The organism is Kitasatospora sp. NE20-6, from assembly GCF_045862635.1.
The window spans coordinates 1-111,688 of sequence record NZ_BPRL01000019.1 but is presented as its reverse complement, the minus strand read 5'-3'; the positions used below and the strand labels follow the sequence as shown (position 1 = coordinate 111,688).

General features: G+C 74.8%; 107 protein-coding genes, 1 tRNA gene and 1 pseudogene (1 of these 109 cut by a window edge). 58 read left to right on the top strand and 51 right to left on the bottom strand.

All coding sequences use genetic code 11. The annotated features are described in order from the left end of the window. From dxs to hpnC, 9 genes are all read right to left on the bottom strand, one after another. Positions 1-54: the start of a 1-deoxy-D-xylulose-5-phosphate synthase gene (gene dxs / locus SNE206_RS16915; RefSeq protein WP_407914196.1), read on the bottom strand. It extends 1,857 nt beyond the left edge of the window; only the first 54 of its 1,911 coding nucleotides appear in the window; the start codon lies at positions 52-54; its stop codon lies off the left edge, out of view. Between the two features lie 92 nt (positions 55-146). Further along, entirely contained in the window at positions 147-1,172 is a 1,026-nt protein-coding gene (gene hpnH / locus SNE206_RS16910; RefSeq protein ID WP_407914195.1) for an adenosyl-hopene transferase HpnH, read from the bottom strand. A 2-nt stretch (positions 1,173-1,174) separates the two neighbouring features. After that, entirely contained in the window at positions 1,175-1,852 is a 678-nt protein-coding gene (locus tag SNE206_RS16905; RefSeq protein ID WP_407914194.1) for a 1-hydroxy-2-methyl-2-butenyl 4-diphosphate reductase, read from the bottom strand. After that, complete coding sequence (locus tag SNE206_RS16900; RefSeq protein ID WP_407914193.1) at positions 1,842-2,066, bottom strand: hypothetical protein; 225 nt, start codon at positions 2,064-2,066, stop codon at positions 1,842-1,844. The genes SNE206_RS16905 and SNE206_RS16900 overlap by 11 nt, the downstream gene beginning before the upstream one ends. Then, positions 2,063-4,057 (bottom strand): squalene--hopene cyclase, encoded by a 1,995-nt coding sequence (gene shc / locus SNE206_RS16895; RefSeq protein ID WP_407914255.1) that lies wholly within the window; start codon positions 4,055-4,057, stop codon positions 2,063-2,065. The genes SNE206_RS16900 and shc overlap by 4 nt, the downstream gene beginning before the upstream one ends. Before the next feature lie 123 nt (positions 4,058-4,180). Beyond that, positions 4,181-5,344, bottom strand: coding sequence for a polyprenyl synthetase family protein (locus tag SNE206_RS16890; protein ID WP_407914192.1), 1,164 nt, complete (start codon positions 5,342-5,344; stop codon positions 4,181-4,183). Continuing rightward, positions 5,341-6,741 carry a hydroxysqualene dehydroxylase HpnE gene (hpnE, locus tag SNE206_RS16885; protein ID WP_407914191.1) on the bottom strand — a complete coding sequence of 467 codons (1,401 nt, stop codon included), beginning with the start codon at positions 6,739-6,741 and terminating at the stop codon, positions 5,341-5,343. The genes SNE206_RS16890 and hpnE overlap by 4 nt, the downstream gene beginning before the upstream one ends. A 100-nt stretch (positions 6,742-6,841) precedes the next feature. Beyond that, complete coding sequence (hpnD, locus tag SNE206_RS16880) at positions 6,842-7,699, bottom strand: presqualene diphosphate synthase HpnD (protein ID WP_407914254.1); 858 nt, start codon at positions 7,697-7,699, stop codon at positions 6,842-6,844. Positions 7,700-7,740: 41 nt separating this feature from the next. After that, on the bottom strand, positions 7,741-8,682 hold the full coding sequence (hpnC, locus tag SNE206_RS16875; protein ID WP_407914253.1) for a squalene synthase HpnC: 942 nt from the start codon (positions 8,680-8,682) through the stop codon (positions 7,741-7,743). Between the two features lie 470 nt (positions 8,683-9,152). Here hpnC and SNE206_RS16870 point away from each other — a divergent pair, with 470 nt between their 5' ends. Next, positions 9,153-9,581 carry a hypothetical protein gene (locus SNE206_RS16870; RefSeq protein ID WP_407914190.1) on the top strand — a complete coding sequence of 143 codons (429 nt, stop codon included), beginning with the start codon at positions 9,153-9,155 and terminating at the stop codon, positions 9,579-9,581. Positions 9,582-9,655: 74 nt separating this feature from the next. Here SNE206_RS16870 and SNE206_RS16865 read toward each other — a convergent pair whose 3' ends face one another. From SNE206_RS16865 to SNE206_RS16835, 7 genes are all read right to left on the bottom strand, one after another. Continuing rightward, positions 9,656-10,471, bottom strand: a complete 816-nt coding sequence (locus SNE206_RS16865) for an ABC transporter ATP-binding protein (RefSeq protein WP_407914189.1) — start codon at positions 10,469-10,471, stop codon at positions 9,656-9,658. Then, entirely contained in the window at positions 10,464-11,384 is a 921-nt protein-coding gene (locus SNE206_RS16860; RefSeq protein ID WP_407914188.1) for an ABC transporter permease, read from the bottom strand. Before SNE206_RS16860 ends, SNE206_RS16865 begins: the two co-directional genes overlap by 8 nt. A 63-nt stretch (positions 11,385-11,447) precedes the next feature. Further along, entirely contained in the window at positions 11,448-12,320 is an 873-nt protein-coding gene (locus SNE206_RS16855; RefSeq protein ID WP_407914252.1) for a glycosyltransferase family 2 protein, read from the bottom strand. Positions 12,321-12,328: 8 nt separating this feature from the next. Then, positions 12,329-13,066 carry a CDP-alcohol phosphatidyltransferase family protein gene (locus SNE206_RS16850; RefSeq protein ID WP_407914251.1) on the bottom strand — a complete coding sequence of 246 codons (738 nt, stop codon included), beginning with the start codon at positions 13,064-13,066 and terminating at the stop codon, positions 12,329-12,331. 70 nt (positions 13,067-13,136) lie between these two features. Further along, positions 13,137-14,198, bottom strand: coding sequence for an iron-containing alcohol dehydrogenase family protein (locus tag SNE206_RS16845; RefSeq protein ID WP_407914187.1), 1,062 nt, complete (start codon positions 14,196-14,198; stop codon positions 13,137-13,139). Further along, positions 14,186-14,941: a sugar phosphate nucleotidyltransferase gene (locus SNE206_RS16840; RefSeq protein WP_407914186.1), complete on the bottom strand. Its 756-nt coding sequence runs from the start codon at positions 14,939-14,941 to the stop codon at positions 14,186-14,188. The genes SNE206_RS16845 and SNE206_RS16840 overlap by 13 nt, the downstream gene beginning before the upstream one ends. Continuing rightward, the gene (locus SNE206_RS16835; protein WP_407914250.1) at positions 14,938-16,782 is read right to left on the bottom strand and encodes a DUF5941 domain-containing protein; all 1,845 of its coding nucleotides are present in this window, start codon (positions 16,780-16,782) and stop codon (positions 14,938-14,940) included. Before SNE206_RS16835 ends, SNE206_RS16840 begins: the two co-directional genes overlap by 4 nt. Positions 16,783-17,514: 732 nt before the next feature. Here SNE206_RS16835 and idi point away from each other — a divergent pair. Next, on the top strand, positions 17,515-18,042 hold the full coding sequence (gene idi / locus SNE206_RS16830) for an isopentenyl-diphosphate Delta-isomerase (protein ID WP_407914249.1): 528 nt from the start codon (positions 17,515-17,517) through the stop codon (positions 18,040-18,042). A gap of 30 nt (positions 18,043-18,072) precedes the next feature. On the opposite strand, the gene SNE206_RS16825 is transcribed toward idi, so the two are convergent. Next, positions 18,073-18,711: an ATP-binding protein gene (locus SNE206_RS16825; RefSeq protein WP_407914185.1), complete on the bottom strand. Its 639-nt coding sequence runs from the start codon at positions 18,709-18,711 to the stop codon at positions 18,073-18,075. 545 nt (positions 18,712-19,256) lie between these two features. On the opposite strand from SNE206_RS16825, the gene SNE206_RS16820 reads away from it, so the two are divergent. The 3 genes from SNE206_RS16820 to SNE206_RS16810 all read left to right on the top strand — a co-directional run bounded on the left by SNE206_RS16820 (position 19,257) and on the right by SNE206_RS16810 (position 23,464). Further along, positions 19,257-19,341, top strand: a tRNA-Leu gene (locus SNE206_RS16820). A gap of 511 nt (positions 19,342-19,852) precedes the next feature. Beyond that, positions 19,853-22,987, top strand: a complete 3,135-nt coding sequence (locus SNE206_RS16815; protein ID WP_407914184.1) for an AAA domain-containing protein — start codon at positions 19,853-19,855, stop codon at positions 22,985-22,987. 108 nt (positions 22,988-23,095) lie between these two features. After that, on the top strand, positions 23,096-23,464 hold the full coding sequence (locus SNE206_RS16810) for a PadR family transcriptional regulator (RefSeq protein WP_407914183.1): 369 nt from the start codon (positions 23,096-23,098) through the stop codon (positions 23,462-23,464). A 135-nt stretch (positions 23,465-23,599) separates the two neighbouring features. Here the strand turns inward: SNE206_RS16810 and SNE206_RS16805 are convergent, their stop codons facing one another. The 5 genes from SNE206_RS16805 to SNE206_RS16785 all read right to left on the bottom strand — a co-directional run bounded on the left by SNE206_RS16805 (position 23,600) and on the right by SNE206_RS16785 (position 28,868). Next, complete coding sequence (locus SNE206_RS16805) at positions 23,600-24,721, bottom strand: PP2C family protein-serine/threonine phosphatase (RefSeq protein ID WP_407914182.1); 1,122 nt, start codon at positions 24,719-24,721, stop codon at positions 23,600-23,602. A gap of 113 nt (positions 24,722-24,834) precedes the next feature. Beyond that, a complete protein-coding gene (yidD, locus tag SNE206_RS16800) occupies positions 24,835-25,386 on the bottom strand; it encodes a membrane protein insertion efficiency factor YidD (RefSeq protein ID WP_407914181.1) in 552 nt (183 codons plus the stop codon). 132 nt (positions 25,387-25,518) lie between these two features. Beyond that, a complete protein-coding gene (locus SNE206_RS16795; protein ID WP_407914180.1) occupies positions 25,519-25,923 on the bottom strand; it encodes a DUF779 domain-containing protein in 405 nt (134 codons plus the stop codon). Continuing rightward, a complete protein-coding gene (gene adh / locus SNE206_RS16790) occupies positions 25,923-27,440 on the bottom strand; it encodes an aldehyde dehydrogenase (protein ID WP_407914179.1) in 1,518 nt (505 codons plus the stop codon). The genes SNE206_RS16795 and adh overlap by 1 nt, the downstream gene beginning before the upstream one ends. Positions 27,441-27,644: 204 nt before the next feature. Next, positions 27,645-28,868 carry a GAF domain-containing protein gene (locus SNE206_RS16785; protein WP_407914178.1) on the bottom strand — a complete coding sequence of 408 codons (1,224 nt, stop codon included), beginning with the start codon at positions 28,866-28,868 and terminating at the stop codon, positions 27,645-27,647. A 427-nt stretch (positions 28,869-29,295) separates the two neighbouring features. Here SNE206_RS16785 and SNE206_RS16780 point away from each other — a divergent pair, with 427 nt between their 5' ends. Continuing rightward, entirely contained in the window at positions 29,296-30,162 is an 867-nt protein-coding gene (locus SNE206_RS16780) for a GNAT family N-acetyltransferase (protein ID WP_407914177.1), read from the top strand. After that, on the top strand, positions 30,159-31,007 hold the full coding sequence (locus tag SNE206_RS16775) for a lysophospholipid acyltransferase family protein (RefSeq protein WP_407914176.1): 849 nt from the start codon (positions 30,159-30,161) through the stop codon (positions 31,005-31,007). Before SNE206_RS16780 ends, SNE206_RS16775 begins: the two co-directional genes overlap by 4 nt. A gap of 34 nt (positions 31,008-31,041) precedes the next feature. Here the strand turns inward: SNE206_RS16775 and SNE206_RS16770 are convergent, their stop codons facing one another. From SNE206_RS16770 to sigJ, 4 genes are all read right to left on the bottom strand, one after another. After that, entirely contained in the window at positions 31,042-31,398 is a 357-nt protein-coding gene (locus tag SNE206_RS16770) for a DoxX family protein (protein WP_407914175.1), read from the bottom strand. Between the two features lie 29 nt (positions 31,399-31,427). Further along, the gene (locus tag SNE206_RS16765; RefSeq protein ID WP_407914174.1) at positions 31,428-32,111 is read right to left on the bottom strand and encodes an NAD(P)-dependent oxidoreductase; all 684 of its coding nucleotides are present in this window, start codon (positions 32,109-32,111) and stop codon (positions 31,428-31,430) included. A gap of 174 nt (positions 32,112-32,285) precedes the next feature. Then, a complete protein-coding gene (locus SNE206_RS16760) occupies positions 32,286-33,143 on the bottom strand; it encodes an SDR family oxidoreductase (protein WP_407914173.1) in 858 nt (285 codons plus the stop codon). A gap of 144 nt (positions 33,144-33,287) precedes the next feature. Beyond that, positions 33,288-34,334, bottom strand: a complete 1,047-nt coding sequence (sigJ, locus tag SNE206_RS16755; RefSeq protein ID WP_407914172.1) for an RNA polymerase sigma factor SigJ — start codon at positions 34,332-34,334, stop codon at positions 33,288-33,290. A gap of 205 nt (positions 34,335-34,539) precedes the next feature. On the opposite strand from sigJ, the gene SNE206_RS16750 reads away from it, so the two are divergent. The 3 genes from SNE206_RS16750 (at position 34,540) to SNE206_RS16740 (ending at position 37,724) form a co-directional block, all read left to right on the top strand. After that, entirely contained in the window at positions 34,540-35,385 is an 846-nt protein-coding gene (locus SNE206_RS16750) for a helix-turn-helix transcriptional regulator (protein WP_407914171.1), read from the top strand. 52 nt (positions 35,386-35,437) lie between these two features. Beyond that, complete coding sequence (locus tag SNE206_RS16745; RefSeq protein ID WP_407914170.1) at positions 35,438-35,860, top strand: VOC family protein; 423 nt, start codon at positions 35,438-35,440, stop codon at positions 35,858-35,860. Between the two features lie 283 nt (positions 35,861-36,143). Continuing rightward, positions 36,144-37,724 carry an APC family permease gene (locus SNE206_RS16740; protein WP_407914169.1) on the top strand — a complete coding sequence of 527 codons (1,581 nt, stop codon included), beginning with the start codon at positions 36,144-36,146 and terminating at the stop codon, positions 37,722-37,724. A 34-nt stretch (positions 37,725-37,758) separates the two neighbouring features. Here the strand turns inward: SNE206_RS16740 and SNE206_RS16735 are convergent, their stop codons facing one another. Next, on the bottom strand, positions 37,759-38,274 hold the full coding sequence (locus tag SNE206_RS16735) for a pyridoxamine 5'-phosphate oxidase family protein (RefSeq protein ID WP_407914168.1): 516 nt from the start codon (positions 38,272-38,274) through the stop codon (positions 37,759-37,761). A gap of 82 nt (positions 38,275-38,356) precedes the next feature. Here SNE206_RS16735 and SNE206_RS16730 point away from each other — a divergent pair, with 82 nt between their 5' ends. Beyond that, a complete protein-coding gene (locus SNE206_RS16730; protein WP_407914167.1) occupies positions 38,357-39,121 on the top strand; it encodes a hypothetical protein in 765 nt (254 codons plus the stop codon). Between the two features lie 31 nt (positions 39,122-39,152). Here the strand turns inward: SNE206_RS16730 and SNE206_RS16725 are convergent, their stop codons facing one another. Together SNE206_RS16725 and SNE206_RS16720 are read right to left on the bottom strand one after the other, a co-directional pair. Further along, a complete protein-coding gene (locus tag SNE206_RS16725) occupies positions 39,153-40,136 on the bottom strand; it encodes an aldo/keto reductase (RefSeq protein WP_407914166.1) in 984 nt (327 codons plus the stop codon). Positions 40,137-40,211: 75 nt separating this feature from the next. Further along, positions 40,212-41,075, bottom strand: coding sequence for a UbiA family prenyltransferase (locus SNE206_RS16720; RefSeq protein ID WP_407914165.1), 864 nt, complete (start codon positions 41,073-41,075; stop codon positions 40,212-40,214). A 96-nt stretch (positions 41,076-41,171) separates the two neighbouring features. On the opposite strand from SNE206_RS16720, the gene SNE206_RS16715 reads away from it, so the two are divergent. From SNE206_RS16715 to SNE206_RS16640, 16 genes are all read left to right on the top strand, one after another. Then, positions 41,172-42,236: a type III polyketide synthase gene (locus SNE206_RS16715; RefSeq protein WP_407914164.1), complete on the top strand. Its 1,065-nt coding sequence runs from the start codon at positions 41,172-41,174 to the stop codon at positions 42,234-42,236. A gap of 7 nt (positions 42,237-42,243) precedes the next feature. After that, complete coding sequence (locus SNE206_RS16710) at positions 42,244-42,768, top strand: isoprenylcysteine carboxyl methyltransferase family protein (RefSeq protein ID WP_407914163.1); 525 nt, start codon at positions 42,244-42,246, stop codon at positions 42,766-42,768. Beyond that, entirely contained in the window at positions 42,765-43,790 is a 1,026-nt protein-coding gene (locus SNE206_RS16705; protein ID WP_407914162.1) for an NAD(P)/FAD-dependent oxidoreductase, read from the top strand. The genes SNE206_RS16710 and SNE206_RS16705 overlap by 4 nt, the downstream gene beginning before the upstream one ends. Positions 43,791-44,238: 448 nt before the next feature. Further along, positions 44,239-45,588 (top strand): family 16 glycosylhydrolase, encoded by a 1,350-nt coding sequence (locus SNE206_RS16700; RefSeq protein WP_407914161.1) that lies wholly within the window; start codon positions 44,239-44,241, stop codon positions 45,586-45,588. 143 nt (positions 45,589-45,731) lie between these two features. Beyond that, a complete protein-coding gene (locus SNE206_RS16695; protein WP_407914160.1) occupies positions 45,732-46,316 on the top strand; it encodes a hypothetical protein in 585 nt (194 codons plus the stop codon). A gap of 85 nt (positions 46,317-46,401) precedes the next feature. Continuing rightward, positions 46,402-47,394, top strand: a complete 993-nt coding sequence (locus SNE206_RS16690; protein ID WP_407914159.1) for a GlxA family transcriptional regulator — start codon at positions 46,402-46,404, stop codon at positions 47,392-47,394. Between the two features lie 12 nt (positions 47,395-47,406). Next, positions 47,407-48,045: a DJ-1/PfpI family protein gene (locus SNE206_RS16685; RefSeq protein WP_407914158.1), complete on the top strand. Its 639-nt coding sequence runs from the start codon at positions 47,407-47,409 to the stop codon at positions 48,043-48,045. A gap of 69 nt (positions 48,046-48,114) precedes the next feature. Next, on the top strand, positions 48,115-48,360 hold the full coding sequence (locus tag SNE206_RS16680; RefSeq protein ID WP_407914157.1) for a hypothetical protein: 246 nt from the start codon (positions 48,115-48,117) through the stop codon (positions 48,358-48,360). A 207-nt stretch (positions 48,361-48,567) separates the two neighbouring features. Further along, entirely contained in the window at positions 48,568-49,122 is a 555-nt protein-coding gene (locus SNE206_RS16675) for a hypothetical protein (protein ID WP_407914156.1), read from the top strand. A gap of 369 nt (positions 49,123-49,491) precedes the next feature. Continuing rightward, a complete protein-coding gene (locus tag SNE206_RS16670; RefSeq protein WP_407914155.1) occupies positions 49,492-51,141 on the top strand; it encodes an APC family permease in 1,650 nt (549 codons plus the stop codon). Between the two features lie 162 nt (positions 51,142-51,303). Further along, positions 51,304-52,761: a catalase gene (locus tag SNE206_RS16665; RefSeq protein ID WP_407914154.1), complete on the top strand. Its 1,458-nt coding sequence runs from the start codon at positions 51,304-51,306 to the stop codon at positions 52,759-52,761. 174 nt (positions 52,762-52,935) lie between these two features. After that, positions 52,936-53,964: a phosphotransferase family protein gene (locus tag SNE206_RS16660; RefSeq protein WP_407914153.1), complete on the top strand. Its 1,029-nt coding sequence runs from the start codon at positions 52,936-52,938 to the stop codon at positions 53,962-53,964. A 3-nt stretch (positions 53,965-53,967) separates the two neighbouring features. Further along, positions 53,968-55,191, top strand: a complete 1,224-nt coding sequence (locus tag SNE206_RS16655; RefSeq protein ID WP_407914152.1) for an acyl-CoA dehydrogenase family protein — start codon at positions 53,968-53,970, stop codon at positions 55,189-55,191. 1 nt (position 55,192) lies between these two features. Next, positions 55,193-56,368, top strand: coding sequence for an acyl-CoA dehydrogenase family protein (locus SNE206_RS16650; RefSeq protein ID WP_407914151.1), 1,176 nt, complete (start codon positions 55,193-55,195; stop codon positions 56,366-56,368). After that, on the top strand, positions 56,365-57,486 hold the full coding sequence (locus SNE206_RS16645; protein WP_407914150.1) for an acyl-CoA dehydrogenase family protein: 1,122 nt from the start codon (positions 56,365-56,367) through the stop codon (positions 57,484-57,486). Before SNE206_RS16650 ends, SNE206_RS16645 begins: the two co-directional genes overlap by 4 nt. A 122-nt stretch (positions 57,487-57,608) precedes the next feature. Then, positions 57,609-57,983 carry a VOC family protein gene (locus tag SNE206_RS16640; RefSeq protein ID WP_407914149.1) on the top strand — a complete coding sequence of 125 codons (375 nt, stop codon included), beginning with the start codon at positions 57,609-57,611 and terminating at the stop codon, positions 57,981-57,983. A gap of 60 nt (positions 57,984-58,043) precedes the next feature. On the opposite strand, the gene SNE206_RS16635 is transcribed toward SNE206_RS16640, so the two are convergent. The 3 genes from SNE206_RS16635 to SNE206_RS16625 are packed head-to-tail and all read right to left on the bottom strand — an operon-like array spanning position 58,044 to position 60,546. Continuing rightward, positions 58,044-59,009, bottom strand: a complete 966-nt coding sequence (locus SNE206_RS16635) for an NADPH:quinone oxidoreductase family protein (RefSeq protein ID WP_407914148.1) — start codon at positions 59,007-59,009, stop codon at positions 58,044-58,046. Continuing rightward, positions 59,006-59,794 (bottom strand): SDR family oxidoreductase, encoded by a 789-nt coding sequence (locus tag SNE206_RS16630; RefSeq protein WP_407914147.1) that lies wholly within the window; start codon positions 59,792-59,794, stop codon positions 59,006-59,008. Before SNE206_RS16630 ends, SNE206_RS16635 begins: the two co-directional genes overlap by 4 nt. Further along, positions 59,791-60,546, bottom strand: a complete 756-nt coding sequence (locus SNE206_RS16625; protein ID WP_407914146.1) for an SDR family oxidoreductase — start codon at positions 60,544-60,546, stop codon at positions 59,791-59,793. Before SNE206_RS16625 ends, SNE206_RS16630 begins: the two co-directional genes overlap by 4 nt. Before the next feature lie 130 nt (positions 60,547-60,676). On the opposite strand from SNE206_RS16625, the gene SNE206_RS16620 reads away from it, so the two are divergent. Both SNE206_RS16620 and SNE206_RS16615 read left to right on the top strand, forming a co-directional pair. Continuing rightward, complete coding sequence (locus tag SNE206_RS16620) at positions 60,677-61,294, top strand: TetR/AcrR family transcriptional regulator (protein WP_407914145.1); 618 nt, start codon at positions 60,677-60,679, stop codon at positions 61,292-61,294. An 81-nt stretch (positions 61,295-61,375) separates the two neighbouring features. Next, positions 61,376-62,179: a DUF2470 domain-containing protein gene (locus tag SNE206_RS16615; RefSeq protein ID WP_407914144.1), complete on the top strand. Its 804-nt coding sequence runs from the start codon at positions 61,376-61,378 to the stop codon at positions 62,177-62,179. Between the two features lie 107 nt (positions 62,180-62,286). Here the strand turns inward: SNE206_RS16615 and SNE206_RS16610 are convergent, their stop codons facing one another. Next, positions 62,287-63,063, bottom strand: coding sequence for a VOC family protein (locus tag SNE206_RS16610; protein ID WP_407914143.1), 777 nt, complete (start codon positions 63,061-63,063; stop codon positions 62,287-62,289). A 141-nt stretch (positions 63,064-63,204) separates the two neighbouring features. Between SNE206_RS16610 and SNE206_RS16605 the strand changes: the two genes are divergently transcribed. Together SNE206_RS16605 and SNE206_RS16600 are read left to right on the top strand one after the other, a co-directional pair. Then, a complete protein-coding gene (locus tag SNE206_RS16605; protein ID WP_407914142.1) occupies positions 63,205-64,425 on the top strand; it encodes an NAD(P)/FAD-dependent oxidoreductase in 1,221 nt (406 codons plus the stop codon). A 104-nt stretch (positions 64,426-64,529) separates the two neighbouring features. Beyond that, a complete protein-coding gene (locus SNE206_RS16600; RefSeq protein ID WP_407914141.1) occupies positions 64,530-65,816 on the top strand; it encodes an MFS transporter in 1,287 nt (428 codons plus the stop codon). A 63-nt stretch (positions 65,817-65,879) separates the two neighbouring features. Here SNE206_RS16600 and SNE206_RS16595 read toward each other — a convergent pair whose 3' ends face one another. Further along, complete coding sequence (locus SNE206_RS16595) at positions 65,880-66,146, bottom strand: DUF1876 domain-containing protein (protein ID WP_405014046.1); 267 nt, start codon at positions 66,144-66,146, stop codon at positions 65,880-65,882. 103 nt (positions 66,147-66,249) lie between these two features. After that, entirely contained in the window at positions 66,250-66,438 is a 189-nt protein-coding gene (locus SNE206_RS16590) for a hypothetical protein (RefSeq protein WP_407914140.1), read from the bottom strand. Positions 66,439-66,603: 165 nt separating this feature from the next. On the opposite strand from SNE206_RS16590, the gene SNE206_RS16585 reads away from it, so the two are divergent. From SNE206_RS16585 to SNE206_RS16575, 3 genes are all read left to right on the top strand, one after another. Continuing rightward, entirely contained in the window at positions 66,604-67,419 is an 816-nt protein-coding gene (locus SNE206_RS16585) for a YndJ family protein (protein ID WP_407914139.1), read from the top strand. After that, positions 67,416-67,934: a DUF1990 family protein gene (locus SNE206_RS16580; protein ID WP_407914138.1), complete on the top strand. Its 519-nt coding sequence runs from the start codon at positions 67,416-67,418 to the stop codon at positions 67,932-67,934. Before SNE206_RS16585 ends, SNE206_RS16580 begins: the two co-directional genes overlap by 4 nt. An 88-nt stretch (positions 67,935-68,022) precedes the next feature. After that, entirely contained in the window at positions 68,023-69,747 is a 1,725-nt protein-coding gene (locus SNE206_RS16575) for an FAD-dependent monooxygenase (protein WP_407914137.1), read from the top strand. A gap of 81 nt (positions 69,748-69,828) precedes the next feature. Here the strand turns inward: SNE206_RS16575 and SNE206_RS16570 are convergent, their stop codons facing one another. From SNE206_RS16570 to SNE206_RS16560, 3 genes are all read right to left on the bottom strand, one after another. Next, positions 69,829-70,503: a zf-HC2 domain-containing protein gene (locus SNE206_RS16570; protein WP_407914136.1), complete on the bottom strand. Its 675-nt coding sequence runs from the start codon at positions 70,501-70,503 to the stop codon at positions 69,829-69,831. Further along, positions 70,500-70,988: a sigma-70 family RNA polymerase sigma factor gene (locus tag SNE206_RS16565; RefSeq protein ID WP_407914248.1), complete on the bottom strand. Its 489-nt coding sequence runs from the start codon at positions 70,986-70,988 to the stop codon at positions 70,500-70,502. Before SNE206_RS16565 ends, SNE206_RS16570 begins: the two co-directional genes overlap by 4 nt. A gap of 182 nt (positions 70,989-71,170) precedes the next feature. After that, positions 71,171-71,731: a hypothetical protein gene (locus SNE206_RS16560; protein ID WP_407914135.1), complete on the bottom strand. Its 561-nt coding sequence runs from the start codon at positions 71,729-71,731 to the stop codon at positions 71,171-71,173. 176 nt (positions 71,732-71,907) lie between these two features. Between SNE206_RS16560 and trxA the strand changes: the two genes are divergently transcribed. The 3 genes from trxA to SNE206_RS16545 all read left to right on the top strand — a co-directional run bounded on the left by trxA (position 71,908) and on the right by SNE206_RS16545 (position 75,144). Next, positions 71,908-72,303, top strand: a complete 396-nt coding sequence (gene trxA, locus SNE206_RS16555) for a thioredoxin (RefSeq protein WP_407914134.1) — start codon at positions 71,908-71,910, stop codon at positions 72,301-72,303. Positions 72,304-72,457: 154 nt separating this feature from the next. After that, positions 72,458-73,915 carry a dihydrolipoyl dehydrogenase family protein gene (locus SNE206_RS16550; protein WP_407914133.1) on the top strand — a complete coding sequence of 486 codons (1,458 nt, stop codon included), beginning with the start codon at positions 72,458-72,460 and terminating at the stop codon, positions 73,913-73,915. Between the two features lie 140 nt (positions 73,916-74,055). Continuing rightward, positions 74,056-75,144, top strand: a complete 1,089-nt coding sequence (locus SNE206_RS16545; protein ID WP_407914132.1) for a WD40/YVTN/BNR-like repeat-containing protein — start codon at positions 74,056-74,058, stop codon at positions 75,142-75,144. A gap of 64 nt (positions 75,145-75,208) precedes the next feature. On the opposite strand, the gene SNE206_RS16540 is transcribed toward SNE206_RS16545, so the two are convergent. Next, positions 75,209-75,673 carry a MarR family winged helix-turn-helix transcriptional regulator gene (locus SNE206_RS16540; RefSeq protein ID WP_407914131.1) on the bottom strand — a complete coding sequence of 155 codons (465 nt, stop codon included), beginning with the start codon at positions 75,671-75,673 and terminating at the stop codon, positions 75,209-75,211. Positions 75,674-75,788: 115 nt separating this feature from the next. On the opposite strand from SNE206_RS16540, the gene SNE206_RS16535 reads away from it, so the two are divergent. Then, the gene (locus tag SNE206_RS16535; RefSeq protein ID WP_407914130.1) at positions 75,789-76,571 is read left to right on the top strand and encodes a dioxygenase; all 783 of its coding nucleotides are present in this window, start codon (positions 75,789-75,791) and stop codon (positions 76,569-76,571) included. A gap of 163 nt (positions 76,572-76,734) precedes the next feature. After that, a complete protein-coding gene (locus SNE206_RS16530) occupies positions 76,735-77,481 on the top strand; it encodes a hypothetical protein (protein ID WP_407914129.1) in 747 nt (248 codons plus the stop codon). 90 nt (positions 77,482-77,571) lie between these two features. Here the strand turns inward: SNE206_RS16530 and SNE206_RS16525 are convergent, their stop codons facing one another. Beyond that, the gene (locus SNE206_RS16525) at positions 77,572-78,216 is read right to left on the bottom strand and encodes an NAD(P)-dependent oxidoreductase (RefSeq protein WP_407914128.1); all 645 of its coding nucleotides are present in this window, start codon (positions 78,214-78,216) and stop codon (positions 77,572-77,574) included. A gap of 170 nt (positions 78,217-78,386) precedes the next feature. Here SNE206_RS16525 and SNE206_RS16520 point away from each other — a divergent pair, with 170 nt between their 5' ends. After that, positions 78,387-79,919, top strand: coding sequence for an AMP-binding protein (locus SNE206_RS16520; RefSeq protein WP_407914127.1), 1,533 nt, complete (start codon positions 78,387-78,389; stop codon positions 79,917-79,919). Here SNE206_RS16520 and SNE206_RS16515 read toward each other — a convergent pair. Continuing rightward, positions 79,912-80,619, bottom strand: coding sequence for a LuxR C-terminal-related transcriptional regulator (locus SNE206_RS16515; RefSeq protein WP_407914126.1), 708 nt, complete (start codon positions 80,617-80,619; stop codon positions 79,912-79,914). The two genes, SNE206_RS16520 and SNE206_RS16515, sit on opposite strands and share 8 nt — an antisense overlap. A gap of 61 nt (positions 80,620-80,680) precedes the next feature. On the opposite strand from SNE206_RS16515, the gene SNE206_RS16510 reads away from it, so the two are divergent. Then, entirely contained in the window at positions 80,681-81,481 is an 801-nt protein-coding gene (locus SNE206_RS16510; protein ID WP_407914125.1) for a TIGR03084 family metal-binding protein, read from the top strand. Between the two features lie 200 nt (positions 81,482-81,681). Further along, positions 81,682-83,382, top strand: a complete 1,701-nt coding sequence (locus SNE206_RS16505) for a purine-cytosine permease family protein (RefSeq protein WP_407914124.1) — start codon at positions 81,682-81,684, stop codon at positions 83,380-83,382. A gap of 49 nt (positions 83,383-83,431) precedes the next feature. Here SNE206_RS16505 and SNE206_RS16500 read toward each other — a convergent pair whose 3' ends face one another. Then, complete coding sequence (locus SNE206_RS16500) at positions 83,432-84,082, bottom strand: GNAT family N-acetyltransferase (protein WP_407914123.1); 651 nt, start codon at positions 84,080-84,082, stop codon at positions 83,432-83,434. 102 nt (positions 84,083-84,184) lie between these two features. Between SNE206_RS16500 and SNE206_RS16495 the strand changes: the two genes are divergently transcribed. Both SNE206_RS16495 and SNE206_RS16490 read left to right on the top strand, forming a co-directional pair. Continuing rightward, positions 84,185-84,877, top strand: a complete 693-nt coding sequence (locus SNE206_RS16495) for an aspartate/glutamate racemase family protein (RefSeq protein ID WP_407914122.1) — start codon at positions 84,185-84,187, stop codon at positions 84,875-84,877. Positions 84,878-85,020: 143 nt separating this feature from the next. After that, positions 85,021-85,425, top strand: coding sequence for a VOC family protein (locus SNE206_RS16490; RefSeq protein ID WP_407914121.1), 405 nt, complete (start codon positions 85,021-85,023; stop codon positions 85,423-85,425). Between the two features lie 133 nt (positions 85,426-85,558). Here SNE206_RS16490 and SNE206_RS16485 read toward each other — a convergent pair whose 3' ends face one another. Further along, complete coding sequence (locus SNE206_RS16485) at positions 85,559-86,701, bottom strand: PP2C family protein-serine/threonine phosphatase (RefSeq protein ID WP_407914120.1); 1,143 nt, start codon at positions 86,699-86,701, stop codon at positions 85,559-85,561. Positions 86,702-86,847: 146 nt separating this feature from the next. Here SNE206_RS16485 and SNE206_RS16480 point away from each other — a divergent pair, with 146 nt between their 5' ends. From SNE206_RS16480 to SNE206_RS16460, 5 genes are all read left to right on the top strand, one after another. Next, on the top strand, positions 86,848-87,798 hold the full coding sequence (locus SNE206_RS16480; protein ID WP_407914119.1) for an oxygenase MpaB family protein: 951 nt from the start codon (positions 86,848-86,850) through the stop codon (positions 87,796-87,798). A gap of 35 nt (positions 87,799-87,833) precedes the next feature. After that, positions 87,834-88,397, top strand: coding sequence for a DinB family protein (locus SNE206_RS16475; RefSeq protein WP_407914118.1), 564 nt, complete (start codon positions 87,834-87,836; stop codon positions 88,395-88,397). 117 nt (positions 88,398-88,514) lie between these two features. Beyond that, entirely contained in the window at positions 88,515-90,110 is a 1,596-nt protein-coding gene (locus tag SNE206_RS16470) for an AMP-binding protein (RefSeq protein WP_407914117.1), read from the top strand. 57 nt (positions 90,111-90,167) lie between these two features. Beyond that, on the top strand, positions 90,168-90,242 hold the full coding sequence (locus SNE206_RS16465) for a putative leader peptide (RefSeq protein WP_405015558.1): 75 nt from the start codon (positions 90,168-90,170) through the stop codon (positions 90,240-90,242). A gap of 157 nt (positions 90,243-90,399) precedes the next feature. Continuing rightward, positions 90,400-91,425, top strand: coding sequence for an isopenicillin N synthase family dioxygenase (locus SNE206_RS16460; protein WP_407914116.1), 1,026 nt, complete (start codon positions 90,400-90,402; stop codon positions 91,423-91,425). A gap of 74 nt (positions 91,426-91,499) precedes the next feature. On the opposite strand, the gene SNE206_RS16455 is transcribed toward SNE206_RS16460, so the two are convergent. Next, positions 91,500-91,973 carry a PPOX class F420-dependent oxidoreductase gene (locus tag SNE206_RS16455; protein WP_407914115.1) on the bottom strand — a complete coding sequence of 158 codons (474 nt, stop codon included), beginning with the start codon at positions 91,971-91,973 and terminating at the stop codon, positions 91,500-91,502. A gap of 210 nt (positions 91,974-92,183) precedes the next feature. Here SNE206_RS16455 and SNE206_RS16450 point away from each other — a divergent pair, with 210 nt between their 5' ends. Continuing rightward, positions 92,184-92,900 carry a MerR family transcriptional regulator gene (locus tag SNE206_RS16450; RefSeq protein WP_405014022.1) on the top strand — a complete coding sequence of 239 codons (717 nt, stop codon included), beginning with the start codon at positions 92,184-92,186 and terminating at the stop codon, positions 92,898-92,900. Positions 92,901-92,952: 52 nt separating this feature from the next. Next, positions 92,953-93,483 carry a GNAT family N-acetyltransferase gene (locus tag SNE206_RS16445; protein WP_407914114.1) on the top strand — a complete coding sequence of 177 codons (531 nt, stop codon included), beginning with the start codon at positions 92,953-92,955 and terminating at the stop codon, positions 93,481-93,483. A gap of 60 nt (positions 93,484-93,543) precedes the next feature. Here SNE206_RS16445 and SNE206_RS16440 read toward each other — a convergent pair. Continuing rightward, a pseudogene (locus tag SNE206_RS16440) lies at positions 93,544-94,478 on the bottom strand (NADP-dependent oxidoreductase). Between the two features lie 80 nt (positions 94,479-94,558). Between SNE206_RS16440 and SNE206_RS16435 the strand changes: the two are divergent. Next, positions 94,559-95,515 carry a GlxA family transcriptional regulator gene (locus tag SNE206_RS16435; protein ID WP_407914113.1) on the top strand — a complete coding sequence of 319 codons (957 nt, stop codon included), beginning with the start codon at positions 94,559-94,561 and terminating at the stop codon, positions 95,513-95,515. A 90-nt stretch (positions 95,516-95,605) separates the two neighbouring features. Here the strand turns inward: SNE206_RS16435 and SNE206_RS16430 are convergent, their stop codons facing one another. The 4 genes from SNE206_RS16430 to SNE206_RS16415 all read right to left on the bottom strand — a co-directional run bounded on the left by SNE206_RS16430 (position 95,606) and on the right by SNE206_RS16415 (position 101,417). Then, positions 95,606-97,771: a 3-hydroxyacyl-CoA dehydrogenase NAD-binding domain-containing protein gene (locus SNE206_RS16430; RefSeq protein WP_407914112.1), complete on the bottom strand. Its 2,166-nt coding sequence runs from the start codon at positions 97,769-97,771 to the stop codon at positions 95,606-95,608. A gap of 29 nt (positions 97,772-97,800) precedes the next feature. Continuing rightward, the gene (locus SNE206_RS16425; RefSeq protein WP_407914111.1) at positions 97,801-99,015 is read right to left on the bottom strand and encodes an acetyl-CoA C-acetyltransferase; all 1,215 of its coding nucleotides are present in this window, start codon (positions 99,013-99,015) and stop codon (positions 97,801-97,803) included. A 23-nt stretch (positions 99,016-99,038) separates the two neighbouring features. Next, positions 99,039-100,181 (bottom strand): acyl-CoA dehydrogenase family protein, encoded by a 1,143-nt coding sequence (locus SNE206_RS16420; protein WP_407914110.1) that lies wholly within the window; start codon positions 100,179-100,181, stop codon positions 99,039-99,041. A gap of 84 nt (positions 100,182-100,265) precedes the next feature. After that, positions 100,266-101,417 (bottom strand): CaiB/BaiF CoA transferase family protein, encoded by a 1,152-nt coding sequence (locus tag SNE206_RS16415; protein ID WP_407914109.1) that lies wholly within the window; start codon positions 101,415-101,417, stop codon positions 100,266-100,268. A gap of 170 nt (positions 101,418-101,587) precedes the next feature. Between SNE206_RS16415 and SNE206_RS16410 the strand changes: the two genes are divergently transcribed. The 3 genes from SNE206_RS16410 to SNE206_RS16400 all read left to right on the top strand — a co-directional run bounded on the left by SNE206_RS16410 (position 101,588) and on the right by SNE206_RS16400 (position 104,404). Beyond that, a complete protein-coding gene (locus SNE206_RS16410; RefSeq protein WP_405014016.1) occupies positions 101,588-101,851 on the top strand; it encodes a DUF1876 domain-containing protein in 264 nt (87 codons plus the stop codon). Between the two features lie 176 nt (positions 101,852-102,027). Next, on the top strand, positions 102,028-103,497 hold the full coding sequence (locus SNE206_RS16405) for an endo-1,4-beta-xylanase (protein ID WP_407914108.1): 1,470 nt from the start codon (positions 102,028-102,030) through the stop codon (positions 103,495-103,497). A 202-nt stretch (positions 103,498-103,699) separates the two neighbouring features. Next, positions 103,700-104,404 carry a Pr6Pr family membrane protein gene (locus SNE206_RS16400; protein WP_407914107.1) on the top strand — a complete coding sequence of 235 codons (705 nt, stop codon included), beginning with the start codon at positions 103,700-103,702 and terminating at the stop codon, positions 104,402-104,404. A 33-nt stretch (positions 104,405-104,437) separates the two neighbouring features. Here SNE206_RS16400 and SNE206_RS16395 read toward each other — a convergent pair whose 3' ends face one another. Then, a complete protein-coding gene (locus SNE206_RS16395; protein ID WP_407914106.1) occupies positions 104,438-106,057 on the bottom strand; it encodes an ABC-F family ATP-binding cassette domain-containing protein in 1,620 nt (539 codons plus the stop codon). A 524-nt stretch (positions 106,058-106,581) separates the two neighbouring features. Between SNE206_RS16395 and SNE206_RS16390 the strand changes: the two genes are divergently transcribed. From SNE206_RS16390 to SNE206_RS16380, 3 genes are all read left to right on the top strand, one after another. Further along, a complete protein-coding gene (locus SNE206_RS16390; protein WP_407914105.1) occupies positions 106,582-108,048 on the top strand; it encodes an APC family permease in 1,467 nt (488 codons plus the stop codon). A 61-nt stretch (positions 108,049-108,109) separates the two neighbouring features. Continuing rightward, positions 108,110-109,747 (top strand): ABC-F family ATP-binding cassette domain-containing protein, encoded by a 1,638-nt coding sequence (locus tag SNE206_RS16385; protein WP_407914104.1) that lies wholly within the window; start codon positions 108,110-108,112, stop codon positions 109,745-109,747. A 226-nt stretch (positions 109,748-109,973) separates the two neighbouring features. Further along, positions 109,974-110,567, top strand: a complete 594-nt coding sequence (locus SNE206_RS16380; RefSeq protein ID WP_407914103.1) for a GNAT family N-acetyltransferase; N-acetyltransferase — start codon at positions 109,974-109,976, stop codon at positions 110,565-110,567. Between the two features lie 88 nt (positions 110,568-110,655). Here the strand turns inward: SNE206_RS16380 and SNE206_RS16375 are convergent, their stop codons facing one another. Further along, the gene (locus SNE206_RS16375; protein WP_407914102.1) at positions 110,656-111,552 is read right to left on the bottom strand and encodes an aldo/keto reductase; all 897 of its coding nucleotides are present in this window, start codon (positions 111,550-111,552) and stop codon (positions 110,656-110,658) included. Positions 111,553-111,688: the final 136 nt, after the last annotated feature.

Here is a 111,688-nt window from a genome sequence, read left to right as displayed (position 1 = left end):
GGCCGGCAGCCGTCTGAGGTCGGTGGGCCCGGTGATCGTGGACAGGAGTGACATGGCTTCACCTCGCGGCTCGGTGGAGAGCGATGACCGTCAGTGTCCAGCGTGCGCCCGGCGTGCGCGGGTGCGCACGCCGGGCGGGCGGTCCGCTACTGCCCGCGGCCCGCGCCGAGGGTCTCGCGGGCGGCGCGCAGCGACTCCTTGAGCGAGCCCATGGTGGCGAGGACGGCGGTCGGCTCGTAGCCGCAGTGCGCCATGCAGTTGTCGCAGCGGGCGTCCTTGCCGCGGCCGTACTTGTCCCACTCGGTCTTCTCGATGAGCTCCCGGTAGGTCGGCACGTAGCCGTCGGCCATGAGGTAGCAGGGCCGCTGCCAGCCGAAGAGGGAGTAGTTGGGGATGCCCCAGGCGGTGCACTCGAAGTCGACCTTGCCCTCCAGGAAGTCCAGGAAGAGCGGGCTGTGGTTGAGCCGCCAGCGCAGGCGGTTGCCGCCGGCGAACGACTTGCGGAAGAGCTCGCGGGTCTGCTCGACGCCGAGGAAGTGCTCCTGGTCGGGGGCCTTCTCGTAGGCGTACGCCGGGGAGATCATCATCTCGTCGACCTGCAGCTCGTCGTTGAGGTAGTCGAGCACCTCGATGACGGTCTGCGGGGTGTCGGTGTTGAAGAACGTCGAGTTCGTCGTGACCCGGAAGCCGCGCCGCTTGGCCTCCTTGATGGCCTCGACGGCCTCGTCGAAGGTGCCCTCCTTGGCCACCGACGCGTCGTGCCGCTCGCGCAGCCCGTCGATGTGCACGGTGAAGGTGAAGTACGGCGAGGGCGTGAACTTGTCGAGCTTCTTGCGCATCAGCAGGGCGTTGGTGCACAGGAAGACGTACTTGCGGCGGGCGACGAGCTGGCGGACGATCTCGTCGATCTGCGGGTGCATCAACGGCTCGCCGCCGGCGATCGACACCATGGGGGCACCCGATTCCAGCACCGCGCCGACCGCCTGGGCGACCGGCATTCTCTGCTTGAGCACCCCGGCCGGATGCTGGATCTTGCCGCACCCCTCGCAGGCCAGGTTGCACGCGAACAGCGGCTCCAGCTCGACGATCAGCGGGAACTTCTCACGGCGCTTGAGCTTCTGCTGCAACAGGTACGTGCTGACGCGAAGGGACTGGCGCAGCGGCATGGCCATGGCTAACTCGCCTCCTGAGGGAGCGTCGATGGCGTGGGGTGGGACTCGGACTGTGCGGGCTCGCCGGTTGCGGCGAGCCGGTGCCACTCGGTGAGCGCCGGTACGGCGGCGCGCAGGGCCCGCCAGGCCCGGAAGCCGGCGGGCAGCGTGCCGGGCCGGAGGAGTTCGCGCTCGGGGGTGTCCACGACGACCCGAAGGACGGCGGCGGGCAGCCCGGGCCGAAGCTCGGCGCGGGCGGCGAGGACGGCGGCGGCCTCCATGTCGACGGCGAACGCGCCGCGGGCGTGGAGGGCGCGCCGCTGCACACCGCGGACGACGTGGTCGGCGGTGTGGTGGAGGCCGATGTGGGTGGTCGCTCCGCAGGCCTGGAGGGCCTTGGCGAGCGGCGCCGCGGAGTCGAGCTCGTACCGGCCGCCCTCGGAGTCGCGGACGGCGTCCGCGACGATGACGTCCCCCGGATCGGTGCCGGGGGCGACGGACGCGCCGAAGCCGGCGACCACCAGGGCGCCGTAGCGGCCGGTGGCGAGCAGGGTGCGCACGCTGCGGCGGGCCCGGGTGCGGCCGATCCCGGTCCGGACGAGGACCGGTGAGCCGCCGACCGCGCCCGCCCAGTCGCCGCCGCGCAGGGCCCACGCCTCGGGGCCGAGCGCGCACACCACCAGCAGGGGTTCACCGGTCATCCTGGGCCTCCGCGCGGTCGGGGTCGTCGTATCGGTCGGGGGTGTCGTGCCGGTCGGGGTTGTCGTATCGGTCGGGGGTGTCGTGCCGGTCGGGGTCGTCGTATCGGTCGGGGGTGTCGTGCCGGTCGGGGTCGTCGTATCGGTCGGGGGTGTCGTGCCGGTCGGGGTTGTCGTATCGGTCGGGGGTGTCGGGGTCTCCGTGGTGGTCCTTCACCGGCCACCGCCCCCTGAGCCGAGCGATCTGCCGGTGACGTACCGGCCGAGGGCCGTGACGGGGAAGACCAGCCGGTAGAGGTGGTAGTTGATGGAGAAGTCCCAGGGGAAGCCGGTGCCGGTGAACTGCGGTTCGTCCCAGGTGCCGTCGGCCCGCTGGGTGCGGGTCAGCCAGCGGACGCCGCGTTCGACGGCCTCGCTGCCGGTGCGGCCGGCGCTGCCGGGCTCCCCGTCGGGCCCCTCCCCGGCGGCGAGGAGCGCCATCAGGGCCCAGGCGGTCTGGGAGGCGGTGGAGTCGCCGCGGCCCGCCCAGGTCGCCGGGTCCTCGTAGGAGCGCATGTCCTCGCCCCATCCGCCGTCCGGGTTCTGCCGGCTCTCCAGCCAGTGGACGGCGCGGCGCACGGCCGGGTGGCCGGGCCGGACGCCCGCGGCGACCAGCGCGGGGAGGACGGAGCCGGTGCCGTAGATGTAGTTGGTGCCCCAACGGCCGAACCAGGACCCGTCCGCCTCCTGCTGGGCGAGGAGCCAGGCCACCCCGCGCCGGGTGCGCGGGTCGCGGGCCTTGCCGACCTCGGCGAGCATCTCGACGACGTGCGCGGTGACGTCGGCCGACGGCGGGTCGATGACCTCGCCGAAGTCGCAGAACGGCAGCTTGTTGGGGAGCGGGCTGGTGTTGTCGACGTCGAAGGCGCCCCAGGCGCCCTCGCGGGACTGCATGCCGAGGTTCCACTCGACGCCCCGGTCCACCGCGGCGTCGATGCGTGCGGGCTCGGGGTGGGCGACCCGGCGCAGGGCGAGGACGACCTCGGCGGTGTCGTCGATGTCGGGGTAGGTGTCGTTGTGGAATTCGAACGCCCAGCCGCCGGGGGCGAGGTTGGGCCGCCGGACGGACCAGTCGCCGGGGGTGGTGATCTCCTCGCCGAGCATCCAGTCGGCGGCCCGGACGAGCGCGGGGTCGTCCGCGGGCAGGCCGGCGTCGCGCAGGGCGACGGTGGCCAGGCAGGTGTCCCACACCGGTGACTGGCAGGCCTCCATCCAGCGCCGGCCGTCCTCGGTGTGCACGGTGAAGCCGTCGAACGCGGCCAGGCCGGCCTTCATCACCGGGTGGTCGAGCCGGTAGCCGAGGAGGTTGAGGGCGATGAGCGAGTACACGGCGGGCGGCTGGATGCCGCCCCAGCAGCCGTCGGCCTCCTGCCGGTGCACGATCCAGCGGCCGGCCCGGGCGAGCGCCAGCCGGCGCAGCGGCCGCACGGCGTACCGGTGGTAGTGGTGCATCAGGCGGTCGAGCCGCTGGAACAGGCCGTCCCAGCTGGCGGCGGGTGCGAGCGGGCGGAGCGGGTACGGGTCCGCGGGGTCGGCGTGGAGCTCGGTGAGGGCGAAGGGAGCCGGGTGCACCGGGCGGTGCGCGGAGACCACCGTGAGCGGGACGATCGTCTGACGGGCCCACTGGCCGAAGGCGTAGATGTTGAGCGGCGCCCAGCGGGGCAGGAAGAGGATCTCGGGGGGCAGCTCGGGAAGGTTCTCCCAGGGCCACCAGCCGAACAGGGCCAGCCAGATGCGGGTGAAGACGCGGGTGGCGGCGATGCCGCCCGTCTCGCGGACGTAGTGGGCGGCCGCCTGCATGTGGGGGGCCTGTGGGTCGTCGCCGGCGAGCCTGAGGGCGACGTACGCCTCGACGGTGGTGGAGAGCTCGGGCGGCCCGCCGTGGAAGGTCGCCCAGGTGCCGTCCGCGCGCTGCTTCGAGCGGATCCAGGCTGCCGTGGCCAGGGTCTGCTCAGCGGTGCGGATGCCCAGGAACTCGCGCAGTAAGAGGTCCTCGGCGTCCATGGTGACGTTGGTCTCCAGGTCGCCCTTCCACCAGCCGTCGGAGTGCTGCAGTGACAGCAGGTGGGCGGTGGCCCGGGCCAGCGCCTCCCCGGCAGGAACATCGTCGGACAGTCCTACCGCAGTCGCGCCGTCGGCCGGCGCCTGCGCGGCGTCGGCGGGCGGCACGCCGCCGTCCGGTACCGCCCGGGCCTGTGCCCGGTCGGGTGCCGGAGGGCGGTCGCCCACCGCGGCCGGCTCGGAATCGTACTCGGGGTCGAGCCGGCCGCCCGCGGTTGCTGTCAATTCACGTCACCTCTCTCGTACCACCACGAATTCGGCGAGTGCGACGAAGTGCTCGCGCACCTCGCCGGCCATCGGCACCTCGTCCAGTGCGGCGAGGGCGGTCTGGTGCTGGCGGCGGGCCTCGTCCTGGGTCCAGGCCCGGCCTCCGGCGTCCTCGATCAGGGCCGCGCGGGCGGCGAGCGCCTGCTCGCTCTCCTCGCCGCGGCCCTCGGGGTCGGCCAGCAGTTCGGCGAGCCGGCGGGAGGCGCTGCCGCCCTCGGCGAGCGCCGCGCACACCGGCAGCGACTTCTTGCGCTGGCGCAGGTCGCCCCAGTGCGGCTTGCCGGTCACCTCGGTCGCGCCCCAGATGCCGAGCAGGTCGTCGACGGCCTGGAAGGCCAGGCCGAGGTGGTGGCCGTAGCGCTGCAGCGCGTCGGAGACCCGGTCGTCGGCACCGGCCAGCACCGCGCCGATCGCGGCGGAGGCCGCCAGCAGGGCGCCGGTCTTGCCGCCCTCCATCTCCAGGCACTCCTCGACGGTCACGACGTCGCGCTGCTCGAAGGCCACGTCCATCGCCTGCCCGTCGATCAGGCGGCGCGTCGCGGTGGTGATGAGCCGGACGGCGCGCGCGGCGTCGGCCGCGCTCGCCCCGCCGGTCACGGCGGCGTCGAGCAGCACCTCGGTGCCCAGCGTCGCCATCGCGTCGCCGGCGAGCACGGCCTGGGCCGGACCGAAGACCGTCCAGGCGGTCGCCCGGTGCCTCCGGGTCTCGTCACCGTCCATCAGATCATCATGGAGCAGCGAAAAGTTGTGCACCAGTTCAACGGAGACGCCGCCGGGCACCCCGGCCTCGGCCGATGCCCCGGCCGCCTCGGCCGAGAGCAGGGCCAGCGCGGGGCGCACGGCCTTGCCGCCGTCCCCCGCCGCCGGGCGCCCGTCCCGGTCGATCCAGCCGAAGTGGTAGGCGCCGACGGTGTCCATCGGTGCGGCCAGCCGGGCGACGGCCTCCCGCAGCGACGGGGTGCACATGGTCCGGCCGCGTGCCAGCAGGTCCAGCACCGAGGTGGTGTCCTTCACCGCTCCGGTGCCCTGGGTGCGAGCCTCCACGTACGTTCCCTCTCCTTGCGAATGCCCGGCCTCTGCGGAGGCCGGGCGTGTAGCGGTGTCGGTGGTGCCCGGGCGTGCCGTCATCGCGGCCACCGCCCGTCCCCGCGGTCGGCGGGCGACCGCCGGCCGGTGGCGGCGAGCGCGGCGTCCGCCGCGGCATGACCGCTGCGCACCGCGCTCTCCATGGTGGCGGGCCAGCCGGTGGCCGTCCACGACCCGGCCAGCAGCAGGCCGGGAACGCCGGTGCGCGCCCCGGGCCGCAGCCGGGCGGTGCCGGGAGCCGGGTCGAACGTCGCCGTGCGCTCGCGCGTCACGAAGAAGTCGAGCACCCCGGCCTGCCGGGCACCGGGGATCAGCCGCTCCAGCTCCGGCAGGTAGCGGGCCCGCAGCTCGGCGACCGGCAGGTCGATCTCGTCCTGCACGGCCGACTGCGAGAGCGCCAGGTACTGCGCGCCGGGCACGGCGAGGCCGGAGTGCGGCGTGCGGTCGAACACCCACTGCACCGGCGACCCCAGCGCCGCGAAGAACGGCTGCCGGAGCAGGGTTCGGTCGTAGACGACGTGCACGTTGAGGATCGGCGCGTGGCCGAGCGCCTCCAGCCGGTGCTGCGCCGGGATCGCCCCCGGCGGCAGCAGGGCGGCGGCCGCCTCCTGCGCGCCGGCCAGCACCACCGTGTCGGCGGTGAGCAGCTCGCCGTCCTCCAGACGGACGGCGTGCCGGTCGGCCTGCTTGATCTCGGCCGCCCGGGTGCGCAGCCGGACCTGCACGCCGGCGCGCTCCAGCTCCGCCAGGGCGGCATCGTGGTGGATCTCCCCGAGCGGCACGTTGGCCATGCCGATGTCGGAGGCGCCCGGGTCGGAGAGCAGGCCGGTCTTGAAGACCATCGCGGCCAGCGCCAGCGAGGTCTGCTCCGCGGTGGCGTTGAGCGTGGCCACGCCGACGAGGTCCCACAGGGCGGCCACGGTGGCCGGCGTCTGCCCCTGACGGCGCAGCCACTCCCCGAAGGAGAGGTCGTCCAGCGCCGGGTCGGCCAGGTCGAGGGCCTTGAGGGCGAGCGCCGCCCGCACCACCCGCAGCCGGTCGGCCGGGCCGAGGTGCGGATATCCGCCGAGGCTCGCCGCCAGGTGCAGCGGCACCGGGAGCCCGGCCCGCCGCAGCCGGCCGAACGTCCGGCGGCCGTCGGCGGCGACGCTGAGCACCGGCACGTCGAGCCGGGGCTGGATGTCCACCAGACGGCCCGCGCCCAGTCGGTCGATCAGGCCGCGGTAGGCGGTGCAGCAGCGCAGGAACACGTGCTGGCCGTTGTCGACGACGAGGTCGCCGCGGCGGAAGGAGAAGGCCAGCCCGCCGAGCCGGGGCCTGGTCTCCAGGAGCGTGACCGCGTGGTCGGCCTCGGCCAGCCGCAGCGCGGCCGTGATCCCGGCCAGGCCGCCGCCGACGACCACGGCGGAGGACCGGCCTGCGGTCGTCCGTGCACTCATCGATGCCACCCCCTGCCCTGGTCGCGTTGCTCCGTACCCAACGTCGCTGCACGTGCAGGTGATTCCCTGTTGACACAGCGTGACATAACTCGGGAAAGAATCAAGAACGCCCTCCGGCGAGCCCGGACAGCGCCACGTACGCCTTCTCCCAGCCCGGGAGCGAGACGCGGCCCCGCAGCACCGACTCCGGATCGGCCGCGATCCGGCCGAGCAGGCGGTGGTAGATGCCGGCCATCGCGGCGGTGCAGGCCCGGCTGCGGCGGTCCAGCATCGGCAGCAGCCGCAGGCCCTCCTCGAAGGCCTGCTGGGCGCGCCGCGCCTCGAAGGCGACCAGCCCGGCGAAGTCGGCGCCGACCGGCGGCTCGGACAGCGCGAAGCCCTCCTGGCAGCCGAACCGGACGAGGTCCTCGGTGGGCAGGTAGGTGCGGCCGTTGGCGGCGTCCTCCCGCAGGTCGCGCAGGATGTTGGTGAGCTGCAGGGCCAGGCCCAGCGTGTCGGCGTACCGCGCACCGAGCTCCGGGTCGTCGCAGCCGTACACCCCGAGCGAGAGGCGGCCGACGGAGCCGGCCACGCAGCGGCAGTAGACCTTGAGGTCCTCGAAGGTCCGGTACTCGACGCCCTTGAGGTCCATCTCGACGCCGTCGATCAGCTCGTCGAAGCCGCCGAGCGGGATCGGGAAGCGCCGGGCGGCGTCCGCGAGGGCCACCTTGATCGGGTCGGTGTCGTCCTCGCCGACCGCGCCGGCCCGGATCCCGTCGAGCAGCTCGCGGGTGCGCTCCAGGTGCTCGGCCTTGCGCTCCGGGGGGAGGTCGCCGTCGCCGATGTCGTCCACCCGGCGGGCGAGGGCGTAGAGCGCGGACATGGCGAGCCGCTTGGGCTCCGGCAGCAGCCGGATGCCGTAGCTGAAGTTGCGGGCCTGGAGCGCGGTGACCGCCTCGCAGTACCGGTAGGCCGCCATGACCGGCGCCGACGCCAGTGGTGATGCCGCCACGCGGGCGTTCACCTTCCCTTCGCGAAGAGTGCCGCCGCTCGCAGGGCGAGGCGGCGCTTGTCCGGCCTGGGCTGATGCGCGAGCACGTCGTACCCGGCGGCCTCGACGGCCGCCAGGGCCGCGTACCCGCCGGCGGTGAACCCCGCCAGCAGCAGCCGTAGCCTTCCGTGAACCGTACCCACCAGCGGCGCGCCGCGGTCCAGCAGGGTCCGGGCGCGTTCGGCCTCGAAGGCGACGAGTTCGCGCACCCGGGGACCGGCGGTCGGCTCGGCGAGGTCGGCCTCGGTCACGCCGAAGCGCTCGCGGGAGTCGGCGGGCAGGTAGATGCGGCCGCGGCCGAGGTCCTCGGCGACGTCCTGCAGGTGCTCGACGATCTGCAGGCCGCTGCAGATCGCGTCGGAGAGGACGATCCGCTCGGGGGTCGCGACGCCGGCGACGGCCAGCACGAGGCGGCCGACCGGGTCGGCGGAGAGCGTGCAGTAGCCGATCAGGTCCTGGTACGTCGCGTAGCGGGTGGCCGTCTGGTCCACCCGGTTGGCCTCGATCAGACGGCGGAACGGCTCCGGCGTGACGGGGTGCCGTTCGGCCAGCGGGACGAGTGCGCGCATCAGCGGGTGGCGCGGCGGTTCGCCGCCGCGGCCGAGGGCGGCCTCGAAGGCGCGGTCGAGGTCGCGCTCCAGCCCGTCGAGCAGGGCGAGGCGGAAGGCGGTGGTGCCGCCGGGGGTGTCGCCGCCGTCGGCGGGCACGCCCAGCAGTTCGGCGACCTGCCCCGGGTCGGCGAGATCGCCGTCACCGGCGTCGTCGACCAGGCGGGCGAAGCCGTACACCGCCATGAGGTCGGTGCGCCAGGCGGCGGGGAGGAAGGCCGGTGCGACCGGGAAGTTCTCCAGGTCCGCCTTGTCCAGCGTGGTCCCGTCTGTCTGATTGTCTGATTTGGCCGAAGCCGCCACTGCCGTCACTCCCCCGTTCTACACCGCTGTCAGCCGCAGGTCCGCCTCGGACACGCTCGGCGGCCGACACGGGGCGCTCGACCGATCCTCGACACCCCTTCGACCTGCAGTTTAGGGCTCGATGCCGACCGGCACGGCAGCCCTCCCTCCGCTTCCCCGCAGGATGCCGGGACAGAGCGGACCAAAATCAGCATGGCATCACATATCCGCACATGGAATCCGATCCGATCAAATATTGGGAGTGCGAAAAATTAAGCGGACCCCGTCGATGCATTTACCGAATGCGCTTGCCGATCCAATTGCAGGGCACATATGCTCGGGAAGGTAAATGACCCTTCGCCGGTCCGCACGCCCTTCAGGGGACCGAAAGATCGGATAAACAGGTCCCAAAATCACCCAGGGGGTTCACCTTGAATTCTTGGCGCAAACGATTCTCCGTCGCCGGAGCAACTCTGACTGCCGTATTCTCGATGCTGACGCTGGCAACTCCGCCCGCCTCGGCGGCCGACCAGTCGATCGCCCTGACCCTGTCCACGCCCGACGAGCATTGCGGCTGGTCCAGGTCGTCCAGCACCGTACGCCTCACCTTCCAGTGCGACGGAAACCTCGTCCTCTACCGCATCAGCGACGGACACGCGATGTGGGCCAGTGGAACATACGGCAAGGGAAGCCTCACTCCGGACCTCCTGAACTTCTCGCACGACGGATACATGAAGCTTTTCGCGCACCCGTGGTACGGGTCCAGCCTCGAGTGCATCTGGGGCAACAGCTCCGCAGCCGACGGCCGCTTGAAGGTTCAGGATGACGGAAATGTCGTGATCTACACGTCCGGAGGCACTCCCATCTGGCACACGAACACCTACGGAAATCGCCAGGGGGATGTGCGCGACTGCGCCTGACCCAGCCATGCAGCACGTGAGGGCCGCCAGGATTGGCGGCCCTCACGCTGTACTGTCCGATAAATCAGGCTCGATCAGCCGCGGTTGTGCTTCTCGTACGCGCGGACGACCTCGTCGGTGTGGCCGTCCATGACGAGCTCGCCCTTCTCGATCCAGATGGTGCGCTCGCAGGTGTCCCGGATGGCGTTGTTGTTGTGGCTCACCAGGAAGACCGTGCCGGCCTCCTTGCGGAGCTCACGGATGCGCGCCTCGGAACGCCGCTGGAACTTCTGGTCGCCGGTGGCCAGCGCCTCGTCGATCAGCAGCACGTCGTGCGTCTTCGCCGCGGCGATGGAGAACCGCAGACGGGCCGCCATGCCGGAGGAGTACGTCCGCATCGGCAGGGTGATGAAGTCACCCTTCTCGTTGATGCCCGAGAAGTCGACGATGTCCTCGTAGCGGGCCTTGACCTCGGCGGGCGTCATGCCCATCGCGAGGCAGCCCAGGACGACGTTGCGGTCACCGGTGAGGTCGTTCATCAGCGCGGCGTTCACGCCGAGCAGCGAGGGCTGCCCGTTGGTGTAGATGCCGCCCCGCTCGGTCGGCAGCAGGCCGGCGATGGCCGCCAGCATCGTCGACTTGCCGGAGCCGTTGGAACCGATCAGGCCGACGGCCTCGCCCTTGTACGCGGTGAAGCTGATGCCGCGCACCGCGTGCACCTCGCGGATGGAGGGCGCGCGCTTGCGCGAGATGATCCGGCTCAGCGCCGACGTGGCACTGCCCTTGCCGGAACCGGCACCGTGCACCTTGTAGACGATGTGCACGTCGTCCACCACGACGGTGGGGACGCGGGTCTGATCGGCGTCCACCGGGGCCGCCTCCTTGACGTTGGTCGTTGCGGTGTCAGCCACGGCCGTACTGCTCCTCCGACTTCCAGAAGAACACGAACCCGAAGAGGCCCGCGATGATTGCCCACGCGACGGCGATCGCCCAGACGTGCGGCGGAAGGCCGGCCCGGTTGTCGATGCTCGGATCGAAGGCGAAGCGGACGAGGTCCATGTAGACCGCGGCCGGGTTGACGTCCGCGATCAGCTGGATCCACCTCGGCCAGTCCTTGATGTTGGCCTCGATGCTGTAGAACACGCCGGAGAGGTACATCCAGGTGCGCAGGATGAACGGCATCAGCTGCGCCATGTCACTGGTCTTGGCGCCGACCCGGGCCATGATCAGCGCGATGCCGGTGTTGAAGATGCAGAGCAGCGCGATCGTGGGAATGATCAGCAGCCAGCTCAGCCCCGGCATGATGTTGCTCGCGAGCACGATGCCGACGAGCACCACCATCGAGATCAGCAGCTGCTGGAGCTGGATGATCGTGAAGGCGATCGGCAGCGCCGCCCGGGGGAAGTGCAGCGCCCTGATCAGCCCCAGGTTGTCGGAGATCGACCGGGTGCCGGCTTGTACCGCGCTCTGGATGAACTGGAAGATGAAGACGCCGATGCAGAGCCACGGGACGTAGTTGTTGATCGATTTGCTGCCCGAGAGAATCAGGCCGAAGACCAGGAAGTACACGATGCAGTTCAGCAGTGGCGTGGCCACCTGCCAGACCTGGCCGAGCTTCGCGGTGCTGTACTGCGCCACCAGCCTCGCAGTCGCGAACGACATGATGAAGTGCCGGCGGGCCCACAGGTCCTTGATGTACTGGGCCAGGCCGGGCCGACGGCCGCTCACGGTGAGGCCGTACTTGGCCACGAGCTGCTTCGGGGTCAGGCCCGCGTCGGCACCCCTCGGGGCCGAGAGGTTGAGCGGGTCACTCAGAGTCGACACATTCGTCCTTGATCACGGGAAAGATTGGTTCGACCGGCAGGGGGGTACTACCGGCAGCAGCGATCAGATGATTGGCGGTCTGCCCAAGCGGGTCAATCGCCATACAGTACGCCATCGCATCGGCCGTCGCGGCCCGCAGGGTTCGCGCCAGCCTGCCCGGAAACCGCCCAGCCAGGCCTTCAGCGCGTCGCCGGACGGGCGGCGGGCCAGGGTGAGCAGGAACCAGGTTCCCAGGTAGAGAGGCACCAACAGGGCCGGAAGGTTCCGTCGGGCCAGCCAGACCCTGTTCCGGGCCACGTTGTGGAAGTACGAGGCGTGCCGGGCCGGGGACGTGGTCGGGTGGTGCAGCACCACGTCGGCGCGGTAGTCGATGGCCCAGCCGGCGTCCTGCGCGCGCCAGGCCAGGTCGGTCTCCTCGTGCGCGTAGAAGAACTCCCCGGGCAGCTGGCCGGCCTGCGGGAAGACCGCAGTGCGGACGGCGCTGGCGCCGCCGAGGAAGGTCGTCACGCGGGAGGAGCGCAGCGGGTCGCTGGCGCGCAGCCGGGGGACGTGCCGCCGGGCGGTGACGCCGGTGTCCGGGTCGGCGATCCGGAAGGAGACGATGCCGAGCGACGGGTCCTCGGCGAAGGCCCGGCGCAGCAGTTCCGCGGAGTCGCGGTTGGGCAGCAGGCCGTCGTCGTCGAGGAAGAGCACCACGTCGACGTCGGCGCCGTCGGGGCCGAACAGCTCGATGCCGACGTTGCGCCCGCCGGGGATGCCGAGGTTCTCGGGCGTCTCGGCGGTGCGGACGCCCTCGGGCAGCGCGGGCAGCGGGGCGCCGTTGGCGACGACCGCGATCTCGACCGGCGGGCCGTCCTGGGCGCGGACGGACGCGATGAGGGCGTTCAGCTCCGCGGGGCGGTTGCCCTGGGTGATGACGACGGCGCCCAGCCGCAGCGCGTCGCTCATCGCAGCCTGCTGGAGAGGACGATGCTCAGCAGGTGCAGCACGGTCTGCAGCATGGCGATGGCCGCCAGCACGACGACCGCGAGGCGGGTGTAGAAGAGGCCGCCGGCGACCGCGTCCGCGATGCCCGCGGCGAGGATGAACAGCGAGGCCTCGACGGCGCCGACCAGCCGGTGGAACTTCAGCAGCGAGGCGGCCTTGCGGGCCTTGGCGACGCCGGAGGAGCGCGGCACGGAGGCGGCGTCCTCGACGGCGGTCATGCCGCTGCGGGCGCGGGCCACGTCGACGAGGTCGGTCTCCGACTTGATCAGGATGGCGCCGAGCGCGGCGAGCGTGCCGAGGAAGGCCCACTGCCAGGCGGAGGAGGAGCCCTCCTGGTGGAAGAGGTCGGTGGCCCGCAGGCCGAGGCCGGTGAGCAGCGCGGCCTCGGACATGTAGTGGCCGACGCGGTCCAGGTAGACGCCGGTGAGCGAGGTCTGGCGGCGCCAGCGGGCGACCTCGCCGTCCACGCAGTCGAGCAGCAGGTAGACCTGGATCAGCACGGCGCCCAGGACGGCACCGGTCAGGCCCGGGATCACCAGGGCCGCACCGGCCAGGATGCCGGTGAACATCATCAGGTACGTCAGGCCGTTGGGCGTGATCACCGTGACGGTGCTCAGCACGCGGGTGATCCGCAGCGAGATCTTCCGCATGTAGAGGCGGCCGGCCCAGTGCTCGGCGCTGCGGCGCTGGAGCATGCCCTCGGGGTGGATGACGGCCCGCAGCTCCTCGATGGAGGGGCGGCGGGTCAGGTCGACCGGAGGGCGTTCAGCGGTGGACTGATTGGACATAGTCGGCGTACGCGTCCCTGATGTCGGATGGGGAGAGGTCGAGGTGTTCCAGGATGGTGAAGCGCCCGGGACGGGTGTTCGGGGCGTAGTGCACCGCCTCGGTGAACTCCGCCTCGGTGAATCCGATCTCGTCGGCCGTCACCGGCAGGCCGTGGCTCGCCAGGCGTTCGGCGATCAGGCCGGTCAGCTCGCGCTCGCCCCGCAGGAAGCTCGCGAAGGCCGCACCGAGGCCGACCTGCTCGCCGTGCTGGGCGGACCGCTTGGGGTGGAGCACGTCCAGGGCGTGCGAGATCTCGTGGCAGGCACCCGACGAGGGCCGGGTGCTGCCCGCGATGTTCATCGCGATGCCGGACAGTACCAGGGCCTCCGACAGCGTCATCAGGAGGTCCTGGTCCTCCAGGCTCCCGGGGTGCCGGAGGAGGTTCTCGCCGGCCGAGCGCGCCATGGCGACGGCGAGGCCGTCGACGGGCTCGCCGGTGACCCGCTGGGAGAGCTCCCAGTCGGCGCAGGCCGAGATGTTGGAGATGACGTCGCCGATGCCGGCCGCCACGAAGCGCTGCGGGGCCTTGCGGATGACGTCGAGGTCGACGACGATCCCGATCGGGCTGGGCACCCCGTACGAGCCGCGGCCGGCGTCGTTGTCGAGGATGGAGACCGGCGAGCAGATGCCGTCGTGCGCGAGGTTGGTGGCGACCGCGACGACCGGCAGGCCGACCCGGGCCGCCGCGTACTTCGCCGCATCGATGATCTTGCCGCCGCCGAGGCCGACGAGGGCGTCGAAGTGGCCGCCGCGCATCTGGTCGGCGAGGCGCACCGCGCTGTCGAGGGTGCCGTCGGCGACCTCGTACCAGGCGGCGCCCGGGAGCAGCGGTTCGAGCCGCTCCCGGAGCACCGTGCCGGAGCCGCTGCTGATCGCCACCGCTATCCGCCCGGAGGCGGACAGCCGCTGGTCGGCGAGGATGCCGCCGAGCGCGTCGAGGGCGCCCGGGCGGATCTCGACGAAGACGGGCGACGGCAGCAGCCGGGTCAGTACTGGCACGCGATCTCCCGCGCGCGGGCCAGGTCGTCGTGGTTGTCGACCTCGACCCAGGTGACCTCGCCGATCGGCTGCACGTCGATGCGCAGGCCGCGGTGGACCATCTCCTGGTAGCCGTCCTCGTAGTACAGCTGCGGGTCGCGCTCGAAGGTCGCCTGCAGGGCGTCCGCGAGGGCGTCCTTCGCGGACGGGTTGACGATCGTGACGCCGATGTACTCGCCGGTGGCCTCGGAGGGGTCCATCAGCTTGGTGATGCGGCGCATGCCGAGGGCGGGGTCGACGACGACCTTCATCTCCTCGTCGGCCAGCTTCTTCACGGTGTCCAGGGCCAGCAGGATGCCGGGGGCGGCGCCCGCCGCGGTCAGCCGGTCGTTGCCGTCGAGCATGGTGCGCTGCACGGACGCGGGGTGCACGGTGTCGCCGTTGGCGAGCAGCAGTCCCTCGCCGAAGAGGTCGCGGGCGCACCACAGGGAGTAGGCGTTGTTCCACTCCTCGGCCTTGTCGTTCTCGACCAGGGTGAGCTTGACGCCGTACTTCTGCTCCAGGGCGTCCTTGCGGTCGTACACCGCCTCCTTGCGGTAGCCGACCACGATGGCGGCCTCGCGCAGCCCCACCTCGGCGAAGTTGCCGAGGGTGAGGTCCAGGACGGTCCGCTCGCCGTCGACCGGCACCAGCGCCTTGGGCAGGGTGTCGGTGTACGGACGGAGCCGGCGGCCGGCGCCGGCTGCCAGGACGAGGCCGATCATGCGGTGTCTCCTGATTCGTCGTGTTCTGCCGTGGCGTCGCCGAACACCCAGAAGTGGATGGACTCGGCGACGACGACCAGGGCCAGGACGGCGGCCAGCGCCACCAGCACGCCCTGCAGGGCGGCCGCTCCGGGCCCCTCGTGGCCGACGGGCCCGGTCGGGGCACCGCCGTACACGAGTGCGGCGCAGAGGGTGACGAGCAGGACCCGGCCCTCCTGTCCGCCGGTCGCGCGTACCAGCCAGCGGGCCGGCGCGCCGGTGCCGCCGCGGAGGCGGTACACCGTGTCGTAGTGATGGTAGGCGACGGCCGCGACCAGCCCGAACGCGGCCGGGAGGGCGGCGGTGTCCAGGCGCAGTGCCAGGGCGAGGACGGTCAGGTACTCGCCGGCGCGGAAGAACGCGGGGGCGAGCCAGTCGAGGGCGCCGGTGAGCCGGCGGGCCAGGACGAGCGAGCCGAGCAGGACGTAGCCGGCCGCGGCGCCGACCGCGGCCCAGGTGCCGCCGAGGCCGTACGCGGCGAGCGGCATGCCCGCGGCGGCGACGGCGGCCAGCAGCGGGACGGCGAGGGAGGGCAGCCTCAGGGCGACGGGCCGCAGGACCGGGGCGAGCAGCTCGGCGAGCGGGCCGCCGTCGGTGAGCACCGCGACCTCGCGGGCGGCCTGGGCGGTGCGGGGGCGGCGCCGGTTGACCGAGCGCAGCACCCGGCCTGCCGTGGTGTAGCAGCAGGCGAGGCCGCAGCCGACGAGGAGCACGGTGAGGGTGGTCCGCGGGGTGGTGAGGGCCGTGAGCAGGGCTATGAGGGCCCAGCGCTCGCCGATCGGCAGCACGATGATCCGGCGGGCCCAGACCGTCCAGCCGAGGCGGTCGAGGCGGTTGGACAGCTGCGCGGTGGGGCTGCTGCTCGCGGCCTGCGCCTTGGTGCCGGCGGTGGCGGGGTTGCGCGCGGTCTCCTGGTCGGCGGCCATGAAGGCGAAGTCGACGCTGTGCCGGAAGGTCATGAGGACCATCGCGGCGAGGGCGAGCGCCCACACGTGGTCGCCGGTGCGGGCGCCGGCGATCGCGAGGCCCGCGTAGAACGCGTACTCCTTGGCGCGGTCGAAGGTGGCGTCGAGCCAGGCGCCGACCGTGGAGTACCGGAGGGAGTAGCGGGCCAGCTGGCCGTCCGTGCAGTCGAGCACGAAGGAGAGCAGCAGCAGGACGCCGGCGGCGACGAAGCCGGGCCGGGTCGCGGTGGCCGCGCTCGCGGCGGCGACGAGTGCGGTGACCAGCGAGGCGGTGGTCACCTGGTTCGGCGTGAGGCCGCGGCGGGCGCACCAGCGCGCGAGGTACCGCGAGTACGGGCTGACGCAGAAGGTGGTGAAGAAGCCGTCCCGGCCCTTCACCGCGCGGCGCAGCCGGACGGCCTCCTCGTCGACGGCGGCGACGCCGGCGCGGGCGGCGGCCAGCTCGTCGCCGGTGCCGGGCACGGTCGCGACGAGGGTGCCGAGGTCGGGGTGCTGCACGGGGGTGCCGGCCTGGTGCAGGGCGGCGGCCAGCGCGTCCGGGAGCGGGGTCGCGGCGTCGGCCGTGCCGGCCAGCCGGCGGGCCGCGGCGCGCAGCGCGTCCAGGGCGGGTGCTCCGGCGACGGCGAGCGCTCCGGGCACCGCGCCCGCCGGGTACCGGGGGTCGGTGAGGCCGAGGCGCAGGGCGTGCCGGTGGCCGACGAAGCCAGCGTCGACGACGGCGACGCGCTCCGCGGGGCCGGCCTCGGCGAGGAGGGCGGCGACGTCGCCGGCGTCGGCCGCGTGCAGGACGCGGTCGAAGCCGAGGTCCGCCAGGTCGGCGGCGAGGACGGCGGGCACGGTGCGGGGGGCGGTGCGGCCGGTCTGCACGGGGATCGGCAGTGCGGTCACGGTGGCGGTGGCTCCCGCCCCGGCGCGTCCGCCGGAGCCCGTCGCGACGAGCGGCAGGGAGCCGCCCGGTCCTTCGACGGCCGACGGCGCGGAGCCGGTCACGATCACGGTGGACAGCGGGACTCACTCCCTGGCGTTGTGTACGTCCGGCCACAACGGGGTGCGGTGGGACAGGATGTGGTGGTGGCGCCGCCCTGCGGGTCCGGCGCACCGGTCGAGGCTACCGGACGGGGCGTTTGCCCCCGAATCGGGCATCCTCTGCGCGGCGGCAGGATGGGCCGGGTGCAAACAGCGTCCCGGCGGGGCGGTCTGCGGCCGACCGGGCCGCGGAGCCGTTCGGATCATCATTCCGGACGGCACGCTCCGCATTCAAGCCAGGGACCGGCGGATTTAGGGCACACGTCCGATCACCGAACAGACACAAGATGAAGAACCGGGGACGGAATCGTTCAGCATTCGAACGCATCTCCCGATCATTCGCCCCTTCCCGTGCCACATGTGCGTCGCACGGCCGGGACCTCCGGCCATGGGGCAGACTTGGGGCCCGACGCCACTTGCGAAGGGGATTCCATGTCCGACATCTCGTCGACCGACCGGACGCACACCCTCCCGGAGATCGACACAGATCTCGACACGGATCCCGGAACGGCGGCCGGCCCCGCCGCGGCCGCGACGGAGATCATGCTGGAGCTCGTCGACGACGACGGCCACACCATCGGCACCGCCGAGAAGCTCTGGGCCCACCAGCAGCCCGGCCGCCTGCACCGCGCCTTCTCGGTGTTCCTCTTCGACCAGCAGGGCCGCCTCCTGCTGCAGCGCCGCGCCCTCGGCAAGTACCACTCGCCCGGGGTCTGGTCGAACACCTGCTGCGGCCACCCGTACCCCGGCGAGCAGCCGTTCGTCGCCGCGGCCCGCCGCACCGCGGAGGAACTCGGCGCCGCACCCGCGCTGCTCTGCGAGGCCGGCACCGTCCGCTACGACCTGCCCGACGAGGCCTCCGGCCTGATCGAGCGCGAGTGGAACCACCTCTTCGTCGGCCTCGTCACGGCCGACCTCGTGCCCGACCCGGACGAGATCGCCGACACCCGCTTCGTCACCGCGGACGAGCTCAAGGCCCTGGAGGCGGAGAAGCCGTTCTCCGCCTGGTTCCGGACGGTCTTCGACGCGGCCCTGCCCGGCATCCGGGAGATCACCGGCCGCGGCTGGTAGCGCCCTCCGGCCGACCGGGCGTCCGGGGCGTCACAGCTCCCAGGGGTGCCCGGCCGGCTCGTCCGCACCCGCCGGGACCGGCAGGGAGGCCCAGATCACCTTGCCCCCGTCGCCGGTGCGCTCCACGTCGCACACCCCGCCCGCCTGCAGGGTCACGCTCTTGACCAGCAGCAGCCCCCGGCCGCCGAGCTTGCCGAGATCACTCTCCAGCGCTTTCGGCCGGTAGGGGTGGAGGTCCTCCACGGCGATCCGCACCTGGCCCTCGCCGATCGTCAGCTCGGTCGTGAGCTTCGGCGACACCACGGCGGCGTGCGTGACGGCATTGCTGACCAGCTCGGAGACGATCAGCAGCAGATCGTCGATCAGCTCCTGGTACCGCTCCCCCGCCATGCCCTGGGCCAGCAGCCGGTCGCGGACCTCATGGCGGGTCCGCGGCACCGCCGCCTCCTCCGCGACGGCGGCGAAGCGCCAGACACCCGGCACGGGGCCCGTACCGCCCTCACGTCCCGGGGCGGGGCCCGTACCCGGGGCGGGGTTCCCGCAGTCGTCGGCCGGGTCGTCGCGCCGCGGGGAACGCTCCTCGCGGCGTGTGCCGGGAGGGGCCGCCCGGCCCGCGTCCGGGGCCTCCACCGCCGACCGGCGCGAGGCCGCCTCGCTGATCTGTTCCACGTCCAGCCACCCTTCGCATCGTGACGGGAGGCTCCGCCGCAGGCCGCGCGCGGGCCCTCACGAGCCGGCGGCCTTTCGGGAATCGGGCGTTCCGCAAGGCTCCCTCGGTCCACAGAGGCTAGGAGAGCACCCGTCGCCCCCTGGGGAAGGGACTGGAACTTGGCGGCGGGTGAACTGTTCAGACCACTTGCGAACGCAACCGGACCGCATCGGTCCGATCGCGACTCGTTCTACCAGCGGAACGGTCAGTCTGCCGAGGGTTTTCCCAGATCAGCACGATCGCCGGGCGCAGCCTTCACCCCGGGCACACCGGCCCCACCACCCTCCCCCGCATCCGCGGCCGACGCCCGTACCGCCTCCGCCCGCTCCCACGCCCGCCCGGGCGCATGTCCGTTTCGCCATGATCCATACCCATTCACCGGCATCTCCTCGCACCCGCCGCCCAGGGGTGCAGAAACGCAGGTGAGAAGCACTCCCCGGGCCTGGTAATGTTCTCTCTGTCGCCAGGGGGCGAAGGAAACAGAAGCCCCGAGGCAACACACCCCGTCCGGGTGGCGGAATGGCAGACGCGCTAGCTTGAGGTGCTAGTGCCCTTTATCGGGCGTGGGGGTTCAAGTCCCCCCTCGGACACAGACAGGCCGAATGCGGGCCGGGAGAAATCCCGGTCCGCATTCGGCTTTTATGCGTTCCGGGCCGCCCACACCGAAGCCGGTCCCGCTACCGGTGGAACTCCGCCCGCCCCGGCCCGACGGGAGGAATGTCGCGACGGGCCGTCGGCCCGGCGGCTTCCCGTTGCGGGCCTCCTCCGACACGCCCCCCGCGCACCCGGCCCTGCCCTTCACGGAATGCACACAGGGCGGCACGGGCGACGGTGGCGGGGCAGCGCGCGTTCCGGCGGCTCTCCTCACGACTGGGGGACGTACGCCCGGCAGGTCCGGGGAGGCGACGGGACCAGCGCGTCCGCGCGGTCCGGGACACGCCGTTTCCAGGTCGACGCCACCGGGCCCTCGATCACCCGGAAGTGACTGTCAGTCAAAATCTGCCGTCCGGAGCCGATCGCAGGTCCGGACGGCAGGGTTCCCTGTCATCGGGAACGGATACGATCTTTCCAGCACGCCAGTTGACATCGTCTGGGGGATCGATGGCAGAGCGGCACCGTCCTGGACCGGTCGAGGATCTGCTCACGGCGGTACGCGCGGAGATCGCCGCCTGCCGCCGGGACGCGAGCGCGGGCTCCGAGAAGGTCGTCCTGCACGACGGCCGCCGGATCGGCGGCGGGGAGCGTTCGGAGTTCCTCTTCTCCTGCCGTGGCTGGCGGGACTCGTTCGACGGCAGGCCGCTGGTGGTGCGCCCGGAGCGGTCTCAGCAGCCGTGGGCCGCCGCCGAGGTGACGCGGATGCCGGACGGGACGGTCCGGGTGGTGACGGCCGCCGATCTGGGTGACGGGCCGGCGACGGTGCTGCTGCGGGAGGACGACGCCTCGAACTGGTCGGCGCTGGCCGACCGGCTGGAGGCGGCGGGCCGTGAGGACGGGCCGGTGGACCACGCGATGGCGGGCCTGGTCCTGGGGCTGGGCGATCCGGTGATCGCGGCGGTGCCCGACCCGGCCCGCTGGGTGGCGCGGTGGAACGACCTGCCGCTCAACCCGGCGCAGCGCGCAGCGGTGGAACGGGCGCTCGGCAGCAGTGCGTTGTTCCTGTGGGGGCCGCCCGGGACGGGGAAGACCGACGTGGTCGCGCACATCGCCGAGGGGTGCTACCGCCAGGGACTCAACCTGCTCTTCCTCGCGCCGACGAACGTCGCGGTGGACCAGGCGCTGGAGCGGATGTGCGATCTGCTGCGCGGGGAGGACGGTTTCGCCGGGGGGCTGGTCCAGCGGGCCGGTGACATCGCGGTCGCGAGCCTGGAGCAGAACTACGGCGACCAGGTCGACCCGGTGCGGATCGCGGGCCGGGTCGGGGCGGGGATCGACGCGGCACTCGCGGCGGCGCAGGCCCGGCTGACGGCGGTCCGCGCGGATCTGCAGGTCCACGACGAGGGTGCCGGGTTGGCCGCCGCGCTCGTGTCGGCGGGCGAACGCCAGGCCGCGGCCTCCGACGACCTGGACCGGGCGGTGCTGGAGGTCCTGCGGCTCGACGCCGAGGCGGCGGCCCTGCGCGTCAGGATCGCCGCGCCGGGCGTCCCCCCGGGCCTGACGGCCGATCGCAGGACAGCTCAACTGGAGCAGGCCCGGCGGAAGTTGGCGGAGGTCACGCAGGCCCAGGCGGAGGTCTGGCACCGGCAGAACGGGGCGCAGCAGGAGCAGCGGACCAGTGCCGCCGCGGTCGGCGAGCTGCAGGCCCGACTCGCCGGCGTGGCGTCGCGGCTCGCCGTGCTGCCGGCCCGTGCGCGTCTCGTCGAGCAGGCCGACGCCCTGCAGCGGGAGTTGAACGAGCTGGACCGCCGGCGGCGCGGCCTGGAGGACGAGGTGCGGGCGCGCTGCAGGATCAAGGGCGCGACGGTCAGCAAGGCGATCCAGTCACGCAAGCTGCTGGACCGGGTGGACGTGGTGGTCCTCGACGAGGCCGGGATGGTGGATCTCCCCTCCGCCTGGTACGTGGCGGGGCTGGCAGGCAAGCGCGTGGTGCTCGCGGGCGACTTCCGCCAGCTGCCCGCCATCACCAAGGGCGGTGGCGACCGCCTGGCGACCGGGCCCGAGCAGGAGCACTCGCGCCGGTGGGCCGAGCGTGACGCCTTCCATGCCGCCGGCCTGGTGACAGCCGCGGGCTCCGCCCGTCTCGACGACCCCCGGCTGGTGGGGCTGGGCACGCAGTACCGGATGCACTCGGAGATCTGCGGCGTGGTCAACACCGTCGCCTACCCGGACGCGCCGCTGCGCACCGGGCGGCCCGACGGCACCCGGCTGCCCGCGTCCCCGTTGCTGGACGGTCCGCTGGTGCTGATCGACACGTCCTCGCGGCGCATCCCGGGCCGGGACCACAAGTCGAACGCCGTCCACGAGGCCGTCGTCCACCAGCTGGTCCGCGGACTGCAGTACGACGGGGTGCTGCCGGGCCGCAACTGGACCGGCGGGGCCCCGGGTGGGCGGCCGGTCGAGCGGATGGCCGTCATCGCGCCCTACAAGGACCAGGTCAGGGCGCTCGACACCAGCCTCGGGTACCGTTTCGGCGAGGAGTACGAGGGACTGGTCGACACCGTCCACCGGTTCCAGGGCAGTCAGCGGCCGCTGGTGATCATCGACACCGTCGCGGGTGCCGGCCGCTCCCCCGGGTACTTCTACGCGGGGACGGGACTCTCCTCGAACACCTGCCGCCTGCTGAACGTCGCCCTCAGCCGCGCCCAGGACCACCTGGTCGTGGTCGCCGACGTCGAGCACCTGCGCGCGAACCTGGCCCCGCACAGCGAGGCCGTACGGATGCTGGACCACCTGGAACGGCACGCCCGGCGCCTCTCCGTCGACCAGCTCGTCCCCTTCCGGGCCGCGGCCGAGCTGGGCGAGCTCTCCACGGAGGAGTTGTCGCGGCCGTCCTTCTTCCCTGCCGACGAGGTGCCGCGCGCGGTCGCCTGGGACCTGCGTCAGGCCGCCAAGTCGGTCGAGATCTACTGCGCGTTCCTCGACCCGGGGCCGGTGCGGTACTGGAGCGGCCCGCTGCGGGAACTCGGTGCGCGCGGCGTGCAGGTCACGGTCTTCACCCGGGACCACTCCTCGACCCCTCACAAGGCGGCGCTGGTGAGGAACCTGCGGGCCGCCGGCTGCCGGGTCGAACAGCGCGACCGGATGCACGAGAAGGTCCTCATCGTCGACGAGTCCGTGCTCTGGCACGGGTCGCTGAACCTGCTCTGCAACTCCGGTCCGACCGACCTCATGATGCGTGTCACGGACCACGAGGCCTGTCGGCGCGTCCGCCGCATCATCGACCGGGCCCGCCCCGAGCGGCGCGGCCGGGACGGCGGCGCGAAGGCCTCCGCGGATACGGCGCCCGGCGCCGGGCACGCCGCCCCGGAGCGGCCCCTGGCAGCGGCACTGCTTCCCGCCGCCGCCCCTGCCACCGCCCCTGCTACCACCGGCGGCAGCTCCGGACACGCCGCGGCGGGGGCGGACCGTCCCGCGCCGGGTGCCGAGGTGGGCGGGCGGCTCTACCTGAGCGTCCCCTTCGCCGAGAAGGACCAGGTCAAACGCGAGCTCGGGGCCCGCTGGGACGGGCAGCACAAGCTCTGGTGGGTCGCCCCGGACAAGCGCCCCGCCGCCCGGCGCTGGCTCCCACCGGAAGCGTAGCCGCCACACTTCCGGCCAGGACGCTCCAAAAGAAGGCAAGTTGACGCATCATCAGTGCACGGACCGGACTCTTGCACCGCAAGACTCTTGTCGTGCACGACAGTTGCCATGGGAGACACCGACACTCCCCGCACGCAGTGGCTGCGCGGCGTGCTCGACCTGTGCCTGCTGGCCGTCATCGCCGAACGGCCCACGTACGGCTACGAGATGACCGTCCGCCTGGCCGGAGCCGGCCTGGAGGTCGCGAGCGGGTCGATCTATCCGGCCCTCGGACGGCTCCGCAGCCGCGCCCTGGTCGAGGTGTTCCGGCAGCCCGGCGAGGGCGGCCCGGAACGCACCTACTACCGGCTGACCGCCGAGGGCACCGAGGTGCTGGGCACCTGGGGCCGGGAGTGGGGAGCGTTCGCGCGCGGTGTCGGCACCCTGGTGGCGGACACGCCGTCCGCCCCGCGGAGTGGAGGAGAGCATGGCGACTGATGTCGTGGCACGGGCCCGCCGCACCTGGCGGCGGCTCGGGGTGGCACCACCGGTGGCGGCGGAGATGGCGGAGGAGCTGGCGGCCGACAGGGTCGTGGTCCGCGGGCGGCGCCGGCGGACCGGTGCCGGACGGGTTCAGCCGCTCCGCACGTCCACGGCGGTGTCGGCGTCGGCCAGGTAGGTGACCGCGAGCACGGCCATGTCGTCGTCGCGCGGTCCGCCCGTCCAGCGGGCGACGTCGGCGAAGACGGTGTCGACGACCTGCTGGGGGCCGTGCAGGGGCCCCAGGTCGGGGAGGCGCTTCGCGGGGTCGTAGAACTCGCCGCCGGCGTCGCGGGCCTCGGTGACGCCGTCGGTGATCAGCAGCAGGGTGTCCCCCGCGGCCAGCGGCCAGGTGTCGGGCGGCGGGCGGGGCCCGCCGAGGGCGCCCATGCCGAGCGGGAGGCCGGGTTCGGCGGGTGTCAGGGCCTTCACCTGGCCGCCGTTGAGGAGGTACGCGGCGGGGTGCCCGCAGTTCACCAGGCGCAGGGTGCCGTCCTCGGGGTCGAGCTCGCCGATCAGCGCGGTGATGAAGCCCTCGGTGCGCACCTCCTCGTCGGCCCGGTCGCTGTCGACGACCTCCCGCACCAGGGAGCGTTCGAGTCCGTCGGCCAGCGCGGTCAGGTCCTCGGCGAGCACGGCGAGCTCACGGAACGAGCCGAGCAGCACCGAGACGGCCCGGACGGCCTGCAGGCCCTTGCCGCGGACGTCCGCGATCAGCACGCGGGTGCCGTGCGGGGTGCGCTGCACGGCGTACGCGTCGCCGCCGATCCGGGCCTCCGTACCGGCGGCCTGGTAGCCGGCGGCGACGGCGAGCGGGCCGACGGCGGAGGGCGGGGGCGGCAGTACCGCGCTCTGGGCGGCCTCGGCGACCGACCTGACCGCGTCGAGGCGCCGGCCGTGGCGGGCGATCACGCGGTTGACCCAGACGCCGATGAGGGCGGCGAGGAGCGTGTTGAGGAGTTCCAGGTAGCCGGCGGTCGTCCCGACGGAGCCGTCCTGCACGGTCATCACCAGCACGACGAGGACGGTCGCCACGCCGAAGCCGATGGTGACCGGCAGGGAGAGGAGCGCGCCGGCCGTGACGCAGGCGGCGGACATCAGCGGGTCGCCCCAGTAGTCGACGGTGTCCAGCTCGTTCCAGAGCGTCCCGCCGACGAAGAGCGCAGCCGGTACGAACCGCAGGTAACGCGGCCCGTGGTTGGAGACGGGTGCCATCTGCCACCCCGCTTCGGCCGGACGCCGGACACCGCGATTCTATCCCGCCGGGCCCGTCCGGCCCGGTGGGAGCGGCGGGAGCGGCCCGGACGGCACCGGCGGGAGCGGCGGTGTCAGCGGCGCGGCACGGGGTCGTGCCCGCCCGTCGTGCCCGGACGGCAGCGCAGCAGCCGGCCCGCGGTGAGCCGGGCCCCGCGGAGGGCGCCGTGCCGGTGCAGCGCCTGCACGGCGTACGTCGAGCACGACGGCGTGTACGGGCAGCAGGCCCGGCGGCGCGGGCTGATCTCCGTGCGGTAGTGGTGCACCGCGCCGTACAGCCCTGCGGCGAGCAGGCCGCGCGGCACGGGTGCGGCGGGATCGGCCGGGCCGTGCGCCCGGCGCCCGCCGAGGGAGCCGACGGCGGCGCGGAGGGCGGAGACCGCCGTCAGCGGGATCAGCACGACGAGGCAGGGGTCGGCGAGCTCGCCGAGGCAGTCGCAGCCGTCGCAGCAGTCCTTGTCGCGCTTGGGCCTGCGCCGGCGGGCCTCCTCCCAGGCGCGCCGCTGTGCCTGGCGCCGGCGGCGCTCCGACGCGGGCAGCCACCACCAGGCCCGTGGGGGCCTCCTGGTCGGCACCCCCTGCGGTGCGCCCTGCTGCGGTCTCCCGTACGGGTCGTACTGCGCCATCGACGGCCCCCTCCGCTCGTACCGTGCCGTTCCCCGGCCGGCACCCCAATGTAGGCCACCTGGGGTGCCGGCCACCCGGTGCGGGCCACCGCGGGGGCCCGCACCGGGTGCCACCGGCGGCGGGGACGGCCGTCACGCCGGGCCGGCGCCGGTGCGCGGGGGCGGGCCGGCGGCGAGCAGGGCGGACTCCGCCGCGCTGAACAGCCGGGAGCGGACGAGGAACCGTACGCCTTCGGGGGCTTCGAGCGAGAAGCCGCTGCCCCGGCCGGGCACGACGTCGACGGTCAGGTGGGTGTGCCGCCAGCGCGCGTACTGGTCGGCGCCCATCCAGAACGGCGTGCCGCCGTGGAGCCGGCCGAGCAGCACGTCGGCGGCGCCGACCCTGAACTCGCCGCGCGGGTAGCACATCGGTGCGCTGCCGTCGCAGCAGCCGCCGGACTGGTGGAACATCACCGGTCCGTGCACCGCGGTGAGCCGGTCGATCAACTCCGCCGCGGGCACGGTGAGTCCGACCCGTGCGACGCCCTCGGCGGTCATCAGAAGAAGCCGAGCCGCTGTGCGGAGTAGCTGACGAGGAGGTTCTTGGTCTGCTGGTAGTGGTCGAGCATCATCTTGTGCGTCTCGCGGCCGATGCCGGACTTCTTGTAGCCGCCGAACGCCGCGTGCGCGGGGTACGCGTGGTAGCAGTTCGTCCAGACCCGGCCCGCCTTGATCTCGCGGCCCAGCCGGTAGGCGGTGTTGCCGTCGCGGGTCCACACGCCGGCGCCGAGGCCGTAGAGCGTGTCGTTGGCGAGGTGCAGGGCCTCCTCGACGGTGTCGTAGGTGGTGACGGAGACGACCGGGCCGAAGATCTCCTCCTGGAAGATCCGCATGTCGTTGGTGCCGCGGAAGATCGTCGGCTCGATGTAGTAGCCGCCCTCCAGGCCGGGCACCGTGCGGGCGTTGCCGCCGGTGAGGACCTCGGCGCCCTCCTGCCGGCCGATGTCGAGGTAGGAGAGGATCTTCTCGTACTGGTCGTTGCTCGCCTGGGCGCCGATCATGGTCGCGGGGTCGAGCGGGTCGCCCGCGACGATGGCCGCGGTGCGCTCGACGCAACGGGCCATGAACGCGTCGTAGATCGACGAGTGGACGAGCGCCCGGGACGGGCAGGTGCACACCTCACCCTGGTTGAGGGCGAACATCACGAAGCCCTCGACGGCCTTGTCGAGGTAGTCGTCGTCGGCCGCCATGACGTCCGGCAGGAAGATGTTCGGGCTCTTGCCGCCGAGTTCGAGCGTGACGGGGATGATGTTCTCGCTGGCGTACTGCATGATCAGGCGTCCGGTGGTGGTCTCCCCGGTGAAGGCGATCTTGGCGACGCGGGGGCTGGACGCGAGCGGCTTGCCCGCCTCGACGCCGAAGCCGTTGACGACGTTCAGCACACCGGGCGGCAGCAGGTCGGCAATGAGCTCGACGACGAGCAGGATCGAGACCGGCGTCTGCTCGGCGGGCTTGAGCACCACGCAGTTGCCCGCGGCGAGGGCCGGGGCGAGCTTCCACGCGGCCATGAGGATCGGGAAGTTCCACGGGATGATCTGCCCGACCACCCCGAGCGGCTCGTGGAAGTGGTACGCGACGGTGTCGGCGTCGACCTCGGCGATGCTGCCCTCCTGCGCACGCACCGCCCCCGCGAAGTAGCGGAAGTGGTCGACGGCGAGCGGCAGATCAGCGGCGAGGGTCTCGCGGACAGGCTTGCCGTTCTCCCAGGTCTCGGCGACGGCCAGCTTCTCGAGGTTCTGCTCGATCCGGTCGGCGATCCGGTTGAGGAGGTTGGCGCGCTCGGTGGCCGAGGTTCGACCCCACGCCTCGGCGGCGATGTGCGCGGCGTCCAGGGCGAGTTCGACGTCGGCCGCGGTGGAGCGGGCGACCTGGCAGAACGTGCGGCCGGTGACCGGCGAGGGGTTGTCGAAGTAGCGCCCGTCCACCGGGGCGACCCACTTGCCTCCGATGAAGTTGTCGTAGCGCGGGGCGAAGCTGACGATGCTGTCCTCTGTGCCGGGCTGCGCGTACACCATGGCGGCTCTCCTCGTCGAAAGGCGCGGTCGTACCGGGGGGCGGCCGCGGCGGGCGTCCCGCCCTCCGCGACGCGGGTCACTCTCGCGGTTCCGGGTTGGTGAAAGGTTGGCGCCGTCGCCCTGCGCCCGCGCCCTGTCCGGCCGATGGCGGAGGCGGGAGCGGGGGCTGGGCGGGAGCGGGGACGGAGGCGGGGGACGGCCGGGTCACTCCCCCAGGGCCGCGTGCAGCCGGCCGAGGACGAGCGCCCGGCGCGGATCGCCCGGGGCGAGGGTGCGCAGCGCGTGCTCGTGCACCTCGGCGTCGTACGGGACGAGGGCGCCGTAGCGCAGCGCGTGGTCGGGCCCCGGCCCGGCGAGTACGGCGGAGCGGACGGCGACCTCCAGCCAGGTGCGCCGCTCGACGATGCCGGGGGCTTCGGAACGCGGCAGCAGCGGTCCGCCGTAGTGGTGCAGGGCGGTGGCGGTGTCACCGCGTTCGAGGGCGCGCAGCACGGTGGCGGCGTCGCAGTCGACGGCCTCGGTGAGCCGGTAGCGGCGCGGGGCGATGGCACCGCCGAGGGCGCGCCGCAGGTGGGAGACCTCGGCCTTGAAGGTGGACGGGCTGACCGGGCGGTCACCGTACAGCGCCGCGTGCAGCCCGGCGGCGGTGTAGCCCGCGGGTTCGAGGGCGAGGAGGGCGAGGAGTTCGACCTGGCGGGGCGGGAGGCGCAGCGGGCGGCCGTCGCGGGTGGCGGCGTCGCCGCCGAGGCAGCGCAGGCGCAGGCCGGGCGCGGACGCGGTGCGGACGGTGCCGAGCCGGGCCTCGACGGCGGAGGCGAGGGTGCGGACGGTGGTGAGGGCGAGCGGGTGCGAGCGGTCCCAGGTGGTGGAGAGGTCGAGGACGCCGAGGATGTGCCCGTCCGGGCGGCGGATCGGCGCGCAGTAGCAGACCCAGCCGTGCAGGGCGGAGACGAGGTGTTCGGCGGAGAAGACCGTGGCGGGGCGGCCGGTGCGCAGGGCGAGGGAGAGCGCGTTGGTGCCCATGGCCGGTTCGTCCCAGCGGCCGCCGGGCGCGAAGTTGACCTGCTCGGCCTTGCGCCGCATGACCCGGCCGCCGCAGGTCCACAGGATCGTGCCGGACTCGTCGGTGACGGCGGCGACGAACCCGGCGTCGTCGGCGACGGAGCGCAACTCCCCGGCGAGGCCGTCGACGGGGGTGCGCAGGGGCGAGCCCGCCCAGAGCGGCCGGGGTTCCCCGCTCTCGGAGCAGGGGGCGCTGGTGCGGCCGGGGTCGACGGTGGGCCGGCAGCGGAGCCAGGAGTCGGCGACCTCGGGGCGTACCGCGGCCGGGTCGTGCGGCGCGAGGCCGCGGCGGGCGGCCGGATCGGGCACCCAGCGGGACCACGCGTCCTCCAGCGCCACCCTGCGCCTGCGGAGATCACCGTGCACGGTCTCGGCCCCCTCGACCCGGGTTCGTCGACGGCCGGGCCCGCCCCGCCCGCCCGGCGGGGCTCCCGGCAGGGGTGTCCTTCCCTCCCGGGGGCCCGCTCACCCCGGGCGGCGGCACGGTGCGGACGGCGGCGGGGCCCAATGGCGGCGGGGTACGGGCGGCGGGGACGGCGGGCGCACGGGGCCGGGTGGCGGCACCGGTGGGGCCGGTGCCGCGGGCGGGGCTGCGGCGGCGTACGGGGGCGGGTGGTGACGGGGCCGCGCCAGGCGTTCAGCCGGTCCACATCTGCGCTCCGTCGCGCCGCAACCTCGATGCCGACCGGCCACGGGAGACATACGGGTGACCCGCCCGTCATGTGTCCGACGGGCCCGGGCCAGTCCGGAGAGCCGTGCGTCCCGCCCCGTCCACGACCATGGAGAGCCCGCCATGACCACCGCCCCCGCCCTCTCAGCGTCCGTGCCCGCGCAGGCGGCCCCGCCCGTGGCGCAGCCGCCGCTCCGCGCCCGTACGCCCGCGAGCACACCCGCACCCGCACCCGCACCCGCACCCGCACCCGCACCCGCCGAGGGCTACTCGATCGCCCTCGCCCAGGACGAGGGTGACGTCCGCGCCGCGCAGCGGCTGCGCCACCTCGTGTTCGGCGAGGAGATGGGCGCCGCGCTGGCGAGTCCGGTGCCGGGCCTGGACGTCGACCCGTTCGACGACTTCTGCGACCACCTGCTGGTGCGGGAGAACACGACCGGCACCGTCGTCGGCACCTACCGGCTGCTCCGCCCGCAGGCCGCCCGGCGCGCCGGACGGCTGTACTCGGACACCGAGTTCGACCTGACCCGGCTCGCCGGGCTGCGCAACGGCATCGTCGAGGTCGGCCGGTCCTGCATCCACCCCGACCACCGCGGCAGCGGCGCGGTCATCAACCTGATGTGGGGCGGCATCGCCCGCTACCTGTCGTCCACCGGCAACACCTGGGTGGCGGGCTGCTGCTCGGTGCCGCTGGCCGACGGCGGCGTGCAGGCGGCGGGCGTCCGTGACACGGTCCTCGCCAAGTACCTCGCGCCGGAGGAGTACCGGGTGGCGCCGCTGCGGCCGTGGCAGCACGCGGGTGTCGGACGCCCGGCCCGCGCCGTCGTGCCGCCGCTGCTCCGCGGCTACCTGCGGCTGGGGGCGTGGGTGTGCGGCGAGCCCGCGTACGACCCGGCGTTCGAGGTCGCCGACCTGTTCGTCCTGCTGTCGCTGGAGCGCACCGACCCGCGCTACCTGCGGCACTTCCTCTCCACCGGCTCCGCCTTGTGAGCGCCTGGCTGCCGACGGCGCCGTGCACGCCGGAGGACTGCGTCGCCGACCCGTCGCCGGTGGCCGGCGGCGCCCGGCAGGTGCTCCGCGCGGTCGGCGGCGCGACGGTGCTGCTCACGGGTGTCGCCCTGGCGCCCGCCGTGCAGGCCTGCTGCGGGCCGGCGCTGCGGCAGCGGCTGGTACGGCGCTGGGCGCTGCTGCTGCTCGCCTCCCTGGGGGTGCGGGTGCGGGTGGGGCCGGTCCCGGCGGCGGAGGGCGGTGTGCTGGTGGTGTCCAACCACGTGTCGTGGCTGGACATCCCGCTGATCGCGGCCGTCGGGCCGGGCCGGATGCTCGCCAAGTCGGAGGTGCGGGGCTGGCCGGTGCTGGGCCCGCTGACCGTGCGGCTGGGCACCCTCTTCATCGACCGCGACCGGCTGCGCACCCTGCCGCGCACGGTCGGGGAGATCGCCGCGGCACTGGGCCGCGGCGAGCGCGTGGTGGTGTTCCCCGAGGGCAGCACCTGGTGCGGGCGGCGCGGCGGACGGTTCCGGCCGGCGCTGTTCGAGGCCGCGGTGCGCGCGGGGGCCGCCGTGCAGCCGGTACGGGTCGGCTACCGGCTGCCGGACGGGAGCACGGCGACGGTCGCGGCGTTCGTCGGGGACGACGGCCTGCCCGCCTCGCTGCGCCGGGTGGTCGCCGCCCGCGGGCTGGTGGCGGAGGTGGCGTTCCTGCCGCCGGTCCCCGCGGCCGCGCACGAGGGCCGGCGGGCGCTGGCCCGCGCGGCGCAGGCCGCCGTGCTGGGCGGGCCGACGGCGCCGGCGGTGGAGGAGTCCGCCGGGCACCGCAGCCTGCGGGCCGCCTGACGCCGCACCGGTCTCCGCCCGGCCGGGGGGAATGTCAGGCCAGGCCGTGCTCGGCCGCCCCGGCCGCCAGGGCGGCGGCCGAGAGCAGCAGGAAGCCGAGCGCGAGCCCGAACGAGCGGTCGCCGGACCGGAGATGGACGGCGATCGCGCCGACGAAGAACAGCACCAGGCCGGTGGCGGCGGCGGTGCCCGGCAGCGGTACGGCGAAGCCGGCGAGCAGGCCCGCGGCGGCGGCCGTCTTCAGCAGGCCGAGCGGGAACAGCCAGGAGGCGGGGACACCGGCCGCGGCCATGCTGGTGGTGATCCGTTCGTAGCGGGCGAGGTCGAGCACGCCTGACATGGCGGTGGCGGCGACGCACAGGAGCGTCACGGCGGTGTACAGGACGAACACGTGTCTTCTCCTTCGAGGATGACCGACCGTCAGGTGGCGATGGAGACGATCTTCCGGATGCTCCGGGGCTGTTCGGGCAGGTGCAGCATGAGGTGGGCGACGTCGGCCCGCGGGACCGTCCGGCCGCCGCGGATGTTGCGGCCCTCGGCGGTGCGGTATCGGCCGGTCAGGGGGCGGTCGGTGAGCCGCGGCGGACGGACGACCGTCCAGTCGAGGGCGCTGCCGAGCACCTCCTCCTCCATCAGTGCGAGGTCGGCGTAGTGCGCCCGCAGGGCGGCCTTGACGAGCGGGTTGAGCACGTGGCGCATGACGAAGCCGTCGCCGGGGTCGTGCCGGGGCGGCGCCGGGCGGTCAGGGGTGGGCACGGTGCCGATCGGCGCGGCGCTGACCACGACGAGCCGGCGGGCACCGGTGGCCTGCATCGCGCGGATCACGGCGTCGGTGCCGCGCCGGGCGACCCCGTGGTCGGCGGCGGTGCGGGCGCCGAGGCCGGAGAGCACGGCGTCGGCCCCGTCGACGGCGGCTTCGAGCCGGGCGGGGTCGGCGTCCGCCAGGTCGGTCGTCACGACGCGGACGCCGTCGAGCGGCCGGCCGTCGGCGGTGAGCCGGGCGGGGTTGCGGACGACGGCGGTGATCTCGTGGCCGGCGGCGAGCGCCTGGTCGAGGAGCAGCCGGCCGATGCCGCCGGTCGCGGCGATGACGGTGATCTTCACGGTGTCCTCCTGAGGGGACGCCCAGGTCGGGCGGTACGGGCGGGACGGGTGGGACGGGTCCGGGGCGGGCCGGACGGGGCCCGGGTGTACGGGGGCCGGGTGCACGAGGGCCGGGTGCACGGGGGCTGGGTGCACGGGGGCCGGGTGTACGGGGGCGGAAACCGGTGCGGGCCGTCAGGCACGGAAGTCGTCCGCGTGGTCGGCGACCCAGTCGCCGTAGCCGCGCGCGGGCCGGCCGAGCACCTCGGCGACGGTGTCGGTGACGGCGGCGGGCCGGTCGAGTTCGCGCCGGTAGCGGGCCATCAGGGCGGTGACGAAGGGCTCGGCGACGCCCTGGCGGACCATGGCCAGGGCCGCCGCGTCGGCGGGTACCGCCTGGTGGCGCAGCGGCCGGCCGAGCACGCGGCCGATCTCGGTGACCATCGCGGCGTGGGTGAGGGCACGGGGGCCGGTGAGTTCGAGGCGGCGGCCGTGGAGTCCGTCGGTGGTGAGGGCGGCGGCGGCGACCTCTGCGAGGTCGCGCTCGTGGACGGGGGCCTCGGCGAAGTCCGGGTAGGGGCCGCGGACGGTGTCGCCGGCCCGGATCTGCGCGCCCCAGGCGTGCAGGCTGCTGGCGGCGAAGGTGCCGGACCGCAGGCTGGTCCAGGCGAGGCCGCTGCCGGCCGCGGCGTCCTCGGCCTCCTTGTTGCGGTCGCCGCGGTGGCGGGAGGGCTGGTCGTCGGGGTCGTCGTCGATGTTGAGGGCGGTGAGGGCGACGACGCGGCGGACCCCGTGGTCGCGGGCGAGTGCGACGAGTGCGTCCGCGGATTCCCCGGCCGCGCGGGGGTGCAGGAAGAGTGCGGTGACGCCGTCGAGGGCGGGGGCGAGGCCGGACGGCCGGGACGGGTCGCCGGTGACGGTCTCCACGCCTGCGGGCGGTGGCGGCGCCGCTGCGGGGTTGCGGCTGACGGCGCGGACGGCGTGACCGGCTGCGGCGAGGGTCTCGACGAGGGGGCGTCCGACGAGGCCGGTGGCTCCGGTGACGAGGATCATGGCGGTGTCTTCCGTTCGATTCGGTTCGGGTCCGGGTGAAGGTGCGGGCGAAGGTGCGGGTGCGGGTGCGGGTGCAGTCGCGGGCGTGCCGCGGCGCGGCGCGGCGCGGCGGCGGTGCGGGCGCGTCGGATGGGGCCGGCCGGGTCAGTGGACGTGCGTGAGCTTGTCCGGGTTGGTGAGGAAGTAGACCCCGGCGACCTGCTCGCCGTCCGGGGTGAGGTCGAGGACGAGCACGCCGAACGGGGTGTCGCCGCGGAAGAGCAGCGCGGACGGGTCGCCGTTGGCGCGCGCCCAGCGGACCTCCAGGCCTGTGCCGGTGCGGCCCGCGCCCTGGACGAGCACCCGGGCGACCCTGTCGCGGCCGTGCACGGGGCGCAGGCCCGCGGCGACGGCCTTGCCCCCGCCGTCGGCCCAGAGCGTCACCTCGGGCGCGAGCAGCTCCAGCAGGGCGTGGAGGTCGCCGCCCCCGACGGCGGCCGCGAAGCGTTCGGTGACCTGGCGGCGCACCCGCGGTTCGGGGCGGTAGCGGGGCCGCCGGGCCTGGACGTGCGCGCGGGCCCGGTGGGCGACCTGGCGGACGGCGGCCGGGGTGCGGCCGAGGGTGTCGGCGATCTCGGGGTGGCTGTACCCGAAGACCTCGTGCAGCACGAACACCGCCCGCTCCAGCGGGGTGAGGGTCTCCAGGACGACCATGAGGGCCACCGAGACGGATTCGGCGCGTTCGACGGTGTCGGCGGTGTCGGCGGTGCCCGCCTGAGGTGCGGCGGGGTCGAGCTGGCTGATGAGCGGTTCGGGCAGCCAGGGGCCGACGTAGCTCTCGCGGCGGCGGCTGACGGCGGCGCGGCGGGCGATCGCCTTGTTGACGGCGATGCGCACGAGGTAGGCGCGGGGGCTCTCGACCGGGGCGGCGGCGGTGTCGGTGTCGCGGGCGGTCCAGGCGAGCCAGGTGTCCTGCAGCACGTCCTCGGTGTCGGCGACGCTGCCGAGCATGCTGTAGACGACGCCGAACAGCAGCTCGCGGTGGTCGGTGTAGACGCGGGTCGCGGCGTCCCGGGCGGCGTCCCCCTCGGTGGCCGGCACGACGTCCGACACGGCGTCCGGCACGGTGTTCCCCACGGGCCTGCCGCCCGGCTCGCCGGCGGTCTTCTCCGCGCCGTCGCCGGCGGGTGCGGTTCCCTGGGTGTCGGACATCGTGGTGCCTCCTGTCGCGGTTGCCCTCCGAGAGCACCCCGGGGTGCCCAGGTGTGACATCGGCCGCTCCGATGGTGACGCACCTCACACCCGCGGCCCGCCCGCCGCGCCCGCCGCGCCCGCCCGGCCAGCCGGCCGTGGGGACGCCACCGCATCTCGCCCGGCCGTGGGGACGGCCGCCGCGCGCCGGACGATACTGGCGGGTGTGGACGGGACAAGCGTCGTCGACGAGAGCGCCGGGGGCCGCCCGGCCGGGCCGATGGCCGGGCACGCGGCCTGGTACACCGGCTACCGGCAGGCCGGGCTGGTGCCGGGGCGGCACCGGGGGCTGCCGTCGCCCTTCCTCACGCTGATCTTCACGCTGGACGATCCGCTGACGGTGTCCGTGCATCCCGAGCCCGGGCGGGGCCCGGCGCAGTACGACGCCCTGGTGGGCGGGCTGCACACGGCGCCCGCGGTGATCACGCACCCGGGCCGGCAGTCGGGCGTGCAGGTGGGGCTGGACCCGCTCGCGGCGCGGGCCCTGCTCGGTGTCCCGGCGGGCGAGCTCGCGGGCCTGGACCTTCCCGCGGAGGCGCTGCTCGGCCCGGTGGCGGCGGAGGTGCGGGAGCGGATGCTGGCCGCCGCCGACTGGCCCGCGCGCTTCGCGGTGCTGGACGACGTGCTGCCGCGCGCGGCCCGGCCCTGCGGGGCGCCGCCGCCCGAGGTGCGGGAGACGTGGCGGCTGCTGCGGGCCTCCCGCGGCCGGGTGCCGGTGTCCGCGCTGGCGGCGGAGGTCGGCTGGAGCGAGCGGCACCTCGCGGCGCGGTTCCGCGCGGAGACGGGCCTGTCGCCGAAGGCGGCGGCGCGGGTGGTGCGGTTCGACCGGGCGCGGCGGCTGGCGGCGGCCGGGGGTGGCCGGCTGGCCGACCTGGCGGCTGCCTGCGGGTACTTCGACCAGGCGCACCTGGCGCGCGAGTTCCGGGCGCTGGCCGGTGTCGCGCCGAGCGTGTGGCGGGCGGAGGAGTTCCGAAACGTCCAAGCCGCGCCGGTGCCGGCGGGCGCAGTCTGACCGTGACGGCGTCCCGGCCGGGGCCGCCGCGACCTCTCGGAGGTGGACGGGGATGAGCGGGACACAGGACTCGGTGCCGCGGCCGCAGGTGTGGCCGACACTGCGGGCGCAGGACGCCCGCGGGCTGATCGCTTTCCTGGTGGAGGCGTTCGGTTTCGAGGAGACCGTGGCGTACGGCGAGGGCGAGCGGGTCGACCACGCGCAGCTGAGCTGGCCCGAGGGCGGCGGGGTGATGCTGGGATCGGTCCGCGAGGACGCGGACGCGGGCACCGGGCCGACCCCGCCGGGCGCGTTCGGCGCGTACGTGGTCACTGCGGACCCGGACGCCGTGCACGACCGCGCGGTGGCGGCCGGGGTGAGGATCACCGACCCGCTGCACGGGACGGACTACGGCTCGCGGGACTTCGCGGCGCTCGACCCGGAGGGCAACCGCTGGTACTTCGGCACGTACCGCGGTGAGCCGCGGCGCGGCTGACCCCCGTCCGGGCCGCCACCCCGGCAGACCCGCACGGCCCACCCGCACGGCCCACCCGTTCGGCCCACGCCGGATGCGGCACCGGCCTGCGCGGGCCGTGCGGGCCTGCCGGGCGGGTGGGCCGTCCCGGCGGCGTCACCGCAGACGGGGAGGCGTTCCTGACGCCGGGAAGGGTGCGGCCCGCGGGCGTACGATGGTGCGGAGTACGAACCTTCGCGGCCCCCGTGGCGGCCCCACGGCCTCCGGGCGGACAGCCTCGCAGCCTCCGGGCAGGAGAGAGGGGGTGGTCCAGGTGTCGGTGCCTCCGGGCGGTCCGGCCCCCTCCACCGAACCTCGGACGACCGGCTCGGGAGCCGGCGAGAAGGGGCTCAAGACCGGTGCGCTCGGTCTGGTGTCGTCCGTGGCCATCGGGCTCGCGTCGACGGCGCCCGCGTACAGCCTCGCGGCGACGCTGGGCATCATCGTGGCCGGGGTGGGACTGCAAGCTCCGATCATCACCATCCTGGCGTTCGTCCCGATGCTGCTGATCGCCTACGCCTACAAGGAGTTGAACGCCTCCGACCCGGACTGCGGGACGACGTTCACCTGGGCGGCGCGGGCGTTCGGGCCGCGCACGGGCTGGATGGGCGGCTGGGGCATCGTGGTCGCCGACATCATCGTGATGGCCAACCTGGCGCAGATCGCGGGCGTGTACGGCTTCCGCCTGTTCGGCCTCGACTCGCTGGCGGACTCGACCACCTGGACGACCGTCGCGGGCGTGCTGTGGATCGCCGTGATGACGCTGATCTGCTACATCGGCATCGAGCTGTCGGCGGCGCTGCAGCGGTGGCTGCTGTGCATCGAGGTCGTCATGCTGGTGCTGCTGGCGGTCACCGCGCTGGTGAAGGTCTACGGCTCGAACCCGCCGCCGACGGCGGTCAGGGTCAGTGCCTCCTGGTTCAACCCGTTCGAGGTGGCGTCGACGACCGCGTTCACGGCCGGCATCCTCGCCGCGGTGTTCATCTACTGGGGCTGGGACACGGCCGTCTCCGTCAACGAGGAGACCGCCGACGCCGCGCGCACGCCGGGCCGGGCGGCGGTCATCTCGACCGTCCTGCTGCTGCTCATCTACGCGCTGGTGTCGGTCTCGGCGCAGGCGTTCGCGGGCATCGGCACGAAGGGCGTCGGGCTGGGCAACGAGGACAACGCGGACGACGTGCTGTCCTCGCTCGGCGACGCGATCTTCGGCACGACCGGGTTCGGCGGGTTCCTCACCAAGCTGCTGATCTTCATGGTGCTCACCTCCTCGGCGGCGTCGACGCAGACCACGATCCTGCCGACCGCCCGGACGACCTTCTCGATGGCCGCGCACAAGGCCATCCCCGGGCAGTTCGCCCGGGTGCACCCGCGGCACCTCACCCCGACGTGGTCGACGATCGGCATGGGCATCGCCTCGATCGCCTTCTACGTGCTGCTCACCGCGATCAGCGGCAACGTGCTGGAGGACTCGATCGCCTCCGTCGGCCTCGGCATCGCCTTCTACTACGGCCTGACCGGCTTCGCCTGCGTCTGGTACTACCGGCGGGTGCTGACCCGCAGTGTGCGCGACTTCGTGTTCAAGGGCCTGGCCCCGCTGCTGGGCGGCGTGATGCTGCTGTACTTCTTCTGCTACGGCGCGTTCGACGTGTACGCCGACCCGGACTACGGCGCGACCTCGATCGACCTGCCGGTCTTCGGCGAGACGGGCGGCGTGACCGTCATCGGGATCGGCGCACTGCTGCTCGGCTTCGTGCTGATGCTCGTGCAGTGGGCCGTGCAGGGCTCGTGGTTCCGGCACCCGGACGTGCCGGTGAGCGCCGCGGACCCCGCCGACGCCCCCCGCTGACCGCCGCCGGGCGGCGTCAGAGGCCGGAGCGGGCCTAGCCCTCCGTACCCTCGCGCGGGAAGCGCCAGCGGGTCGGCGAGCCGCGGAAGTCGGTGTGCAGCAGGCCGATCGCCTGCACCGGGCCGACCCGCACCGTGGCGTTGACCGCGGGGTCGAGGAAGTCGACGCCGTACGCCACCGCGTACTTGGCGTTGAGCACGGCGAGGAAGGCGGCGATCTCCGCCGGGTCGGAGGTGACCTCGGCGCGGCCCTCCAGCACCACCGGGTCGCGCGGGTCCTCGGTGGTGACCACGCAGTCGGGCCGCTCGGCGAGGTTGCGCATCTTGCGGGAGCCGACGCTGCTGGAGAACCAGAAGGCGTCGTCCGCCCAGACGCCCCACACCGGCATGACGTGCGGGCGGCCGTCGGGCCGTACCGACGCCACCCAGTAGTCGTGGGAGCCGGTCAGCCGGTCGAGCGCCCATCCCCAGCTGAGGAGGCCGGAGCCCTCGCCCGCGGGCCGGATGCCGTAGCCGGGCATGTACGGGCGCCCGGCGGTCGGGTCGGTCATGGCGCCGTCTCCCTCCGGGGGTGGCCGGTCGTTCCCAGCCTACGGCCGCGGTGGTGTCGGTGGCAGGTGACAGGCTGCCGCCATGACGATCGGGGAGTTGACGCTCGGGCAGTGGCGGGCCGCCACGCCGGGGCAGCGGCGTTCGCTGGCCGCCCGGGCGGCGGAGCACGTGGGGGCGCAGGAGTGGGATCTCGCGCCGGACGATGCCACGGCGCGCCTGGTGCTGCACGGTCGGCCGTTCGCCCTGGTGCCCGGTGGCGAGGCCCGGCTGGGCGTGGACGCGGCGGCGTTCACCCCCACGCCCGAGCAGGCTGCCTCGTACGCGGAGAGCCGGGAGGACCTCGGTTTCCCCGCGGAGATGGCGGAGTACCTGGCGGAGGTGCTGAGCCCGCCGCGCACGGTGCGGCTGCGGCCGCTGCTGGTGGCCGTCGAGCCGTGGACGTTCGAGGAGGAGCCCGGGGAGATCGCCGCGCTGCTCGCCGCGCAGGGGCTGCGGGCGGCGACGCCGGACGAGTGGGAGTGGGCGTGCGGGGCCGGCGCGCGGACGCTCTTCCGCTGGGGCGCCGGTCACCCGGGGACGGACTCGCCGCACGGCTCCCCGGACGGCCCCCAGCACGCGCCGAACGCGTTCGGCCTGCTGATCGGCCGCGACCCGTACGACCCCGAGCTGACCGCCGAACCGGGCGTGTTCCGCGGCGGGGACGGCGGCGCGGCGACCTGCGGCGGGTACGGCTCGTTCCTCGCCTGGCTGCCGCTGGCCACCGCCTACCGGGATCCGGGCCTCGGCGAGCTGCTCGCCGACGACCCGCCGGACAACCTGCTCGTCCGGCCGGTCGCGGAGCTCTGAGCCACCCCGCGGCCGGACGGACGGGCCGCCGTCACCAGCGGTCGTGGACCTGCGGGCGGATGCGGCGGTCGTAGAGCTCCCGGACGGCGTCCAGGGTGGCGTCCGGCAGCGGCGGCAGGCCGGCGGCGGCCGCGTTGGCCCGGGCCTGCCCGGTGTTGCGGGCACCGGGGATGACCGTGGTGACCCCGGGCTGCTGGACGATCCAGCGCAGCGCCGTCTGCGCCGGGGTGGCGCCCTGCGGCGCGAGCGCCGAGAACTCCACCGCGGCCTCGACGCCGGTCGCGAAGTCGACGCCGGAGAAGGTCTCGCCCTGGTCGAAGGCCTCGCCGTGCCGGTTGTAGGTGCGGTGGTCGTCGGCGGAGAAGACGGTGTCGGCGGTGTAGCGGCCGGAGAGCAGCCCGGACGCGAGCGGCACGCGCGCGAGGATGCCCACCCCCGCGGCCGCCGCGGCCGGCAGCACCTGCTCCAGCGGCTTGAGGCGGAACGCGTTCAGGATGATCTGCACGCTCGCCACGCCGGGCCGGGCGATGGCGGTGAGCGCCTCCGCGCAGGTCTCGACGCTGACGCCGTACGCGGCGATCCGGCCCTCGGCGACCAGGGTGTCGAGGGCGTCGAACACCTCGTCGGAGGAGTACACCGGGGTCGGCGGGCAGTGCAGCTGCACCAGGTCGAGCCGGTCGGTGCCCAGGTTGCCGCGTGAACGGTCCGACCAGGCACGGAAGTTGGCGAGGTTGTAGTGCTCCGGGCGCTGCTCGGCGCGACGGCCGAACTTCGTGGCGGTGAAGACGTCCGCGTCCGGACGCTCCTTCAGGTAGCGGCCGATCAGCTGTTCGCTGCGGCCGTCGCCGTAGACGTCGGCGGTGTCGAAGAGGGTGACGCCGGCCTCGACGGAGGCGTCCAGGACGTCCAGGGCGTCCTGCTCGCGGACGTCGCCCCAGTCCGCTCCCAGCTGCCAGGTGCCGAGTCCGACGACGGATACCGGTCGGCCGGTGCGGCCGAGTACACGCTGTTCCATGCCGCGAGCCTCTCATCCCCGCGGGCGGGAGTGCGCGCAGGGGGCCCGGCGCGTGTCCGCGCGGCTGCCGGGCCGTCAGGGCGTCCGGCCGGTACCGCGGCCCAGCAGCAGCGCCACGTCGAGGCCGGCCAGCGCCAGCGCCGCGAGGAACGGCCACCGGCCGGGCGCGGCAGGGGCGAGCGCGGCCGCCACGCAGGCCGTGCCCAGGGCGGCCGCACCGGCCGCGCCCACCGGCCCGCCCGGCCCGAGGACGAGCACCGCCGTCGCTCCCGCCAGGCAGCCCGACGCCAGCGCCGCCGACCGGCGCCGGCCGAGCCGCTGCGGCAGGCCCAGCACGCCCGCGGCGCGGTCCGCCGCGATGTCCGGCAGCACGTTGGCGGCGTGCGCGCCGCAGCCCAGCAGCGCCGCGGCCGCCGTCACCCACCAGGCCGGCCACGGCCGGCCCGGACCCGCCGTCACGAACACCGGCAGCAGCCCGAACGCCACCGCGTACGGCAGCCACGACAGCACCGTGCCCTTGAGCCGCAGGTTGTACGCCCACCCCGCCGCCACCCCGGCGAGGTGCGCGCCGCCCGCGACCGGGCCCGCCGCGGCGAACGAGAGCGGCACCGCCAGCACCAGCGCAGCACCCGCGGCGGCACCGACCGCGGGCGGGGACACGGCCCCACGGGCGAGCGGCTTGTCCGCACGCCCGGCGGCGACGTCCCGGGCGAGGTCGACCCGGTCGTTGCACCAGCCGATCGAGAGCTGACCGGCCGCCACCGCGGCGCCGGTCAGCGCGACGGCCGCGGCGGGACGGCCCGAGCCGGCGGCCAGCAGCACGGCGAAGGCCGTGACGGCGGCAGCGGGCGCCGGATGACAGGCGGCCAGCAGGAGCCCCGGGCGCCACCGCGGACGTGCCGCCGGGCGCCCTGCCGGGCTGACCGCTTCGTCGGACATCCCGTCAGGCTAGGGGCCGCGCCGGGATGGCGCGCGGGCCACGCCCGTTCGTCCCTCTTTCGCCGTATCGGCATGGTTCGTCCCTATCCTGTGGCCATGAGCCGAATCGTGGCGGTGAGCGGGGTGCTGCCGCCCCACCGGTACCCGCAGCACGAGATCACCGAGGCACTCGCCGGGCTGTGCCTGCCGCCCGGCGCGGACCGCGCCCTGCTCGACCGGCTGCACACCGGCGCCGGGGTGACGCACCGCCACCTGGCCCTTCCGCTGGAGCAGTACGCCCGGATCGACGGCTTCGGCCGGGCCAACGACGCCTTCCTGACCGCCGCCCTCGACCTCGGCGAGCAGGCCGCCCGGGCCGCGCTCGCCGAGGCCGGGCTCGACGGCGGGGCCGTCGACCTCGTGGTGTCGACCTCGGTCACGGGGATCGCCGCGCCGTCGGTGGAGGCCCGGCTCGCGGGGCCGCTCGGCCTGCGCCCGGACGTCCGCCGGCTGCCCGTCTTCGGGCTGGGCTGCGCGGCCGGCGCCGCGGGGGTCGCCCGGCTCGCCGACCACCTGGCCGGCCGGCCGGCGCACGCCGCGCTGCTGCTCTCCACGGAGCTGTGCTCGCTCACCCTGCAGCGCGCGGGCACCTCGCGCGCCGACCTGGTGGCGTCCGCGCTGTTCGGCGACGGCGCGGGAGCGCTGGTGGCGGTCGGCGCCGACCATCCGCTGTACGGCAGCTCCCGCGGGCCGCTGGTGGTGGCGGCCCGCAGCAGGCTCTACCCCGGCACCGCGCACCTGCTCGGCTGGGACATCGGCGACCACGGCTTCCGGATCGTGCTGGGCAGCGAACTCCCCGAGCTGACACGGCTGCACGTGGCCGAGGAGGTCGAGTCGTTCCTCGCCGTGCACGACCTGAAGCCCGCCGACGTCTCCGCCTGGATCTGCCACCCGGGCGGGCCGCGGGTGCTCGACGCGCTCGCCGAGGGGCTCGGCCTGCCCGGCACCGCGCTCGCGGCCAGCCGCCGCTCCCTCGCCCGGGTCGGCAACCTGTCGTCCGCCTCCGTGCTGCACATCCTGCGGGACGTCCTGGCCGAAGGCCCTCCGCCGCCCGGATCGACCGGGCTGATGCTGGCGCTCGGCCCGGGCTTCAGCTCCGAACTCGTCCTGCTGAGATGGTGACGCGCCCATGACCTGGTACACGCTGCTCGTCCTGCTGGTCGGCGCCGAGCGGCTCGCCGAGCTCGTCGTCGCCCGCCGGAACACCGCCTGGTGCCTGGCCCTCGGCGGCACCGAGCACGGCCGCGGCCACCACCCGCCGATGGTGCTGCTGCACACGGCGCTGCTGCTCGGCTGCCTGCTCGAACCCGCCGTCGCGGACCGGCCGTTCGTACCGGCCCTGGGCTGGCCGATGCTCGTGCTCGCCCTGGGTGCGCAGGCGGTGCGGTGGTGGTGCATCGCCACGCTGGGCCCGCGCTGGAACACCCGGGTGATCGTGCTGCCCGGCACGCCGCTCGTCGCCCGCGGGCCCTACCGGTGGCTGCGGCACCCCAACTACGCGGCGGTGGTGGTGGAGGGCGCGGCGCTGCCGCTGGTGCACTCGGCATGGGCGACGGCGCTCGGCTTCACCCTGCTGAACGCGTTCCTGCTCGGCGTGCGGATCCGCTGCGAGGAGAACGCGCTCGCCGGGGCCGCCCCGGTGCCGGCCCGGTGATCGACCTGCTGGTGGCCGGCGGCGGCCCCGCCGGCCTGGCGACGGCGGTGCACGCCGCGCTCGCCGGGATGGAGGTTGTGGTGGCCGAGCCCCGTCCCGGGCCGGTCGACAAGGCGTGCGGGGAGGGCCTGATGCCGTCCGCCGTCCGGCACCTGGCGGCCCTCGGGGTGGTGCCGCCCGGGCAGCCGCTGCACGGCATCCGTTACCTGGACGCCGCCGGGGGCGCGAGCGCCGAGGCGGCCTTCCGGCACGGCCACGGCCTGGGGGTGCGGCGCACCGCGCTGCACGCCGCGCTGGCCGCCCGCGCCGCCGAACTCGGCGTCACCGTGCTGCCGCTGCGCGTCGACGGGGTCGAGCACGGCCCGCGCTCCGTCACGGCGGCCGGGGTGACGGCCCGCCACCTGGCCGTCGCCGACGGCCTGCACTCCCCCACCCGCCGCGCGCTCGGCCTGCACCGGCCCGACCGCCCGGGCCGCCCCGCCCGCTACGGGCTGCGCCGCCACTACCCGGTCGCGCCGTGGAGCAGGACGGTCGAGGTGCACTGGTCGGCGCGGGCCGAGGCGTACGTCACGCCGGTCGGCCCGGACCTGGTCGGTGTGGCGCTGCTCACCGCGGACCGCGCGCCGTTCGACGAGCAGCTCGCCCGGTTCCCGCTGCTGGCCGCGCGGCTGCCCGCGGGCGCGGGTACGGCGGTGCGCGGGGCGGGTCCGCTGCGCCAGGGCGTGCGGGCCCGGGTGGCGGGCCGCGCCCTGCTGGTCGGCGACGCCGCCGGCTACCTGGACGCGCTGACGGGCGAGGGCCTCGCGGTCGCCCTGGCCTGCGCGGACGAGCTGGTGCGCTGCCTGCGGAGCGGCCGCCCGGAGGCGTACGAGCGGGCGTGGCGGCGGGCCTCGCGGCGGTACCGGCTGCTCACGGGCTCGCTGCTGTGGGCCCGCGGGCAGCCGCTGCTCGCGCCCCGGATCGTGCCGGCGGCCGCGCGGCTCCCGCTGCTGTTCCGTGCCGGGGTCAACCTGCTGGCGTGAGCGGGCGGTCTGGTCGCCCGGAAGGCGGGTGGTCCGCACCGCCCCCGGGCGCGTCTCCAGGGGACGACGCCGCGCCGCCCCCCGGCCAGGCGCAGGCCCGGGGGCACGGAAGCGCACCGGCGGCACAGGGGGCGCGGGAGGGCTCGGCGGCGGTCGGAAATCCGGGCGAATCGGAACGCCGTACCGTCCAATGACCCACCAATCACTCTCATTTCGGACATAACGCCCTTGTGCGGGACGTCACACCGTCACCGCCGGGGCGCCGCACCACGCCGCCCCACCAGGGGTTTCGAGCGTGTACACGCAATCGGGGCGGCGGACGGGCCGTGGACCGGGCTTGCGTCACGGCCGGGACGTCCCGCAGGCTCTGGCGCTGTGCGGTCCACCCGTTCCGGTTCCGGAGGGTGGGCCCTGTCCGTCAGGGGGGCAGGAAAGGTTCACCCACCGCATGCCCAGAAACTCGAAGCACCGCCGCACCCAGCGGCTCACCGGACGCCGCGTCACCGCCGTGGCGCTCGCCACCGTCGTCGTCGGCACCGGCGCAGCGGCCTGGGCCGCACCGTCCCAGCCGGCCGAGCGCGTCGTCGTCGACGCGCTGACCCTCAGCCCCGCCTCGCCGACCGCCGGCACCCCGGTGACGGCCACCGCCAAGGTCCACGCGACCTCCCGCACCTCCGTCCAGGCGCTGACCGTCGCGGTGCGCTCCGCGAGCGGCGGCAACTTCGACTTCGCCGGCGCCGTCCCCGCCACGCTGGGCTCCGCGCAGCAGACCTTCACGCCGCAGGGCCGGACGTTCCCGGCCGGCAGCTACACCGCGTTCGTGGCCTACAAGGCGAACAACGTGTGGCACAACCTCGCCCCGGTGAAGGCCTTCACGTCGAACGGCACCACGGTGACGCCGAGCCCCACGCCGTCCGCCCCGGCGACCTCCGCGACGCCGACGCCGACCGCGACGGCGACGCCCGGCCCCACCGCGACGGCCACGCCGAAGCCCACGGCCACGCCGACCGCCACCGCCTCGGCGACCGCGAGCGCGACCCCGAAGCCCACCGCCACCCCGACCCCGACCGCGACGCCGTCCGCGACCGCCGCGCCGACCACCGCCGCGCCGGCCACCGGTGCCCCGCTCGGCATCTCGGGCAGCTGGCGCCAGGTCTTCGCCGACGACTTCAACGGCTCGTCGGTGGACTCCGGCAAGTGGACGTCCAACTGGCTGGGCTGCGCGACCTGCACCACCCCGCCGGTGAACACCTCCGAGCTGGCCGCGTACGCGCCCTCGCAGGCCACCGTCAGCGGCGGCAGCCTGCACCTGGTCGCCTCAAAGCAGGCGACCACCGCGAACGGCAAGAGCTACCCGTACCGCTCCGGCATGGTGCAGAGCAACGGCAAGGCGGAGTTCACGTACGGCGCCTACGAGGCCCGGATCTACCTGCCGGCCGCCGGCACCAAGATCGCCAACTGGCCGGCGTTCTGGACGGACGGCCAGAGCTGGCCCGCCGACGGTGAGAACGACATCATGGAGGGCCTCGGCGGCCAGGCCTGCTACCACTACCACTCGCCCTCCGGCGGCCCCGGCTCGTGCGCGGCCGGCGACTACACCGGCTGGCACACCTACGGCGCGGAGTGGGCGCCGGGCTCGGTGACCTACTACTACGACGGCAAGAAGGTGGGCCAGATCACCACCGGCATCACCTCCTCGCCGCACTACCTGATCCTCAACAACGCCGTCGACGGCGGCGACCGCGAGGTCGCGGGCGCCGACATGCAGGTCGACTACGTCAAGGTCTGGCAGCACTGATCCACCCGGACCGTCCCGCAGGGCCCGCACCGGCGCCCGGTCCCGCCCACCGGCGGGGCCGGGCGCCCGGCGTGCGGGCCCTGCGGCGTGCCCGGCGGGGAGCGACAATGCCGGATGGGGACGCACCCCACCAGGAGGACGCCATGGCCCGCCCCGAACCGCGCTGCCCGCACTGCGGCCGGCCGGCCCGCCGGCGCACCACCGACTGGCGCACCCTCCTCGACGAGGGCGCGCTGCGCACCCTCGACCGCCGCCGCCGGCGCGGCCTCGGCGTGCTGGTGGTCTGCTGCCTCGCCCTGCTCCCGTGGATCGGCTACCTCGCGGCGACCCTGCCGGTGCACTACGAGTCGGAGCAGTGGCGGCTGGCCTGGGTGGGGTTCGACCTGGGCCTGCTGACCGCACTCGCGGCGACCGCCTGGTACGGCCTGCGGCGGCGCCGGCTCCTGGTGCCGTGGGCCCTGGTCGCGGCCGTCCTGCTGGTCTGCGACGCGTGGTTCGACGTGATGCTGTCCTGGGGCACCGACGACGTGTGGTGGAGCGTCGCGGCCGCGCTGCTGATCGAGCTGCCGCTCGCCGCGGCCCTGCTCGTCCGGGTGCGGCGGATCCTGCAGCTCATGGTGCGCTACCAGTGGAGCCTCACCGACCTGCCGGGCGACCCGCCGCCGCTCGGCCGGGCACCGCTCTTCCCGGGGCCCCCGCCGGGCGCGGACCAGGACCGCCCGGACTGACCCGCCCCGCCCCGCCGCGGCGGTGGCGGAAAAGGTGGGAAGCACGTCGTTGCCGTCGCCGGAGGCCCGCTGCCAGGCTGCGGGCATGACCTCCCACCGCGTGCTTCTCGTGCTGTTCGACGGGGTGCAGAGCCTCGACGTCACCGGACCGCTCGAAGTGTTCGCCGGTGCAGGTGCCGCCGCGGGCCGCCCCGGCGCGTACGACGTGCGGACGGCCTCGCCCGGCGGGGCGGCCGTGCGGTGCTCCGGCGGGCTGCGCCTGCTGCCGGACGACGACCTGGCGGCCGTCCCCTCCCCGCACACCCTGGTCGTACCGGGCGGCAGCGGCACCCGCGACCCGGATCCCGCCCTGGTGCGGCGGATCGCCGAACTCGCGGCGGGCGCCGAGCGGGTCGTGTCGGTGTGCACCGGGGCGTTCCTGCTGGCCGAGGCCGGGCTGCTGGCCGGGCGGCGGGCGACCACGCACTGGGCGTACTGCGACACCCTCGCCCGCCGCCACCCGTCGACGACCGTCGAACCGGAGCCGATCTTCGTACGGGACGGCCCGGTGTCCACCTCGGCCGGGGTGACGGCCGGGATCGACCTCGCGCTGGCCCTGGTGGAGGAGGACCTCGGCCTGGCGACGGCGCTCACCGTCGCCCGCCACCTGGTGGTCTTCCTGCGCCGTCCGGGCGGGCAGGCGCAGTTCAGCGCGCCGCTGGCGGCCCAGCTCGCCAGACGGGACGGGCTCCGCGACGTGCAGCGGTGGATCACCGAGCACCCGGACGCCGACCTGTCGGTTCCCGCACTGGCCGCCCGGGCCGCCCTGTCCCCGCGCCAGTTCACGCGGGTCTTCACCGCGGAGACCGGCGTCACGCCCGGCCGCTACGCCGACCGTGTGCGGCTGGAGACCGCGCGCCGCCTGCTGGAGGAGACCTCGGACGGCATCGAGCAGATCGCCCGGGCGGCCGGGTACGGCACGCCGGAGCCGATGCGCCGCGCGTTCCTGCGGAGCGTCGGCGTCCCGCCGACCGGCTACCGCCGCCGCCTGCGGCCCGCACCCGCACCCGTCCCCGGCACCGTGCCGGGGACCGACTGAGAGGGGTTCCGCATGCAGATCGCGGTCCTGCTGTACGACCGGTTCACCGCGCTCGACGCCGTCGGCCCGTACGAGGTGCTGTCCCGGCTGCCCGGGGCGGACGTGGTCTTCACGGCCGCCCGGCGCGGCCCGGTGCGCACGGAGACGGGCTTCCTCTCCCTGGTCGCGGACGCCGCGCTCGACGAGGTGACCGCGCCGGACGTGCTGGTCGTACCGGGCGGGCCCGGCCAGCCGGCGCTGATGGCCGACGAGGAACTGCTGGCCTGGCTGCGCGCCGTCGACGCCGGCACCACCTGGACGGCCTCGGTGTGCACCGGCTCCCTGCTGCTGGCCGCCGCCGGCCTCCTCACCGGGCGCCGGGCGACCTCGCACTGGCTGGCGGTCGACGCCCTCGCGGCCCTGGGTGCCGTGCCGGTCACCGAGCGGGTGGTGGTCGACGGCCGCTACGCCACGGCCGCCGGGGTCTCCGCCGGCATCGATCTCGGCCTCCGGCTGGCGGCCCGGATCGCGGGCGAGCGGGTGGCGCAGGCCGTCCAGCTCGGCCTGGAGTACGACCCGCAGCCGCCGTTCGACGCGGGCTCGCCGCGGACCGCACCGCCCGGGGTGGTCGCCGCCCTCCGCGCCGACCGGGCGCGCATCCTCGGCACCTGACGGCGCCGCGCGCCCGCCGTCCGGGCCGTCCTCCGTGCCGCCCGGCGGCCCGCGGGCGACACTGGGGGTATGGCAGCATCTGCGGAGCGCAGCGGCGGGGACATCTTCCACCCGCCCGTCGTGGTGCGGCCGCCCACCCGTGGCGCGCACCCGTACCGGCGGGTGGAGATCTACGGCCGCCCCGTCGGCCGCGCGTACGGTGCGGAGGACGTGGCGGAGTTCCTCCGGCGGGCCGGCGTGGTGGAGCCCGACCTCGACGACCCCGACCTCGTCGGCTGGCAGGGCGGCGACCGCACGGTGTGGTCCACGGCCTGACCCGCCCGCCCGGCGCAGCGGCATCCCCGGCGCAGCGGCAGCGTGCGGCGCAGCGGGGCGGGGCAGCGTGCGGCGGGGCCGGGCCGGTGGCGCCATCCAGGGCAATCGCACCACCCCATCTGCGGACGGGCGGGCTCCTGGGGTGGCCGGGCGGGCGGCGGCGGGCGGTAGTGGAGGGGACCGTACCCGCCCGGTGAAGGAGTCCCGATGTCCAAGGTCCGCGCGGCCGCCGCTCTCGCCGCCCTCCTGCTCGCCGCCGTGTGCGCCGCGTGCGCGCCCGGCGACCCGCGGATCTCGCCGCTGCCCGGCCGGCCGGCCCAGCAGGAGTCCGGCACGGCGAGCCCGGGCGCGGCCGCCGGGGACGGATCCGAGGCGCCGGAGCAGCAGGTGCCGGAGCCGCAGGTGCCGGGCATCCAGGTGGCGCTCGCGGCGGACGCGGGGTTCGGTCCGATCCTGGTCGACGCGCAGGGCCGCACGCTGTACCTCTACGAGGGCGACACCTCGACCCGGTCGACCTGCTACGAGGACTGCGCGACGATGTGGCCGCCGCTGACCACGCCGGGCTTCCCGACGGCCGGTCCCGGGGTCGACGACGGCCTGCTGGGCGTGGGGCAGCGGACGGACGGGACCTCGCAGGTGCTCTACAAGGGCCACCCGCTGTACTACTTCGCCGAGGACGCGGCGCCGGGCGAGGCGGGCGGGCTGGCGCTCGCCCGGTGGTTCCCGGTGGACGCCGTGGGTGACCGGGTGTCGGGCGGCTGAGGCCCGCGGGGGCGGCGGTCGGTGGTGTCCGAACCGCACTGAATGCCGGTCTGCACGGATTCCGGCCCGTGAACGGATCGGAACAATCCGGCCCGGCAATCTCCGGCGGCCCGCTCATCGTCATGCGCCGGAGCGATTTTCCATGCACGGCCGAGAATGCTCAGGGAATGCTCAGATCTCTGAATCTCCCGAGAATCTGCACATCCGTCAAATGTGCTGCCATCACGGCGAATTGACGCATTTCTTCAGCCGCTGACACATTCGGCGGTGTAACTATTCGGATTCACGGTCTTCTGCTGGGGGAATTCCCCTGTCTAGCCTTGGGCGGCTCTCAACCCCTGCCATTTCTGCGAGAGGTCCCACCCACCCATGGCTTCTGTTGACCAGCTCGTCCAGTCGTCCGCCCCGCCGGAGGGCGGCGGCCGCTCGCTGCGCCGCGAGGTCGGCCTCATCGGCCTCCTCTGGGCGTCCGTCGGCTCGATCATCGGCTCCGGCTGGCTCTACGGCGCGAAGAACGCCGTCATGGTCGCCGGCCCCGCCGCCCTCGTCTCCTGGGGCATCGGCGCGGTCGCGATCGTGCTGCTCGCCTTCGTGCACGCCGAGCTCGGCGGCCTCTTCCCGGTCGCCGGCGGCACCGCCCGCTACCCGCACTACGCCTTCGGCGGCCTCGCCGGCATGTCGTTCGGCTGGTTCTCCTGGCTCCAGGCCGCGACGGTCGCCCCCATCGAGGTCGAGGCGATGATCGGCTACGCCGGTCACTGGGACTTCGCCAAGGGCTTCCTCGCCGACAACGGCACCCTCACGGTCAGCGGCTTCGTCGTCGCCGTGCTGCTGATGGGCGTCTTCGTCGCGGTCAACTTCCTCGGCGTCCGCGTGCTGGCCCACACCAACTCCGCGGCGACCTGGCTGAAGATCTTCATCCCGCTGCTCACGATCTTCGTGCTCGCCCTCACCAACTTCCACGGCGGCAACTTCACCTCGCACGGCTTCGCGCCGTTCGGCATCAAGGGCGTGCTCGCCGCCATCAGCACCAGCGGCATCATCTTCGCGCTGCTCGGCTTCGAGCAGGCCATCCAGCTGGCCGGCGAGAGCCGCAACCCCAAGCGCGACATCCCCCGCGCGGTGCTCGGCTCGGTCGCCATCGGCACCCTCGTGTACGTGCTGCTGCAGGTCGTCTTCATCGCCGCGCTGCCCGCCGGCGCCTTCGCCCACGGCTGGGAGAACCTCGACTTCCCGGGGATCAGCGGCCCGTTCGCCGGCCTCGCCACCCTGGTCGGCCTCGGCTGGCTCTCCTGGGTGCTGTACTTCGACGCCATCGTCTCCCCCGGCGGCACCGGCCTGATCTACACGACCTCCACCTCGCGCATCTCCTACGGCCTCAGCAGGAACGGCTACGCACCGCAGCTCTTCGAGCGCGTCGACCGGCGCGGCGTGCCGTGGTTCGGCCTGACGATCTCCTTCGTCACCGGCGTCGTCTGCTTCCTGCCGTTCCCGAGCTGGCAGGAGCTGGTCGGCTTCATCACCTCCGCCTCGGTGCTGATGTACGCGGGCGCGCCGCTCGCCTTCGGCGCGCTGCGCCGCCGCCTGCCGGACCGCGAGCGCTCGTACCGGCTGCCGTTCGGCGACGTCGTCGCCCCGCTGTCGTTCGTCGTCGCCAGCCTGATCATCTACTGGACCGGCTGGCACACCCTGGCCCGTCTGGGCATCGCCATCGTGATCGGCTACCTGCTGCTCGGCGGCTACGCCGCGTACGCCGTCCGCAAGGGCCTGCCGAACGCGCCCCGGCTCGACTGGCGGCCCGCGCAGTGGCTGCCGGTCTACCTGCTGGGCCTGGGCGTGCTCTCCTGGCAGGGCGGCTTCGGCGAGGGCGCCGGCCGCATCCCGATGTGGTGGGACATGGCCCTGGTCGCGGCGTTCGCGCTCGGCATCTACCTCTGGGCGATCCGGGTCGCGCTGCCGGCCGACGCGATCGAGCGGACCGTCGAGGACGTCGAGGTGGTCGACGAGGGCGGCCACTGACCCCCGCACCCTGCCCGGAGCCCGGCCGCCGCCACCGGCCGGGCTCCTCCGGTTGTGGGCCGCCCGGGGCGGTGGTCGACTCGACGACGGTGGCAGTGCGGCCGGCCGACGGCGCCGCGCCGCCGCCACCGGCAGGCCGCACCCCGAGGAGGCCCACCCGTCATGTCCGAAGCCCGTGTCCCCCCCACCACCAACAACGCCGGCGTCCCGGTCGAGAGCGACTCGGACTCCCTGACCGCCGGCGCGCTCGGCCCGATCCTGCTGCACGACCACTACCTGATCGAGAAGATGGCCCAGTTCAACCGGGAGCGAGTGCCCGAGCGGGTGGTGCACGCGAAGGGCGGCGGAGCGTACGGCGTCCTCCAGGTGACGCAGGACGTCAGCCGGTACACCAGGGCCGACCTCTTCCAGCCCGGGAAGACGACGGAGATGCTGGCCCGCTTCTCCACCGTCGCCGGCGAGCTCGGCACCCCCGACACCTGGCGCGACCCGCGCGGGTTCGCGCTGAAGTTCTACACCGAGCACGGCAACTACGACCTGGTCGGCAACAACACACCGGTCTTCTTCGTCCGTGACCCGATCAAGTTCCAGGACTTCATCCGCTCGCAGAAGCGGCGCCCCGACTCCCACGTGCGCGACCACGACATGCAGTGGGACTTCTGGACGCTCTCCCCGGAATCCGCCCACATGGTGACCTGGCTGATGAGCGACCGCGGGATCCCGAAGTCCTGGCGGCACATGAACGGCTACGGCTCGCACACGTACAGCTGGGTCAACGCGGACGGCGAGCGGTTCTGGGTGAAGTACCACTTCAAGACCGACCAGGGCATCGAGTTCCTCACCCAGGAGGCCGCCGACCGGACGGCCGGCGAGGACGGCGACGCGCACCTGCGCGACCTGTACGAGTCGATCGAGCGCGGCGAGCACCCCTCGTGGACGCTGTACGTGCAGGTCATGCCGTTCGACGACGCGTGGGGTTACCGGTTCGACCCGTTCGACCTGACCAAGGTGTGGCCGCACGGCGACCACCCGCTGATCGAGGTCGGCCGGATGACGCTCAACCGCAACCCCGACAACTACCACGTGCACATCGAGCAGGCGGCGTTCGAGCCGTCCAACCTGGTGCCCGGCATCGGCGTCTCGCCGGACAAGATGCTGCTCGGCCGGATCTTCTCCTACCCGGACACCCACCGGTACCGGATCGGCCCCAACTACGCGCAGCTGCCGCCCAACCGGGCGCACGTGCCGGTGCACTCCTACGCCAAGGACGGGCCGATGCGCTTCGACGCCTCGCGGGCGGACACCCCGTACGCGCCGAACTCGTACGGCGGCCCCGCCGCCCGGCCCGAGCTGTGGGGCGAGCCGCTGGGCTGGGACGTCGCCGGGCGGATGGTCCGCGAGGCGCACCCGCTGCACCGCGAGGACGACGACTGGGGGCAGGCCGGCACGCTGGTGCGCCACGTGCTGGACGACGCCGCGCGCGAGCGGCTCGTCGGCAACGCCGCCGGGCACCTGGGGAAGGGCGTGTCGGCCCCGGTGCTGGCGCGGGCGCTGGAGTACTGGCGCAAGATCGACAAGGACCTCGGCGACCGGATCGCCGTCGCCGTCGGGAGCGGCTGACACCCGCCCCGTGCACGCGGAGCCGCCCCGGGCCGTGGAGCCCGGGGCGGCTCCGTGCGTGCCCGCCCGGGGCGGCGGCCGTTGACAACGGGGACACCGCGCAGCGAAGCTAAGCAAGCGCTTAGTCAGCCGCGCACGACACCCAGGACACGAACCCCACCCGAGGCGAGGCCCATGAGCGACACCCCCGACACCCCACCCGGTCTCGACCTCGTACGACTGCGTGAACGGCTCGACGCCGACCTGCCCGGCCTCGTCACCGGCCCGCTCCGCGCCCGGCTCTTCGAAGGCGGCAGGTCCAACCTGACGTACCTCCTGGAGGACGGCACCGGCCGGTGGGTGCTGCGGCGGCCGCCGCTCGGCCACGTCCTCGCCACCGCCCACGACATGACCCGCGAGCACACCGTGCTCGCCGCCCTCCACCCCACCCGGGTGCCCGTGCCCCGGCCGCTGCTCCTCGTCGGCGACGACACCGTCACCGGGGCGCCCTTCTACCTCATGGAGTACGTCGCCGGCACCCCGCACCGGGACGCCGCCGCCCTCGCCGCCCTCGGCACCGACCGGGTGCGCGCCCTCGGACTCCGGCTCGTCGACACCCTCGTCGACCTGCACGCCGTCGACCCCGAGGCCGTCGGTCTCGGCGCCTTCGGCCGTCCCGAGGGATTCCTGGAACGCCAGCTGCGCCGCTGGGGCAAGCAGCTCGACGCCTCCCGCAGCCGTGACGTCGCCGGCATCGACGACCTCCACGCCGGACTCGCCCGCACCCTGCCGGAATCACCCGCACCCGCGATCGTGCACGGCGACTACCGGCTCGACAACGTGCTCGTCGGCGACGACGACCGGATCACCGCCGTCCTCGACTGGGAGATGTCCACCCTCGGCGACCCGATCACCGACCTCGGCCTGCTCGTGATGTACACCGAGCTCGCCCGCCGCTTCGACGGCGCCCTGCCCGGCGCCGCCCTCGCCGAGGGCTTCCCCACGACCGCGGAACTCGTCGCACGCTACGCCGACGGCTCCGGCCGGGACGTCTCCGCGCTCGGCTGGTACGTCGGCTTCGCCTCGTTCAAGCTCGCCGTCGTGCTGGAGGGCATCCACTACCGCTGGAACCAGGGCGGCACCGTCGGCACCGGCTTCGACCGGGTCGGCGAACTCGTCCCGCTCTTCGTACAGTTCGGCCTCGACGCCCTCAAGGAGCGCTGACCCGTGGACTTCGCCTTCGACACCCGCACCGAGGAACTCCGCTCCCGGCTCCTCGACTTCATGGACGAGCACGTGTACCCGGCCGAGGCCGTGCTCGCCGCCCAGCTCGCCGACCCCGCCCGCACCCCGTGGACCGTCCCCCCGGTCGTCGCCGAACTCCAGGCCGCCGCCAAGGAACGCGGACTCTGGAACCTCTTCCTGCCCGGCGAGGCCGGCGCCGGCCTCACCAACCTCCAGTACGCGCCGCTCGCCGAGATCACCGGCCGCTCCTCGCTGCTCGCCCCGGCCGCACTCAACTGCGCCGCCCCGGACACCGGCAACATGGAGGTGCTCGACCAGTTCGGCGACGAGGCGCAGCGCAAGCAGTGGCTGGAACCCCTGCTCACCGGCGGGATCCGCTCCGCGTTCGCCATGACCGAGCCGGACGTCGCCTCCTCCGACGCCTCCAACATCACCACCCGCATCGTCCGCGACGGCGACGAGTACGTCGTCGACGGCCGCAAGTGGTACATCACCGGCGCCATGAACCCGAACTGCCGGATCTTCATCGTCATGGGCAAGAGCGACCCGGACGCGCCCAAGCACCGGCAGCAGTCGATGATCCTGGTGCCGCGCGACACCCCGGGCGTCACCGTGCAGCGCGGCATGAAGGTCTTCGGCTTCGACGACCAGGACCACGGCGGCCACGCCGAGGTGGTGTTCGAGAACGTCCGGGTGCCGGCCGCGAACCTCATCGGCGAGGAGGGCTCCGGCTTCGCGATCGCCCAGGCCCGGCTCGGGCCCGGCCGCATCCACCACTGCATGCGGGCGATCGGCATCGCCGAGCGGGCGCTGGAGCTGATGTGCCGCCGCGTCACCGACCGGGTCGCGTTCGGCCGGCCGCTCTCCGAGCAGGGCGTCGTGCAGGACTGGATCGCCGAGTCCCGGGTGCGGATCGAGCAGGCGCGCCTGCTCGTCCTCAAGACCGCCTGGCTGATGGACACCGTCGGCAACCGCGGCGCCCACACCGAGATCCAGGCCATCAAGATCGTGGTGCCGCAGACCGTCGAGTGGATCCTCGACAAGGCCGTCCAGGCGCACGGCGCCGCCGGCGTCAGCCAGGACACCCCGCTCGCCCACGCCTGGGCCGGCAACCGCACGCTGCGCCTCGCCGACGGGCCGGACGAGGTGCACCGCCGGTCCCTCGCCCACCGCGAACTCAAGCGCTACCAGCCGAAGGGCGACTGACATGGAGACCGACCTGCAGGCCCGGGTCGCGGCCCTGCTCGCCGCCCACGACCCCGCCACCACCGACCGCACCGACTTCCTGCGGGCCCGCTTCGACGCCGGCCTCGCCTGGGTGCACTTCCCCGAGGGCCTCGGCGGCCTCGGCGTCCCGCGCGCCCTCCAGGCCGTCGTCGACGCCGCACTCGCCGCGGCCGGCGCACCCGACAACGAGCCCCGCCGCATCGGCATCGGCCTCGGCATGGCCGCGCCGACCATCCTCGCGTACGGCACCGACGAGCAGAAGCGGCGCTTCCTGCGGCCGCTGTGGACCGGCGAGGAGGTGTGGTGCCAGCTCTTCTCCGAGCCCGGCGCCGGCTCCGACCTCGCCGCGCTCGGCACCCGCGCCGTCCTCGACGGCGACACCTGGACGGTCGACGGCCAGAAGGTGTGGACCTCCAGCGCGCACACCGCCCGCTGGGCGATCCTCATCGCCCGCACCGACCCCGACGTGCCCAAGCACCGCGGCATCACGTACTTCGTCTGCGACATGACCGACCCCGGGGTCGACGTCCGCCCGCTGCGGCAGATCACCGGCGAGGCCGAGTTCAACGAGGTCTTCCTGACCGGTGTGCGGATCCCCGACGCGCACCGCCTCGGCGCCGTCGGCGAGGGATGGCAGGTCGCCCAGACCACCCTCAACAACGAGCGCGTCGCCATCGGCGGCCAGGCCGCGCCGCGCGAGGCCGGCATGATCGGCGTCGTCGCCGGCACCTGGCGCGACCGCCCCGAACGGCGCACCGCCGACCTCCACCAGCGCCTCCTCAGGGGCTGGGTCGACAGCGAGGTCGCCCGCCTCACCGGCGAACGCCTGCGCCAGCAGCTCACCTCGGGCCAGCCCGGCCCGGAGGGCGCCGCGATGAAGCTCGCGTTCGCCCGCCTCGCCCAGGAGTTGAGCGGCCTGGAGGTCGAACTCCTCGGCGAGGACGGCCTCGCGTACGACGACTGGACGATGGTGCGGCCCGACCACGTCGACTTCACCGGCCGCGGGGCCGGCTACCGCTACCTGCGGGCCAAGGGCAACTCCGTCGAGGGCGGCACCTCGGAGATCCTGCGGAACATCATCGCCGAGCGCGTGCTCGGCCTGCCCGGCGAGCCGCGCACCGACAAGAACGTGCCCTGGAAGGAGCTGCCGCGATGACCGCAGCGGACCTGCTGTACTCCGAGGTCGAGGACGAACTCCGCGCCAGCGTACGGGCGCTGCTCGCCGACCACTGCCCGCCCGACGCGATCCTCGGCCGCTGCGAGGGCCCGGCGCCCTACGACCCGGCGCTGTGGCGCAAGCTCGCCGCCGACCTCGGCGCGGCCGGCCTCCAGGTGCCCGAGGCGCAGGGCGGCGCCGGCGCCTCGCTCCGCGAGACCGCCGTGGTGCTGGAGGAACTGGGCCGCAGCGCCGCCCCGGTGCCCTTCCTCGGCAGCGCGGTGCTCGCCACCACCGCCCTGCTCGCCTGCGGCGCCGACGGGTTGACGCCGGCGCTGGCCGACGGCGGCCGGACGGCGACCCTCGCGGTACCGCTGTCGGCCGCACCCGGCGACCCGTACCCGGCGACCGTCCGCGTCGACGGCGCGGGCACGCTGGGCGGCCGGATCACCTCGGTCGCCGACGCGCTCACCGCCGACGTGCTGCTGGTGCCCGCCACCGGGCCGGACGGCGCCGCGCTGTACGCGGTGGAGGCGGCCGCGGCCGGGCTCTCCGTCTCCCGGCGGACCTCGCTGGACCTCACCCGGCCGCTCGCCGACGTGACGCTGACCGGGGTGCCCGGGCGGCGCCTCGCCGCCGGGCCGGCCGCCGAGGAGGCCGTCCGGCAGGCCCTGCTGACCGGGGCCGGCCTGCTCGCCTCGGAGCAGCTCGGCATCGCCGAGTGGTGCCTGGCGACCACCGTGGCGTACCTGAAGGACCGGACGCAGTTCGCCCGGCCGCTGGGGTCCTTCCAGGCGCTCAAGCACCGGCTGGCCGACCTGTGGCTGGACACCGTCGGTGCCCGCGCGGCCGCCCGGTACGCGGCCGACACGCTGGCCCGCGGCGACGCGGACGCGGCCGTCGCCGTGGCCGTCGCGCAGGCGCACTGCGGGGCACTGGCCGTCCGCGCCGCCGAGGAGTGCGTGCAGCTGCACGGCGGCATCGGCATGACGTGGGAGCACCCGGCGCACCTCTACCTGAAGCGCGCCAAGGCCGACCAGATCGCCCTGGGCACGCCCGGCGCGCACCGGGCGGCGCTGGCCGCACTGGTGGACCTCCCGGCGCCCGCGGCGAACTGACGCCCGTTCACACCGTGCCGCACCACCGCCCGGTGGTGCGGCACGGTGCCGTCACGGGCCGCGGGGCGCCGGGCCGGCGGCCACGTTTGTCATGACCGGACCGATCGGCGAGAATCCGCGCCATGACCTCCGTGATCCGCCATGTGACGATCGACTGCGCCGACCCCTACGCGCTCGCCCGCTTCTGGTCGCAGGTGCTGGACCGCCCGCTGCACGACGACGACCGGCCCGGCGACCCCATGGCGCTGATCGGGACAGGGGACTCCGGGCTGCTGTTCGTCGCGGTGCCGGACGCGAAGACCGTCAAGAACCGCGTGCACCTGGACGTCCAGCCGCAGGACCGGACGCGCGACGAGGAGGTGGAGCGCCTGCTCGCCCTCGGCGCGACGCTGGTCGACGACCGGCGCAACCCGGACGGCACGGGCTGGGCCGTCCTCGCCGACCCGGAGGGCAACGAGTTCTGCGTGGAGCGCAGCGCGGCGGAGCGCGCGGGCTGAACCGGACCGGACGACGCCGGTGCCCCCGCCCCGTCTCCGGGCGGGGGCACCGGCGGTCCGTCAGGGGTGCACGGTGAGGCGGCCGATCGAGAAGCCGTCGGCGACCCGCTGGACGCCCTCCGCGGCCCGGTCGAACGGCAGCCGCTCGCCGATCAGCGGCTTGACGACGCCCTTCGCGGCGAGCGCGGTGAGTTCGGCGTGGCAGTCGCGGACGGCCTGCGGGTCCTGCGTGTTGTACAGGCCCCAGTGCAGGCCCAGGATCGCGTAGTTCTTCACCAGCGCGTGGTTGAGCGCGGGCGCCGGGATGGTGCCGCCGGCGAAGCCGACGACGAGGATGCGGCCCTCGAACGCGACGCACTTGGCGGAGCCGGTGTAGGCGTCGCCGCCGACCGGGTCGAAGACCACGTCGGCGCCGCGGCCGCCGGTGGCCTGCTTGACCGCGGCGACGAAGTCCTCGGTGCGCCGGTCGACGACCAGGTCGGCGCCGAGCGCGGCGGCGGCCGCGGCCTTCTCCGGGCCGCCGACCACGGCGATCACGGTGGCGCCGGCCGCCTTGCCGAGCTGGACGGTGGCGCTGCCGACGCCACCGGCCGCGGCGTGCACGAGGAGGGTCTCGCCGGCCTGCAGCCGGGCCCGGCGGTGCAGGCCGAACCACGCGGTCTGGTAGCCGATGTGCAGGGCGGCGGCCTCGGCGTCGTCCAGGGCGGGCGGGGCGGCGAAGGCCGCGGCGGCGTCCATCAGCGCGTACTCGGCGAAGGCGCCGGAGGGCAGCACCGCCGTGCCGACGACGCGCTCGCCGGCCCGGTCGCCGCCGACGACCTCGCCGCACAGCTCGACGCCCGGGGTGAAGGGCAGCGGCGGGCGCACCTGGTAGTGGCCGCGGCACATCAGCGCGTCGGGGAAGTTGACGTTCGCGGCCCGTACGCGGACGAGCAGCTGACCGGCGGCCGGTTCGGGCCGTCCGGTCTCGGTCTGCACCATCACGGCGGTGGGCTCGCCGAGTCCGGCGACCTGCCAGGCCTTCATGCGAGGGCTCCTTCGCTGCGTTCGATGGCCTGCTGGAGGTGGTTCATGCCCTTGATCCAGCGGTCCGGGGTGGTGGCGCGGGCCGCGTAGTAGTCGGCGACCTGCGGGTGCGGGAGGATCAGGAACCGTTCCTCCGCGACGGCCTGGACGACGGCCGCCGCGACGTCCTCGGGCTCGATGGCGTCGGGGCGCAGCAGGACGTCGCCGGCCGCGCCGGTGTGCCGCAGCATGGCGGTGTTGACGCCCTGCGGGCAGAGCGCGTGCACGCGGACACCGCGGTGCCGGTAGGTGGCGGAGAGCCACTCGGCGAAGGCCACCGCGCCGTGCTTGGTGACGGCGTACGGGGCGGAGCCGAGCATGGTGAGCAGGCCGGCGGCGGAGGCGGTGGCCACGAAGCGGCCCTCACCGCGCTCCAGCCAGTCGGGGAGGAGGAGTTCGGCGGCGCGGACGTGCGACATGACGTTGACGTCCCAGGCCCGGGACCAGGCCTCGGGCCCGGCGTCGGCGCCGCCGGTGGTGGCGATGCCGGCGTTGGCGCAGTAGACGTCGATCGTGCCGAGGGCGGCGCGGGCGGTGTCGACGAGGGCGGCGACGCCTTCGGCGGAGGCGGCGTCGCCGGGGGCGGCGACGCCGCCGATCCGGGCGGCCGTCCGGTGGGCGGCGTCGGCGTCGAGGTCGTTGACGACGACCCGGGCGCCCTCGGCGGCGAAGGCGGTGGCGAGGGCCGCGCCGATGCCCTGCCCGGCGCCGGTGACGACGACGCCGCGGCCGGCGAGGGCGGTCACAGTCCGCCGCCGAGGGTGACGCCGCCGTCGACGACGAGGGTCTGGCCGGTGATCCAGCCGGCGTCCTGGGAGAGGAGGAAGGCGACGGCGCCGGCGACGTCCTCGGGCAGGCCGAGCCGACGGAGCGGGTAGGCGCGGACGACCTCCTCCTCCCGGCCCTCGAAGAGCGCCTCGGCGAACTTCGTTTTGACGACGGCCGGGGCCACCGCGTTGACCCGGATGCCGGGGCCGAGTTCGGCGGCGAGCTCCATGGTGAGGCGGATGATCGCGGCCTTGCTGACGCCGTACATGCCGATGCCGGCGGAGGAGCGGATGCCGGCGATGGAGGCGACGTTGACCACCGCGCCGCCGTGCTCGCCCATCCACGCGGTGTGGGCGCGGCGGGTCCAGGCGAGCGGCGCGAGCACGTTGACGGCGAGGATCTTGGCGGCCAGCCCGGGGTCGGTGTCGAGCACCGGGCCGTAGGCGGGGTTGATGCCGGTGTTGTTGACCAGCAGGTCGAGGCGGCCGAAGGCCTCCATGGTGCGGTCGACGGCGTCCTGCTGGTGCGCCGCGTCGTCCGCCTTGCCGGCGACGGCTATCGCGTGGTCGGGGCCGCCCAGGTCGCGTACGGCGTCGGCCAGCGGCTCGGGGTTCCGGGCGGTGATGCAGACCTTCGCGCCGCGCTGGACGAGCTCGCGGGCGATGCCGAGGCCGATGCCCCGGCTCGCCCCGGTGACCAGGGCCACCTGGCCCTTGAACGAGGGTGTCATCGACTGACCTTTCGCCGCACGTGAATTCGACAGGGTGGTGACTAAGCGCTTGCTTAGCATGGTGACGGCGGGCCACACTGTCAACAGCCGGGCAGCCGCCGGCCTTGATCCATCTGCGAGGATTGACGCCATGACCGATCAGGCAACCGCCGGCATGTGGCCCGGGGACCGCACCGAGGCCCCCCGGCGGCTGCTGCTGGCCGCCGTGGAGTCCTTCGCCCGCCGGGGATACCACGCCACCACCACCCGCGACATCGCCACCGCCGCCGGCATGAGCCCCGCGGCGCTCTACATCCACTATCCGTCGAAGGCCGCGCTGCTCTCCGAGATCAGCCGCACCGGCCACCGCTCCACCCTCGACCTGGTCGAGAAGGCCGAGGCGAGCAGCCCCGACCCGGTCGCGCAGATGCGGCGCCTCGCGGAGGACTTCACCGCCTGGCACGCCCGCGGCCACACCGTCGGCAGGATCGTCAACAACGAGCTGCACGCGCTGCCGGAGGACGCCTTCGCCGAGGTCGCCGCGCTGCGCATCCGCATCGAGGACACCGTGCGCCGGATCATCGAGCAGGGGGTCGCCGACGGCGTCTTCGAGGTGCCGGACGCCCGCACCGCGGCCCGCGCCGTCACCTCGCTCGGCATCGACGTCGCCCGCTGGTACACCGACCGCTCCACCGAGTCGCCGGAGGAGCTGGGCCGCCGCTACGGCGTGCTGGTGCTGCGGATGCTGGGGGCCCCTCCGGCGGCCTGACCCGGGGCCGCGCGCCGGCCGACAGCTTCCCCGCCCTCGCCATTTAGGTTAGGCTCACCTAACCTAAATGAGGGAGGATGCATGTCCGACACCGGGAACCGCTCTGCCCGCACCACCGGGACCGGCATCGCGCGGACCGCCGACGACACGCCCACCGCGGCCGAACGGCTGCGCACACTGGTGGAGTTCGCCTCCTCCGTGGTCCTGGACGTGCCCGGCATCGACCTCGCCGAGCGGCCCGGCCTGCCACCCCTGGTCGGCTGCGCCGTGCTGCCCGACGGCGCGGTCGCCGTCCTGGTCGAGGAGACCTCGCCGCTGCACCGGCTCGCCACCCTCGCCCGCGGCGAGCGGCTCACCGGCGAGCTCGACGCGGTGGACGTCGCCCCGGTCGCGATGCCGCACCGCATCCGCGGCCGCGCCTCCGTCCAGGGCCCGCTCACCGTGCCCGGGCGGACCACGCCGGCCCGGATCTCGGCGCTCTTCCCGGGCCGCCGCGCGGCCGGGCACGTCCTGCTCCGCCTGCAGCCCGAACACCTGGCCGTGGAGGACCTGTGGGGCTCCGAGTGCTGCGTGGACCCGGCGGAGTTCGCGGCGGCCGCACCCGACCCGGTCGTCCGCGAGGAGGCCGGCCTGCTGCAGCACCTCGACACCGCCCACGCCGACCAGGTGCGGCGCCTCGCGCAGGGCGCGGCCCGCGGGCGCGGCATCCCGGCGCCGTACGCGGTGCGGCCCGTCGCGCTGGACAGGTTCGGGCTGCGGGTGCGGCTGCTGGCACCCGGCGACCGGGTCGTCGACGCCCGCTTCGACTTCCGCCGGCCACTGCGCTCCCCCGAGGAACTGCCGGAGGCCATGCACCGGCTGTTCGCCCACGCCCCGACGGGCTGACCCCGCACACCGCGCACCGCACCCCGGCCGACCGACCGACCGCGCACGGTCTGGAGGGCCCCGGCGGGCCCCTGCGGGCCGGGAGTGCCTGTCGGCCGCGGGCCCGGTCAGGCGCCGGCCGCGGGGCCGATCACCGAGAAGTGGCCGCCCTCGGCGTCCCGCAGGCGGGCCGTCCGCCCGTACGGGGTGTCGCCGGCCGGCTCCGCGACGCTGCCGCCCAGCTCGACGGCCCGCCGCACCGCCCCGTCCGTGTCGGCGACGGAGAAGAACACCTCCCAGTGGGGCCCCGTGCCCAGCGCGGCCCGCAGCGCGGCCACGCTCCGGCCCTCGGAGCGCAGCACCACGCGCTCGTGCTCGTAGCGGACCTCGAAGTGGTCGATGTCGCGGTCGTCCCAGCGGAACACCTCGCCGTAGAACAGCGCGGCCGCGAACGGGTCGGGGGTGCGCAGCTCGATCCAGACCGGCGCGCCCGGCGCCTTCATCCACGTCTCGACGCCCGGCTCGCCCTCCCACATCCCGAAGGAGGCCCCCTGCGGGTCGGCGGCGAGGGCCACCCGCCCGGCGTCGAACGCGATCGGGCCGACGCCGAGCGTGCCGCCGCGCTCGCGGACGCTCTCGGTGGCCCGGTCGGCGCTCTCGGTGCCGAAGTACGTCGTCCAGGCGACGGGCGGCTGCCAGTCGCCCGCCATCACGCCGAGCCCGGCCACCTCGACGCCGTCGACGACCGCCCACACGTAGGGGCCCCAGCGGTCCGGCCCGGGCTGGAAGGTCCACCCGAGGAGCGGGCCGTAGAAGGACTGCGCGGCTTCGAGGTCGTGGGCCATCAGGCTCACCCAGCACGGCACCGCGGGCACGCACCGCACCCTGACCCTCTGCTCACCCATGCGGGCGTCTCCTTCCGGTTCGTGGCCCTGCCCAGCCTAGGGGCCCGGGGTGTCGGCGCCGTGGTCCGGCTCGCGGGCGGCATGCTCCGGTGTGGCAGGCCCGGATGCGGGCAGTGGCGGAGCGGGCGAAGGAGCGGTGCGATGGACGCGATGGAGCAGCCGTACGTGATCGTCGGGGCGAGCCTGGCGGGCGCGAAGGCCGCCGGGGCCCTGCGCTCCGAGGGGTACGAGGGGCCGCTGGAGCTCATCGGCGCGGAGACGGAACTGCCGTACGAGCGGCCGCCGCTGTCGAAGGGCTTCCTGCAGGGGAAGACGCCGCGCGGCGAGTTCGACGTGCATCCGGCCGAGTGGTACGCCGAGCACGGGGTGACGCTGCGGCTCGGCACCGCCGTCACCGCGCTCGACCCGGACGCGCACACGGTGACGCTCGACGACGGCAGCCGGCGGAGCTTCGCGAAGCTGCTGCTGGCCACCGGCGCCTCGCCGCGCCCGCTGCCGGTGCCGGGCGGCGACCGGCCGGACGTGCTGACGCTGCGCAGCGCCGCCGACAGCATCCGGCTGCGGGAGCGGCTGACGCCCGGCGCGCGGATCGTCGTCGTGGGTGCGGGCTGGATCGGGCTGGAGGTGGCCGCGGCGGCCCGCGCGGCGGAGGCCGGGGTCACCGTGCTGGAAGCGGCCGAGCTGCCGCTGCTGCGGGTGCTGGGCCCGGAGGTGGCGCGGGTCTTCGCCGACCTGCACCGGGCGCACGGCGTCGACCTGCGGTTCGGGGCGAAGGTGGCGGCGGTGGAGGACGGCGGGGTGCGGCTCGGCGACGGCACCCTGGTGCCCGCCGACACGGTGGTCGTGGGCGTGGGCATCGTGCCGAACACCGGGCTCGCGGAGGCCGCCGGGCTGGCGGTCGACAACGGTGTGCGCACCGACGCGCACCTGCGCACCTCGCACCCGGACGTGTTCGCCGCGGGCGACGTCGCCAACGCGTTCCACCCGTTCTACGGCAGGCCGATCCGGGTCGAGCACTGGGCGAACGCGCTCAACCAGCCCGCGACGGCCGCGAAGTCGATGCTCGGGCAGGACGCGGTGTACGACCGGGTGCCGTACTTCTTCACCGACCAGTACGACCTCGGCATGGAGTACACCGGTTACGCGGAGCCCGGCGGCTACGACCGGGTCGTCTTCCGCGGTGACGTCGCGGCACGGGAGTTCGTGGCGTTCTGGCTCGCGGACGGGCGGGTGCTCGCCGGCATGAACGTGAACGTGTGGGACGTCGTCGACCCGATCCGCGCGCTGATCCTCGGCGGACGGCCGGTGGACGAGGCCCGGCTGACCGACCCGGACGTGCCGCTGGAGGAGCTGGCCGGCTGAACCCGGCCCCCGGCGACGGGAGGTGACGGACCGTCCGTCCGCGACGGCTGTCGGTGCGGTGCCCTAGGGTGCGGGGTCCGGCCCGTACCGAGGAGGACCCGCCGATGCCGACCGGCCGACTGCTGCCGCCCCCGGGCCCCGCCCGGGCCCTGGCCGCCGCCCACCTCGCCAACGCGCTGGGGGACGGCGCCTACTACGTCTGCTCGGCGCTGTACTTCACCCGGGTGGTGGGCCTGTCGGCGGGGCAGATCGGCCTGGGCCTGACGCTCGGCTGGGCGGCCGGGGCGGTCGCGGGCGTGCCGCTGGGCCACCTCGCCGACCGGCGCGGGCCGCGCGGGGTGGCGGCGCTGCTGGCGGTGGCCACCTCGGCGGCGGTGGGAGCGTTCCTGCTCGCGGGGTCGTTCGCGGCGTTCGTCGCGGCGGCGCTGCTGTACGGCGCCGCGCAGAGCGGCCTGGGCGCGGCCCGGCAGGCGCTGCTGGCGGGGCTGGTGGAGCCCGCGCGGCGGACCGGGGTGCGCGCCCACCTGCAGTCGACGGTCAACGCGGGCCTGGCGGTCGGCGCGGCGTTCGGCGGCGCGGCCCTGCAGCTGGACAGCCCGGCGGCGTACCGCGCGGTGCTGGCGCTGGACGCGCTGAGCTTCCTCGTCGCGGCGGCCGTGCTGGCCCGGCTGCCCGCCGTCGCACCGGTGCCCGCGGCGCCGGACGGGCCGCGGCTCGCGGTGCTGCGCGACCGCCCGTACGCGGTGGTGGCGCTGCTCAACGCGGTGATGCTGCTCTACATGCCGCTGCTGTCGCTGGTCGTGCCGCTGTGGATCGTCGGGCGGACGGCGGCACCCGGCTGGACGGCCGCCGCCCTGCTGATGCTGAACACCCTGACCGTGGTGGTCTGCCAGGTGCGGGTGGCCCGCCGGGTCGACGGGCTCGCCGCGGCCGCACGGTACGTGCGGTGGGCGGGCGTGCTGCTGCTGGCCTGCTGCGCGGCGTTCGCCGTGTCCGCGGGCGGCGGTTCGGCGTGGGTGGCGGTGGCGGTGCTGCTGACGGCGGCCGGGCTGCAGGTCGCGGGCGAGATGATGCTGGCGGCCGGCTCGTGGGAGATCGGCTTCGGGCTGGCCCCGGCCGGCCGGCAGGGGCAGTACCAGGGGTTCTTCGGCTCGGGGGTGGCGGTGGCGCGGATGGTCGGCCCGCTGCTGCTGACCTCGCTCGTGCTGGGCGGCGGCGCCGCGGGCTGGCTGGTGCTGGGCGGACTCTTCGCGCTGGCGGGCACCGCGACGGGCCCGGCGGTGCGGTGGGCCGCGCGCACCCGGCCCGCCGCAGCACCGGCCACGGCCCGGCCCGGCGCGACCGGCCCCGGGAGCGCGGCACGCGCCGGGAGCGACGCCGCGGCAGGGTGACCGGCCGGGCACCTTGTGGCCGCCGGATGACCGGCCGGGCACCTCACCGCCGCCGGGGGACGGCTACATGAGCGGCCCGGGGGACGGCCGGCCGGCCTTGAGTTCGCCGTGGGCCTTGGTGAGCAGTTGCATGGCGAGGTCGTTGAGGGCGCGGGCGCCCGCGACCTCCTCGCCGACCCGGGGCTGCGGACTGTCGTTGTGGTGCCGGGTGCTGTAACCGTGCGAGCGGACCTCGCTGCCGTCGGAGAGCCGGACGAGCGCGACGGCCTTGGTACGGTCGCCCTCCTCCTGGAACTCCAACTCGATGTGCCATCCGACGAGTGTGTGCATGGACGCCACCTCCTGGCTCTCCCCTCCAGCGTGCGCCGCGGGCGTGGGGCCCGCCAACGCGGTCGGGACGGCCCGGGGCCGCCGGGGCCGCCGGGACGGGCGTTCAGCGGCCGTCGGCACCGGGCGGCAGGTCGGCGAGGGGGTCCGGCGGCGGGTCGGCGGGGCCGCAGGCCTCGCGGCCGGTCCCGACGTGCACGACCCTGGCGAGCCGTTCGGGCCCTCCGGGAAGGACGCGCTGCGGGAGGCCGCAGCGCGGGCAGATCAGCGGGATCCGTGACATGGCGGTGCCCACGCCGGGCACGGTCCGCGCGGCCTGCGGCGACCGGTGCGGGTGCGGCGTGGCCTCCTTCCTCCCCCAGTGTGCGCCGCCCGCCTGTTGAACGCGTTCAGTTCTGCCCGTAGAGTGCGGTCCGGCAGAGTTTTTGAACACGTTCAATCGAACTTCGGGGGTGCCGTCATGACCGTCCTGGTCCACCTGATCGTGGTGCTCGGCATGGTCGCCGTGCTACCGCTGGGCCTGGCCCTGCTCGACGGGCCCGGCAGCCGGGCCGCCCGGTGGTGGCCGCTCGCGGCCGTGCCCGGCGCCGTCTCGCTCTTCCTCCCCCGCGGCCCGGCCGCCACCGCCCTCGCCGTGCTCTACGCACTGGCCGCCGCCGCCCTCGCCGCCCGCGCACCGCTCCGGCTCGCCCGCACCCGCTCGTTCGCCCCCGCCGAGGCCGCCGCCCTCACCGCCCTCGTCACCCCGCTCGTCGCCGCGATCGCCCTGGTCGCCGAACGCTCCGGCCACCGCCTCCTCGGCTTCGGCCTCGGCATCCTGGCGCTCACCGTGCCGCACTTCCACTTCGCCGGGTTCGCCGCCGCCCTCGTCGCCGGACTCGTCTGCCGCGCCGCCCCCCACCGCCGCGCCGCCCGCGCGGCCGCCCTGAGCGTGCCCGCCGGCACCCTGCTCGTCCTGGCCGGCTACTTCGTCGACGACTGGGCCGAACTCGCGGGCGCCGCCGTCCTCACCACCGGCATGTGGCTCACCGGCCTGGTCGTCTGGCAGGACCTGCGCGGCCGGGGCCGCGACACCCTCACCCGCACCCTGCTCGGCACCGGCGCGGCCGTCCTCGCGGCGACGATGCTGCTCGCCCTCTGGTGGGCGCTCGGCGAGGCCACCGGCCTCCGGCACCCCACCCTGGCCTGGATGGCCGCCACCCACGGCCTCGGCAACGCCCTCGGCTTCGCCCTCTGCACCCTGCTCGCCCTGCACCGACTCCGGGAGACCCGATGACCCTCAGCTACCGCGAGGTCCGCGCCACCACCCGCCCCGGGCCGCTGCCCGCCGGCTACCACCACCTGCACCACCGGGCCGTGGTCGGGCACGGCCCGGCGGCCCTCGCCGCCGCCGGCCTGGCCGTCACCACCTGGCGGATGCACCGCGAGGCGGGCGTACGGATCACCGCGGACACCGACCGCGCCGCCGTCGGCACCCGCGTCACCTGTGCCATCGGCCTCGGCCCGGCCCGCATCAGCGCCCCCTGCGAGGTCGTCTGGGCCGTCGACGACCCGCACCGCACCGGCTTCGCGTACGGCACGCTCGACGGCCACCCCGAGTGCGGGGAGGAGGCGTTCGTGGTCGAGCTCGGCGAGGACGGCGCCGTCCGGTTCACCGTCACCGCGTTCAGCCGCCCCGGCCGCTGGTACACCCGGCTCGCCGGGCCGCTCGTGCCCGCCTTCCAGCAGCTCCACGCCCGCAACTGCGCGCGCGTCCTGCGCCGCATCACCGCCCTGGAGGCCGCCGGGTGACCCCGCGCCGCCCGGCCGGACGAGTGGCGGGGCCGCCCCGGCCGCGCGCAGGCTGGAGGGACGGACACCTCCAGCCCCGGGAGACGACATGGCCGACACGGACGTCCTGGTGGTCGGCGCGGGCCCGGTCGGCCTCACCGCCGCGGCCGAGCTGCGGCGGCACGGCACCGACTGCCGGATCGTCGACCGGCTGGCCGCACCGCACCACTACGCCAAGGCCGTGGGGATCCAGCCCCGCACCATGGAGGTCTGGGACCGCATGGGCCTCGCCCGCGAGGTGCTCGCCACCGCCGCTCCGATGCGCGGCCAGCTGATCTGGGTCGACGGCCGGGAGGGCCCGCGGATCGAGCTCACCCTCCCGCCCGACGTGCCGTACGGCTTCGCCTCGCTGCCGCAGTACACGACCGAGCAGCTCCTCGCGGACCACCTCGCCACCTACGGCACCCGGATCGAACGGGCCACCGAACTGGTGTCGTTCACCCAGGACGCCGACGGCGTCGACGCGGAGCTGCGCGGGCCGGACGGCGACGAGCACGTCCGCTGCCGCTACCTGGTCGGGTGCGACGGCGCGCACAGCCGGGTGCGGCGCGGCCTCGGACTCGACTTCGGCGGCGGCGCGTTCACCGAGACGTACATGCTCGGCGACGTCGAGGTCGACTGGGACCTGCCCGCCGGGTACGGCGTGCGGATCGTGCGGCACGACCCCGGCGGCGGCCCCGACGACGTCCTCGTCGGCATCCCGCTGCCCGGCCGCGGCCGCTACCGGCTCTCCATGGTCGCCGCCCCCGACCTGGTCGCCCCGCCCGGGACGGCGGCCGGACGGACCTCCGCCGACGGGCTCTCCGCCGACGGGGTCGCCCACGGCCTGGAGTCGGGCCCCGCACCCGGGCTCGACCACATCCAGGCCGTCCTCGACCGGCTCGCACCGCAGCCCGCCACCGCCTCCGCGCTCCGCTGGTCGTCGGTCTTCCGGATCAGCCACCGCATCGTCGACCGGTACGGCCGCGGCCGCGCCTTCGTCGCCGGCGACGCCGCCCACATCCACCCGCCGACCGGCGCCCAGGGCATGAACACCGGCATCCAGGACGCCTTCAACCTCGCCTGGAAACTCGCCCTCGCCGTCCGCGGCACCGCCGCACCCGCCCTGCTCGACAGCTACGACGCCGAACGCCGGCCCGTCGGCGAGGAGGTCGTCGGCCGCACCGTCCGGCACGCACGGGCCGGCATCGGCACCGACGGCGGCACCCTGGAGTCCATCCTCATGCGCGAGGCCCAACTGCTCGTCGACTACCGCGACAGCCCCCTGCTGCCCGCCGCCGACGGCGACGCCGCCCCGCCCGCCCCCGGCGACCGCGCCCCGGACTGCACCGGGCTGCGCCACCCCCTCGCCGCCCGGCCGCTGCGCCTGTTCGACCTGCTCCGCAGCCCCCGCCACACCCTGCTGCTCCACCTCGGGCCCGGCACCGAGCCCCGCCGGGCCGACGCGTGCGCCGACGCCGCCCGCCACGCCGCCCACGGCGAACTCGACGTCTGGGCCGTCCTCGCCCCGGGCGCCTCCGCGGACAGCCTGCTCCTGCCGCACGTCGTCGACGAGGAGGACGCCTACCGCCGCGCGTACGGCATCCGCGACGGCGAGGCGGTCCTCGTCCGGCCCGACGGCCACCTCGGCGGGCGGCTGCACCCCGCCGCACCGGACGGCACCGCCGCCCTGCTGCACCCGGTGTTCGCCCCGAACGACACCCCGCGGGACGCCTCGGCAGCCGGACCGCCCGGCGGTCAGAGCCAGTTCGCCCAGCCGAAGGCCAGGCAGTAGGCAGGGAAGCACGCAGAACAGTGGGCGGAGCAGTGGGCGCGGGCCCACGGCGTCACGGCCCGGGACGCGCGTCCCGGCCCGTCAGGCGCGGGCCGGCACGGAGACCAGCAGCTGCCCGTCGTCGACCGTGCGCACCTCGAAGTGGTCGATGTCGGCGGGGCCGAAGCCCGCGCCGCCCGTGGTGCGCAGCGCCTGGGTGCCGTAGCCGGTCGGCGGGACCTCCCAGGTCGTGACGGTCTGCCGCTCGCCGCCCCGGGAGACCGCGACGAGATCGCAGGTGCGCGGGCCCGTGACGTGCGACAGGGCGAGCGTGATGTGGCTGCCCCACGCGCGGGGCTCGACGCCGACCTGCGCCAGCACCCCGGTCGCCGGGTCGGTGGCGCTGAACTGCGTGACCGCCACGGCGGCCGGCGGCCGGTCGTTGCCGCCCGTGGCGGCCAGGGTGACGAGCGGGCCGCCCACGACCAGCACGGCCGCCGCGGCCACCAGCGCGAGCCGGCGCACCCGGCTCCGCCGGCGGGTGGACGCGACCTCGCCCACCAGCCGCTCCAGCAGCCGTGGCGACGGCTGCACGTCGACCGGCCCGGCGGCGGCGAGTTCGGCCAGCAGCGGCGCCATGCCGGAGAGCTCCTCGATCTCCGCGGCGCAGGTCGCGCAGCCCGCGAGGTGCCGCTCGAACCGCTCGCTGTCCTGCGGGTCGAGCACGCCGAGGACGTACGCACCGACGTCGACGTGCTGCTCGTGGTGCGGCGTCACGATGTCACTCCTCGCTCCTCTAGTGCGATCTTCAGGGCGCGCAGGCCGTAGAAGATCCGCGACCTGACCGTCCCCGCGGGGACGCCGAGCGCCTCGGCGGCCTCGTTGACGGTACGCCCTTTGAAATAGGTCTCGACGATGACCTCACGATGGGCGTCGGTCAGGTCGTCGAGCGCGTCGGAGATGGTCATCAGCCGCAGCGCCCTCTCCAGTTCGTCCTCGGCGGGCAGCAGTTCCAGGGGGGCGGGGTCGACCTCGCGCGGGCGGGCCATGCTGCTGCGGTGGCCGTCGATCACGATCCGCCGGGCGACGGTGACCAGCCACGGCCGCAGCGACCCGGCGCCGGGGTCGAGCCGGTGGATGTTGCGCCACGCGCGCACGAGCGTCTCCTGCACCACGTCCTCCGCGCGCTGGCGGTCGCCGGCGACCAGGCGCAGCACGAACCCCAGGAGCGGGCCCGCGTGGTCCCGGTAGAGGGCGCGCATCAGCTCCTCGTCGGGCGCGCCCGACGCCCCCTGCGGGAACGGATGCTCGGTCACGGCGCCATCCTCGCGCACGCGCACCTCCTGGTCGAGACGGGTGGGGGCGGGGCCCTCAAGTCGGGGGCCGTTCCTGTCGATACGGTGAGGGGGGTGCGGCGCGGGCGCCCGCGCCGCACCCGTCCGCATCAGTAGCCGTAGCCGCCGGTGGCGGGGGTGCCGGAGGCCGCGGCGGCCTTGGCCCCGGACGGGGTGACGGCCCACCAGGTGCCCTTGACCCCCTGGCCCTTGGTGTCGCCGGGCCTGGTGTCCGGCGCGTAGCGGTAGAGCGGCCAGCCCTTGAGGGTGAGCTGCCGGGTGCCGTCGGCGCGGGTCACGGAGGAGACCAGCGAGGCGTCGACGCCGTCGAGCTGCGGGTGGTCGCCGGCCGCGGGCACGGGCGGCCACAGGGTGGCGCAGGCGCCGTCGCAGTGCGAGGCCGGCGGTGCGGCGGTGTCCTGGTCGAAGCGGTAGAGGGTGTATCCGGCGCCGTCGGTGACGACGGTGCCGAGGCCGGCGGCCGCGGCGGTGCGCAGCGCGGTCGCGCCCGCGGCAGCGGCGGACGACCCCGCGGCGGGCGCGGAGGCTGCGGGCGCGGAGGCGGCGGGCGCGGCGCCCGGTGCGGTGCCGCCGGAGTCACAGGCGGTCACCAGGGTGAGCGCGGCGACGGCGGAGGCGGTGAGCAGGACGGTACGGCGTCGGACGGACATGGCGGTTCCCCCACGTGCGGTGTCGGTTCTGCGGCCGCGTTCGGTGCGCCCGCACCCAGGGGTACGCACGCGGCGCGCGATCCACTCAGCGCCACCGGAAATCTCCTCCGGAATACCCCGGCCCCCCTCCCCGTTGACGCGATCGGACCAACTCCCCCGAGGGCAGGTAGGACACCATGAGCACGGTCGAACTGACCACGGACAACTTCGACGAGATCGTCCCCGGGCCGGAGGGCAGGGACTTCGTCCTGATCGACTTCTGGGCCGCCTGGTGCGGACCGTGCCGCATGTTCGGGCCGATCTTCGAGAAGGCGTCCGAGCGCCACGAGGACATCGTGTTCGCGAAGGTGGACACCGAGGCCCAGCAGGAGCTGGCCGCGGCGTTCGACATCTCGTCGATCCCGACCCTGGCGATCATCCGCGAGGGCGTGCTCGTCTTCGCCCAGCCGGGTGCGCTGCCCGAGCCGTCCCTGGAGAACCTGATCGCCCAGGCCCGCAAGCTCGACATGGCCGAGGTGCACGCGGGCGTCGCCAAGGCCCGCGCCGAGGCCGAGGCCAAGGCCCAGGCCTGACGGACACCGCCTCGGCCCGGGCCCCGGCGGACGCCGCCCCGCACCCCCGGACGGGGGAGCGGGGCGGCGTCGTTCCCGTCCGCCGCCGGCACCGCCGCCCGGCGACACGCCGCCGCGCCCCGGCCGGGCGGTGGGACGCCGCAGGGCGGGCAGGATGGCCGTGCCGGTGCAGTCGGACAGGAGCGGGGCGACGGACGTGGGCGAGGCGGAGCAGTACGACGTGGTGGTGGTCGGCGGCGGGCCGACCGGCGAGAACGTGGCCGACCGGACGGCCGCGGCCGGCCTGCGGACCGCCTTGGTGGAGCACCAGCTCGTCGGCGGCGAGTGCTCGTACTGGGCGTGCATGCCGAGCAAGGCGCTGCTGCGCCCGCACGCCGCCGCGGCGCACGGGCGGGCGGTGGCGGGGGTGACCGTCGACGGCGCCCTCGACCCGGTCGCGGTGCTGGCCCGCCGGGACGCGTTCGCGGACCACTGGAAGGACGACGACCAGGTCGCCTGGCTGGACGGCGCGGGCATCGACCTCGTGCGCGGCCACGGCCGGCTGACCGGCGAGCGGACCGTCGCGGTCGACGGCGGACGGACGCTGACGGCCCGTCACGCCGTGGTGCTGTGCACCGGCAGCGTGCCCGTGCTGCCCGACGTGCCCGGCCTGGCCAAGGCCCGGCCGTGGACCAACCGGCAGGCCACCGGCGCCCGGCAGGTGCCCGGCCGGCTCGCCGTGGTCGGCGGCGGGGTGGTGGCCGCCGAGATGGCCACCGCCTGGCGGTCGCTGGGCAGCGAGGTGACGCTGCTGGTCCGCGGCGGCGGCCTGCTCGGACGGATGGAGCCGTTCGCCGGGGAGATGGTGGCCGACGGGCTCGCCGCGGCGGGCGTCGACGTGCGCCGGCACACCGCGGTCACCGCGGTCCGGCGCGACGCGGACGGTGTCCGGCTGACGCTCGGCGACGGCTCGACCGTCGAGGCCGACGAGGTGCTGTACGCGACCGGGCGGCGGCCGGCCACCGGTGACCTCGGCCTGGAGAGCGTCGGCCTGGAGCCCGGGTCGTGGCCGGAGGTCGACGACAGCTGCACCGTGACCGGGGTGCCGGGCGGCTGGCTGTACGCCGCGGGCGACCTCAACCACCGGGCGCTGCTCACCCACCAGGGGAAGTACCAGGCGCGGATCGCCGGGGCGGTGATCGCCGCACGGGCCCGCGGCGAGCGGCCGGGGGCGGAGCGCTGGAGCGCGTACGCGGCCACCGCCGACACGGCAGGCCCCCCGCAGGTGGTCTTCACCGAGCCGGAGGCCGCCTCCGTCGGCCTGACGCTCGCCGCCGCCGAGGCGGCCGGGCTGCGGGTGCAGGCGGTCGACCACGACCTGGGCGCGGTCTCCGGCGCCAAGCTGTACGCCGACGGCTACACCGGCCGGGCCAGGATGGTGGTCGACCTGGAGCGGGAGGTGGTGGTCGGGGCGACCTTCGTCGGCCCGGGCGTCGCCGAGCTCCTGCACGCCGCCACGGTGGCCGTGGTGGGCGAGGTGCCGCTCACCCGGCTCTGGCACGCGGTGCCCGCGTTCCCGACCGTCAGCGAGGTGTGGCTGCGCCTGCTGGAGACGTACCGCGACGGCGGCTGAGCCGGCGGGCGGGGGCGCAGGTGCGGGCACGGGGGCGCGGCCCGGGTGGGCGGGCGCCGGCGGGCGGCGCGGTGGCGTGCACGGTGTCCGGCCCGGGAGGAGACTGGCGCGGGGGCTCCGAACACTCACGGGTGGAGCGTATGACTGAGGTGCTGCTGGCCGTCGGGACGCAGAAGGGCCTGTTCGTGGGCCGGAGTTCCGACCGCGCGGGCTGGACGTTCACCGGCCCGCACTTCGCGATGAACGCCGTGTACTCGGTGGCGGTCGACCGGCGCGGCGGCCGGGTGCGGCTGCTGGCGGGCGCGGACAGCAGCCACTGGGGGCCGTCGGTCTGGTGGTCGGACGACCTCGGCGGGAGCTGGCAGGAGCCGGCCCGGCCCGCGGTGCGGTTCCCCGAGCGGACCGGCGCCTCGCTGGAGCGGGTCTGGCAGCTCCGGCCCGCCGGGGAGGAGTCGCCCGGGGTGGTCTACGCGGGCACGCAGCCCGCCGCGCTGTTCCGCTCGGACGACCGCGGCGAGAGCTTCTCGCTGGTCGAGTCGCTCTGGGACCACCCGCAGCGCTCCGAGTGGAACGCCGGCTTCGGCGGCCAGGGCCTGCACACCGTGCTGACCGACCCGCGCGACACGCAGGCGCTGACGGTGGCGGTCTCCACCGGCGGCGTCTACCGCACCAAGGACGGCGGCGCGACCTGGACGCCGTCCAACAGCGGCATCCGCGCGGAGTTCCTGCCCGACCACTACCCGGAGTTCGGGCAGTGCGTGCACAAGGTCGCCCGGGACGCGGCCGACCCGGACCGCCTCTACCTGCAGAACCACGGCGGCGTCTACCGCAGCGACGACGACGGCCTCAGCTGGACGGACGTCGGCGCAGGGCTGCCGGCGGTCTTCGGCTTCGGCCTGGCCACGCACCCGCGGGACGGCGGCACCGCCTACCTCTTCCCGCTGGACGCGGACTACGCCCGGCTGCCGGTCGACAACCGCTGCCGGATCTTCCGCACCCGCGACGCGGGCACCAGCTGGCAGCCGCTGTCCGCCGGGCTCCCCGAGGAGCCGCACTACGGCGTGGTGCTGCGCGACGCCCTGTGCACCGACGACGCCGACCCGGCGGGCGTCTACTTCGGCAACCGCAACGGCGAGGTGTACGGCAGCGCCGACGAGGGCGACACCTGGACGCAGATCGCCTCGCACCTGCCGGACGTGCTCTGCGTCCGGGCCGCCGCCCTCGGCTGACGTCCGCCCGCCCCGCGGCGGCCGGGGCAGCGATCGGGGCAGCGATCGGGGCAGGGGCCGCCGGTCAGGCGTCCCGCTCGCGCAGGCGGCGGCTGACGGTGCCGAGGCTGTCGGCGAGGGCGAGCAGCTGCTCGGGGGTGAGCGGGTCGATCAGGGCCTCGCGGACGGCGGCGACGTGGCCGGGGGCCGCGGCGCGCAGCGCCGCCCAGCCCTGGTCGGTGATCTCGGCGAAGACGCCGCGCACGTCGCTCGGACAGGACCGGCGGGAGACCAGCCCGGCGCGCTCCAGCTGGCCGACCTGGTAGGTCAGGCCGCTCTTGGACGTGAGCAGCCGGTCGGCCAGGTCGGTCATGCGCAGCGAGCCGTCGGGGGCGGCGGAGAGCTGGACGAGGATCTCGTACTGGGTGTGCGAGAGGCCGGCGTCCTCCTTGAGCTGGCGCTCCAGGTGCCGGGCCACCAGGTTGCTGGCGGCGACGAAGCCGCGCCAGGCGGCCATCTCGTTCTCGTTCAGCCAGCGGGGTTCGTCCATGGGGAGATCCTACCTCTGTTGTTCAAATTTGAATGAGGGTGTACCGTCGACACCAGTTGGTTAAAATTTGAACCACCACAGTCGGAACCACGCACCCGCACGGAGGATGACCCCCATGAGCACCGCCGCCCCCGAGCGCATGCCGGCCCTCTACCTCTCGCACGGCGCCCCGCCGCTGGCCGACGACCCCGTCTGGCCGGGCCAGCTCGCCGCGTGGTCGGCCGACCTGCCGCGCCCCACCGCGATCCTCATGGTGTCCGCCCACTGGGAGGAGGCGCCCCTCGCCCTCGGCGCCACCACCGCCGTGCCGCTCGTCCACGACTTCTGGGGCTTCCCCGAGCACTACTACCAGGTGCAGTACGCCGCGCCGGGCGCCCCGCGGCTCGCCGAGAGCGTCCGCAAGCTGCTGCGCACCGCGGGCACGCCCGTCCAGGACGTCCCCGACCGCGGGCTCGACCACGGCGCGTACGTGCCGCTGGTCGAGATGTTCCCCGAGGCCGACATCCCGGTGCTGCAGATCTCGCTGCCCACCCTCGACCCGCAGGAGCTGATGGAGATCGGGCGCAAGCTGGCCCCGCTCCGCGACGAGGGCGTGCTGATCGTCGGCAGCGGCTTCTTCACCCACAACCTGCGCGCCCTCAGCACCGACGGCCGGATCAGCTCCGTGATGGCCGAGTTCGACGACTGGGGCCGCCGCGCCCTCGACGCCCGCGACATCGACGCCCTGCTCGACTTCGAGCGCAAGGCACCCGCCGGACGCCTCGCCCACCCGCGGACCGAGCACTTCGCCCCGCTGTTCGTCACCCTCGGCGCCGGCGAGGCCGACCTCGGCAGCCAGCGGACCGTCATCGACGGCTTCTGGATGGGCCTGGCCAAGCGCTCCGTACAGCTCGGCTGACCGGGCCGCCGGCCCTCCCGTCCGGCAGACTGGGACGCGCCCCGCGGACGGACCCGGGGACGTGACGGGCGCCTCGGCAGGACCGGAGCACCACCTCAGGACAGCAGCAGGACCGGGGGGCCGCGAGGGGGGACACGCACCCCGACACGTGGAGGCACCGCAGATGAGCAGAGAGCCCTCCGACCGCCGTTCCCGGATGTCCGCGGAGCGCGCCGCCGACGCCCGCCGGGAGCGGCGCCGCCGCCTGCTCGTCCGCGGCGGGGCCGTGGTCGCCGCCCTGGCCCTGGTCGGCGGTGTGATCGCGATCGTCGCCACCCGGGACGACTCCGGCGGCTCCGGCACGGCCCCCGCCGCCTCGACCGCCCCCGCGGCCGTCACCGCGATGCCCGCCACGCCCAGGACGACCGCCGAGGGCCGCACCACCCCGCCCCCGTGGGACGCCCCGGCGGACGCCGCCGCGGCCGCCGCCGTCCGGGCCGCCGGGCTGCCGATGCTCAGCGCCGAGGGCAGCGCCCTGCACATCCACGCCCACCTCGACGTCTTCGTCGACGGCGAGGCCGTCACCGTGCCGCCGCTGATCGGCATCGACGAGCAGGCCCAGCAGATCAGCCCCCTGCACACCCACGACACCACCGGCGTGGTGCACATCGAGTCGCCCGTCCAGGCCGACTTCAGCCTCGGGCAGTTCATGACCCAGTGGCAGGTCTCCCTCGCGGCCGACCACATCGGCGGCCTGCGCACCGATGCCGACCACACCCTCACCGCGTACGTCGACGGGAAGGCCGTCGGCGGCGACCCCGCCGCCATCATCTTCGGCGCCCACCAGGAGGTCGCCCTGGTCTACGGCACGGCGGACGAGAACGCCCGGGTCACCGTGCCCGGCTCCTACACCTTCGGCGACGGCCTCTGAGCACTCCCGGCATCCGGGCCCTCCCCGCGTCCGGGCCTTCCCCGAGCCGGACGGCGGCCGAGCGGCCCGGACGGCCGCGCCGGGCCGCCCTCAGCGGGCGCAGGTGAACCGCTCCCCCAGGTGCCGCGGCTGCTCGATCTCGTCCACCACGGCCACCGCGAAGTCCGGGACGGTGATGAAGCTGCGCCCTTCCGCGTCGACGACCAGCCGGTCCGTGTCGGTCCGGTAGGTGCCGGTGCGCCCGCCGGGCGCGACGGTCGCGGCCGGGCTGAGCACCGTCCACCGCACGTCGGGCACGGCCCGGTAGTACGCGAGGGCGTCGCCGTGCGCGTGCATGATCTGCAGGACGGGCTCCGGCAGCCCCGGGGTGTCCCAGACCCGCACGCCGGGCGCGGTCTCCAGGCTCCCGGCCCCGCCCACGACGATGAGCCGCGGGGCCTCCCCGCCGAGCGCCCGCAGCCCCTCGACCAGGCTGCGCGCCGCGGGCGCGATCAGCTGCACGTGCCCGGGTCCGTCACCGCCGCCGACCGCGCTGACCAGCACGTCGTGCCCGGCCGCGACCCGGGCGACGTCCTCCGTGCGCAGCACGTCCCCCCGGACCACCGCCGGGGAGAGCCCCTGGTAGCGGTCGGGGTCGCGCACCGCCGCCGTGACCGTGTGGCCCCGGGCGAGCGCCTCGGTGACGATGCACCGGCCGATCGCCCCGTTGGCCCCGAAGACCGCGATCCCCGCCATGTCCGGCCCGCCTCTCCTGCAACGCCGCCGCGTGTCCCGACCAGCATCGGGCCGTGTGCGGCGGCGGGCCCGCACCGACGCGCGGGCCGTGGCCGGCAGGCCGTACTCCGTCCGGGTAACACCCCCGATCGGGGGTGTCCGGCGGGGCGGTGCCCGGGCACAGTGGCCGCATGGAGACTCCTCTCACCGTCATGGACTTCCTCGACCGGGCCGAGCTCGTCTACGGCGACCGGGTCGGCATCGTCGACGAGCCCGTGCAGCCCGCCGGGTCGTGGGGCGAGGTCGGCTACCGCCGGATGGCGGAGCTGGCCCGCGCGCAGGCCGCCGGGCTCGACCGGCTGGGCGTCGGGCCGGGCGAACGGGTGGCCGTCGTCTCGCACAACTCGGCACGGCTGATGACCTCGTTCTACGGGGTGAGCGGCTTCGGCCGGGTGCTGGTGCCGGTCAACTTCCGGCTGCGGGCCGAGGAGGTCGCGTACATCGTCGAGCAGAGCGGTGCCTCGGTGCTGCTGCTCGACCCGGAGGTGGCGGACGCGCTGGCCGGGGTGCCGGCCCGGCACCGGTTCGTGCTGGGGGCGGAGAGCGACGCGGCGCTGTACGACTTCGACCGGGAGCCCGTCCGGCACCCGGTCGCGGAGTCGGACACCGCCACGGTCAACTACACGAGCGGCACGACGGCCCGGCCCAAGGGCGTCCGTCTCACCCACCGCAACCTGTGGCTCAACGCCACCCTGATGGGCCTGCACTTCGGGGCGAACGACCGGGACGTCTACCTGCACACCCTGCCGATGTTCCACGCCAACGGCTGGGGCCTGCCGTACGTGATCACCGGCCTGGGCGGGCGGCACGTCGTGCTGCGCAAGGTCGACGGCGCCGAGATCCTGCGCCGCGTCGAGCAGCACGGGGTGACCTTCCTGTGCGGCGCCCCCGCGGTGGTCGCCATGGTGCTGGCCGCCGCCGAGACCTGGGAGGGGCCCGTACCCGGCCGCGACCGGGTGCGCATCGTGGTGGCCGGCGCCCCGCCGCCGACCTCCGTGATCGAACGCGTCGAGCGCGAACTCGGCTGGGAGTTCCTGCAGATCTACGGCCTGACCGAGACCTCCCCGGTGGTCACCGTCAACCGCACCCGCGCCGAGTGGGACGCCCTGCCGCCCGCCGAGCGCGCCGAACGCCTCGTACGGGCGGGCGCGCCCTCGCTCGGCACCACGATCCGGGTGGACGCGCAGGGCGAGGTGCTGGTGCGCTCCAACACCGTGCTCGACGGCTACTGGGAGCGGCCCGACGAGACCGGCGCCGCCCTGCGCGACGGCTGGTTCCACACCGGCGACGGCGGCACCCTCACCGACGGGTACCTCACCATCTCCGACCGCAAGAAGGACGTCATCATCACCGGCGGCGAGAACGTCTCCTCGATCGAGGTCGAGGACTGCCTGTACGGGCATCCGGCGGTCGCCGAGGTCGCGGTGATCGGCGTGCCCGACGAGAAGTGGGGCGAGACGGTCAAGGCCCTGGTGGTGCTCAAGTCCGGCCGGGAGGCCGACGAGGCCGGGCTCATCTCCCACTGCAAGGAGCACCTGGCCGGCTACAAGGCCCCGACCTCGGTGGAGTTCCGCGCGGACCTGCCGCGCACCGCCACCGGCAAGCTGCAGAAGTTCCGGCTGCGCGGGCCGTACTGGGCCGAACACGACCGGAAGGTCAACTGATCAGCCCGAACTCCCGGGCGGCGATCGCGAGTTCGACCCGGTTGCGGGCGCCGAGCTTGTGCATGGCGCTCTTCAGGTAGCCGGTCACGGTGTTGCAGGTGAGCCCGAGCCGGGCGGCGATCTCCGGGTTGGTCCGGCCGGTCGCCGCCCAGCGCAGCACCTCGTGCTCGCGCGGCGTCAGCCGCGCCTCCCCCGCCGGGGAGGCCGGCCGGCCCGCCCAGGCGGCGGCACCGGCCAGCGCCCGGGTGGCCGTCCGGGCCAGGTCCGCCACCGCACCGATCCGGACGTCGCCGAAGGGCACCACCGAGCGCAGCGAGGCGTACACGACCCCGTGCACGCAGCCGTCGTGCACCAGCGGCACGGTGAGCATCGCGTACAGGTCGTCGGCGCCCACCGCCGCGTCGTACTGGTGCGAGATGGTCGTCGCCGCCCGGTAGTCCGGCACCCAGGTCGGGGACCGCTCCGCCAGCGCCCGACCGCCCAGGCCCGTGCCCGCCGGCACCCGGAGGTTGTGCAGGAGGTCCGCGCGGGTACCGGCCCAGTGCCGCAGCACCATGGCGTCCGGGCTGTCGGGCACCCCGACCAGGCCGACGTCGGCACCGCAGTCGGCCACCACCCGGCGGGCCAGGTCGGCCAGCACCGCGGCCCTGACCAGCTCGGCGGCGCGCGCGTCCGGGGGCTCGGGGGCAGCGCTCGTCACCGGGCGATTCTCACACGGGGCCCCGCACTTGGGGAGACATGCGACACGAGAGGACGAACCCTTGACCGACATCACCGCCCTGCTGGACGACCTGCGGGCCGAGAGCGCCGACCTGGACACCCGGGTGGCCGGGCTCGACGCGGCCGGCCTGGCCGTCCCCACCCCCGCCGAGGGCTGGACGATCGCCCACCAGCTCTCCCACCTCGCCTGGACGGACCGGTGGTCGCTGCTGGCCGCCCGCGACGCCGAGGGCTTCCGGACCGCCCTGCACAGGGAGTTCGCCCACGACCTGGGCGCCCTGGAACGCGGCGCCGCCGAGGGCGCCGGCGAGGACCCGGCCGCCCTGCTCGCCCGCTGGCGGGCCGGCCGCGACGCGCTCGCGGACGCGCTCGCCGCCGTTCCCGACGGCACCCGGCTGCCCTGGTTCGGACCGCCGATGAAGCCCGCCTCCATGGCCACCGCCCGCCTCATGGAGACCTGGGCGCACGGCCAGGACGTCGCCGACGCCCTCGGCACCGCCCGCACCCCCACCGCCCGGCTGCGGCACATCGCCCACCTCGGCGTACGGACCATGGGCTTCGCCTTCCTCGCGAACGGCCTGCCCGCCCCCGCCGACCCGGTGCGGGTCGAACTCACCGGACCGGCAGGCGAGTCGTGGACCTGGGGGCCGGAGGACGCCGCCGACCGGATCACCGGCCCCGCCCTGGACTTCTGCCTCCTCGCCACGCAGCGGCGGCACCCCGACGACCTCGCCCTCACCGCCACCGGCACCACCGCCCGGGCCTGGCTGCCGATCGCCCAGGCCTTCGCCGGACCTCCCGGCAAGGGCCGACCGGCAACCGGGCGAACGGCGCTCGGGTGAAGGGCGGCCGGGTGAACGACGGACAGGTGAAGGACGGCTGGATGAACGGCATTCAGGTGAACGGCATTCGGGTGAACAACGCCCGGGTGAACGGCATCTGACGGGCGGTTACCGTACGGAAACGCCGCGGGCACGTCCGGCTTCACATCGGTTGCCTACCGTCACCGCTCACAACGGCCCCGACCGCCAGGAGTGGTGAAGTGACCGAGACCACCAGCGCGCCCGCCTCCGCCCCGCCCGCCGGGGACACCGGCCCGCGGCGCTCGTACGCGAAATCCGCCGCCGACGAGAGCCTGGAGGACTACTCGCTCCGCTACGCCCCGCACTCCTTCCGCCGCTGGTCGCCGCTGTCGGTGGCGTCCACGGCGCTGGGCGGCATCGCCTACCTCGCGGACTACGCGATCGGCGCGGGCATCGTCATGTCGTACGGCTTCACCAACGCGCTCGCGGCGATCCTCGCCGCGGCCGTGGTGATCTTCCTGACCGGCATCCCGATCGCCCGCGCCTGCGCGGCCAACGGCGTCGACATGGACCTGCTGACCCGCGGCTCCGGCTTCGGCTACTTCGGGTCGACGCTGACCTCGCTGGTGTACGCGAGCTTCACCTTCATCTTCTTCGCGCTCGAAGGCTCGATCATGGCGCAGGCCTTCCACGAGGTCCTGCACATCCCGCTGCCGGTCGGCTACCTGCTGACCACGCTGATCGTCATCCCGATCGTCTTCAAGGGCATGAGCTGGATCGCCAGGGTGCAGGCGTGGACACAGCCGGTGTGGCTCCTCGGCCTGGTCGCGCCGTTCGTCGTCCTGGCGTTCCACTCCCCCGAGGTCTTCGGCGCCTTCACGCACTTCGGCGGCACCGGCGGGGTCGGCTCCGGTTTCACCCTGCTCGGCTTCGGGCTCGGCACCGGCGTGGCGCTCTCCCTCATCGCGCAGATCGGCGAGCAGGCCGACTACCTGCGGTTCATGCCGCAGCGCACGCCGGAGAACAGCCGCCGCTGGGACCTCGCGGTGCTCGCCGCCGGCCCGGGCTGGGTCGTGATCGGCGCGGTGAAGCAGCTCGGCGGCGCGCTGCTGGCGTTCGCCGCGCTCGGCGCGGTCGGCGAGACCAGGGCGCTGGAACCGATCGCCCCGTACGTCGAGTCGCTCCGGCCGTGGCTCGGGGCTGCGGCGCTGCCGGTGGCGGGCCTGTTCGTGATCGTCTCCCAGGTCAAGATCAACTCGACCAACGCGTACTCCGGCTCGCTCTCCTGGTCGAACTTCTTCTCCCGCCTGACGCACCGCCACCCCGGCCGGGTCTGGTACATCTTCCTCAACTGCGGCATCGCGCTGCTGCTGATGGAGATGAACATGTTCAGCGCGCTGGGCAGTCTGCTCGGCTTCTACTCCAACGTCGCCATCGCCTGGATCGGCGCCGTCACCGCCGACCTCGTCATCAACAAGCCGCTCGGCCTGAGCCCGAAGTACATCGAGTTCAAGCGGGCCCACCTGCACGCCGTCAACCCGGCCGGGTTCGGCGCGATGTGCGTGGCCGCGGCCGTGTCGATCGCCGCCTTCTTCGGCTGGTTCGGCACGTACGCGGAGGCGTTCAGCCCGTTCATCGCCCTGGCGCTCGCGATGGCGCTCAGCCCGCTCATCGCCTGGGCCACCAGGGGCCGCTACTACCTCGCCCGCCCCAACCCGGAGGCCGGCACGACCGACACCACCGAGACCCGGGCCTGCACGATCTGCGAGGGCTCCTACGAGGTGCCCGACACCGCGCACTGCCCGTACCACGAGGGCACCATCTGCTCGCTCTGCTGCAGCCTCGACGCCGACTGCCACGACGTCTGCACCAAGGGTGCGAAGGGCGCGAAGGGCGCGGCGGGGCCCGTGCAGCTCGGCATGCCGACCGTCGGCGGCTGACCGCCGGACGGGCCGGACGGGCCGCCGGCGGCGGGGCGCGCGGGCCCCGTCAGCGGGCGGGCCCGCCCGGCAGGACGGGCTCCGGGTCGCCGGCCAGGCGGGCGTGCAGGTGCTCGTCGTGGTGCACCCCGTCGCCGTAGCGGTACGAGGCCCGCATCGTGCCCTCCAGCAGGAAGCCGCAGCGCACGGCGACCCGGCAGGAGGCCTGGTTGGCCACCGCGTGGATCACCTCGATCCGGCGCGCCCCGGCCCCGGCGAACGCCCAGGCGGCGATCGCCGCGGTCGCCCGGGTCGCCGCCCCGCGGCCCCGGGCGTCCGGCAGCAGGCGGTAGCCGAGCTCGGCCTGCCCGTCGTCGCGGGTGCTCCAGTGCATCCCGGCGGTCCCCAGCAGGGCTCCCCCGGCGTCGAGGACGGCGAACGCGGCCTGGTCGCCGTCCTGCCAGCCGGCGGCCCGGGCGTCCAGCCACTCGGCGAACGAGGTCAGCTTCACCGGGTTCCACCGGGCCGTCTCCGGGTCGGCCGCGAGGCGCTCCACCGCGGCGGCGTGGACCTCCAGCGCGGGGTCCGCGCCCCACGGGGCGAGCCGCAGGCCGTCGAGGTCCAGTGCGGTGGCGGTGAAACCGGGCACGGAGCCGGGCACGGCCACGGGCACGGACCCGGGTGGGGCGGCGGGCGGGGAAGCGGCGGCGGCAGACGTCATGGACCACAGTCCTACCCCCCGGCGGGCGGCCCGGGCCAGCGGTTTTGTGCAGCGGCACCGGCCGGGCGCCGGGCCCGGCACCCCGTGTGCGAGAGTGGCGCGATGAGGACGATCGGGCTGATCGGCGGCATGAGCTGGGAGTCGACCGCCGCGTACTACCGGCTGCTGAACGAACTGACGCGGGAGCGGCTGGGCGGGCTGCACTCGGCACGGTGCGTGCTGTACTCCGTGGACTTCGCGGAGATCGAACAGCTGCAGACGGCCGGCCGCTGGGAGGAGGCGGGCGAGGTGCTCGCCGGTGCGGCACGGGCCCTGGAGGCCGCCGGCGCCGACCTGCTGCTGATCTGCACCAACACCATGCACAAGGTGGCCGGACAGGTGGCCGCCGCGGTGGACGTGCCGCTGCTGCACCTGGCCGACACGACGGCCGCCGCCGTCCGCGGCGCGGGGGTCCGCAGGGTCGGGCTGCTGGGTACGGCGTTCACCATGGAGCAGGACTTCTACCGGGGCCGGCTGGCCGGCCACGGACTGGACGTGCTGGTGCCGGACGCCCCCGGACGGGCCGAGGTGCACCGGGTGATCTACGAGGAGCTGTGCCTGGGCGTGGTGCGCGAGGAGTCGCGGGCCGCGTACCGGGAGGTGATCGCGGAGCTGGTCGCGCGCGGCGCCGAGGGCGTGGTGCTGGGCTGCACGGAGATCGAGCTGCTGATCGGCGCGGAGGACAGCCCGGTGCCGGTGTTCCCCACGACGCGGCTGCACGCCGAGGCCGCGGTGGCGGCCGCACTGGACGGCTGACCGTCCGTCCCCGGTCCGAACCACCGGCCTGGCTGCGGAGGCGCACGCCCCGGCAGCCTGCGTGTCGGCCGGGGCGCGGCGTGCACCGTCGAGCACAGTGGGCGGGAGGGCAGCAGAGCCGGACGAGCAGGAGGCGCGGAGCCGTGGACTGGAAACTCGAAGTGGTGGTGGTGCCCGTGGCCGACGTGGACCGCGCCAAGCACTTCTACGCCGAGCAGGTCGGCTTCGCCGTCGACACCGACACCCGCATCGGCGAGCACGCCCGCGTCGTGCAGCTGACCCCGCCCGGATCGGCCTGCTCGATCATCATCGGCACCGGGATGAGCGAGTCGCGGCCCGGCTCGATGCAGGGCCTGCAACTCGTGGTCGACGACATCGACGCCGCCCGCGCCGCGCTCGTCGCCGGAGGCGTGGAGGTCGGCCCGGTGCAGCACTTCGACGACGGCGTCCGCGCCGAGGGCAGGGGCGGCGACTGGAACTCCTTCGTGTTCTTCACCGACCCGGACGGCAACGGCTGGGCCGTCCAGGAGCGCCCCGCCGCCGGCTGACCGCCGAGAACCGTGCCGCCGGCACCGCGGGCACCCGCCCGTGAACGGCGGCCCGTGAGCACCTGCCCGTGAACGGCGGCCCGCGGACACCCGCCCGTGAGCGCCCGCCCGCGGACGGCGCCCGGACCGGCGTTCAGGCGCGCTTCACCGCGACCGCCGCGGCGTCGTCCTTCAGCCGCCCGCCGACGTACGCCAGCAGGTCGCGGCGGAGGTGGTCCAGCAGGTCCGCCGGGTCGGCCCCGGCCCACCCGGCGGCCCGCTCGGCGAGCGGGTAGAACGACCGCCGGCCGTCCCGGGCCTCGGTGACCCCGTCGGTGTGGAGCAGCAGGGTCTCGCCGGGGGCGACGGTGAAGGCGTCCTGCCGGTAGCGGACGCCGGGGAGCGCGCCGAGCCCGATCGGCGGCGCCTCCGCGGCGGGGTCGAGCTCGCGCACGGGACGTCCCGGGGCGAGGAGCAGGGGCGGCGGGTGGCCGCAGTTGGCGATCAGGACGGGCTGCGCCGGGTCGTCGGGCAGGTCGGCGAGGATCACGGTGACGAAGCGCTCCACGATGTCGTCCGCGGCCTCCGGCCCGGTGCCGTCGCCGCCGCAGGCCGTCTCCTCCGCGAGGTGGCGGCGGAAGGCCGCGTCGAGGGCGGTCGCGAGTTCGGGCAGGCCGTCGTGGTGGTGGGCGAGCACCCGGAACGCGCCGAGCACCTGCCCGGTGTCCTCGACGGCGGGCAGGCCCTTGCCGCGGACGTCGCCGATGAGCACCCGGGTGGCACCGGGCACCCGGGTGGCCGCGTACAGGTCTCCGCCGAGCAGGGCCTCGTCCTCGGCGGCGAGGTAGAGGGCGGCGAGCCGCAGCGGTCCGAGCCGTTCGGGCAGGGGGCGCAGCAGCACCCGCTGGACGGTCTCCGACACCGACCGCACCCGGGTCAGCTCGCGGCCGCGGTGCTCCCGCACCCGGCAGTAGAGGACGATCAGGGTGGAGACCAGCACCAGCGCGATGATCTGCGTCTCGTGGTTGGTGGTGAAGAGCCCGCCGTGGAAGATCCCGATGAACACCTGGGCGGCCACCGCGAGGGCGCCGATCAGGCCGGTCAGCCGGGGTCCGGCGAAGGAGGCGGTGATGGCCGGGGCCACGACCAGCAGCGGGCCGAGGTGGATGGTGTCCGGTGAGGCGATGTCGATCACCGAGATCAGCACGATGAGACCGAGCGGGATCACCACGAGCGCGTGGGCGCGCTGCCAGTCGCCGCTCAGGGCACCGGGGCGCCGCCGTCCGTGCACCGTCACCCCTCCACCCTGCACCCGGGCGGCCCCGGCGACATCCCGTGACACGGCGGCACTCCCGCGGACGGCCCTCGGGCCGCGTTGACCGTGATCTTGGACTGCCCCTACAGTCGGTCGGAGCGCGCACCGGCGGCCGGGGGAGGTTCCTGATGAGACGTCACCACTGGCTGGAGCGGATCCGGCAGCTCGACCCGGAGACCGAGTACACCGAGATCTACCGGATCAGCAGCTGGTACGAGTTCCCGTGGGACACCAGTCAGGCGCTCGGGTTCGCGCTGTACCGCACGTACGCCGTGCCGGGCATCGGGCGGCTGCTCGCCCGGACCGGCGAGTTCACCACGCGGGCGCAGAAGCGGTACGACGACACCGTGCTCATCCTGGAGGCCGTGGTCGAGCACGGCTTCGACTCCGGGCAGGGCCGCGAGGCGATCCGCCGGATGAACGGGATGCACCGGCGGTACGCGATCCCGGACGAGGACTTCGTCTACGTGCTGGCCACCTTCGTCGTCGTCCCCAAGCGCTGGCTGGACGACTACGGCTGGCGCCCGTACTCCGACCACGAGATCCGAGCCTCCGTCAACTACTACCGCGAGCTCGGCCGGCACATGGGGCTGCGGAACGTCCCCGGGACGTACGAGGAGTTCGAGCGCCTGCTGGACGACTACGAGCGCGCCCACTTCGCCTTCGACCAGGGCGGCCGGGACGTCTCCGACGCCACGCTCGACCTCACCGCGAGCTGGTACCCGCGCCCCGTCGGCGCGCAGATGCGCCGGTCCGCGGTCTGCCTGCTCGACGACCCGCTGCGGGAGGCGTTCGGCTACCCGCGGCCGCCCGCCCTGCTGACCGCGCTGGTGCGCGGCGGCATGCGGCTGCGCGGCCGCGCCGTCCGGCTGCTGCCGCCGCGCCGCACCCCGCACCTGGCCCGCGACGGCCGCCAGGTGCGGGGGTACCCCGGCGGGTACCGGGTCTCCGAGCTCGGCACCTTCGAGCCGGGCACGGAGCCCGGCGCGGCAGCAGGCACGGCGGGCACGGAGCCCGGCACGGCAGCGGGCACGGCGGAGCGAGGCGGCTGCCCCTTCCCGCACGGCGGGGCGTCCTGACCGCCGGTGTCGGCAGGGCGTGCGAGGCTGCCGGGATGACCGACGACCCCACACCCGAGATCCCCCCGCAGAACTACGCCCGGAGCTGGGCCGACGGGGGCGCGCGGCCGCCGCTGCCCCTGGTCGGCGACGAGCGCGAGATCCTCACCGCCTACCTGGACCACCACCGCGAGACGCTCGCGCTGAAGTGCGCCGGCCTCACGGCCGCGCAGCTGTCCGAGCACGCCGTGCCGCCGTCCGCGCTGACCCTGCACGGCCTGGTGCGGCACCTCGCCGGGGTGGAGCAGTGGTGGCTGCACCTGCAGTTCGCCGGGGCCGACGAGCCGATGATCCACTACTCCGACGAGGACCCCGACCAGGACTTCGAGCACCTGGACGGCGACCCGGCCGAGGCGCTGGCCGCCTGGCGGGCCCGGTGCGAGCGCTCCCGGGAGATCGTCGCCGCCGCGCCCTCGCTGGACGCCACCGGCGTGCACCGGGCCACCGGGCAGCCCGTCTCGCTGCGCCGCATCCTGGTGCACCTGATCGCCGAGTACGCCCGCCACGACGGCCACGCCGACCTGCTGCGCGAGCGCCTGGACGGCGCGACGGGCTTCTGACCCCGTCCCGCTCCCGGACCGCCGGGGCGCGGGGCCCCGGCGGGCGCCCTTGACGAAGGACCGTCCGCTGACGAGCCTTGATCCCGTCGGGCACAACCCCGGGCCAGGAGGTCGACGGTGACCGAGCAGGCGTCCCACGCGCGCGGACGGACGGACGTCCCGCTGCTGGACGAGACGATCGGCCGGTGCCTGGCGCGCACCGCCGCCGCGTTCCCCGGCCGCGAGGCGCTGGTCGACGTGCCGAGCGGCCGCCGCTGGACGTACGCCGAACTCGCCCGGGACGTCGACCGGGTGGCCCGCGGCCTGCGGGCGCGCGGCGTCGGCCGGGGCGACCGGGTCGGCATCTGGGCGCTCAACTGTCCCGAGTGGGTGCTCGTGCAGTACGCCACCGCCCGGCTCGGCGCGGTCCTCGTCACGATCAACCCCGCCTACCGGACCCACGAGCTGGCGTACGCGCTCGACCGGTCCGGGGTGAGCCTGCTCGTCGCGCAGCCCGCCTACCGCACCAGCGACTACCGGGCCATGGTCGCCGAGGTCCGCGGGCAGTGCCCCGGCCTCCGCGAGACGCTCTGGATCGGCGACCCGGCCTGGCAGGAACTCGACGGCGACGGCCCCCTGCCCGACGACCTCTCCCCCGACGACCCGATCAACATCCAGTACACCTCCGGCACCACCGGCTTCCCCAAGGGCGCCACCCTCTCGCACCGCAACATCCTCAACAACGGCCACTGGGTGGGCGAGCTCGTCGGCTACACCGAGCACGACCGGATCTGCCTGCCCGTACCGCTCTACCACTGCTTCGGCATGGTCATGGGAAACCTCGCGGCCCTCACCCACGGCGCCTGCGTCGTCCTGCCGGGCCAGGGCTTCGACCCGGCCGCGGCCCTGCACGCGGTCGCCGCCGAACGCGCCACCTCGCTCTACGGCGTGCCGACGATGTTCATCGCCGAGCTCGGCCTCCCGGACTTCGCCGCGTACGACCTCACCTCGCTGCGCACCGGCATCATGGCCGGCTCGCCGTGCCCGGTCGAGGTGATGAAGCGGGTGCAGACCGAGATGCACATGGCCGAGGTCGCCATCGCGTACGGCATGACCGAGACCTCGCCCGTCTCCACGCAGACCCGGCGCGACGACGACCTCGACCACCGGACCGGCACGGTCGGCCGCGTGCTGCCGCACCTGGAGGTCAAGGTCGTCCACCCGGACACCGGCGGCACCGTCGCCCGCGGTGCGACCGGCGAGCTCTGCACCCGCGGCTACTCCGTCATGCTCGGCTACTGGGACGACCCCGTCCGCACCGCCGAGGTGGTCGACCCCGAGGGCTGGATGCACACCGGCGACCTCGCCGTCATGCGTCCGGACGGCTACCTGGCGGTCGTCGGCCGGATCAAGGACATGATCATCCGTGGCGGCGAGAACGTCTACCCGCGCGAGATCGAGGAGTTCCTGCACACCCACCCCGCGATCGCGGACGTCCAGGTGGTCGGCGTGCCCGACCCGCGGTACGGCGAGGAGATCTGCGCCTTCGTGGTGCTCCGCGACCCGGCCGCCGGCCTCACCGCCGACGAGGTCGCCGCGTACTGCCGCGGACGGCTCGCCCACTACAAGACCCCCCGCCACGTGCACGTGGTCGACGCCTTCCCGATGACGGTCAGCGGCAAGGTCAGAAAGAACGAGCTCCGCGAACGGGCGGCCCGCGCGCTCACCACGTGAGCCCCCCGCCCCGGCGGGCCCGGCCACCGCCGGTCGCGGTCCGTTACGCTGGTTGACGTGCTCCTTCTCGTTCGCCGGCGCCACGTGGACCTGCTCCGCGTCACGAGCGCGTCCTGTCGACGCTCCGGCTGACCCCGCCCGCCCTCCGCCCTGTACGGGGCAGATCCCCGGCCCAGGGCACACAGACTCCCCCGGCACCGCTGCACCGGCCGCACCCGGCCCGGCAGCGGCAGCATCCCCGGTGACCACCGGGCCCGTCCGGGGCACCGACACCCCAGGGATGTCACCCATGACCCAGCAGTCCCCCAGCACCGGCCTCCCCGTGATCGACCTGTCCCTCGCGGACGGCGGCCCCGAGGAGCGCGCCCGGCTCCACGCCGGACTCCGGGCCGCCGCCACCGAGGTCGGCTTCTTCCAGCTCGTCGGGCACGGCGTCACCCCGGCCGAGACCGGCGCCCTCACCGCGGCGATGCACGCCTTCTTCGCCCTCCCGGAGGCCGACCGGCTCGCCGTCAGCAACCTCAACTCGCCGCACTTCCGCGGCTACACCCGCACCGGCGACGAACGCACCGGCGGCAGCCGCGACTGGCGCGACCAGCTCGACATCGGCGCGGAGCTGCCCCCGCACGTGCCCCACCGCGGCGAACCGCCGTACTGGTGGCTGGAGGGCCCCAACCAGTGGCCGGCCGCGCTGCCCGAGCTGCGCGAGGCCGCCCTGCACTGGATCGACCGCCTCGGCGGCGTCGGCCGGCGCCTCCTGCGCGAGCTGCTCACCGCCATCGGCGCCCGCCCCGACTTCTACGACGACGCCTTCGCCGGCCACCCGCACCTGCGCCTCAAGCTCGTCCGCTACCCCGGCACCGCCCCGGACGGCGCCGCGCAGGGCGTCGGCTCGCACAAGGACTACGGCTTCATCACCCTGCTCCTCCAGGACACCGTGGGCGGCCTCCAGGTGGAGCGCGCGGACGGCTCGTACCTCGAAGTGCCCCCGATGGAGGGCGCCTTCGTCGTCAACCTGGGCGAACTGCTGGAGGTCGCCACCGACGGCTACCTCAAGGCCACCAGCCACCGCGTGGTCAGCCCGCCCGGCGCCCGGGAGCGGTTCTCCGTGCCGTTCTTCTACAACCCGCGCCTGGACGCCCACGTCGAACCGCTCGACTTCCCGCAGGCCCACCACGCGCCCGGCGCGACCGACGACCCGGCGAACCCGCTCTACGCCGAGTTCGGACGCAACGAGCTCAAGGGCTACCTCCGGGCCCACCCCGAGGTGACCCGCCGCCACCACGCCGACCTGCTGCCGCTCACCGCGGCCTGACACCCCGCGCGGGCGGCCGCGTACGGACGCCCCCGGCCCGACCGCCGGGGGCGTCCCGTACGCGCCGCGCGCCGTTACTGCGGGTCCTGCACCAGCCGGGCCGGGAAGCCGCCCGTCGCGACCGGGCCCCAGCGGCGCGGGGTGACGCGGATCAGCGACTTGCCCTGCCGCACCATCGCCGCGCGGTACTCGTCCCAGTCCGGGTGCTCGCCCGCGATGGTGCGGAAGTACTCGACCAGCGGCTCGACCGACTCGGGCGCGTCGATCACCTCCGCCTCGCCGTCGATCTGCACCCACGGGCCGTCCCACTCGTCGGAGAGCACGACCACGCTGACCGAGGCGTCCCGGCGGGCGTTGCGGGTCTTCGCCCGCTCCGGGTAGGTGGAGACGACGATGCGTCCCTCGGCGTCGACCCCGCAGGTCAGCGGGGACGCCTGCGGGCTGCCGTCGGCCCGGCGGGTCAGGAGGAGGGCACGGTGCCGGGGGCGGACGAACTCCAGCAGTTCGTCGAGACCCACCCGGGTGCTGGTGGCGATCGAAGGGCTCATGCCGATCAGCGTAGAGCGCTTTCCCGGGCGCGGGAGGGCCCGCCGGGCCCGACCCGCCGACACCGCGGACGGGAGCCGGGCGGCCGCCGCGGGGCACTGTCCCACTGCTACTGTCCCAGCAGGACTGCTGCACCGGGCGGGACCGGCACCGGGAGCAGCACCGGCCGCCCCGCGCGAGGGACGGCCGGCCAGGGCGGAGGAGCGCAGAGGATGACCACGGACGTGCCGCGGCTGACCGTGGACGAGCTGGCCGCGCGCGCCGGGGTGACCGTCCGGACCCTCCGCTTCTACGCCGCCAAGGGGCTCCTGCCGCCGCCCGAGCTCGGCCCCCGCAGGGTCGGCCTGTACGGTCCCGAACACCTCGGCCGGCTCGAACTCATCGAGGAACTCCAGCGGCAGGGCCTCACTCTGGCGGCCATCGAACGCTACCTCGCCCAACTCCCCGAGGACATCGGCTCGCTGGACCTCGCCATCCACCGCGCCCTGGTCGCCTCCTGGACACCCGAGGCGGCCGAGGAGGCGGGGCGCGCCCAACTCGCCCGGCGGGTCGGGCGCGAGCTCTCCGACGCGGACGTCGACCGGCTCGTCGCCATGGGCGCCCTCCACCGCACCGACGACCCCGACGTCTTCAAGACCGACCCGGGCCTGCTGCCGCTCGGCGTCCGCATCCTCGACGTCCCCATCCCGCTGGAGACCCTGCTGGCCGCCCGCGCCGTCGTCCGCCTGCACAGCCGGGCCACCGCCCACGACCTGCACCGCCTCTTCCGCGACACCGTGTGGAAGCCCTACCGCGAGAGCGGCCCCGACCCCGACGCCCTCGCGCACATGAAGAGCCTCGCCGACCGCATCCAGCCCATGGTCGTGCAGGCCATCGTCACGGCCTTCCAGCGCTCCCTCGCCGACGAGCTCGCCGGCGGCACCGACTGACCTGCGGCGAAAACGGCTGGACCGCAGCCCCGCACGGCGCTTGGGTGGCCGCATGACCGTACTCCGCACCGCCCGCCTCACCCTCCGGCCCTGGCAGGACTCCGACCTCGCCCCCTGGGCCGCCATGAACGCCGACCCCGAGGTGCGCCGGCACCTCGGCCCCGTCCTGACCCGTGCGCAGGCCGACGCCTCCGTGGCCGCCTTCCGGGCGGAGTTCGCGGCCCGCGGCTACGGCTGGTGGGCCGTCGAGACCACCGCCACCGGCACCTTCATCGGCTTCGCCGGCCTCGACGACGTCGACCCCGGCCTCCCCTTCGCCGGGGTCGAGATCGGCTGGCGCCTCGCCCGCGAGGCCTGGGGCCACGGCTACGCCACCGAGGCCGCCCGCACGTGCCTCGACTTCGGCTTCGAGGACCTCGGACTGCCGGAGGTCCTCGCCGTCACCACCGTCGCCAACCACCGCTCGCAGGCCGTCATGCAGCGGCTCGGGATGACCCGCGACCCGGCGGACGACTTCGACGACCCGGAGGCCCCCGAGGGGCCGCTCCGCACGAACGTGCTGTACCGGATCGGCCGGCCCTGACGGGCCGCACGGCACGGCGCTGCGCGGCGGTGCCCGTCACGACCGGAGCGCCGTCCGCGGTCACTCCGCGACGGTGAGCACCACCTTGCCCGTGACATGGCCGGTGTCGCCGAGCGCGTGGCCCTTCGCGGCGTCCGCGAGCGGGAGGACCGCCTCGACGACCGCGCGCAGCCGTCCGGCCGCGACCAGGTCGGCGACGGCCCGCATGCCCTCCTGGTCGGCCTCGACCAGGAGGGCGTCGGCCCGGACGCCGCGGGCGGCCGCCGCCGCGGCGAGGCCCTCGGGCAGGGCCCCGAGGGCGATGGTGATCAGCCGGCCGCCCGGCTTCAGGACGCCGAGGGAGCGCAGCGCGGTGTCGCCGCCGATGGTGTCGAGCACGAGGTCGACCGGGCCGGCCGCGGCGAAGTCCGCCGTACGGTAGTCGATCACCTCGTCGGCGCCGAGTTCCCGCACGAGGGCGTGCTTGGGGGCGCTGGCGGTGCCGATCACGTACGCGCCGCGCTCCTTGGCGATCTGTACGGCGAGGTGGCCGACGCCGCCCGCGGCGGCGTGGACGAGCACCCGCTGTCCCGGCTGCACGTCCGCGGCGTCGACGAGCACCTGCCGGGCGGTGAGCGCGGCCAACGGGACCGCCGCGGCCTGCACGTGGTCGACGTTCTCCGGCTTGCGGACGAGTGCCCGGGCCGGGGCGGTGACGTACTCGGCGAAGGAGCCGACGCCGTGCGGGTAGGGCAGCATGCCGAACACCTCGTCGCCCACCCGGTGCAGGGTGACGCCGATGCCGACGGCCTCCACCACGCCGGAGACGTCCCAGCCGAGCACCAGCGGCAGGCGGCCGAGGAAGCCGCCGAACTGCCGGTGCTTCCAGTCGGTGGGGTTCATGCCGGCCGCGCGGACGCGAACGAGCACCTCGGAGGGCCCGGCACCGGGCGGTCGGTCGTGATCTCGCGCAGCACCTCGGGGCCGCCGTACGTGTCCTGGCTGATCGCCTTCATCGTCGTCATGCCACCAGGATCGTCCGGGGCCGACCAGGGACGGAAGTGGCCCGGGGGCCACGATGTGCAAGGATCGGGCCATGCACCGCGTCGTCGTCCTCGCCGTGGACGGGGTCATCCCGTTCGAGCTGAGCCTGCCCTCCCGCCTGTTCGGAGCCGCCACCGACGCCGACGGGCGCCCGCTCTACGAGGTGGTCACCTGCTCGCCGGACGGGCGGCCCGTCCGGACCGCCGCCGACTTCTCGATCACCGTCGAGCGTGACGCCACGGCCCTCGCAGAGGCGCACACCGTGGTGATCCCGGCGTCCGAGGACTTCGCCCGGATCGCCGGCCCGGACTCCCTGCCGCCCGCCGTCGCCCGGGCCCTCGACCTGGTCGGCCCCCGCACCCGGATCGTCGGCATCTGCATCGCCACCTTCCCGCTCGCGGCGGCCGGCCTGCTGGACGGCCGCGAGGCGGCCACGCACTGGCACCACGCGGAGCGGTTCCGCCGGGTCTTCCCCCGGGTCGGACTCCGGCCCGACGTGCTCTTCGTCGACGCGGGCCGGGTGCTGACCTCGGCGGGCGCGGCGGCCGGCATCGACCTGATCCTGCACCTCGTCCGGCTCGACCACGGCAGCGCGGTGGCCAACCAGGTCGCCCGGCGCTGCGTCGTGCCGCCCCAACGCGAGGGCGGCCAGGCGCAGTACGTGGAGCGGCCGGTGCCACCGACGGCGGACACCGGCACCTCGGCCACCCGCGCCTGGGCCCTCGCCCGCCTCCACGAGCCGCTCCGGCTCGCCGACTTCGCCGCGCACGCCGGGATGAGCCGCCGCACGTTCACCCGCCGGTTCCGCGCCGAGGTCGGGCTGAGCCCCGGACAGTGGCTCACCCGGCAGCGGGTCGACCTGGCACGGGAGTTGCTGGAGAGCAGCGACCTGCCGGTGGACCGGATCGCCGAACGCGCAGGCTTCGGCACCGACGCCACGCTGCGCACCCGGCTGCACGCGGCGATCGGCGTCTCCCCGGGCACGTACCGGCGGACGTTCCGCGCCTGAGCGGCACCCGGGCGGGACGGGAACCCGACCGCGGACCGCGCGCCCGCCGGGGGCAGGGTGCGCGGTCGTCCGGCCGTCGGCGCGCGGTCGTCAGTCGCGGAACGTGCGGCCGTCGGCGGCCATCGCCTCCAGCAGCGGCGGCGGGAGGAAGCGGTCGCCGTAGGCGGCGGCCAGCTCCCGTGCCCGGGCCGTGAATCCGGGCAGGCCGCCGTCGTAGCCGTTGATGTACTGCAGCACGCCGCCCGTCCACGCGGGGAAGCCGATGCCGAGGATGGAGCCCACGTTGGCGTCGGCGACGGAGGTGAGGACGTTCTCCTCCAGGCAGCGGACGGAGTCCAGGGCCTCGGCGAAGAGCATCCGCTCCTTCATGTCCTCGAACGGGATCTCCGTGCCGGGCCGGGTGAAGTGCTCGCGCAGGCCGGGCCAGAGGCGGGTGCGGCGGCCGTCCGCGTACTCGTAGAAGCCGGCGCCGCCGCTGCGGCCGGTGCGGTCGAACTCGTCGACCATGCGGTCGATCACGGTGTCGGCCGGGTGGGCCGTCCAGCTGCCGCCGGCGTCCTCGACGGCCCGCCGCGACTCGTTGCGGATCTTGCGCGGCAGGGTGAGGGTGAGCTCGTCCATCAGCGAGAGCACCTTCGCCGGGTAGCCGGCCTGGGCGGCGGCCTGCTCGACGGAGACCGGGTCGAGGCCCTCGCCGACCATGGCGACGCCCTCGTTGATGAACTGGCCGATGACCCGCGAGGTGAAGAAGCCGCGGGAGTCGTTGACGACGATCGGCGTCTTCCGGATCTGCCGCACGAGGTCGAAGGCGCGGGCCAGCGCCTCGTCACCGGTGCGGGCGCCCTTGATGATCTCGACGAGCGGCATTTTGTCGACCGGCGAGAAGAAGTGCAGGCCGATGAAGTCGGCGGGCCGCGAGACGCCTTCGGCGAGCAGGCCGATCGGGAGGGTGGAGGTGTTCGAGCAGAGCAGGGCGTCCGGGGCGACGACGTCCTGCACCTCCTGGAAGACCTTGTGCTTGAGCTCCGGGTTCTCGAAGACCGCCTCGACGACGGCGTCGCAGCCCGCGAGGTCGGCCGCGTCGGCGGTCGGGGTGATCCGGGCGAGCAGCGCCTCGCGCTCCTCCGGGGTGGTGCGGCCGCGCGCGACGGCCTTGTCCAGCAGGCTTGCGGAGTAGGCCTTCCCGCGTTCCGCCGCCTCCGGGGTGACGTCCTTGAGCAGCACCTGGATGCCGGCCCTGGCGCAGGAGTACGCGATGCCCGCGCCCATCATCCCGGCGCCGAGCACCGCGACCTTCGTGACCGGCCGGGCGGGGACGTCCTTCGGGCGCCCGGCACCGGAGTTGACGGCCTGCATGTCGAAGAAGAACGCCTGGATCATGTTCTTCGCGGTCTGCCCGGTGACGAGTTCCGTGAAGTAGCGGGCCTCGATCGCCATCGCCGTGTCGACGTCCACCTGCGCACCCTCGACCGCCGCCGCGAGGATGTTGCGCGGCGCCGGGTAGGGCGCTCCGGCGAGCTGCTTGCGCAGGTTCGCCGGGAAGGCGGGCAGGTTGGCGGCGAGCGCCGGGGTGGCCGGGGTGCCGCCGGGGATGCGGTACCCCTTGGCGTCCCAGCGCTGCACGGACTCCGGGTTGGCCTCGATGAAGGCGCGCGCCCTGGCGAGCATCTCCTCGGGCGTGGCGGCGAGTTCGTCGACCAGGCCGTGCTGCAGGGCCTGCGCCGGACGGTACTGCTGCCCCTGCAGCAGCACCTTGAGCAGGGCGTCGGCGATGCCGAGCAGCCGGACGGTGCGGACGACACCGCCGCCGCCGGGCAGCAGGCCGAGGGTCACCTCCGGCAGGCCGATCTTCGAGCCGGGGGCGTCCAGGGCCACGCGGTGGTGGCAGGCGAGCGCGATCTCCAGGCCGCCGCCGAGCGCGGCACCGTTGACGGCGGCGACGACGGGCCGGCCGAGCGTCTCCAGGGCGCGCAGGGCGCGCTTGATGCGCATGCCGTGCTCGAACGTCGCGGCGGCGTCGCCGGGCCCGACGGACGACAGCAGGTGCAGGTCGCCGCCGGCGAAGAACGTCTTCTTGGCGGAGGTCACGATCACCCCGCGCAGGCCCTCGGTGGCCCGCAGCCTCTCCACCGCGGCGTCGAGCGCCTCGGTGAAGGCCGCGTTCATGGTGTTGACGGACTGCGCCGGGTCGTCGAGGACGAGGGTGACCACACCGTCCCCGTCCTGCTCCCAGCGGATGGCGGTTGCTTCGGTCATGGGGATTTCTCTCCAGGGAGTGGGGGTGGTCAGATGCGCTCGACGACGGTGGCGACGCCCATGCCGCCGCCCACGCAGAGCGTGGCCAGGCCGTAGCGCTGGTCGCGGCGCTCCAGCTCGTCGATCAGCGTGCCGAGGATCATCGCGCCGGTGGCACCGAGCGGGTGGCCGAGCGCGATGGCCCCGCCGTTGACGTTCACCTGCTCGTGGGAGAAGCCGAGTTCGCCCATGAAGCGCAGGGCGACGGCGGCGAAGGCCTCGTTGATCTCGACGAGGTCGATGTCGCCGGGGGTGAGTCCGGCCTTCGCGAGGGCCTTGCGGGTGGCCGGCGCCGGACCGGTGAGCATGATGGTGGGCTCGGAGCCGGAGACCGCGGCGGAGACGATGCGGGCGCGCGGCGTCAGCCCGTACCGCTCGCCGATCTCGCGGGAGCCGATGGCGACGAGCGCGGCGCCGTCGACGATGCCGGAGGAGTTGCCGGCGTGGTGCACGTGGTCGATCGACTCCACCCAGTGGTACTTCTGCAGCGCGACGGCGTCGAAGCCGCCCATCTCGCCGATCGCCGCGAACGACGGCTTGAGACCCGCCAGTGTCTCCACGGTGGTGCCCGGGCGGACGAACTCGTCACGGTCGAGGACGACCAGGCCGTTGCGGTCGCGGACGGGCACCACCGAGCGGTCGAACAGCCCGTCGGCCTGCGCCTTCGCGGCCCGCGCCTGCGACTCGGCGGCGAAGGCGTCGACGTCGGTGCGGCTGAAGCCGCCGATGGTGGCGATCAGGTCGGCGCCGATGCCCTGCGGCACGAAGCCCGTCTCGTAGGAGGTCATCGGGTCCATCGCCCAGGCGCCGCCGTCGGAGCCCATCTTCACCCGCGACATCGACTCGACGCCGCCGGCGAGGATCAGGTCCTCCCAGCCCGAACGGACCTTCGCCGCCGCCAGGTTGACGGCTTCCAGGCCGGAGGCGCAGAAGCGGTTCTCCTGCACGCCCGCGACGGTGTCCGGCAGGCCGGCGGCGATGGCGGCGATCCGGGCGATGTCGGAGCCCTGGTCGCCGACCGGGCTGACGACGCCGAGCACGATGTCGTCGATCGCGGCCGGGTCGAGCGAGGGGAACCGGGCCCGGATCTCGTGGATCAGGCCGACGACGAGGTCGATCGGCTTGGTGCCGTGCAGCGAGCCGTTCGCCTTGCCCCGGCCTCGCGGGGTTCGGACGGCGTCGTAGACGTACGCTTCGGTGGTCACGGTGGGGAGCCTTTCGCTGGTCGTCAGCTGAGCAGGGAGCGGCCGATGATCTCTTTCATGATCTCGGTGGTGCCGCCGTAGATGGTCTGGATACGTCCGTCGGTGAACGCCTTCGCCACCGGGTACTCCGACATGTAGCCGTATCCGCCGTGCAGTTGGAGGCAGCGGTCGGCGGTGCGCTTCTGCAGCTCGGTGGCCCACCACTTGGCCATCGACGCGTCGACGGGCGTCAGCGCGTACCGGTTGTGCTCGGTGATGCACCGGTCGACGAACGTGCGGGTCACCGCGCACTCGGTGGCCAGCTCGGCGATCTCGAAGCGGACGTGCTGGAGCCTGGCCAGCGGCCGCCCGAACGCGGTGCGCTGCTTGACGTACGCGGTGGTGAGCTCCAGCAGGTGCTCGGCGCCCGCGACGGCGGAGACCGCGATGGCGAGCCGCTCCTGCGCGAGGTTGGCCATGAGGTGGACGAAGCCCTGGTTCTCCGTGCCGAGGAGGTTCTCCTTCGGCACCCGGACGTCCTCGAAGAACAGCTCCGCGGTGTCCTGCGCCTTCTGGCCGATCTTGTCGAGGTTGCGGCCCCGCCCGAAACCGGCCGTGCCGCGCTCCACGACCAGCAGGCTCAGCCCGTGCGCCCCGCCCTCCGGGGTGGTCCGCGCCACGACGACCACCAGGTCGGAGATGATGCCGTTGGAGATGAACGTCTTGCTGCCGTTCAGCAGGTAGTGGTCGCCCCTGTCGACCGCGGTGGTGCGGATGCCCTGCAGGTCGGACCCGGCGCCGGGCTCCGTCATGGCGATCGCCGTGACGGTCCCGCCGCTGCAGAAGCCGGGCAGCCAGCGGCGCTTCTGCTCCTCGGTGCCGAGCGAGGTCAGGTACGGGCCGACGATGTCGTTGTGCAGCCCGATCGCCAGCCCGCTCACCCCGGCCCGGGTGAACTCCTCGGCGAGCACGGCCGGGAACCGGAAGTCCGGCGTGCCGCCCCCGCCGTACTCCTCCGGCACGGCCAGGCCCAGCAGCCCGTGGCGGCCGGCGGCGAGCCAGGCCTCCCGGTCGACGATGCCCGCCTGCTCCCAGCGCTCGTGGTGCGGGAGCACCTCCTTGGCGAGGAACGCCCGGACGGTCTCCCGGAAGGCCTCGTGCTCGTCGGTGTAGATCTCGCGCTGCACCTGCTGCTCCTCTGCGGTGTCGGCGGTGCGGGGTGGGGCGGGCCGGATGCGGGGCGGGCCGGAGTGGGGCCGTGCGGCGTGCGGTCAGCCCGCCTGCGGACCGCCCCGGGGGCCGGCGGCGAGCGCGGGGACGTCCCAGTCGCGGGCCACCTCCGCCGTGTCCGCACCGGGCAGGGCCGGCGGGCGGCGCAGCGCGGCGGGGGTGGCGGAGAAGCGGGGGGCGGGGGCCGGCTGCGGGACGCCGTGGTGGCGGACGTACGTGCCGCGGGCGGCGAGGTGCGGGTGGTCGGCGGCCTCGCCGGCGGTGAGCACGGGGGCGGTGCACGCGTCGGTGCCCTCGAAGAGGGCCGTCCACGCGGGCCGGGTGCGGGTCGCGAAGCGTTCGGCGATGCGGGTGCGCAGTTCGGCGTGGCGGGGGACGTCCCAGGGGTCGGGGGCGTCGTCGCCGAGGCCGAGGATCTCCGCGAACCGGGCGTAGAACTGCGGCTCCAGCGCGCCGACGGCCATGTACCCGCCGTCGGCGGTGCGGTACACGCCGTACTGGGGGGCGCCGCCGTCGAGGAGGTTGGTGCCGCGGGCGTCCTGCCAGTGCCCGGCGGCGCGCAGGCCCCACAGCATGGTGGTGAGGTGGGCGGCGCCGTCGACGATCGCGGCGTCGACCACCTGGCCCGTGCCGGTGGCGCGGGCGTGGTGGAGGGCCGCGAGCAGGCCGACGGCGAGGTAGAGGGAGCCGCCGGCGTAGTCGCCGAGCAGGTTGGCGGGGATGCCGGGCGGCCCGCCGGGTTCGCCGCCGACCGCGTCGAGGACGCCGGCCGTGGCGATGTAGCCGATGTCGTGGCCCGCGCGGTCGGCGAGGGGGCCGTCCTGGCCCCAGCCGGTCATCCGGCCGTAGACGAGGGCGGGGTTGCGGGCCAGGCAGGCGTCGGGGCCGACGCCGAGCCGTTCGGCGACGCCGGGGCGGTAGCCCTCGACGAGCAGGTCGGCCCGTTCGACGAGGTCGAGCACGGTGCCGGCGCCGCCGGGGGCCTTGAGGTCGACGAGGACGGACCGCTTGTTGCGGTTGGTGAGGTCGAGCGCGGGTGCGGGGCCGAGCGGCGGCGGGCCGGGGCGGTCGACCCGGACGACGTCGGCGCCGAGGTCGGCGAGGAGCATGGCGGCGAACGGGCCGGGGCCGATCCCGGCGAGTTCGACCACGCGTACGCCGGCCAGCGGGCCCTGGGCGGTCTGCTCCGTCACTGCCGTCCTCCGTTGTTTGACAGTGAAGCTGTCACAGTGGCGATGATAAGCAGGTGACCGGCCGGTAACAAGGCCCCGGCGCGCGCACCGCCGCAGCGCCCCACGTTTGCCAAGCACGCGCAACGGGCGGATTCTGGGGCTGACGACCGCCGCCCGAGAAGGTGATCCGCATGCACAACCACTGGATCGTCGACCTGAACTTCGAGGAGGACGAGAGCCGCACCAGCTGCACGGCCTCCCTCAGTGGCTTCAGCGCCCCCGGCGTCCGCGGCATCGGCATCGCCCGCCGCAACCCCGACGACTCCCCCGACTCCACCATCGGCGAGGAGCTCGCCGCCGCCCGCGCCTGCTCCAACCTCGCGCACCAGCTGATCGACAAGGCCGCCACCGGCATCGAGACCCGCACCCACGAAACCGCACGGATCGACTTCTGAACCACCGTCACACCCCGTCCGGGTCCGGCCGTTCCCCGCCGGACCCATTGACGGGTCCGCGTCCCGCCCGTAGCGTCTGCACCACCCCCTCGGAGTAATTTCCACCACCCGTATGCTCCGGGGGCTTCTGCGCGTCGCAGTACTCCCCGGTACAGACCCGCAGAAGGGACGCCCCCGTGGCCCCCACCACGCGCCGCAGCCTGGTCGCGATCCTCGCCACCGCGCTCGCCGCCGTCGCCATCCCGCTGTCCGCACTCTCCGCGCACGGCGCCGACACCCCGCTCCGCACCCTCGCCACCAACGACGGCCGCCAGATCGGCGTCGCGGTCTCCGACAGCAAGCTCACCGGCTCCACCGCCTACGCCTCGCTCCTGAAGAGCCAGTTCAACTCGGTCACCGCCGAGAACGCGATGAAGTGGGACGCCGTCGAGCCCAGCCAGGGCAACTTCAACTGGGCCGCCGCCGACCGGCTCGTCGCCGCCGCCCAGGCCAACGGCCAGGTCGTCCGCGGCCACACCCTCGCCTGGCACAGCCAGGTGCCGAGCTGGATCACCAACGGCGGCTTCAGCGCGGCCCAGTTGAAGACCATGCTGTCGCAGCACATCGCCACCGAGGCCGGCCGCTACGCCGGCAAGGTCTACGCCTGGGACGTCGTCAACGAGGCCTTCAACGACGACGGCACCCGCCGCACCAGCCTCTGGCAGACCAACCTCGGCGACAGCTGGATCGCGGACTCCTTCACCGCGGCCCGCGCGGCCGACCCGACGGCGAAGCTGTACATCAACGACTACAACACCGACGGCATCAACGCGAAGAGCACCGCGCTCTACAACCTCGTCAAGTCGCTGAAGCAGCAGGGCGTCCCGATCGACGGCGTCGGCTTCCAGGCGCACCTGATCCTCGGCCAGGTGCCCTCCGACCTCAAGGCCAACCTGCAGCGCTTCGCCGACCTCGGCGTCGACGTCGCCATCACCGAGCTCGACATCCGCATGCAGACGCCCTCCAACGCCACCACCCTCGCCTCCCAGGCCACCGACTACGGCAAGGTCATCACCGCCTGCCGCGGCGTCACCCGCTGCGTCGGCGTGACCGTCTGGGGCCTGGACGACGCCGACTCCTGGGTGCCGGACGTCTTCTCCGGCTACGGCGCGGCCACCCTGTACGACGGGAACCTGCAGCCGAAGCCCGCCTACACGGCGGTCGCGACGGCGTTCGGCGGCTCGACCTCCAGCCCGAGCCCGAGCCCCTCCTCGTCGACGTCGCCCAGCCCGTCGCCGTCCCCCTCGCCCAGCTCCTCCCCGAGCTCGTCGCCCAACCCCACGGGCGGATGCACGGCCTCGTACAAGATCGCCAACCAGTGGACGGGCGGCTTCACCGCCAACCTCACCGTGACCAACCGCGGCACCTCGGCGGTCAGCCCCTGGCAGGTGAGCTGGCAGTTCCCGGCCGCCGGGCAGCAGGTCACCCAGGGCTGGAGCGCGGTGTTCACGCAGTCCGGCAGCACCGTGACGGCCGCGAACCCGGCCTGGGCCACCAGCCTCGCCCCGGGCGCCTCGTACAGCTTCGGCTTCAACGGCAGCTGGACCGGCAGCAACCCGGTGCCCGCCGCGCTGAGCCTCAACGGCACCGTCTGCACCACCGTCTGACAGCGGCACCCCGCTGCGGCGGGGCCGCGGGCCGACCCGGCCCGCGGCCCCGCCCGCGGGACCACCCGGGCCCGTCCGCCCGCGGGTTCCCCGGCCGCGTACCGGCGGGTAGAGTGCGGCGACCGGCCCGCCCCTCCACCCTGCCGCCCCACGGCGGGCCGCGCCCCCGCGGGCACCGGGGCGGGAACGGGGAACAGCGCACATGACGGTGTGGACCAGGCCGGCCCTCTGGTGGCGGGCGGCGATCGCGCTCTCGGCCTTCCTGGGGATCCTCCTCAGCAACAGCTCGCTGGTGTACTTCACCATCGAGAGCAACGTCATCGTGCTCGGCTACTTCCTCGGTGCCGCGTACTGGATGGTGCAGCGCGGCACCGTGGACGCGCCCGCCCCGCGGCTGCGCGGCGCGGTGACGCTGTACATCACGATCACCGGCCTGGTCGCGCACATCCTGCTCAACCACGGGGAGAACCCGCTGCCCGGGCTGCTCGACGGCCCCGACCGGCTGCAGAACTGGTCGAGCTTCTTCCTGCACTACACGACGCCGCTGATGGTGCTCGCCGACTGGCTGTGCCTGAAGCCGCGCAACGCCTCGCGGTGGAAGGACGTCCCGCTCTGGCTGGCGTTCCCGCTCGGGTACGCCGCCCTGACCGAGCTGCGGGCGGCGCTCCTCCCGTCGTTCCCGCTGAGGTACCCGTACTTCTTCCTCGACCCGACCACCGACGGCTACGGCTGGGTGCTGGGGCAGATGGGCCTGCTCACCGTCGAGTTCGTGGTGCTGGGCGTCGCCGTGGTCGGCCTCGACCGGCTCGGCACCCGGCTGGCACGCCGCCGCGGCGCACCGGAGCCCGCCGCGGCGGCCGGCGCCGGGCAGGCCGGGACCGCACCGCACGCCGGGACCCGGCGCTGACGCCGGGCGGCACCCGGCCGCGCGGCCGGCGTCCTACAGCGGGTCGACCCTGCGCAGGGCGCCGTCCAGCTCCAGCCAGCGGGTGATGCCGAGGGCGCGCAGGAACGGCACGTCGTGGCTGGCCACGATCAGTGCGCCCTGGTAGCCGGCCAGGGCCTGGGTGAGCTGGCGGACGCTCGCCAGGTCCAGGTTGTTGGTCGGTTCGTCGAGCAGCAGCAGCTGCGGCGGCGGTTCGGCCAGGAGCAGCGCGGCGAGGGTCGCCCGGAACCGTTCGCCGCCGGAGAGGGTGGCGGCGGGCCGGTCGGCCCGGTCGCCGCGGAACAGGAAGCGGGCCAGTCTGGCCCGGATCGCGTTCTCCCCGGCGGTGGGGGCGAACTCCCGGACGTTGCCGACGACGCTGAGCGTGTCGTCGAGCAGGTCGAGCCGCTGCGGCAGGTGCCGGGTCGGCACGGGTGTGCCCACCTCCCCCTCCTCCGGCGCGAGTTCGCCGGCGATGGTGCGCAGCAGGGTGGACTTGCCTGCGCCGTTGCGTCCGACCAGGGCGATGCGTTCGGGCCCGCGGAGGTCCAGGTCGATGCGGGAGCCGTCGGCGACCCGGTGGGCGAGCCGGACCCGGTCGAGCGTGAGCACGGTGCGTCCGGCCGGGACGGCGGTGCGCGGCAGGTCGACGCGGATCTCCGCGTCGTCGCGGACGGCCTCCTCGGCGGCCGTGAGGCGTTCCCTGGCGTCGGCGAGCCGTTCGGCGTGCATGCCCTTCAGCCGGCCCGCGGTCTCCTCGGCCCTGCGTTTGAACGCACCGGCGAAGATCTTCGGGTCGTTGCGGCTGGCGGACTTCTTCTTCCCGTACGCGGCGCTGCGTTCCAGGCGGCTCCGGGCGTCGACGAGGTCGCGCTTCTGGCGCTGGACGTCGGCGGCGGCGTTGCGCACCAGGCGTTCGGCGGTCTCCTGTTCGGCGGCGAGGGTGTTCTCGTAGTCCTCGAAGTTGCCGCCGTACCAGGTGACGGAGCCGTCCCGGAGGTCGGCGATCTGGTCGACGTGGGCGAGGAGTTCGCGGTCGTGGCTGACGACGACCATGACGCCGCGCCAGGCGGCCACCGCCTCGTACAGGCGGGCGCGGGCCGACCGGTCGAGGTTGTTGGTGGGCTCGTCGAGGAGCAGGACGTCGGGGCGGCGCACCAGCAGCCCGGCGAGGTTGAGCAGCACGGTCTCGCCGCCGGAGAGTTCGCCGGTGGTGCGGTCGAGGCCGAGGTGTCCGAGGCCGAGCCGGTCGAGGGTGGCGCGGGCGCGTTCCTCGACGTCCCAGTCGTCGCCGACGGCGGTGAAGTGCCGTTCGTCGGTGTCGCCGGACTCGATGGCGTGCAGGGCCTCGCGGGCGGCCCGGATGCCGAGCGCCTCGTCGACCCGCGCGTCCTGCGCGAGGGTGAGGCCCTGCGGCAGGTAGCCGATCTCGCCGCCGACCCGGACGGTGCCGGAGGTCGGGGTGAGGTCGCCGGCGACGAGCCGGAGAAGGGTCGACTTGCCGGCCCCGTTGAGGCCGATGAGCCCGGTGCGGCCGGGGCCGACGGCGAGGTGGAAGTTCTGCAGGACGGGGGCGCCGTCGGGCCACTCGAAGGACAGGTCGGTGCAGAGGACGGACGTGGTGGGTTGAGCCATGGATGGCCTCCTGCGGTTGCTTCGGAACGGTGAGGGAGCAACACGGGAGACACCGGGAGCGGCGGGGTGAACGGGGACGGCACGGCGCACCGTGGGGTGGGCCGGCTCACGTCCGAGGTCGCACGCTCACACGCACTCGACCGCCGGTGAACGGCGGGAGCGGGGGCGGTGTCTCATGACCTCAGACGAGCAACGGCCTTCTCCAGACGGGAGGGAACGGACGAACGTGCGTGTCCCAGGGTAGGCGGGCCGCCGTGCGGCCGCAAAGGAATTTCCGGGGGCCGGTGCCGTCGCCGGCCCGCGGCACTCCGCCACAGCGGCCCGCAGCACTCTGTCAAAGGCGTCACGCAACGGTTGGCACGGTGATCCATTGTGACGGCGGCCTGCAGGGCCGAGACTCCCAGGGGCGCCGCCACGGCCCGGGCCGCCGGCCCTCCGGACCGGCGCACGGGACCGCCCGACCCCCCGCGGGCCCGACACCCCCGCACCGCGCCGCCCGCGGGCCCGACCCCTCAGAGGTGACCATGACCACCGTGCCGGTGGACCGCGCCGCGCCCCGTCCTCCCGCGCCGAAGCGGGTGCGGATGATGCCGCTGGTGGCGCTGATCTTCTTCAGCGTCTCGGGCGGCGCGTACGGCATCGAGGAGCTGTTCTCGACGTCCGGTCCGGGGATGGCGATCCTGCTGATCGTGGTCACCCCGCTGATCTACAGCGTGCCGCACGCGCTGGTGGTGGCGGAGCTCGGCACGGCGATCCCGGAGGAGGGCGGCTACTACCACTGGGTCAAGCGCGGGCTGGGGCGGTTCTGGGGCTTCCAGCAGGGCCTGCTGCAGTGGATCTGCAGCTTTGTCGACATGGCGGTCTACCCGGTGCTGTTCACCAGCTACCTGCAGAGCCTGGTGGGCGCGGTCGCCCCCGGCGAGCACGTGCTGTTCCGGGTGGGTCACCTGCAGTTCGACCTGAACTGGTTCATCTGCCTCGCGGTGATCGTGGTGTTCACCCTGCTCAACCTGCTGGGCGCGGGCTGGGTCGGCGAGTCGTCGGTGGTCTTCGCGGTGATCTGCCTGCTGCCGATGCTGGTCCTCTCCGGCATCGGCATCGCGCACCTGGTCGGCGACGGCGTCAACCCGGTCGGGACGATGACCGCGACGGCCGGGCAGTCGACGTGGAACGCCTTCGGCGCCGGCCTGTTCATCGTGATGTGGAACTACTGCGGCTGGGACAGCGTGTCGAACGTCGCCGGCGAGATGGAGAACCCCCGCCGGCACCTGCCCCGTGCGCTGGCCGTCTCGGTCGTCCTGATCATGGTCGGCTACCTGCTGCCCACCATCGCCTCGCTCGCCACCGGGGCCGACGGCGACGCCGGCTGGCGCAGCTGGGAGGCCGGATCGTTCTCCGCCGTGGCCGGGCAGCTGGCCGGCCCCTGGCTGCAGTGGGCGGTCACCCTGGGCGGCATGTTCGCGGCCGTCGCGATGTTCTCGGCGCTCCTCGCCTCCAACTCGCGGCTGCCGCTGGTGCTGGCACGGGACGGCTACTTCCCGGCGTGGCTGGCGAAGGAGAGCCCCCGCTACCGCGTGCCGGTCGCGTCGGTGGTCGGCTCCTCGGCGATCTACGCGGTGTTCTGCCTGAGCAGCTTCACCAACCTGGTGATCTTCGACGTCTTCCTCACCAACACCGGCATCCTGCTGGAGGTCGCGGCGCTGATCGCCCTGCGCATCAGGGAGCCGGAGCTGGAGCGGCCGTACCGCATCCCCGGCGGCTGGTGGAGCATCGGCGGCATCGTCGCCGGCCTGCTCGCCGTCTGCGCCTGGGCCGCCTGGCAGCAGTACGTCGAGAGCGGCACCCAGGCGGTGACGTACGGGCTCGCGGTGATCGCCGGGTCGGTCCTGCTGTACCCGCTGCTGGCCCGCCGGGCGCGCCGGACGCAGCGGGTGCCGGTGCCCGCCCGGGCCGGGGCGGAGCCCGCCGGGGTGTCCGGCACGTCCGTGTAGCACGGGCGGGGCCGCGGGCCCGGATCGGCGCACCCGCGGCCCCGCCTAGAATCGACGCATCATGAGCGCCACTCTCGTAGTCAAGGACCTCGCCGCCGGCCACGGCGAGCGCACCCTCTTCGCCGGCCTGGACCTCGTCGTCGCACCGGGCGACGTGATCGGCCTGGTCGGGGTGAACGGCGCCGGCAAGTCGACGCTGCTGCGCCTGCTCGCCGGCCTGGACACGCCCGAGGGCGGCTCGCTGAGGCTCAGCCCGCCGACCGCGAACGTCGGCCACCTGCCGCAGGAGCCGGAGCGCCGGCCGGGCGAGTCCGTCCGCGACTTCCTGGCCCGCCGCACCGGCGTGGCGGAGGCGCAGGCCGCACTGGACGAGGCCACCGAGGGCCTGGTCGAGGGCCGTCCCGGCGCGGACGACGCCTACGCGGCGAGCCTGGACCGCTGGCTCGACCTCGGCGGCGCCGACCTGGAGGAGCGCGCCGAGGAGGTCGCCGACTCGCTGGGCCTCAAGGTCTCGCTGGACCTCCCGATGACGGCGCTCTCCGGCGGCCAGGCCGCCCGCGCGGGCCTCGCCTCGCTGCTGCTGTCGCGCTACGACGTGTTCCTGCTGGACGAGCCGACCAACGACCTCGACCTCGACGGCCTGGAGCGGCTGGAGTCCTTCGTCAGGGGCCTGCGCGCCGGCACCGTGCTGATCAGCCACGACCGCGAGTTCCTGGCCCGCACGGTGACCCGGGTGCTGGAGCTGGACCTCCACCAGCAGCAGGTCAACGTGTACGGCGGCGGCTACGAGGCGTACCTGGAGGAGCGCGCGGTGGCCCGCCGGCACGCGCGCGAGCAGTACGAGGACTTCGCGGACACCAAGGCCTCGCTGGAGGCCCGCGCGCAGATGCAGCGCAACTGGATGGAGCACGGCGTCCGCAACGCCCGCCGCAAGGGCAGCGACAACGACAAGAAGGCCCGGTCGACCCGCGCCGAGTCGACCGAGAAGCAGGCCTCCAAGGCACGCCAGACGCAGCGGATGATCGAGCGCCTCGACGTGGTCGAGGAGCCCCGCAAGGAGTGGGAGCTGCGGATGGAGATCGCCGCCGCGCCGCGTTCCGGTGCGGTGGTGGCGACGCTGCGCGGCGCGTCCGTACGCCGCGGGGAGTTCGCGTTCGGGCCGGTCGACCTGCAGATCGACTGGGCCGACCGGGTCGCGATCACCGGGGCCAACGGCGCGGGCAAGTCGACCCTGCTCGCCGCGCTGCTCGGCCGCCTCGAACTCGACGGCGGCAGCGCCGTGCTGGGCTCGGGCGTGGTCGTCGGCGAGGTCGACCAGGCCCGCGGCCTCTTCCTCGGCGGTGAGCCGCTGTCGGACGCCTTCGCGGCGGCCGTACCGGAGTTGACGCCGGAGGAGGTGCGGACGCTGCTGGCGAAGTTCGGCCTCAAGGCCGTGCACGTGGGGCGGCCCGCGGCGACGCTCTCCCCCGGCGAGCGGACCCGGGCGGCGCTCGCCCTGCTGCAGGCCCGCGGCGTCAACCTGCTGGTGCTGGACGAGCCGACCAACCACCTCGACCTGCCCGCCATCGAGCAGTTGGAGTCCGCGCTGGCCTCCTACACCGGCACCCTGCTGCTGGTCACGCACGACCGGCGCATGCTGGAGGCCGTGACGGTGAACCGCAGGGTGGTCGTCGAGGACGGCGGCGTCCGCGAACTCTGAGCTCCGGCGCTGAACTCCGGGCTCCGGGCTCCGGGCTCCGGACGCAGCGCCGCAGCGCCGCACGGGCGGTCCCGGCGGTTCCGACGGCTCCGGCGGCCCACCGCGGGGAACCGGGGACGTACCGGTGCGGCGCTGACCGGAGGGGCGCGGGTGGCGGGCGTGCGGTGCCCGCCACGTGCCGGAATTCCTTGGCGGGGGTGCTGGCCTGCGGGGATAATCCGTTGTCATGAACCACACTGCCGACGTCCCTGGCACCACGCCGCATCCGGTGTCCCCCGCCCGGCCGCCCGAGCTGCTGGCCCTGCCCGGCGGGGCCGCCCTGCGCCGCCGACGGGTGGCGGACGCCGCCGCCGTGAACGCCGCCGTGCACGCCAACCTGGAGTACCTGCGCCCGTGGATGCCCTGGGCGAGGAGCGCACCGACCATGGACCAGACCGTGGAGATGTCCCGGGCGGGCGAGGAAGTCTGGGACACCGGAACGGACTTCATGTACGTGCTCGGCACGGACGCCGAACCCGACGGCGTCCTCGGCGCGTTCGGCCTGCACGGGCGCATCGGGCCGGGCGCGCTGGAGGTGGGCTACTGGATCGCCGGCACCCACACCGGCCGCGGCCTCGCCACCGCCGGTGCCCGGGCGCTGACGGCGGCCGCACTCGCCCTGCCCGGCATCAGCCGCGTCGAGATCCACTGCGACGAGGCCAACCTGGCGAGCGCGGCCGTGCCCCGCAAACTCGGCTTCCGGCTCGACCGGGTGGAGGACGCGCTGGTCACCGCCCCGTCCGAGACCGGCCGCAAGCTGATCTGGGTCACCACCGGCTGACGGCCCCGCGCGCGGGGCCGCACCGGCCGGAGTCACGGGCCGGTCGCACCCGTCGGCGGCCCGGGGAGCCCCGGGCCGCCGCCCGGCGTCAGTACCGCGCGCCGACCGGCGCCGGGAGGGCGTCCAGCTCGGCGAGGTCCGCCGCGGACAGCTGCACGTCGGCCGAGGCCGCGTTGTCCGCCAGGTACTTCGGCGTCTTGGTGCCCGGGATGGGAACGACCAGCCGGCCCTGCGCGACCACCCAGGCCAGCGCCACCTGGGCCGGGGTGGCACCGATCCGCTCGCCGATCTCGCGGGTCTTCCCGACCAGCGCGAGGTTGGCCTCCAGCGCGTCCGCCTGGAACCGCGGCAGGGTGGCCCGCCAGTCGTCCGCCGGCAGGTCGGCGACCGAGGCGAACCGGCCCGCCAGGAAACCCCGGCCGAGCGGCGAGAACGGCAGGAACGCGATGCCGTTCGCCTCCGTGTACGGCAGCACCTCGGCGAGCGCGTCCCGCGTCCACAGGGAGAGTTCGGACTGCACCGACGCGACCGGGTGCACCGCCTGGGCCCGCCGGATCTCCTCCACCGACACCTCGGAGAGGCCGATCTGCCGCGCCTTGCCCGCCGTCACGGCCTCCGCGAGCGCACCCCAGGTCTCCTCGATCGGCACCGCCGGGTCGACCCGGTGCAGCTGGTAGAGGTCGACGTGGTCGGTGCCGAGCCGGCGCAGGCTGTCGTCGATCGCCTGCCGGACGTGCTCCGGCCGCCCGTCGTTGCCGACCCGGGCCCCGTCCGTGCCCGGCACCAGGCCGGCCTTGGTCGCCAGCACGGCCCGGTCCCGGTACGGGCCGGCCAGCGCCTTGCCGACCAACTCCTCGTTGTCGTAAGGCCCGTAGATGTCGGCGGTGTCGATCAGGGTGACGCCGAGGTCGAGCGCCGCACGCACCACGTCCACCGAGGTGGCGTCGTCGCGGCCGTTCGGGTCGTACGCCCAGGTCATCCCCATGCAGCCTAGTACTGCAACCGCATCTGGGGGTTGTGTCCGCGGCGTTTGTAGTGGGATTTGCGGGCGCGGGCCTGGCTTCGTCGCCGGAAGCGTGACCAGTGCAGATGGTGGTCGTTGGCATGGTGATGGGGGACGA

Excerpts from the sequence above, each read along its gene's own strand:
- hpnH (WP_407914195.1), bottom strand. The coding sequence starts at position 1,172 with ATGGCCATGCCGCTGCGCCAGTCCCTTCGCGTCAGCACGTACCTGTTG.
- SNE206_RS16905 (WP_407914194.1), bottom strand. The coding sequence starts at position 1,852 with ATGACCGGTGAACCCCTGCTGGTGGTGTGCGCGCTCGGCCCCGAGGCG.
- SNE206_RS16890 (WP_407914192.1), bottom strand. The coding sequence starts at position 5,344 with ATGACGGCACGCCCGGGCACCACCGACACCGCTACACGCCCGGCCTCC.
- hpnE (WP_407914191.1), bottom strand. The coding sequence starts at position 6,741 with ATGAGTGCACGGACGACCGCAGGCCGGTCCTCCGCCGTGGTCGTCGGC.
- hpnD (WP_407914254.1), bottom strand. The coding sequence starts at position 7,699 with ATGGCGGCCTACCGGTACTGCGAGGCGGTCACCGCGCTCCAGGCCCGC.
- SNE206_RS16870 (WP_407914190.1), top strand. The coding sequence starts at position 9,153 with ATGCTGACGCTGGCAACTCCGCCCGCCTCGGCGGCCGACCAGTCGATC.
- SNE206_RS16850 (WP_407914251.1), bottom strand. The coding sequence starts at position 13,066 with ATGCTCCAGCGCCGCAGCGCCGAGCACTGGGCCGGCCGCCTCTACATG.
- SNE206_RS16840 (WP_407914186.1), bottom strand. The coding sequence starts at position 14,941 with ATGATCGGCCTCGTCCTGGCAGCCGGCGCCGGCCGCCGGCTCCGTCCG.
- idi (WP_407914249.1), top strand. The coding sequence starts at position 17,515 with ATGCTGGAGCTCGTCGACGACGACGGCCACACCATCGGCACCGCCGAG.
- SNE206_RS16815 (WP_407914184.1), top strand. The coding sequence starts at position 19,853 with ATGGCAGAGCGGCACCGTCCTGGACCGGTCGAGGATCTGCTCACGGCG.
- SNE206_RS16810 (WP_407914183.1), top strand. The coding sequence starts at position 23,096 with ATGGGAGACACCGACACTCCCCGCACGCAGTGGCTGCGCGGCGTGCTC.
- SNE206_RS16805 (WP_407914182.1), bottom strand. The coding sequence starts at position 24,721 with ATGGCACCCGTCTCCAACCACGGGCCGCGTTACCTGCGGTTCGTACCG.
- yidD (WP_407914181.1), bottom strand. The coding sequence starts at position 25,386 with ATGGCGCAGTACGACCCGTACGGGAGACCGCAGCAGGGCGCACCGCAG.
- SNE206_RS16795 (WP_407914180.1), bottom strand. The coding sequence starts at position 25,923 with ATGACCGCCGAGGGCGTCGCACGGGTCGGACTCACCGTGCCCGCGGCG.
- adh (WP_407914179.1), bottom strand. The coding sequence starts at position 27,440 with ATGGTGTACGCGCAGCCCGGCACAGAGGACAGCATCGTCAGCTTCGCC.
- SNE206_RS16780 (WP_407914177.1), top strand. The coding sequence starts at position 29,296 with ATGACCACCGCCCCCGCCCTCTCAGCGTCCGTGCCCGCGCAGGCGGCC.
- SNE206_RS16760 (WP_407914173.1), bottom strand. The coding sequence starts at position 33,143 with ATGATCCTCGTCACCGGAGCCACCGGCCTCGTCGGACGCCCCCTCGTC.
- sigJ (WP_407914172.1), bottom strand. The coding sequence starts at position 34,334 with ATGTCCGACACCCAGGGAACCGCACCCGCCGGCGACGGCGCGGAGAAG.
- SNE206_RS16745 (WP_407914170.1), top strand. The coding sequence starts at position 35,438 with ATGAGCGGGACACAGGACTCGGTGCCGCGGCCGCAGGTGTGGCCGACA.
- SNE206_RS16735 (WP_407914168.1), bottom strand. The coding sequence starts at position 38,274 with ATGACCGACCCGACCGCCGGGCGCCCGTACATGCCCGGCTACGGCATC.
- SNE206_RS16730 (WP_407914167.1), top strand. The coding sequence starts at position 38,357 with ATGACGATCGGGGAGTTGACGCTCGGGCAGTGGCGGGCCGCCACGCCG.
- SNE206_RS16725 (WP_407914166.1), bottom strand. The coding sequence starts at position 40,136 with ATGGAACAGCGTGTACTCGGCCGCACCGGCCGACCGGTATCCGTCGTC.
- SNE206_RS16720 (WP_407914165.1), bottom strand. The coding sequence starts at position 41,075 with ATGTCCGACGAAGCGGTCAGCCCGGCAGGGCGCCCGGCGGCACGTCCG.
- SNE206_RS16715 (WP_407914164.1), top strand. The coding sequence starts at position 41,172 with ATGAGCCGAATCGTGGCGGTGAGCGGGGTGCTGCCGCCCCACCGGTAC.
- SNE206_RS16710 (WP_407914163.1), top strand. The coding sequence starts at position 42,244 with ATGACCTGGTACACGCTGCTCGTCCTGCTGGTCGGCGCCGAGCGGCTC.
- SNE206_RS16700 (WP_407914161.1), top strand. The coding sequence starts at position 44,239 with ATGCCCAGAAACTCGAAGCACCGCCGCACCCAGCGGCTCACCGGACGC.
- SNE206_RS16695 (WP_407914160.1), top strand. The coding sequence starts at position 45,732 with ATGGCCCGCCCCGAACCGCGCTGCCCGCACTGCGGCCGGCCGGCCCGC.
- SNE206_RS16690 (WP_407914159.1), top strand. The coding sequence starts at position 46,402 with ATGACCTCCCACCGCGTGCTTCTCGTGCTGTTCGACGGGGTGCAGAGC.
- SNE206_RS16685 (WP_407914158.1), top strand. The coding sequence starts at position 47,407 with ATGCAGATCGCGGTCCTGCTGTACGACCGGTTCACCGCGCTCGACGCC.
- SNE206_RS16680 (WP_407914157.1), top strand. The coding sequence starts at position 48,115 with ATGGCAGCATCTGCGGAGCGCAGCGGCGGGGACATCTTCCACCCGCCC.
- SNE206_RS16675 (WP_407914156.1), top strand. The coding sequence starts at position 48,568 with ATGTCCAAGGTCCGCGCGGCCGCCGCTCTCGCCGCCCTCCTGCTCGCC.
- SNE206_RS16670 (WP_407914155.1), top strand. The coding sequence starts at position 49,492 with ATGGCTTCTGTTGACCAGCTCGTCCAGTCGTCCGCCCCGCCGGAGGGC.
- SNE206_RS16665 (WP_407914154.1), top strand. The coding sequence starts at position 51,304 with ATGTCCGAAGCCCGTGTCCCCCCCACCACCAACAACGCCGGCGTCCCG.
- SNE206_RS16660 (WP_407914153.1), top strand. The coding sequence starts at position 52,936 with ATGAGCGACACCCCCGACACCCCACCCGGTCTCGACCTCGTACGACTG.
- SNE206_RS16650 (WP_407914151.1), top strand. The coding sequence starts at position 55,193 with ATGGAGACCGACCTGCAGGCCCGGGTCGCGGCCCTGCTCGCCGCCCAC.
- SNE206_RS16645 (WP_407914150.1), top strand. The coding sequence starts at position 56,365 with ATGACCGCAGCGGACCTGCTGTACTCCGAGGTCGAGGACGAACTCCGC.
- SNE206_RS16640 (WP_407914149.1), top strand. The coding sequence starts at position 57,609 with ATGACCTCCGTGATCCGCCATGTGACGATCGACTGCGCCGACCCCTAC.
- SNE206_RS16635 (WP_407914148.1), bottom strand. The coding sequence starts at position 59,009 with ATGAAGGCCTGGCAGGTCGCCGGACTCGGCGAGCCCACCGCCGTGATG.
- SNE206_RS16625 (WP_407914146.1), bottom strand. The coding sequence starts at position 60,546 with ATGACACCCTCGTTCAAGGGCCAGGTGGCCCTGGTCACCGGGGCGAGC.
- SNE206_RS16620 (WP_407914145.1), top strand. The coding sequence starts at position 60,677 with ATGACCGATCAGGCAACCGCCGGCATGTGGCCCGGGGACCGCACCGAG.
- SNE206_RS16615 (WP_407914144.1), top strand. The coding sequence starts at position 61,376 with ATGTCCGACACCGGGAACCGCTCTGCCCGCACCACCGGGACCGGCATC.
- SNE206_RS16610 (WP_407914143.1), bottom strand. The coding sequence starts at position 63,063 with ATGGGTGAGCAGAGGGTCAGGGTGCGGTGCGTGCCCGCGGTGCCGTGC.
- SNE206_RS16605 (WP_407914142.1), top strand. The coding sequence starts at position 63,205 with ATGGACGCGATGGAGCAGCCGTACGTGATCGTCGGGGCGAGCCTGGCG.
- SNE206_RS16600 (WP_407914141.1), top strand. The coding sequence starts at position 64,530 with ATGCCGACCGGCCGACTGCTGCCGCCCCCGGGCCCCGCCCGGGCCCTG.
- SNE206_RS16595 (WP_405014046.1), bottom strand. The coding sequence starts at position 66,146 with ATGCACACACTCGTCGGATGGCACATCGAGTTGGAGTTCCAGGAGGAG.
- SNE206_RS16585 (WP_407914139.1), top strand. The coding sequence starts at position 66,604 with ATGACCGTCCTGGTCCACCTGATCGTGGTGCTCGGCATGGTCGCCGTG.
- SNE206_RS16580 (WP_407914138.1), top strand. The coding sequence starts at position 67,416 with ATGACCCTCAGCTACCGCGAGGTCCGCGCCACCACCCGCCCCGGGCCG.
- SNE206_RS16575 (WP_407914137.1), top strand. The coding sequence starts at position 68,023 with ATGGCCGACACGGACGTCCTGGTGGTCGGCGCGGGCCCGGTCGGCCTC.
- SNE206_RS16565 (WP_407914248.1), bottom strand. The coding sequence starts at position 70,988 with ATGCGCGCCCTCTACCGGGACCACGCGGGCCCGCTCCTGGGGTTCGTG.
- SNE206_RS16560 (WP_407914135.1), bottom strand. The coding sequence starts at position 71,731 with ATGTCCGTCCGACGCCGTACCGTCCTGCTCACCGCCTCCGCCGTCGCC.
- trxA (WP_407914134.1), top strand. The coding sequence starts at position 71,908 with ATGAGCACGGTCGAACTGACCACGGACAACTTCGACGAGATCGTCCCC.
- SNE206_RS16550 (WP_407914133.1), top strand. The coding sequence starts at position 72,458 with ATGGCCGTGCCGGTGCAGTCGGACAGGAGCGGGGCGACGGACGTGGGC.
- SNE206_RS16545 (WP_407914132.1), top strand. The coding sequence starts at position 74,056 with ATGACTGAGGTGCTGCTGGCCGTCGGGACGCAGAAGGGCCTGTTCGTG.
- SNE206_RS16540 (WP_407914131.1), bottom strand. The coding sequence starts at position 75,673 with ATGGACGAACCCCGCTGGCTGAACGAGAACGAGATGGCCGCCTGGCGC.
- SNE206_RS16535 (WP_407914130.1), top strand. The coding sequence starts at position 75,789 with ATGAGCACCGCCGCCCCCGAGCGCATGCCGGCCCTCTACCTCTCGCAC.
- SNE206_RS16530 (WP_407914129.1), top strand. The coding sequence starts at position 76,735 with ATGAGCAGAGAGCCCTCCGACCGCCGTTCCCGGATGTCCGCGGAGCGC.
- SNE206_RS16525 (WP_407914128.1), bottom strand. The coding sequence starts at position 78,216 with ATGGCGGGGATCGCGGTCTTCGGGGCCAACGGGGCGATCGGCCGGTGC.
- SNE206_RS16520 (WP_407914127.1), top strand. The coding sequence starts at position 78,387 with ATGGAGACTCCTCTCACCGTCATGGACTTCCTCGACCGGGCCGAGCTC.
- SNE206_RS16500 (WP_407914123.1), bottom strand. The coding sequence starts at position 84,082 with ATGACGTCTGCCGCCGCCGCTTCCCCGCCCGCCGCCCCACCCGGGTCC.
- SNE206_RS16495 (WP_407914122.1), top strand. The coding sequence starts at position 84,185 with ATGAGGACGATCGGGCTGATCGGCGGCATGAGCTGGGAGTCGACCGCC.
- SNE206_RS16480 (WP_407914119.1), top strand. The coding sequence starts at position 86,848 with ATGAGACGTCACCACTGGCTGGAGCGGATCCGGCAGCTCGACCCGGAG.
- SNE206_RS16475 (WP_407914118.1), top strand. The coding sequence starts at position 87,834 with ATGACCGACGACCCCACACCCGAGATCCCCCCGCAGAACTACGCCCGG.
- SNE206_RS16460 (WP_407914116.1), top strand. The coding sequence starts at position 90,400 with ATGACCCAGCAGTCCCCCAGCACCGGCCTCCCCGTGATCGACCTGTCC.
- SNE206_RS16455 (WP_407914115.1), bottom strand. The coding sequence starts at position 91,973 with ATGAGCCCTTCGATCGCCACCAGCACCCGGGTGGGTCTCGACGAACTG.
- SNE206_RS16450 (WP_405014022.1), top strand. The coding sequence starts at position 92,184 with ATGACCACGGACGTGCCGCGGCTGACCGTGGACGAGCTGGCCGCGCGC.
- SNE206_RS16445 (WP_407914114.1), top strand. The coding sequence starts at position 92,953 with ATGACCGTACTCCGCACCGCCCGCCTCACCCTCCGGCCCTGGCAGGAC.
- SNE206_RS16435 (WP_407914113.1), top strand. The coding sequence starts at position 94,559 with ATGCACCGCGTCGTCGTCCTCGCCGTGGACGGGGTCATCCCGTTCGAG.
- SNE206_RS16430 (WP_407914112.1), bottom strand. The coding sequence starts at position 97,771 with ATGACCGAAGCAACCGCCATCCGCTGGGAGCAGGACGGGGACGGTGTG.
- SNE206_RS16410 (WP_405014016.1), top strand. The coding sequence starts at position 101,588 with ATGCACAACCACTGGATCGTCGACCTGAACTTCGAGGAGGACGAGAGC.
- SNE206_RS16400 (WP_407914107.1), top strand. The coding sequence starts at position 103,700 with ATGACGGTGTGGACCAGGCCGGCCCTCTGGTGGCGGGCGGCGATCGCG.
- SNE206_RS16395 (WP_407914106.1), bottom strand. The coding sequence starts at position 106,057 with ATGGCTCAACCCACCACGTCCGTCCTCTGCACCGACCTGTCCTTCGAG.
- SNE206_RS16390 (WP_407914105.1), top strand. The coding sequence starts at position 106,582 with ATGACCACCGTGCCGGTGGACCGCGCCGCGCCCCGTCCTCCCGCGCCG.
- SNE206_RS16385 (WP_407914104.1), top strand. The coding sequence starts at position 108,110 with ATGAGCGCCACTCTCGTAGTCAAGGACCTCGCCGCCGGCCACGGCGAG.
- SNE206_RS16380 (WP_407914103.1), top strand. The coding sequence starts at position 109,974 with ATGAACCACACTGCCGACGTCCCTGGCACCACGCCGCATCCGGTGTCC.
- SNE206_RS16375 (WP_407914102.1), bottom strand. The coding sequence starts at position 111,552 with ATGGGGATGACCTGGGCGTACGACCCGAACGGCCGCGACGACGCCACC.